At 61.8% G+C, this 113,836-nt stretch carries 104 protein-coding genes (2 of these 104 only partly in view); 68 read left to right on the top strand and 36 right to left on the bottom strand.

The window, feature by feature from the left end:
• From HU725_RS18150 to HU725_RS18120, 7 genes are all read left to right on the top strand, one after another.
• Positions 1-509, top strand: partial view of a D-mannose isomerase gene (locus tag HU725_RS18150; protein ID WP_225915497.1) — the final stretch only. The gene continues 739 nt to the left of window position 1, outside the view; only the last 509 of its 1,248 coding nucleotides appear in the window; the start codon falls outside the window, past its left edge; it ends in the stop codon at positions 507-509.
• A gap of 104 nt (positions 510-613) precedes the next feature.
• Positions 614-1,900 carry an ABC transporter substrate-binding protein gene (locus tag HU725_RS18145; RefSeq protein ID WP_186477729.1) on the top strand — a complete coding sequence of 429 codons (1,287 nt, stop codon included), beginning with the start codon at positions 614-616 and terminating at the stop codon, positions 1,898-1,900.
• A gap of 136 nt (positions 1,901-2,036) precedes the next feature.
• A complete protein-coding gene (locus HU725_RS18140; protein ID WP_060480160.1) occupies positions 2,037-2,945 on the top strand; it encodes a carbohydrate ABC transporter permease in 909 nt (302 codons plus the stop codon).
• Positions 2,938-3,783, top strand: a complete 846-nt coding sequence (locus HU725_RS18135) for a carbohydrate ABC transporter permease (protein ID WP_186477730.1) — start codon at positions 2,938-2,940, stop codon at positions 3,781-3,783. The genes HU725_RS18140 and HU725_RS18135 overlap by 8 nt, the downstream gene beginning before the upstream one ends.
• A gap of 3 nt (positions 3,784-3,786) precedes the next feature.
• Complete coding sequence (locus HU725_RS18130; protein WP_186477731.1) at positions 3,787-4,941, top strand: ABC transporter ATP-binding protein; 1,155 nt, start codon at positions 3,787-3,789, stop codon at positions 4,939-4,941.
• Positions 4,942-4,982: 41 nt separating this feature from the next.
• Positions 4,983-6,326, top strand: coding sequence for a carbohydrate porin (locus HU725_RS18125; protein WP_186477732.1), 1,344 nt, complete (start codon positions 4,983-4,985; stop codon positions 6,324-6,326).
• A 117-nt stretch (positions 6,327-6,443) separates the two neighbouring features.
• Entirely contained in the window at positions 6,444-7,298 is an 855-nt protein-coding gene (locus HU725_RS18120) for a D-hexose-6-phosphate mutarotase (protein WP_060480156.1), read from the top strand.
• Here HU725_RS18120 and hexR read toward each other — a convergent pair.
• Positions 7,291-8,154, bottom strand: a complete 864-nt coding sequence (gene hexR / locus HU725_RS18115; protein ID WP_186477796.1) for a DNA-binding transcriptional regulator HexR — start codon at positions 8,152-8,154, stop codon at positions 7,291-7,293. The two genes, HU725_RS18120 and hexR, sit on opposite strands and share 8 nt — an antisense overlap.
• 211 nt (positions 8,155-8,365) lie before the next feature.
• Here hexR and zwf point away from each other — a divergent pair, with 211 nt between their 5' ends.
• From zwf to HU725_RS18100, 3 genes are read left to right on the top strand one after another with little or no spacing between them, the layout of a single operon-like run.
• Positions 8,366-9,835, top strand: coding sequence for a glucose-6-phosphate dehydrogenase (gene zwf / locus HU725_RS18110; RefSeq protein ID WP_186477733.1), 1,470 nt, complete (start codon positions 8,366-8,368; stop codon positions 9,833-9,835).
• A complete protein-coding gene (gene pgl, locus HU725_RS18105) occupies positions 9,822-10,535 on the top strand; it encodes a 6-phosphogluconolactonase (protein WP_060480153.1) in 714 nt (237 codons plus the stop codon). The genes zwf and pgl overlap by 14 nt, the downstream gene beginning before the upstream one ends.
• Positions 10,536-10,552: 17 nt before the next feature.
• Entirely contained in the window at positions 10,553-11,233 is a 681-nt protein-coding gene (locus HU725_RS18100) for a bifunctional 4-hydroxy-2-oxoglutarate aldolase/2-dehydro-3-deoxy-phosphogluconate aldolase (RefSeq protein WP_060480152.1), read from the top strand.
• A gap of 164 nt (positions 11,234-11,397) precedes the next feature.
• Here the strand turns inward: HU725_RS18100 and leuA are convergent, their stop codons facing one another.
• The 3 genes from leuA to xseA form a co-directional block, all read right to left on the bottom strand.
• A complete protein-coding gene (gene leuA, locus HU725_RS18095; RefSeq protein WP_186477734.1) occupies positions 11,398-13,071 on the bottom strand; it encodes a 2-isopropylmalate synthase in 1,674 nt (557 codons plus the stop codon).
• 504 nt (positions 13,072-13,575) lie between these two features.
• Entirely contained in the window at positions 13,576-14,403 is an 828-nt protein-coding gene (locus HU725_RS18090; RefSeq protein WP_060479356.1) for a M23 family metallopeptidase, read from the bottom strand.
• 3 nt (positions 14,404-14,406) lie between these two features.
• On the bottom strand, positions 14,407-15,786 hold the full coding sequence (gene xseA, locus HU725_RS18085) for an exodeoxyribonuclease VII large subunit (protein ID WP_186477735.1): 1,380 nt from the start codon (positions 15,784-15,786) through the stop codon (positions 14,407-14,409).
• A 147-nt stretch (positions 15,787-15,933) separates the two neighbouring features.
• Here xseA and HU725_RS18080 point away from each other — a divergent pair, with 147 nt between their 5' ends.
• From HU725_RS18080 to guaA, 4 genes are all read left to right on the top strand, one after another.
• The gene (locus HU725_RS18080; RefSeq protein WP_060479354.1) at positions 15,934-16,689 is read left to right on the top strand and encodes a sulfite exporter TauE/SafE family protein; all 756 of its coding nucleotides are present in this window, start codon (positions 15,934-15,936) and stop codon (positions 16,687-16,689) included.
• 47 nt (positions 16,690-16,736) lie between these two features.
• On the top strand, positions 16,737-17,294 hold the full coding sequence (locus HU725_RS18075) for a hypothetical protein (RefSeq protein WP_060479353.1): 558 nt from the start codon (positions 16,737-16,739) through the stop codon (positions 17,292-17,294).
• Positions 17,295-17,380: 86 nt separating this feature from the next.
• Positions 17,381-18,850, top strand: coding sequence for an IMP dehydrogenase (gene guaB / locus HU725_RS18070; RefSeq protein ID WP_060479352.1), 1,470 nt, complete (start codon positions 17,381-17,383; stop codon positions 18,848-18,850).
• Between the two features lie 79 nt (positions 18,851-18,929).
• The gene (gene guaA / locus HU725_RS18065) at positions 18,930-20,507 is read left to right on the top strand and encodes a glutamine-hydrolyzing GMP synthase (protein WP_186477736.1); all 1,578 of its coding nucleotides are present in this window, start codon (positions 18,930-18,932) and stop codon (positions 20,505-20,507) included.
• A gap of 228 nt (positions 20,508-20,735) precedes the next feature.
• Here the strand turns inward: guaA and HU725_RS18060 are convergent, their stop codons facing one another.
• Together HU725_RS18060 and HU725_RS18055 are read right to left on the bottom strand one after the other, a co-directional pair.
• Positions 20,736-21,995 carry a DUF2254 domain-containing protein gene (locus tag HU725_RS18060; RefSeq protein WP_186477737.1) on the bottom strand — a complete coding sequence of 420 codons (1,260 nt, stop codon included), beginning with the start codon at positions 21,993-21,995 and terminating at the stop codon, positions 20,736-20,738.
• A 97-nt stretch (positions 21,996-22,092) separates the two neighbouring features.
• Entirely contained in the window at positions 22,093-23,037 is a 945-nt protein-coding gene (locus HU725_RS18055; RefSeq protein WP_186477738.1) for a helix-turn-helix transcriptional regulator, read from the bottom strand.
• A 174-nt stretch (positions 23,038-23,211) separates the two neighbouring features.
• On the opposite strand from HU725_RS18055, the gene HU725_RS18050 reads away from it, so the two are divergent.
• The 5 genes from HU725_RS18050 to tadA all read left to right on the top strand — a co-directional run bounded on the left by HU725_RS18050 (position 23,212) and on the right by tadA (position 27,824).
• A complete protein-coding gene (locus tag HU725_RS18050) occupies positions 23,212-23,646 on the top strand; it encodes a hypothetical protein (protein WP_060479347.1) in 435 nt (144 codons plus the stop codon).
• 19 nt (positions 23,647-23,665) lie between these two features.
• Complete coding sequence (locus HU725_RS18045; RefSeq protein ID WP_186477739.1) at positions 23,666-24,325, top strand: hypothetical protein; 660 nt, start codon at positions 23,666-23,668, stop codon at positions 24,323-24,325.
• A 99-nt stretch (positions 24,326-24,424) separates the two neighbouring features.
• A complete protein-coding gene (locus HU725_RS18040) occupies positions 24,425-25,873 on the top strand; it encodes a M48 family metallopeptidase (protein WP_186477740.1) in 1,449 nt (482 codons plus the stop codon).
• An 89-nt stretch (positions 25,874-25,962) separates the two neighbouring features.
• The gene (locus HU725_RS18035) at positions 25,963-27,345 is read left to right on the top strand and encodes a multicopper oxidase family protein (protein WP_186477741.1); all 1,383 of its coding nucleotides are present in this window, start codon (positions 25,963-25,965) and stop codon (positions 27,343-27,345) included.
• Complete coding sequence (tadA, locus tag HU725_RS18030; RefSeq protein ID WP_060479343.1) at positions 27,345-27,824, top strand: tRNA adenosine(34) deaminase TadA; 480 nt, start codon at positions 27,345-27,347, stop codon at positions 27,822-27,824. The genes HU725_RS18035 and tadA overlap by 1 nt, the downstream gene beginning before the upstream one ends.
• 109 nt (positions 27,825-27,933) lie before the next feature.
• Here tadA and mltF read toward each other — a convergent pair whose 3' ends face one another.
• Complete coding sequence (gene mltF, locus HU725_RS18025) at positions 27,934-29,391, bottom strand: membrane-bound lytic murein transglycosylase MltF (protein WP_060479342.1); 1,458 nt, start codon at positions 29,389-29,391, stop codon at positions 27,934-27,936.
• A gap of 301 nt (positions 29,392-29,692) precedes the next feature.
• Between mltF and purL the strand changes: the two genes are divergently transcribed.
• On the top strand, positions 29,693-33,592 hold the full coding sequence (gene purL / locus HU725_RS18020; RefSeq protein WP_186477742.1) for a phosphoribosylformylglycinamidine synthase: 3,900 nt from the start codon (positions 29,693-29,695) through the stop codon (positions 33,590-33,592).
• Between the two features lie 3 nt (positions 33,593-33,595).
• Positions 33,596-33,907 (top strand): YqfO family protein, encoded by a 312-nt coding sequence (locus HU725_RS18015; RefSeq protein WP_186477743.1) that lies wholly within the window; start codon positions 33,596-33,598, stop codon positions 33,905-33,907.
• Between the two features lie 3 nt (positions 33,908-33,910).
• Here HU725_RS18015 and HU725_RS18010 read toward each other — a convergent pair whose 3' ends face one another.
• The 4 genes from HU725_RS18010 to HU725_RS17995 form a co-directional block, all read right to left on the bottom strand.
• Positions 33,911-35,926, bottom strand: coding sequence for an HET-C-related protein (locus HU725_RS18010; protein ID WP_186477744.1), 2,016 nt, complete (start codon positions 35,924-35,926; stop codon positions 33,911-33,913).
• Positions 35,927-36,052: 126 nt separating this feature from the next.
• Positions 36,053-38,098, bottom strand: a complete 2,046-nt coding sequence (locus tag HU725_RS18005; protein ID WP_186477745.1) for a PhoX family protein — start codon at positions 38,096-38,098, stop codon at positions 36,053-36,055.
• Positions 38,099-38,364: 266 nt separating this feature from the next.
• A complete protein-coding gene (locus HU725_RS18000) occupies positions 38,365-38,919 on the bottom strand; it encodes a L,D-transpeptidase family protein (protein WP_186477746.1) in 555 nt (184 codons plus the stop codon).
• 18 nt (positions 38,920-38,937) lie between these two features.
• On the bottom strand, positions 38,938-39,489 hold the full coding sequence (locus HU725_RS17995) for an NUDIX hydrolase (protein WP_060479336.1): 552 nt from the start codon (positions 39,487-39,489) through the stop codon (positions 38,938-38,940).
• A gap of 126 nt (positions 39,490-39,615) precedes the next feature.
• Here HU725_RS17995 and HU725_RS17990 point away from each other — a divergent pair, with 126 nt between their 5' ends.
• From HU725_RS17990 to purT, 5 genes are all read left to right on the top strand, one after another.
• Entirely contained in the window at positions 39,616-40,215 is a 600-nt protein-coding gene (locus HU725_RS17990) for a CoA pyrophosphatase (RefSeq protein ID WP_186477747.1), read from the top strand.
• 44 nt (positions 40,216-40,259) lie between these two features.
• Positions 40,260-40,784, top strand: coding sequence for a gamma carbonic anhydrase family protein (locus tag HU725_RS17985; RefSeq protein WP_186477748.1), 525 nt, complete (start codon positions 40,260-40,262; stop codon positions 40,782-40,784).
• Complete coding sequence (locus HU725_RS17980; protein WP_060479333.1) at positions 40,777-40,980, top strand: DUF1289 domain-containing protein; 204 nt, start codon at positions 40,777-40,779, stop codon at positions 40,978-40,980. The genes HU725_RS17985 and HU725_RS17980 overlap by 8 nt, the downstream gene beginning before the upstream one ends.
• Before the next feature lie 108 nt (positions 40,981-41,088).
• Positions 41,089-41,556: a VUT family protein gene (locus HU725_RS17975; RefSeq protein WP_060479332.1), complete on the top strand. Its 468-nt coding sequence runs from the start codon at positions 41,089-41,091 to the stop codon at positions 41,554-41,556.
• Positions 41,557-41,632: 76 nt separating this feature from the next.
• Positions 41,633-42,814 carry a formate-dependent phosphoribosylglycinamide formyltransferase gene (purT, locus tag HU725_RS17970; protein WP_060479331.1) on the top strand — a complete coding sequence of 394 codons (1,182 nt, stop codon included), beginning with the start codon at positions 41,633-41,635 and terminating at the stop codon, positions 42,812-42,814.
• Between the two features lie 37 nt (positions 42,815-42,851).
• Here purT and HU725_RS17965 read toward each other — a convergent pair whose 3' ends face one another.
• The 3 genes from HU725_RS17965 to HU725_RS17955 form a co-directional block, all read right to left on the bottom strand.
• Positions 42,852-44,153 carry an MFS transporter gene (locus HU725_RS17965; protein WP_186477749.1) on the bottom strand — a complete coding sequence of 434 codons (1,302 nt, stop codon included), beginning with the start codon at positions 44,151-44,153 and terminating at the stop codon, positions 42,852-42,854.
• Between the two features lie 275 nt (positions 44,154-44,428).
• Positions 44,429-45,634, bottom strand: a complete 1,206-nt coding sequence (locus tag HU725_RS17960) for a transporter associated domain-containing protein (protein WP_060479329.1) — start codon at positions 45,632-45,634, stop codon at positions 44,429-44,431.
• Positions 45,635-45,643: 9 nt separating this feature from the next.
• Positions 45,644-46,453: a cytochrome C assembly family protein gene (locus tag HU725_RS17955; protein ID WP_186477750.1), complete on the bottom strand. Its 810-nt coding sequence runs from the start codon at positions 46,451-46,453 to the stop codon at positions 45,644-45,646.
• Positions 46,454-46,648: 195 nt separating this feature from the next.
• Between HU725_RS17955 and ffh the strand changes: the two genes are divergently transcribed.
• From ffh to HU725_RS17925, 6 genes are all read left to right on the top strand, one after another.
• Positions 46,649-48,025, top strand: coding sequence for a signal recognition particle protein (gene ffh / locus HU725_RS17950; protein WP_060479327.1), 1,377 nt, complete (start codon positions 46,649-46,651; stop codon positions 48,023-48,025).
• 260 nt (positions 48,026-48,285) lie between these two features.
• Positions 48,286-48,537 (top strand): 30S ribosomal protein S16, encoded by a 252-nt coding sequence (rpsP, locus tag HU725_RS17945; protein ID WP_003259424.1) that lies wholly within the window; start codon positions 48,286-48,288, stop codon positions 48,535-48,537.
• Between the two features lie 5 nt (positions 48,538-48,542).
• Complete coding sequence (rimM, locus tag HU725_RS17940) at positions 48,543-49,079, top strand: ribosome maturation factor RimM (RefSeq protein ID WP_186477751.1); 537 nt, start codon at positions 48,543-48,545, stop codon at positions 49,077-49,079.
• Positions 49,080-49,082: 3 nt separating this feature from the next.
• A complete protein-coding gene (gene trmD, locus HU725_RS17935; protein WP_008094486.1) occupies positions 49,083-49,835 on the top strand; it encodes a tRNA (guanosine(37)-N1)-methyltransferase TrmD in 753 nt (250 codons plus the stop codon).
• A gap of 42 nt (positions 49,836-49,877) precedes the next feature.
• The gene (gene rplS, locus HU725_RS17930) at positions 49,878-50,228 is read left to right on the top strand and encodes a 50S ribosomal protein L19 (RefSeq protein ID WP_023629812.1); all 351 of its coding nucleotides are present in this window, start codon (positions 49,878-49,880) and stop codon (positions 50,226-50,228) included.
• A 95-nt stretch (positions 50,229-50,323) separates the two neighbouring features.
• Positions 50,324-50,731 (top strand): acyl-CoA thioesterase, encoded by a 408-nt coding sequence (locus HU725_RS17925; protein WP_060479325.1) that lies wholly within the window; start codon positions 50,324-50,326, stop codon positions 50,729-50,731.
• A gap of 3 nt (positions 50,732-50,734) precedes the next feature.
• On the opposite strand, the gene HU725_RS17920 is transcribed toward HU725_RS17925, so the two are convergent.
• On the bottom strand, positions 50,735-52,555 hold the full coding sequence (locus HU725_RS17920) for a cation:proton antiporter (RefSeq protein ID WP_186477752.1): 1,821 nt from the start codon (positions 52,553-52,555) through the stop codon (positions 50,735-50,737).
• Positions 52,556-52,623: 68 nt separating this feature from the next.
• Here HU725_RS17920 and xerD point away from each other — a divergent pair, with 68 nt between their 5' ends.
• The 6 genes from xerD (at position 52,624) to HU725_RS17890 (ending at position 58,148) form a co-directional block, all read left to right on the top strand.
• Entirely contained in the window at positions 52,624-53,520 is an 897-nt protein-coding gene (gene xerD, locus HU725_RS17915; protein WP_186477753.1) for a site-specific tyrosine recombinase XerD, read from the top strand.
• Positions 53,521-53,673: 153 nt separating this feature from the next.
• The gene (locus HU725_RS17910; protein ID WP_060479322.1) at positions 53,674-54,429 is read left to right on the top strand and encodes a thioredoxin fold domain-containing protein; all 756 of its coding nucleotides are present in this window, start codon (positions 53,674-53,676) and stop codon (positions 54,427-54,429) included.
• A gap of 82 nt (positions 54,430-54,511) precedes the next feature.
• Positions 54,512-55,816, top strand: a complete 1,305-nt coding sequence (locus HU725_RS17905; RefSeq protein ID WP_186477754.1) for a homoserine dehydrogenase — start codon at positions 54,512-54,514, stop codon at positions 55,814-55,816.
• 48 nt (positions 55,817-55,864) lie between these two features.
• Positions 55,865-57,274: a threonine synthase gene (gene thrC / locus HU725_RS17900; protein WP_186477755.1), complete on the top strand. Its 1,410-nt coding sequence runs from the start codon at positions 55,865-55,867 to the stop codon at positions 57,272-57,274.
• 125 nt (positions 57,275-57,399) lie between these two features.
• Positions 57,400-57,789, top strand: a complete 390-nt coding sequence (locus HU725_RS17895) for a hypothetical protein (RefSeq protein ID WP_060478406.1) — start codon at positions 57,400-57,402, stop codon at positions 57,787-57,789.
• A 77-nt stretch (positions 57,790-57,866) separates the two neighbouring features.
• On the top strand, positions 57,867-58,148 hold the full coding sequence (locus HU725_RS17890; protein WP_186477797.1) for a DUF3509 domain-containing protein: 282 nt from the start codon (positions 57,867-57,869) through the stop codon (positions 58,146-58,148).
• 137 nt (positions 58,149-58,285) lie between these two features.
• Here HU725_RS17890 and HU725_RS17885 read toward each other — a convergent pair whose 3' ends face one another.
• Both HU725_RS17885 and HU725_RS17880 read right to left on the bottom strand, forming a co-directional pair.
• On the bottom strand, positions 58,286-59,143 hold the full coding sequence (locus HU725_RS17885; protein ID WP_186477756.1) for a TIGR02285 family protein: 858 nt from the start codon (positions 59,141-59,143) through the stop codon (positions 58,286-58,288).
• A gap of 11 nt (positions 59,144-59,154) precedes the next feature.
• Entirely contained in the window at positions 59,155-60,354 is a 1,200-nt protein-coding gene (locus HU725_RS17880) for a CaiB/BaiF CoA transferase family protein (protein ID WP_060478403.1), read from the bottom strand.
• 133 nt (positions 60,355-60,487) lie between these two features.
• Between HU725_RS17880 and HU725_RS17875 the strand changes: the two genes are divergently transcribed.
• The 3 genes from HU725_RS17875 to HU725_RS17865 all read left to right on the top strand — a co-directional run bounded on the left by HU725_RS17875 (position 60,488) and on the right by HU725_RS17865 (position 64,101).
• Entirely contained in the window at positions 60,488-61,030 is a 543-nt protein-coding gene (locus HU725_RS17875; protein ID WP_186477757.1) for a YaeQ family protein, read from the top strand.
• Positions 61,031-61,060: 30 nt separating this feature from the next.
• A complete protein-coding gene (recJ, locus tag HU725_RS17870) occupies positions 61,061-62,770 on the top strand; it encodes a single-stranded-DNA-specific exonuclease RecJ (protein WP_186477758.1) in 1,710 nt (569 codons plus the stop codon).
• Positions 62,771-62,994: 224 nt separating this feature from the next.
• Positions 62,995-64,101 carry an NADH:flavin oxidoreductase/NADH oxidase gene (locus tag HU725_RS17865; RefSeq protein ID WP_060478400.1) on the top strand — a complete coding sequence of 369 codons (1,107 nt, stop codon included), beginning with the start codon at positions 62,995-62,997 and terminating at the stop codon, positions 64,099-64,101.
• A 119-nt stretch (positions 64,102-64,220) separates the two neighbouring features.
• On the opposite strand, the gene HU725_RS17860 is transcribed toward HU725_RS17865, so the two are convergent.
• The 5 genes from HU725_RS17860 to ydcS all read right to left on the bottom strand — a co-directional run bounded on the left by HU725_RS17860 (position 64,221) and on the right by ydcS (position 69,763).
• Complete coding sequence (locus tag HU725_RS17860) at positions 64,221-65,645, bottom strand: gamma-aminobutyraldehyde dehydrogenase (RefSeq protein WP_060478399.1); 1,425 nt, start codon at positions 65,643-65,645, stop codon at positions 64,221-64,223.
• 17 nt (positions 65,646-65,662) lie between these two features.
• A complete protein-coding gene (locus tag HU725_RS17855) occupies positions 65,663-66,469 on the bottom strand; it encodes an ABC transporter permease (protein WP_186477759.1) in 807 nt (268 codons plus the stop codon).
• Positions 66,459-67,361 (bottom strand): ABC transporter permease, encoded by a 903-nt coding sequence (locus HU725_RS17850; protein WP_060478397.1) that lies wholly within the window; start codon positions 67,359-67,361, stop codon positions 66,459-66,461. The genes HU725_RS17855 and HU725_RS17850 overlap by 11 nt, the downstream gene beginning before the upstream one ends.
• A gap of 1 nt (position 67,362) precedes the next feature.
• Complete coding sequence (locus HU725_RS17845) at positions 67,363-68,403, bottom strand: ABC transporter ATP-binding protein (RefSeq protein WP_186477760.1); 1,041 nt, start codon at positions 68,401-68,403, stop codon at positions 67,363-67,365.
• Between the two features lie 208 nt (positions 68,404-68,611).
• Positions 68,612-69,763, bottom strand: coding sequence for a putative ABC transporter substrate-binding protein YdcS (gene ydcS / locus HU725_RS17840; protein WP_060478395.1), 1,152 nt, complete (start codon positions 69,761-69,763; stop codon positions 68,612-68,614).
• A 215-nt stretch (positions 69,764-69,978) separates the two neighbouring features.
• On the opposite strand from ydcS, the gene HU725_RS17835 reads away from it, so the two are divergent.
• The 15 genes from HU725_RS17835 (at position 69,979) to HU725_RS17765 (ending at position 85,977) form a co-directional block, all read left to right on the top strand.
• Positions 69,979-70,665, top strand: a complete 687-nt coding sequence (locus HU725_RS17835; RefSeq protein WP_060478394.1) for a tellurite resistance TerB family protein — start codon at positions 69,979-69,981, stop codon at positions 70,663-70,665.
• A 126-nt stretch (positions 70,666-70,791) separates the two neighbouring features.
• Positions 70,792-72,414: a methyl-accepting chemotaxis protein gene (locus HU725_RS17830; RefSeq protein ID WP_186477761.1), complete on the top strand. Its 1,623-nt coding sequence runs from the start codon at positions 70,792-70,794 to the stop codon at positions 72,412-72,414.
• Positions 72,415-72,419: 5 nt separating this feature from the next.
• Positions 72,420-72,926, top strand: coding sequence for a chemotaxis protein CheW (locus tag HU725_RS17825; protein WP_186477762.1), 507 nt, complete (start codon positions 72,420-72,422; stop codon positions 72,924-72,926).
• Positions 72,923-74,167: a CheR family methyltransferase gene (locus tag HU725_RS17820; RefSeq protein WP_186477763.1), complete on the top strand. Its 1,245-nt coding sequence runs from the start codon at positions 72,923-72,925 to the stop codon at positions 74,165-74,167. The genes HU725_RS17825 and HU725_RS17820 overlap by 4 nt, the downstream gene beginning before the upstream one ends.
• On the top strand, positions 74,164-74,829 hold the full coding sequence (locus HU725_RS17815) for a chemotaxis protein CheW (protein ID WP_186477764.1): 666 nt from the start codon (positions 74,164-74,166) through the stop codon (positions 74,827-74,829). Before HU725_RS17820 ends, HU725_RS17815 begins: the two co-directional genes overlap by 4 nt.
• A complete protein-coding gene (locus HU725_RS17810; RefSeq protein WP_060478389.1) occupies positions 74,826-77,102 on the top strand; it encodes a hybrid sensor histidine kinase/response regulator in 2,277 nt (758 codons plus the stop codon). The genes HU725_RS17815 and HU725_RS17810 overlap by 4 nt, the downstream gene beginning before the upstream one ends.
• Positions 77,099-78,112, top strand: coding sequence for a chemotaxis response regulator protein-glutamate methylesterase (locus HU725_RS17805; protein ID WP_186477765.1), 1,014 nt, complete (start codon positions 77,099-77,101; stop codon positions 78,110-78,112). Before HU725_RS17810 ends, HU725_RS17805 begins: the two co-directional genes overlap by 4 nt.
• A gap of 51 nt (positions 78,113-78,163) precedes the next feature.
• The gene (locus HU725_RS17800) at positions 78,164-79,168 is read left to right on the top strand and encodes a response regulator (protein ID WP_186477766.1); all 1,005 of its coding nucleotides are present in this window, start codon (positions 78,164-78,166) and stop codon (positions 79,166-79,168) included.
• A 90-nt stretch (positions 79,169-79,258) separates the two neighbouring features.
• Positions 79,259-80,354 (top strand): peptide chain release factor 2 gene (gene prfB / locus HU725_RS17795; RefSeq protein WP_155500272.1). Its coding sequence is split into 2 segments (ribosomal slippage): positions 79,259-79,330 and positions 79,332-80,354, totalling 1,095 coding nucleotides; the frame shifts between segments, so codons are not numbered across the junction.
• A 93-nt stretch (positions 80,355-80,447) separates the two neighbouring features.
• On the top strand, positions 80,448-81,950 hold the full coding sequence (gene lysS, locus HU725_RS17790) for a lysine--tRNA ligase (RefSeq protein ID WP_186477767.1): 1,503 nt from the start codon (positions 80,448-80,450) through the stop codon (positions 81,948-81,950).
• A gap of 205 nt (positions 81,951-82,155) precedes the next feature.
• Entirely contained in the window at positions 82,156-82,860 is a 705-nt protein-coding gene (locus HU725_RS17785) for a TetR/AcrR family transcriptional regulator (protein ID WP_060478385.1), read from the top strand.
• A gap of 29 nt (positions 82,861-82,889) precedes the next feature.
• Positions 82,890-83,438 carry a hypothetical protein gene (locus HU725_RS17780; RefSeq protein ID WP_186477768.1) on the top strand — a complete coding sequence of 183 codons (549 nt, stop codon included), beginning with the start codon at positions 82,890-82,892 and terminating at the stop codon, positions 83,436-83,438.
• Between the two features lie 43 nt (positions 83,439-83,481).
• Positions 83,482-84,759 (top strand): flavohemoglobin expression-modulating QEGLA motif protein, encoded by a 1,278-nt coding sequence (locus HU725_RS17775; protein ID WP_060478383.1) that lies wholly within the window; start codon positions 83,482-83,484, stop codon positions 84,757-84,759.
• Positions 84,731-85,654, top strand: coding sequence for an alpha/beta hydrolase (locus HU725_RS17770; protein WP_186477769.1), 924 nt, complete (start codon positions 84,731-84,733; stop codon positions 85,652-85,654). The genes HU725_RS17775 and HU725_RS17770 overlap by 29 nt, the downstream gene beginning before the upstream one ends.
• On the top strand, positions 85,651-85,977 hold the full coding sequence (locus HU725_RS17765) for a PA3694 family proteiin (protein ID WP_060478381.1): 327 nt from the start codon (positions 85,651-85,653) through the stop codon (positions 85,975-85,977). Before HU725_RS17770 ends, HU725_RS17765 begins: the two co-directional genes overlap by 4 nt.
• A gap of 224 nt (positions 85,978-86,201) precedes the next feature.
• Here HU725_RS17765 and lptF read toward each other — a convergent pair whose 3' ends face one another.
• From lptF to HU725_RS17750, 3 genes are all read right to left on the bottom strand, one after another.
• On the bottom strand, positions 86,202-86,993 hold the full coding sequence (gene lptF, locus HU725_RS17760; protein WP_060478380.1) for a lipotoxin F family OmpA-related lipoprotein LptF: 792 nt from the start codon (positions 86,991-86,993) through the stop codon (positions 86,202-86,204).
• Between the two features lie 49 nt (positions 86,994-87,042).
• Positions 87,043-87,456, bottom strand: coding sequence for a DUF4398 domain-containing protein (locus HU725_RS17755; RefSeq protein ID WP_060478379.1), 414 nt, complete (start codon positions 87,454-87,456; stop codon positions 87,043-87,045).
• A 251-nt stretch (positions 87,457-87,707) separates the two neighbouring features.
• Positions 87,708-88,052, bottom strand: coding sequence for a hypothetical protein (locus HU725_RS17750; protein ID WP_060478378.1), 345 nt, complete (start codon positions 88,050-88,052; stop codon positions 87,708-87,710).
• Between the two features lie 170 nt (positions 88,053-88,222).
• Between HU725_RS17750 and ppc the strand changes: the two genes are divergently transcribed.
• From ppc to HU725_RS17715, 7 genes are all read left to right on the top strand, one after another.
• Entirely contained in the window at positions 88,223-90,850 is a 2,628-nt protein-coding gene (gene ppc / locus HU725_RS17745) for a phosphoenolpyruvate carboxylase (protein WP_186477770.1), read from the top strand.
• 258 nt (positions 90,851-91,108) lie between these two features.
• Positions 91,109-91,759, top strand: a complete 651-nt coding sequence (gene adk / locus HU725_RS17740) for an adenylate kinase (protein ID WP_060478376.1) — start codon at positions 91,109-91,111, stop codon at positions 91,757-91,759.
• 87 nt (positions 91,760-91,846) lie between these two features.
• Positions 91,847-92,521 carry a tRNA (adenosine(37)-N6)-threonylcarbamoyltransferase complex dimerization subunit type 1 TsaB gene (gene tsaB / locus HU725_RS17735; protein WP_186477771.1) on the top strand — a complete coding sequence of 225 codons (675 nt, stop codon included), beginning with the start codon at positions 91,847-91,849 and terminating at the stop codon, positions 92,519-92,521.
• Positions 92,522-92,651: 130 nt separating this feature from the next.
• Positions 92,652-92,939 (top strand): hypothetical protein, encoded by a 288-nt coding sequence (locus HU725_RS17730; protein ID WP_186477772.1) that lies wholly within the window; start codon positions 92,652-92,654, stop codon positions 92,937-92,939.
• Positions 92,940-92,942: 3 nt separating this feature from the next.
• Positions 92,943-93,812, top strand: a complete 870-nt coding sequence (locus HU725_RS17725) for a DUF72 domain-containing protein (protein ID WP_186477773.1) — start codon at positions 92,943-92,945, stop codon at positions 93,810-93,812.
• Positions 93,813-93,842: 30 nt separating this feature from the next.
• Positions 93,843-94,673: an isocitrate lyase/PEP mutase family protein gene (locus HU725_RS17720; protein WP_186477774.1), complete on the top strand. Its 831-nt coding sequence runs from the start codon at positions 93,843-93,845 to the stop codon at positions 94,671-94,673.
• Positions 94,674-94,676: 3 nt separating this feature from the next.
• Entirely contained in the window at positions 94,677-95,366 is a 690-nt protein-coding gene (locus HU725_RS17715; protein WP_186477775.1) for an extensin-like domain-containing protein, read from the top strand.
• A gap of 2 nt (positions 95,367-95,368) precedes the next feature.
• Here HU725_RS17715 and HU725_RS17710 read toward each other — a convergent pair whose 3' ends face one another.
• A complete protein-coding gene (locus tag HU725_RS17710) occupies positions 95,369-95,989 on the bottom strand; it encodes an energy transducer TonB (protein ID WP_186477776.1) in 621 nt (206 codons plus the stop codon).
• 106 nt (positions 95,990-96,095) lie between these two features.
• Between HU725_RS17710 and HU725_RS17705 the strand changes: the two genes are divergently transcribed.
• Positions 96,096-96,878: a class I SAM-dependent methyltransferase gene (locus HU725_RS17705; RefSeq protein ID WP_186477777.1), complete on the top strand. Its 783-nt coding sequence runs from the start codon at positions 96,096-96,098 to the stop codon at positions 96,876-96,878.
• Between the two features lie 87 nt (positions 96,879-96,965).
• Here the strand turns inward: HU725_RS17705 and HU725_RS17700 are convergent, their stop codons facing one another.
• Positions 96,966-97,607 (bottom strand): TetR/AcrR family transcriptional regulator, encoded by a 642-nt coding sequence (locus HU725_RS17700; protein ID WP_186477778.1) that lies wholly within the window; start codon positions 97,605-97,607, stop codon positions 96,966-96,968.
• 168 nt (positions 97,608-97,775) lie between these two features.
• Between HU725_RS17700 and HU725_RS17695 the strand changes: the two genes are divergently transcribed.
• Together HU725_RS17695 and HU725_RS17690 are read left to right on the top strand one after the other, a co-directional pair.
• Positions 97,776-98,876, top strand: coding sequence for an efflux RND transporter periplasmic adaptor subunit (locus HU725_RS17695; protein ID WP_186477779.1), 1,101 nt, complete (start codon positions 97,776-97,778; stop codon positions 98,874-98,876).
• A gap of 6 nt (positions 98,877-98,882) precedes the next feature.
• A complete protein-coding gene (locus HU725_RS17690; protein ID WP_186477780.1) occupies positions 98,883-101,948 on the top strand; it encodes an efflux RND transporter permease subunit in 3,066 nt (1,021 codons plus the stop codon).
• A gap of 33 nt (positions 101,949-101,981) precedes the next feature.
• Here the strand turns inward: HU725_RS17690 and HU725_RS17685 are convergent, their stop codons facing one another.
• From HU725_RS17685 to plsB, 3 genes are all read right to left on the bottom strand, one after another.
• A complete protein-coding gene (locus HU725_RS17685) occupies positions 101,982-102,668 on the bottom strand; it encodes a DUF4197 domain-containing protein (protein WP_060478365.1) in 687 nt (228 codons plus the stop codon).
• A 31-nt stretch (positions 102,669-102,699) separates the two neighbouring features.
• A complete protein-coding gene (locus tag HU725_RS17680; RefSeq protein ID WP_186477781.1) occupies positions 102,700-103,098 on the bottom strand; it encodes a YbaY family lipoprotein in 399 nt (132 codons plus the stop codon).
• A 77-nt stretch (positions 103,099-103,175) separates the two neighbouring features.
• On the bottom strand, positions 103,176-105,662 hold the full coding sequence (gene plsB, locus HU725_RS17675; RefSeq protein ID WP_186477782.1) for a glycerol-3-phosphate 1-O-acyltransferase PlsB: 2,487 nt from the start codon (positions 105,660-105,662) through the stop codon (positions 103,176-103,178).
• 230 nt (positions 105,663-105,892) lie between these two features.
• On the opposite strand from plsB, the gene HU725_RS17670 reads away from it, so the two are divergent.
• Positions 105,893-106,102, top strand: coding sequence for a cold-shock protein (locus HU725_RS17670; protein ID WP_003252255.1), 210 nt, complete (start codon positions 105,893-105,895; stop codon positions 106,100-106,102).
• Between the two features lie 88 nt (positions 106,103-106,190).
• On the opposite strand, the gene HU725_RS17665 is transcribed toward HU725_RS17670, so the two are convergent.
• From HU725_RS17665 to HU725_RS17650, 4 genes are all read right to left on the bottom strand, one after another.
• On the bottom strand, positions 106,191-106,568 hold the full coding sequence (locus HU725_RS17665) for a hypothetical protein (RefSeq protein WP_060478362.1): 378 nt from the start codon (positions 106,566-106,568) through the stop codon (positions 106,191-106,193).
• A gap of 17 nt (positions 106,569-106,585) precedes the next feature.
• On the bottom strand, positions 106,586-107,398 hold the full coding sequence (locus tag HU725_RS17660; RefSeq protein ID WP_186477783.1) for a putative RNA methyltransferase: 813 nt from the start codon (positions 107,396-107,398) through the stop codon (positions 106,586-106,588).
• Positions 107,398-108,549 carry a succinyl-diaminopimelate desuccinylase gene (gene dapE, locus HU725_RS17655; protein ID WP_186477784.1) on the bottom strand — a complete coding sequence of 384 codons (1,152 nt, stop codon included), beginning with the start codon at positions 108,547-108,549 and terminating at the stop codon, positions 107,398-107,400. The genes HU725_RS17660 and dapE overlap by 1 nt, the downstream gene beginning before the upstream one ends.
• 181 nt (positions 108,550-108,730) lie before the next feature.
• Positions 108,731-111,322 carry a glycosyltransferase gene (locus HU725_RS17650; protein ID WP_060478359.1) on the bottom strand — a complete coding sequence of 864 codons (2,592 nt, stop codon included), beginning with the start codon at positions 111,320-111,322 and terminating at the stop codon, positions 108,731-108,733.
• A gap of 132 nt (positions 111,323-111,454) precedes the next feature.
• Between HU725_RS17650 and tcdA the strand changes: the two genes are divergently transcribed.
• Positions 111,455-112,264, top strand: a complete 810-nt coding sequence (gene tcdA, locus HU725_RS17645; protein ID WP_186477785.1) for a tRNA cyclic N6-threonylcarbamoyladenosine(37) synthase TcdA — start codon at positions 111,455-111,457, stop codon at positions 112,262-112,264.
• 109 nt (positions 112,265-112,373) lie between these two features.
• Here tcdA and HU725_RS17640 read toward each other — a convergent pair whose 3' ends face one another.
• Together HU725_RS17640 and HU725_RS17635 are read right to left on the bottom strand one after the other, a co-directional pair.
• On the bottom strand, positions 112,374-112,784 hold the full coding sequence (locus HU725_RS17640; RefSeq protein WP_060478357.1) for a SufE family protein: 411 nt from the start codon (positions 112,782-112,784) through the stop codon (positions 112,374-112,376).
• On the bottom strand, positions 112,781-113,836 hold the 3' portion of the coding sequence (locus HU725_RS17635) for an aminotransferase class V-fold PLP-dependent enzyme (RefSeq protein ID WP_186477786.1). Its footprint extends 150 nt past the window's final position; 1,056 of the gene's 1,206 nt are visible here — the last part of the coding sequence; its start codon lies off the right edge, out of view; the stop codon is at positions 112,781-112,783. The genes HU725_RS17640 and HU725_RS17635 overlap by 4 nt, the downstream gene beginning before the upstream one ends.

Raw genomic sequence — 113,836 nt, 5'->3', positions numbered from 1 at the left:
ATGGCACAACGCCTGGGCATGCCTTGGAGTGGGCGCGGCTGCTGCTGCATCTGGAGGCCAGCTTGCGCCTGGCCGGGCAGGGCGCACCGGATTGGCTGCTGGAATGCGCCTGCGGCTTGTTCGACAGCGCCTGTCGCCAGGCCTGGGGCGTCGATGGTGAGCCAGGCTTTGTCTACACGCTGGACTGGGACAACCGCCCAGTGGTCAGGCAACGCCTGCACTGGGTCCACGCCGAAGCTTGCGCCACGGCGGCCGCCTTGTGGCGCAGAACCGCAGAAGCACGCTATCAGCAGTGGTACCAGTGTTTCTGGGCGTTCATCGACAAGCATTTCATAGACCGCGATCGCGGTAGCTGGCATCACGAACTCGATGCCAGCAACAACCCAGCCGGTACGCTATGGCCAGGCAAGCCTGACCTCTACCACGCCTATCAAGCACTACTGCTGCCCAACCTGCCATTGGCCCCGAGCCTGGCAACTGCCGTTTCGCACTATGTAACCAAACGATGACATTCGCGCATCGCTTCGTTACCTGGCGAAGCGGGCGCGCTGATTAGACTCCATGCAATGCAAGCGATCGACTTGCCCTGCATAACAACAAGAAAGGTATTGCGATGAATTCTACCCTCCGCCTCGCCGCCGCGATCTCCCTTGCCTCGCTCCTGCCCTTCAGTGTGTCGGCTGCCGATTCCAAAGGCACTGTCGAAGTGGTGCACTGGTGGACCTCCGGTGGTGAAAAAGCTGCTGTCGATGTGCTCAAATCGAACGTCGAGAAAGATGGCTTCGTCTGGAAGGACGGCGCTGTTGCCGGTGGTGGCGGTGCCACTGCCATGACGGTGCTCAAAAGCCGCGCCGTCGCAGGCAATCCGCCTGGAGTCGCCCAGATCAAAGGCCCGGACATCCAGGAATGGGCGACCACCGGGCTGCTGGACCCAGAGGTACTCGAAAGCGTCGCCAAAGAAGAAAAATGGGATGCTTTGCTCGATCAAAAGGTCGCCAACACCGTGAAATACGAAGGCGCCTACGTTGCGGTGCCGGTCAACATCCACCGCATCAACTGGCTGTGGATCAACCCGGACGTCTTCAAGAAGGCCGGCATCGACAAGGCGCCAACCACACTCGATGAATTCTACGCCGCTGCCGACAAGCTCAAGGCGGCTGGTTTCATCCCGCTCGCCCATGGCGGCCAACCTTGGCAGGACAGCACCGTATTCGAAAGCGTGGTGCTGGCGGTGATGGGAGCAGATGGCTACAAGAAGGCTCTGGTCGACCTGGACCCGGCGGCCCTGACTGGCCCGCAGATGGTCCAGGCATTGACCGATCTGAAGAAAATCGCCACCTACATGGACCCTGATGGCAAAGGCCAGGATTGGAACCTGGAAGCGGCCAAGGTCATCAATGGCAAAGCCGGCATGCAGATCATGGGCGATTGGGCCAAGAGCGAGTGGACCCTTGCCAAGAAGACCGCCGGCAAGGACTACCAGTGCGTACCGTTCCCTGGCACCGACAAAGCATTCCTCTACAACATCGACTCGCTGGTGGTGTTCAAGCAGAACGACGAAGGTACCGCCGCCGGTCAGCAGGACATTGCCCGCAACGTCATGGGCCAGGACTTCCAGAAGGTCTTCAGCATCAACAAGGGTTCGATCCCGGTGCGTAACGACATGCTCGCCGACATGGGCAAGTACGGCTTCGACGAGTGTGCCCAGACCTCGGCCAAGGACTTCCTCGCCGACGCCAAGACTGGCGGCCTGCAGCCGAGCATGGCGCACAACATGGCCACTTCGCTGGCTGTCCAGGGTGCCTTCTTCGATGTGGTGACCAACTACATCAACGACCCCAAGGCCGACCCGGCCGATGCGGCGAAGAAGCTGGCTGCGGCGGTCAAGGCTGCCAAATAGCCCGTTCGAGCTTGGCCAAATCCCTGCTGGAGCGGGTTAAACCGCGAACACCTGCGTAGCCACCGCCTGGCGGTGGCTTGTTCGCGGGGCAGCCCACTCCTGCAGGTGATCTGTTGACCTTACCCTGGTGGCTAACATGACGACACTGACCGCCCAACTGCGGGCTTCCCCCCTGGACGCGCTGCAGCGCTGGCTGCCGAAACTGGTGCTGGCGCCGAGCATGTTCATCGTTCTGGTGGGCTTTTACGGCTACATCCTGTGGACCTTCGTGCTGTCCTTCACCACTTCGACTTTTCTGCCGACCTACAAATGGGCGGGCCTGGCGCAGTACGCCCGTTTGTTCGACAACGACCGCTGGTGGGTAGCGAGCAAGAACCTTGCGCTCTTCGGTGGGCTGTTCATCGCCATTAGCCTGGCTATTGGTGTGCTGCTGGCGGTGTTGCTGGACCAGCGTATCCGCCGCGAGGGTTTCATCCGCACGATCTACCTGTACCCCATGGCGCTGTCGATGATCGTCACCGGTACCGCCTGGAAGTGGCTGCTCAACCCTGGGATGGGTCTGGACAAGCTGCTGCGCGATTGGGGCTGGGAGGGTTTTCGCCTGGACTGGCTGATCGACCCTGACCGGGTGGTGTACTGCTTGGTGATCGCCGCCGTATGGCAGGCCTCGGGCTTCATCATGGCGATGTTCCTTGCCGGCTTGCGCGGGGTCGACCAGTCGATCATTCGCGCTGCGCAAATCGACGGTGCCAGCCTGCCACGTATCTATTGGACCGTGGTACTGCCTAGCCTGCGCCCGGTGTTTTTCAGCTCGCTGATGATCCTCTCGCATATCGCGATCAAAAGTTTCGACCTGGTAGCGGCAATGACGGCCGGTGGGCCTGGTTATTCCTCTGACCTGCCGGCGATGTTCATGTACTCCTTCACCTTCAGCCGTGGCCAGATGGGCATGGGTTCGGCCAGCGCCATCCTGATGCTCGGGGCGATCCTGGCGATCCTCGTGCCGTACCTGTATTCGGAACTCAGGAGCAAGCGCCATGCGTGACGTGTCGATCAAGTCGCCGGTCAGCCTCAGCCGTATCGCCATCCATGCGGTACTGCTGATCGCCGTGCTGCTGTACCTGGTGCCGCTGGTGGTGATGCTGTTGACCAGCTTCAAGTCCCCGGAAGACATCAGTACCGGCAACCTGCTGAGCTGGCCTGCGGTAATTACCGGCATCGGCTGGGTCAAGGCCTGGGAAACGGTCAGTGGCTACTTCTGGAACTCGATCATGATCACCGTGCCGGCGGTACTGATCTCTACAGCCATCGGCGCACTGAATGGCTATGTGCTGGCGATGTGGCGCTTTCGCGGCTCGCAGCTGTTCTTCGGGCTATTGCTGTTCGGCTGCTTCCTGCCGTTCCAGACGGTGCTGCTGCCGGCTTCGTTCACCCTCGGCAAGCTGGGGCTGGCCAGCACCACCAGCGGCCTGGTGTTGGTGCACGTGGTCTACGGCCTGGCCTTTACCACGCTGTTCTTTCGCAACTTCTACGTGAGCATCCCCGATGCCCTGGTCAAGGCTGCACGCCTGGACGGCGCGGGTTTCTTCACCATTTTCCGCCGCATCATCCTGCCGATGTCGACGCCGATCATCATGGTCTGCCTGATCTGGCAGTTCACCCAGATCTGGAACGACTTCCTGTTCGGCGTGGTGTTTTCCAGCGGCGATTCGCAGCCGATCACCGTGGCTCTGAATAACCTGGTCAACACCAGCACTGGGGCCAAGGAATACAACGTCGACATGGCGGCGGCAATGATCGCCGGTCTGCCAACCCTGCTGGTTTATGTGGTGGCAGGCAAATATTTCGTCCGCGGGCTCACCGCCGGCGCGGTCAAGGGGTAAGTCATGGCAACACTCGAACTTCGCAATGTGAACAAGACCTACGGTACCGGCCTGCCGGACACCCTCAAGGACATCCAGTTGGCGATCAAGGATGGCGAGTTCCTGATCCTGGTGGGCCCTTCCGGCTGTGGCAAGTCGACCTTGATGAACTGCATCGCCGGCCTTGAGCAAATCACCGGTGGCGCAATCCTCATCGACGGGCAGGATGTCAGCGGCATGAGCCCCAAGGATCGCGATATCGCCATGGTGTTCCAGAGCTACGCGCTGTACCCGACCATGAGCGTGCGCGAAAACATCGAGTTCGGCCTGAAGATCCGCAAGATGCCCCAGGCTGCCATCGATGAGGAGGTGGCGCGGGTGGCCAAGCTGTTGCAGATCGAGCACCTGCTGGCGCGCAAGCCGGCACAGCTTTCCGGTGGCCAGCAGCAGCGTGTGGCCATGGGCCGCGCGCTGGCGCGGCGGCCGAAGATCTACCTGTTCGACGAGCCGCTGTCCAACCTGGACGCCAAGTTGCGGGTGGAGATGCGTACGGAAATGAAACTGATGCACCAGCGCCTGAAAACCACCACGGTGTATGTCACCCACGACCAGATCGAGGCCATGACCCTGGGCGACAAAGTGGCGGTGATGAAGGATGGCATCATTCAGCAGTTCGGCACGCCCCAGCAGATCTACAACGACCCGGCCAACCAATTCGTTGCCAGCTTCATCGGCTCGCCGCCGATGAACTTCATTGCGGTACGCCTGGCCAATCAGGATGGGCGCCTGATGGCAGTGCTCGACAGTGGGCAAGCCCGCTGCGAACTGCCACTGGGGCAGTCCAATGATGACCTCGACGGCCGCCAGGTCATTCTCGGTATCCGCCCTGAGCAGATCAGCTTGGGTGCAAACCAGGGCAATGGCCTGCCGGGGATTCGCGCCGAAGTGCAGGTGACCGAGCCCACCGGGCCGGACCTTTTGGTGTTCGTCACCCTCAACCAGACCAAGGTCTGCTGCCGCTTGGCGCCCGATATCGACTGCCGGGTCGGCGACAGCCTGAACCTGCAATTCGACCCGGCCAAGGTGCTGCTGTTCGACGCTGACAGCGGCGAACGCCTGCACCTGGCCAGCAGTGAAACTGTCGTAAAGGACAACGTGGCTCAGATCAAGAGCCGTTAAACCGTCTACATCACCAATAAGAAAAAAGAGGACGCAAAGGGATGGAACAGCGCAAACGCATCACAACCCTGGGTTCATTGGCCCTGCTCGCCGTGGTCGGCAGCAGTGGCGCGCAAGCTGCCGAGGCATTTTCCAGCGAGTCGAAATGGATGACCGGCGATTGGGGCGGTACCCGCACCGAGCTTCTGAACAAGGGTTACGACTTCACCCTGGACTACGTGGGCGAGGTAGCCGGGAATTTGCACGGCGGGTACAACCACGACAAAACCGCGCGCTACAGCGACCAGTTTGCCTTGGGCGCGCACCTGGATCTGCAAAAGATCCTCGGTTGGCACGATGCCGAGTTCAAGCTGGCGATCACCGAGCGCAGCGGTCGCAACCTGTCCAACGATCGTATCAGCGACCCGCGTGCCGGCCAGTTCAGTTCGGTGCAGGAGGTGTGGGGCCGTGGCCAGACTTGGCGTCTGACGCAGATGTGGGTCAAGCAGAAATATTTCGATGGCGCGCTGGATGTGAAGGTAGGCCGCTTCGGTGAGGGCGAAGACTTCAACAGCTTCCCCTGCGACTTCCAGAACCTGGCCTTCTGCGGATCGCAGGTGGGCAACTGGGTGGGTGGCATCTGGTACAACTGGCCGGTCAGCCAGTGGGCGTTGCGGGTCAAGTACAACATCACGCCGGAGTTCTTCGTTCAGGTCGGCGCCTATGAACAAAACCCGTCGAACCTGGAGACTGGCAACGGCTTCAAACTCAGTGGCAGTGGCACCAAGGGTGCGATCTTGCCGGTGGAGATGGTCTGGCAGCCCAAGCTCAATGACCTGCCGGGGGAATACCGCCTGGGTTATTACTACAGCACCGCCAAAGCCGATGACGTGTACGACGACATTAATGGCAACCCGCAGGCCCTCACTGGCGAGGCCTTCAAGTCGCACTCGAGCAAGCATGGCTGGTGGGTGGTGGCGCAGCAGCAGGTCACCGCCCATGGCGGCGATGCCAACCGAGGCCTGAGCCTGTTCGCCAACTTCACCGTGCATGACAAAGCCACCAACGTGGTCGACAACTACCAACAGGTGGGCCTGGTCTATAAAGGCGCCTTCGACGCCCGGCCCAAGGACGACATAGGCTTTGGCGTGGCGCGCATTCATGTCAACGATGATGTGAAGAAACGCGCTCAGTTGCTCAATGCCCAGAGCGGTATCGATGATTACGACAACCCAGGGTTCGTGCCGGTACAGCGTACTGAGTACAACGCCGAGCTTTATTACGGCTTCCATGTCACCAACTGGCTGACCGTGCGGCCCAACCTTCAATATATCAAGCACCCAGGTGGCGTCGACGATGTGGACAGCGCACTGGTCGCGGGGTTGAAGATTCAGTCGTCATTCTAAGGCCAATTGTTGTAAATTTACGCCAATCCAACTTCGGCTCCCGGCACCCACTGGTTTGCAGTGGGTGCCGGGGATGGGCTGAGGTAGCGCTATCTCAAACAACAAGAGCTTGGAACCATGCCTGAACATCCGCTCCATCGCTTCTTTTCCTCGCAGCGGCCCCGGCCGACTTTCGAGTGGGAGCGTTATCAGCAGCGCGATGTGCTGATCATCGATCACCCCCGTTGCCAGGCAGTGTTCAGCCGCCAGGGCGCCCAACTGCTGCATTTTCAGCCGGCCGGCGAGCGGCCGTGGTTGTGGTGCGCCGAGCAGTGGCCGCAAGTGGGTGCCATTCGCGGTGGGGTGCCAGTGTGTTGGCCCTGGTATGGCCGCCACCCCAGCGAGGACCTGTGGCCCGCCCACGGCTGGGCGCGCTTGCTGGACTGGAAGCTGGTAGACAGTCGGGAGGACGAGCAGGGCGTCAGCCTTAAGTGGCGGCTGGACTTGTGCGATTGGCAGGTCGACCTGCATGCCAAGCTTGGCAGCCGCATGGAACTGAGCCTGAGCACCGAGCATCAGGACAGCGAACCTTGCCAGTTGAGCCATGCGCTGTTGGCTTACTGGCGTATCAGTGACGTTTCCGAGATAGCGCTATCTGGCCTGGAAGACATCGAAGGTTACGACCGCCTGAGCCGTCAGGCCTGCCGTGAAGAAGGCGCCTTGAAGCTCAAGGGCGGCTGCCAGAAAGTCTACCCAGGCACGCCGCGCGTGCAGTTGCAGGACCCGGCATGGCAGCGCGAGCTGTGCATCGATACCGGTGACAGCCACGATACCGTGGTCTGGCACCCAGGTAATCGGCCATTGATGGGCGTCACTGGCCGTGAGTGTCAGGGTTTCGTCTGCGTCGAGGCCGCCAGCGGCAGTGGCGAGGGCCTGAGCCTGGCGCCAGGGCAGCGAGCGCATCTGCGGCTGCAGGCGCACAGGCTCAGTTGAGTTCGTCGTCCTCTACCGGGTAGCGGCTAGCGTTGAGGCTCTCTTTGATCTTGCGCAGGTGCGGCTGGAAGTCCACACCGCGGCGCAGGGTCATGCCAGTGGCCAGTACGTCGAGCACGGTCAGCTGGATGATTCGCGAGGTCATCGGCATGTAGATGTCGGTGTCCTCAGGCAGCGGAATATGCAGGCTCAGGCTGCAGGCCTGGGCAAGGGGCGAGCCGGCAGCAGTCAGGCCCAGTACCGAAGCGCCGTTTTCCCGTGCCAGGCGCGCCACGTCGACCAGCTCGCGGGTGCGCCCGGTGTAAGAAATGATCACGAACAGGTCGCCGGTATGGGCCACCGAAGCCAACATGCGTTGCATCAGCACATCGGCGTGGGCCGATACCGCCAGGTTGAAGCGGAAAAACTTGTGCTGGGCGTCCAGGGCCACCGGTGCCGAGGCGCCGAGGCCGAAGAAGTGAATCTGCCGGGCCTGGATCATCATGTCCACGGCGCGGCTGACTTGTTGCGGGTCCAGTTGCTGGCAGGCACTGTCGAGCGAGGCGATGGCGCTGCCGAAAATTTTCTGGGTATAGGCGGCCGGATCATCGTCGGCTTCAACTGCCCGGCTTACGTAAGCTGCACCACTGGCCAGGCTCTGCGCCAGTTGCAGCTTGAGCTCCGGGTAGCCGCTGACACCAAATGAGCGGCAAAAGCGGTTGACGGTCGGTTCGCTGACCTTGGCCGCCTGGGCCAGCGCGGCGATGCTGAAACGGGTGGCTTGTTGCGGGTTGAGCAGGATGACTTCGGCGACTTTGCGTTCGGCCTTGTTCAGCTCGTCGAGGCGGCCCTGGATTTGTTCCAGGAGGTTTCGCACGCGGTCCATGGGTGTGTCCTTGGGTCGGGAAGACAGCCGGCTGAGGGAGCAGCAGGCTTTTTGCACGGTCGTCTATCGTACTGTCGGTGCGGTTGACGTACCACTTGTCTGTAGAGTTTGTGTTTAATGTTGTGGTTTTTACTACATTATCCCTTGAAAACCGTGTTTGAAAGCGGTATTCCTAGACCAACTTTAGGAAAGAACCAACATCATGGCTGCGATCAGTGTCGAACCTTGCACCTTTGCCCTGTTTGGCGCCCTTGGCGACCTGGCATTGCGCAAGCTGTTTCCTGCGCTCTATCAGCTTGACCGTGCCAACCTCCTGCATGCGGACACCCGCTTGCTGGCGTTGGCGCGAGAGGCGGGCAGCGTCGAGGAGCACCTCAATACCATCGAAGCGCATCTACGCCGGCATGTAGCCGAGGCCGATATCGAGCCGGCGGCGATGGGGCGTTTCCTCGGCCGTTTGCATTATGTGCACCTGGACTTCCTGCAACCTGAGGGCTACCAGGCGCTGGCCGAGCAACTGAACGCCGAGCAACCACTGATTGCCTACTTCGCCACGGCGGCGGCGGTTTACGGGGCAATCTGCGAGAACCTCGACAAAGCAGGCCTTGCTGCTCGCACCAGGGTCGTGCTGGAAAAGCCCATTGGCCATGACCTTGAATCGTCGCGGCGGGTCAACGACGCTGTAGCGCGCTTCTTCCCGGAAAACCGGGTATATCGCATCGACCACTACCTGGGCAAAGAGACGGTGCAAAACCTGATCGCGCTGCGCTTTGCCAACAGCCTGTTCGAAACCCAGTGGAATCAGAATTCCATTTCCCACGTGGAAATCACCGTTGCAGAGAAGGTCGGCATCGAGGGCCGTTGGGGCTACTTCGACAAAGCCGGTCAGTTGCGCGACATGATACAGAACCACTTGCTGCAACTGCTCTGCCTGATCGCCATGGACCCACCGAGCGAGCTGTCGGCCGACAGTATTCGTGACGAGAAGGTCAAGGTGCTCAAGGCACTGGCTCCGATCACTGGCGAGGGTTTGAGCACCAGCGTGGTGCGTGGCCAATACATCGCAGGCTACAGCGACGGCAAGCCCGTGCCGGGCTACCTGGAGGAAGACAACGCAAACGCCCAGAGCGACACCGAAACCTTCGTCGCCCTGCGCGCGGACATTCGCAACTGGCGTTGGTCCGGTGTGCCGTTCTACCTGCGTACTGGCAAGCGTATGCCGCAAAAACTGTCGCAGATCGTCATTCATTTCAAGGAGACGCCGCACTACATCTTCGCCCCGGAACAGCGCTTGCAGGTTGGCAACAAGCTGATCATCCGCCTGCAACCGGACGAAGGTATCTCTTTGCGCGTGATGACCAAGGAGCAGGGGCTGGACAAGGGCATGCAACTGCGCAGTGGCCCGTTGCAGCTGAATTTTTCCGACGCCTGGCGCAGTACGCGGATTCCCGATGCCTACGAACGCTTGCTGTTGGAAGTGATGCGCGGCAATCAGAACCTGTTCGTGCGCAAGGACGAAATCGAGTACGCCTGGAAGTGGTGTGACCAACTGATCGCCGGCTGGCGTAACGCGGGCGATGCGCCCAAGCCCTACGCAGCAGGTTCCTGGGGGCCGATGAGCTCGATTGCATTGATTACCCGAGATGGGAGGTCGTGGTATGGCGATATCTGAATTGAAGCTGCCGGCAGCGGTGCAGGTGCACGAGCTGGCAGAAGCCAAGTTACTGGCCGCTACCCTGGCCCACGATGTGGCCGAGCGCCTGCGCGCAGCCATCGCCAGCAAAGGTCAAGCGTGCGTGGTGCTGTCCGGTGGCCGTAGCCCGGTACCATTTTTGGAACAACTGGCCGGTGAGCAACTGGACTGGGCCAAGGTTACCGTCAGCTTGGCTGATGAGCGTTGGGTGCCGGTTGAGCATGCTGACAGCAACGCAGGGCTATTGGCACGTCACCTGTTCCAGGGGGCGGCGGCCAAGGCTCGCTTCATTGGCCTGTACCAGCAGGCCGAACATCTCGATGCGGCGGCCTTGAGCGCTGACCAGGCCTTGGCAGATCTGCCGCCCATCGACGTTCTGGTGCTGGGCATGGGCGACGATGGCCATACCGCCTCACTGTTTCCCAACAGCCCGAATCTGGCCGAAGGCCTGGACCTGAACAGCAAGCGCCGATGCCTGCCGATGCTCGCCCCGAGCGTGCCGCACCAGCGGCTATCGCTTACCCGCGCCATGCTTGCCAGTGCAGCGTTCACTGCGCTGTCTGTGCAAGGGCCGGGCAAACTCGCTACCCTGCGCGCCGCGCTGGCGGGCAACGACCTTGCGCAAATGCCGATTCGCGCCTTTCTTCACGACCCCCTGAGCATCTACTGGTGCCCATGAGCCAAGGATCCACTGTCATGACCACCCTTGAACGCCCACAGCCAAAGCTTTCGATGGCAGATAAAGCCGCCAGGATCGATGCCATCTGCGAGCAGGCGCGTATCCTGCCGGTAATCACCATCGCCCGGGAGCAAGACATTCTGCCGCTGGCCGATGCCCTGGCTGCTGGTGGTATCCGCACCCTGGAGGTGACCTTGCGCTCCCAGCATGGCCTGAAGGCCATCCAGGTGCTGCGCGAGCAACGCCCGGAACTGTGCATCGGTGCCGGCACCGTGCTCGATCGCAGTATGTTCGCTGCTGTAGAGGCTGCGGGTGCGCAATTCGTCGTTACCCCAGGCATCACCCAGGACATCCTTGAAGCGGGCGTGGACAGCGAAATTCCGCTGTTGCCAGGCATCAGCACGCCATCGGAAATCATGATGGGCTACGCCCTGGGTTATCGCCGCTTCAAGCTGTTCCCAGCGGAAATCAGCGGCGGGGTGGCCGCGATCAAGGCCTTCGCCGGCCCATTCGGCGATATACGCTTCTGCCCAACCGGCGGCGTTAACCCAGCCAACGTGCGCAATTACATGGCGTTGCCCAATGTGATGTGCGTGGGCGGCACCTGGATGCTCGATAGCAGCTGGATCAAGAATGGTGACTGGGCACGGATCCAGGCCTGCAGCGCCGAGGCGATTGGGTTGCTGGACGCCAACTGAATTTGATTTGTTGTGTGCTTTACGGCTTATGGGGCGCTTGGTCGGCGCCTCTTTTTTTTTGCCAGCAGATTCTTCAGCGCCTGTGAAATCGAGCGCCGCCCCATTAACGTCGGACAAAAAAAACCCGCATCCAGGATGCGGGCTCTTGAGTGCCGCCCTTGAGCTTAAGCTGCCTTGGCGTCCTGCTGGCTCAATGAGCGGTTCAGTGCGCTGAACAGAGCCTTGAAGCTGGCGGTGGTGATGTTTTCGTCGATGCCTACACCATGCACTGGACGGCCGCCGGCCACACGCAGTTCGATGTATGCCGCCGCCTTGGCATTGGTGCCGGCGCCGATGGCATGTTCGTTGTAGTCCATGATCTCCACCGACACCGGCAGGCCGGCAACCAAGGCCTCCAGGGCGCCGTTACCCTTGCCGCGCCAGTGCAGGGTGGTTTCGCCTTCACCGGCAACTTCCACTTCCACGGCGCTGTGGCCGTTTTCTTCCTGCAGACGATGGCTGACCAGGGCATACGGCGCGTTGGCCTGCAGGTACTCCTTGTGCAGCAAACTGTAGATTTGCTGAGCGGTCATTTCCAAGCCCAGGCGGTCGGTTTCACCTTGCACGACCTGGCTGAACTCGATCTGCATGCGGCGCGGCAGGCTGATACCGTATTCCTGCTCGAGCAGGTAAGTGATGCCGCCTTTACCCGACTGGCTGTTGACGCGGATCACCGCTTCGTAGCTGCGGCCGATGTCGGCTGGGTCGATTGGCAGGTATGGCACTTCCCACAGCTCACCGTCCTGCTGTTTGGCGAAGCCTTTGCGGATGGCATCCTGGTGCGAGCCGGAGAACGCCGTATGAACAAGGTCGCCCACATAGGGGTGGCGTGGGTGCACCGGCAGCTGGTTGCATTCTTCGACCACCTTGCGCACACCGTCGATGTCGGAGAAGTCCAACAGTGGGTCGATGCCCTGGGTATAGAGGTTGAGCGCCAGGGTCACCAGGTCGACGTTACCTGTGCGCTCGCCGTTGCCGAACAGGCAGCCTTCGGCACGGTCGGCGCCAGCCATCAGGCCCAGTTCGGTGGCCGCGATGCCGGTGCCACGGTCGTTGTGGCAGTGCAGGCTGATGATCACGCTGTCGCGACGGCTGATGTTGCGGCAGAACCATTCGATCTGGTCGGCGTAGATGTTCGGCGTGGACACTTCCACGGTCGCTGGCAGGTTGAGAATAACCTTGTGCTCAGGCGTCGGGTTCCACACTTCGATGACTGCATCGCAGACTTCCTTGGCGAACTCGAGCTCGGTGGCGCTGAAGGTTTCTGGCGAGTACTGGAAGGTCCACTGGGTTTCCGGCTGCTGGGCGGCATATTTGACGAACAGTTTCGCCGCATTCACCGCGATATCCTTCACGCCTTGCTTGTCCTGGTTGAAGACGATGCGGCGGAACGACGGGCTGGTGGCGTTGTACAGGTGGACGATGGCCTTCTTGGCCCCACGCAGCGACTCGAAGGTACGGGCGATCAAGTCCTCACGGGCTTGGGTGAGCACCTGGATGGTAGTGTCGTCCGGGATATGGCCGTCTTCGATGAGTGTGCGCACGAAGTCGAAATCGGTCTGCGAAGCGGACGGGAACGATGCCTCGATTTCTTTGACCCCGACCTGCACCAAAGTCTTCCAGAAACGCAGCTTTTTCTCAGAATCCATCGGCTCGATCAGCGACTGATTGCCATCACGCAGGTCGGAACTGCACCAGATGGGCGCTGCGGTAATGGTTTTCGACGGCCAGGTACGGTCAGGCAGGTCGATGGTTGGGAAGGCGCGGTATTTCTTCGAAGGGTCTTTGAGCATGGTCATGGAAGCAATCCTTTTGTGTGCGGCCGAAATCGGGCCTGCCGAGCGATAACGAGATGAAGAGGCGAGGCGACGCGATTCAGCCTGGTAGTCGAGCGCTGACCAGGCAGAGGCTGCGATGTTGTCGGAGCAAGATGAGGGTGCTGAAGGTTTTCATGCCCTCAACCCTAACCAGTGGGCTGGGGGTTGGCAAGCGTTCGAAAAAAATTGAGATAAATGCTTAAAAAAAGCTTGGATGCAGGATTTTATAGCTGACTTTTCGGGTTTGTTTACCGCTGATTGCTCAGTATTTTTCGATGGCGCAACATGGTTGAACTCGCGCTACCCGTGCTAGCACCATGGCGTTTGCACCCGCTTCAACGGGCGTCGCGATCGATTGGGATACAACTGACTTTCATCTGCGCCAGCTTGTTCGCGGCAGAAACCGCTCCCACAGGTTGGCGCACATCTTAAGGCATTCGAATACTTGCTGGGAGCGGGTTCACCCGCTCAGCCGGCGCTACGATCTCAGGGCTGAAACGCTCCGATGAAGATCGCCGGATCGACCCGTGCATCGTTAAGGCTGACGTTCCAGTGCATGTGCGGCCCGGTCGCGCGCCCTGTGGAGCCTACCCGCCCGACCACCTCGCCGCGGCGCAGCTGCTGGCCGACCTGCACATCGATCTTCGACATGTGGCAGAACATGCTGATGAAGCCCTGGCCATGGTCGACGAACACCGTGCGGCCATTGAAGAAGTAATCACCGACCAGAATGACCTTGCCGTTTGCTGGCGTTTTGATCGGCGTGCCGGCGGGCACCGCGAAGTCCAACCCGGCGTGGGGATTGCGTTCTTCGCCATTGAAAAAGCGGCGTACGCCGAACTTGCTCGACAGCGGCCCGCTGACCGGTTTGTCGAGAATCAGATTGCTCGGCAACACCGGGCTGAAGCTACGATATGCCTTGATCTGTTCAGCCAATTCACGATCGATGCGCTTGAGGTCTTCGGGGTTGGGGTTGACCTGGCGGGTGTTCTTCAAAGTGATGTGCTGCTCGGGGTACTTTTTGCTGCCAACCTTGAAGGCCAGACTGCGCCCGCCTTGGGTCAGCGTAGCGGTGCCTGGCTTCTGCGTCAGTGGGATGCCGACGATGGCCAGCCAGTCGTCCTGCTCCTTGACCACCAGCACCGGCTTGCCGTCGAAACGCGCGCTAGGCGCGACTGCCGCTGGGCCAAGGTTTACCACCGCCACGCCACCGGGCACCGGTTTGTTCAGCGTGCGGGTGATGTAGCTGGCCTGAGCGCCTGCAGCCAGTAGCAGCAGAGAAAGGGCAAGCAGGGGGGCAAACAGGCGCGGCATGTGTCAGTCCAGTAGTGAGAGGGTGACCGGGGTCAGGTGGTTGTCTTCGACCCGTACTTGAAGTTCGCCTTCGTTCAGGCGCGCAGTCAGGCGCTGGCCGTTGCGGGTCTGGGCGGCGCAGCGGATGGCCTGGCCATGCTCGTCGAGCAGGATGCTGTAGCCACGGGCCAGGGTCGCCAGCGGGCTGACCACCTGCAGCGTCTGCAGTTGCGCCTGAAAACGCTGGCGGCGGTCCTTGAGGACATCACGCATGGCCCGTGGCAGGCGCTCGGCGAGGCTGTCCAGGCGTTGGCCGAGCAGCTTCAGCGTACGCCCCGGATGCTGCGCGGCCAGGCGCGTATCGAGGCGTGCAAGGCGCTCGCGCCGCTGATTCAGGTTGAGTGTGAATGCACGGCGCAGGCGCATGTCCAAGTCGTCCAGGCGTTGTGCCTGCTGTCGCAGCCGCTCACCGGGGTGGCGCAGGCGGCGGGTCATCGACTCCAGGCGCAGGCGGTCGTGAGCCAGACGGTTGCGCATGCGCAGCAGCAGGCGCCGTTGCAGGCCGTCCAGGCGCTGCTGCAGGCCACTGTTGTCAGGGGCCAGCAGCTCGGCAGCGGCCGAGGGAGTCGGGGCACGCACGTCGGCGACGAAGTCGCTGATCGACACGTCGGTTTCGTGGCCCACGGCGCTGACGATTGGTGTCACGCAAGCGGCCACGGCGCGCGCCACGGCTTCTTCGTTGAAGCACCAGAGGTCTTCCAGCGAGCCACCCCCACGGGCCAGGATCAGCGCGTCGAAACCAAGCCTGTCGGCCTGCTGCAAGGCGCGCACGATCTGGTTGACCGCCTCGCGGCCCTGCACAGCGGTAGGGATCAGGTTCAGCTCGACCTGGGGCGCGCGGCGGCCGAACACGCTAATGATGTCGCGAATCACTGCCCCGGTGGGGGAGGTGATGATGCCGATGCGTTGCGGGTGGGCCGGCAGCGGCTTCTTGCGCTCGGTGCTGAACAGTCCTTCGGCGCTGAGTTTTTCCTTGAGTGCTTCGAAGGCCAGGCGCAGGGCGCCATCACCGGCCGGCTCGACGGTATCGAGGATCAGTTGGTAGTCGCCACGCCCCTCGAACAGTGAGACCTTGCCGCGCACCCGCACCGCCAGGCCATCGCGCAGTGCCTGGCGTACACGGGTAGCGTTCTGCCGGAACAGCGCGCAGCGTACCTGGGCACCGCTGTCCTTGAGGGTGAAGTAGAGATGGCCGGAAGCCGGGCGGGCGAGGTTGGATATCTCGCCTTCCACCCAGACGCTGCGGAACACGTCTTCCAGCAGCACCCGGGCGCGGCCGTTGAGTTGGCTGACGGTAAGGACTTCGCGGTCCAGACCGAGTCGTTCGAAAGGGTCTCTGATCATGGGGGCATGATAAAGGCGTGGTGGAGGGCATGTCTCGGGTTTTCTGCCGGCGCTGTACTTGTGGGCGCCAGTGACTCAAGCGCATCCCCTTGGCCATTACAGTGATATCTTCGCGAGCGACACCCAAGGACTTCAGGACCCAGCAAGATGCTCGCCCAACTCTCCCTGAACTCAGCCGACTGGCTTCCCATTCTGCTTGCCATCGCCGCCGCCTACATCGTCTTTGGCATTGCCGGCTTCGGCACCGCCCTGGTGGCCGGCCCGGTATTGATCCACTTCATGCCTTTATCGCGGATCATCCCGCTTCTGGTGCTGCTGGATTTCGTCGCCGCCTTTGGCAACCTGCTGCCGTCACGCCGCGATGTGGCGCGCGCAGAACTGCTGCGTCTGTTGCCGTGCATGGCCCTGGGCTGCACCCTGGGCGTGGTGTTTCTGTTGCATCTCAAATCCGACCTGCTGTTGCTGCTGATGGGGCTGTTCGTCACGGCCTACGCAATCTATGGTTTGGCGGTGAAGGTCCGCCCGGCGCAGTTGTCGGGCTTGTGGGCAGTGCCAATGGGAACGGTTGGCGGGCTGTTTGGCGCCTTGTTCGGCAGTGGCGGCTTCTTATACGCGATTTACCTGAGTGCACGTTTGCAGGCCAAAGAGCAGGTGCGCGCAACCCAGAGTGCGTTGATCAGTTGCAGTACCCTGGTGCGCCTGTCGCTGTTTTTGATCGCCGGGGTGTATGCCGATACGAGCTTGTTGATGCTGGCGGCCTGCCTGTTGCCCGTGATGTTCATCGGCCTGTTCGTTGGCCGTCGATTGAGCATGAGGTTGTCTCGCGAAGCCTTCGTACGTTTGGTCACCTGGCTGGTGCTTGCCAGCGGCCTGGCGCTGATCGGTCGCTACCTGGCCGGTTGAGCGGTAGAATTGCGCCATTACCGCAGTCTTTCAGGCTTTTCCCGTTCATGAACACCCAAAGCATCATCGTCCCCAAGCTGTCCACCGTGCCGGTGCACGAGGCCCGCGCTCGCGCCATTGTGCGCTGGCTGGTGCGCGAGAAGGTCGTCGCAGAGCAACTGAGCACCTGCGGCCGTACCGGCAACCGTATGGGCCATGCCTTGGCCGAAGGGGCGCGCAAAGTGGCCCTGCACCCTGAAAAGCTGCCGTTCGGCGAGCAGGTCAATGGCCTGGAGGTGATGCTCAAGCGCTGCATCTATACCCCCACCGAAGGTTTTCTCGAAGAAGCTGGTTGCCCGCAATGCAGGCGCGAGGTGGGTGAGCCGCTGTTCGAAAGCCTGGAGGAGTGGATGCCGGGTGTCAGCGACAACTTCACGTGCCCACTGTGCGGCCATGAAGACGACATCAACGGCTTCATCTACCTGCAGCCATGTGCCTTTTCCAACCTTGGGTTCATCTTCAACAACTGGGGCGAGGCCGGGTTCACTCAGGCCTTTCTCGACAGCTTCGCCGACTGGCTCGACCAGCCGGTGGCCGTGGTGCAGGTAAAACTGCCACAAGGCTGACCGAAGGCCCTTATTTTGCATTGAGCGGCGCGCCGTGCATGAGTATAATGGCGCGCTTCCATTTTTCCCGCCCGGGAGCCCCCGCGATGCTGCGTATCAGCCAAGAAGCCCTGACCTTCGACGATATCCTCCTTGTACCTGGCTATTCCGAGGTACTGCCCAATGAAGTCAGTCTCAAGACCCGTTTGACTCGTGGCATCGAGCTGAACATTCCGCTGGTTTCCGCTGCCATGGATACCGTGACCGAAGCGCGCCTGGCCATCGCCATGGCCCAGGAAGGCGGCATCGGCATCATCCACAAGAACATGACCATCGAACAGCAGGCCGGCGAAGTACGCAAGGTCAAGAAGTTCGAGGCTGGCGTGGTCAAGGACCCGATCACCATCGACGCCGACGCAACCGTGCGCGACCTGTTCGACCTGACCCGCCTGAACAACATCTCCGGTGTTCCGGTACTGGAGAACGGCGACCTGGTCGGTATCGTCACCTCCCGCGACGTGCGCTTCGAAACCCGTCTGGATGCCAAGGTCCGCGACGTGATGACGCCCAAAGAGCGTCTGGTCACCGTGCGTGAAGGCGCCGACAAGAACGAAGTCCGCGAGCTGCTGCACAAACACCGCCTGGAAAAAGTCCTGATCGTTGACGACAAGTTCAACCTCAAGGGCATGATGACCGTCAAGGACATCGAAAAGGCCAAGGCTTACCCGTTGGCCAGCAAGGACGACCAAGGCCGCCTGCGCGTCGGCGCTGCGGTCGGCACTGGCAAGGACACAGGCGAGCGCGTTGCTGCCCTGGTGGCTGCGGGTGTTGACGTCGTGGTCGTCGACACCGCCCACGGTCACTCCAAAGGTGTGATCGACCGCGTTCGCTGGGTTAAAGAAACCTATCCGCAAGTGCAGGTGATCGGCGGCAACATCGCCACTGGCGCTGCGGCCAAGGCCCTGGCCGAAGCCGGCGCTGACGCCGTCAAGGTCGGTATCGGCCCAGGCTCGATCTGCACCACCCGTATCGTTGCCGGTGTCGGCGTGCCGCAGATCAGCGCCATCGCCAATGTCGCCGCAGCACTGGAAGGCACTGGCGTGCCACTGATCGCCGACGGCGGTATCCGCTTCTCCGGTGACCTGTCCAAGGCCATCGTCGCAGGTGCTTCTTGCGTAATGATGGGTTCGATGTTCGCCGGTACCGAAGAAGCGCCGGGTGAAGTCGAGCTGTTCCAGGGCCGTTCCTACAAGGCTTACCGCGGCATGGGCTCGCTGGGTGCCATGGCACAGGCGCAAGGCTCCTCCGACCGTTACTTCCAGGACTCTTCGGCTGGTGCCGAGAAGCTGGTACCGGAAGGCATCGAAGGCCGCGTTCCTTACAAAGGTGCCCTGGCAGCGATCATTCACCAGCTGATGGGCGGCTTGCGTTCGTCCATGGGCTACACCGGTAGCGCGACCATCGAAGAGATGCGCACCAAGCCGGAATTCGTGCGCATCACCGGTGCCGGCATGGCCGAGTCCCACGTGCATGACGTGCAGATCACTAAAGAAGCCCCTAACTACCGCGTAGGTTGAGGCTTCCAGCTACAACATGAAAGCGGGGCTGTCACGACAGCCCCGCGTCGTTTCCGATTTCCACTGACGAGATTGAGTCATGGCCCTCGACATTCACGCTCACCGTATCCTGATTCTCGATTTCGGTTCCCAGTACACCCAGCTGATCGCCCGCCGCGTGCGCGAAATCGGCGTGTACTGCGAGCTGCACCCGTTCGACATGGACGATGAAGCGATCCGCGAATTCAACCCGCGTGGCATCATCCTCGCCGGCGGCCCCGAGTCGGTTCACGAAGCCAACAGCCCCCGTGCCCCGCAGGCCGTGTTCGACCTGAACGTACCAGTGCTGGGCATTTGCTACGGCATGCAGACCATGGCCGAGCAGATGGGCGGCAAAGTCGAGGGTTCGGAGCTGCGCGAGTTCGGTTATGCCCGCGTCGACGTGGTTGGCAAGAGCCGCCTGCTCGATGGCATCGAAGACCATGTGGACGACGATGGCGTTCTGGGCCTGGACGTGTGGATGAGCCACGGCGACAAGGTCACCCAGATGCCAACCGGCTTCAACGTGCTGGCCAGCACCCCGAGCTGCCCAATCGCCGGTATGTTCGACGATGCCCGCGGCTACTATGGCGTGCAGTTCCATCCGGAGGTGACCCACACCAAGCAGGGCGGTCGTATCCTGTCCCGTTTCGTGCAAGACCTTTGCGGCTGTGAAGCCCTGTGGACCCCGTCCAACATCGTAGAAGACGCCATCGCCCAGGTGCGTGAGCAGGTCGGTTCGGCCAACGTGCTGCTGGGTCTGTCCGGCGGCGTCGACAGCTCGGTTGTTGCCGCGCTGCTGCACCGCGCCATCGGCGACCAGCTGACCTGTGTATTCGTCGACAACGGCCTGCTGCGCCTGCACGAAGGCGACCAGGTAATGGCCATGTTCAAGGAGAACATGGGCGTCAAGGTGATCCGCGCCGACGCTGAAAAGCAATTCCTCGACAACCTCGAAGGCGAAGCCGACCCGGAGAAGAAGCGCAAGATCATCGGCCGTACCTTCGTCGACGTATTCGACGCCGAAGCCAGCAAGCTCGAGAACATCCAGTTCCTTGCCCAGGGCACCATCTACCCTGACGTGATCGAGTCGGCCGGCGCCAAGAGCGGCAAAGCCCACGTGATCAAATCGCACCACAACGTCGGTGGCCTGCCGGAGGAAATGAACCTCAAGCTGGTCGAGCCGCTGCGCGAGCTGTTCAAGGACGAAGTACGCAAGATCGGCCTGGAGCTGGGCTTGCCGTACGACATGGTCTACCGCCACCCGTTCCCAGGCCCGGGTCTGGGCGTGCGTATCCTCGGTGAAGTGAAGAAGGAATACGCCGACATCCTGCGCCGCGCCGACCACATCTTCATCGAAGAGCTGCGCAAGGCCGACTGGTACCACAAGACCAGCCAGGCGTTCGTGGTATTCCAGCCGGTCAAGTCGGTTGGTGTCGTGGGTGACGGCCGTCGTTACGCCTGGGTCGTGGCCCTGCGTGCCGTTGAGACCGTGGACTTCATGACCGCGCGCTGGGCGCACCTGCCGTACGAACTGCTGGAAACCGTCAGCGGTCGTATCATCAACGAAATCGACGGCATCTCCCGTGTGACTTACGACGTGTCGAGCAAGCCGCCAGCGACTATCGAGTGGGAGTGATCCCGTTGGCGCAGCGCGGCAGCCGCTAACCTGCCGCAGATGAACCATCTGTGCGCCATGCCAGTCAGCTAAGCCAATTGGGGCTGCTTCGCAGCCCTATTCAGGTCAACCCGCTTCCACCGCGAATCTGCGAAGGGCCGTAACACGGCCGCAGTAGATAAGTAAACGACCTGGCTTGCCTGACCGGCATTGCGCCTGCGTGAGCCTTGCCAGGTTGTGCCTCCTGCCTCAACGCGTTCTTGCCACCTCGATGGCGCAGCGCAGGCGGTGCTTGTCCGATTCCAGTGCCAGCGCCTGTTCGGCGCGCTCGAAGGCCAAGGCGGCCTGTTGCAGCGCGGCGCTGCGAAAGTCTGCATCGCCCAACTGGGCCAGTGCCTGGAGGCATTTTTGCAGGCGTAATTGGATTTCGATATGGGCTGCACCATCTCGGGCGATCAGCATGAAGGCATCTTCGAATACGTCGCTCATCGCCAAAGCAGCTACCTGAACCCTGGGGTAGTCGATGTGTTCCTTCGCGGCAGGTTCGGCGAACAGGCTCAACAGCCGTGTCAGGCGGCCGATGACGTCGATGGCAGTACCGTGATCGTTGAAGGCCTGCGACAGAGCCCGGCAGCCGATTTCGCTCATGACCATCAGGCCGAAACGAGGGTCCTGATCGTAGCTGCGTTCATCGCCAACCGTGAAGCCATCTCTGACGGCTTCAATCAGCGCTTGGTCGTTTGCCCGGCCAGGCGTGGCGCTGAACCAGGCCAGTGGGGTGCTGCTATGCACGAAGCTGCCTGGGATCGCCACCACGTGCACGAAACCCTCATACTCCTCAGCGCACAGCGACAATGCTTGCATGTCGATGAACTGCACATAGCCAACCGTGTTGGCCAGGATCGGCAGTGCGTCCACTGGCAGCGAATCGCCTATCAAGGGCAAGCCCCCCAGGCAGGGGCGCTCGCGCCTTGCGGTGATGGCCTGGTGCGTGGTTTGCTCGACTTTGCGCGTGGTTTCACCGACTTGGCCCAGCCGGGTTAGATGGTCGATCCAGCGTGACAGCGAAACGACGATCAGTGCGATCATCGCCACCGTTACCAGAAACAGCACGAAACGCCCACGATCGCCGTAGGCACCGGTTTTCAAGACCACGATTCCCACCATGCTGAACAGGAACGAGCCAATGAACGTCGACAGCACGTTCTGCGTCAGGGTGTCCTCCATCAGCAGGCGGGTCGCACGAGGCGTGACGTTGCTGGCAGCCGAGCCGTAGGCTGAGGTCATGACACTGAGCGAGAATGTGGTCACCGCCAGCATGCTCGAGGCGATGATGGTGAGGATGTCATACACCGCATCAGCGCCCATCTCGGTTGCCGGGTGCCAGGGAATGAAGCGCTCAGCCAACGCTGCCAAGAGTGCGGCAGCAACGCCCAACATACCGATCAAGGTCGCGCGGACCCACAGGCGTCGCGTGAGTTGAGCCAATATCCATCGCCAGCGTGACATGCATGAGTCCTTATCGTGTTGTGATGCCGCTGGCGCGTTGCGCGTGCCAAGTGACGTTCATCGTGGCACCTTCTGCCCCGAGCGGTGGGTGCATAACCTATTCGCTGCTTGGCGGGTGGCCGAAATGAGCTTTGTAGGCATGGCAGAAGTTCGCGGGGTTGGCATAGCCGACCTGGTAGGCAACCTGCGACACCTGCCAGCGCCGCTCCAGCAAAAGCCTGCGGGCCAACTCCAGGCGTTGCTCGCGCACGTACTGCAGAATAGGCCGGCCAAAGGCTTTGCGAAAAGCCCGGCGCAAGGTGGTTTCGCCCACGCCCAGCTGACGCGCGAGGCTGGCCGCGGTGGGCGGGGCGCTGAGCTGGGCATCGAGCAGGCGGCGGGCTTCGATGGCCAGGTCACGTAGCCCGCGATCCGGCGTGTGGCTGGATTGCGCAGGGCCGATAAGGTGCCTAGCCAGTTCCAGGACGATGGCCAAGCTGAGGCTTTCGCAATGCAGGCGCCTGAGCCCGCCGGTGTAGGGCGACAAATACAGTTGCTGCAGCAAGCGACTCACTGCCGGGCACTGCGATAACTGGTCAAAGCGCATGCCATCTGCCGTCAACGCCAGCAAGGGCATCAGCTGTGCTTCATCCTCCACCAGCTCTTGCAGGTAGTGGCCGGCGATTCGAACGCCAGCCATGCGTGCATGGCTGTCGGCAGGCAACTGGTCCTGCGCCTCCAGGCTTTCGCCGAGGCCTAGCAGGTGCAACTGGCCGGGTGTATAGCGGTTCAATTTGCCGTCGACGGTGTGCTGCCAGGTCCCGTCGAACAGTTGCACGATGCACAGGCTCTGGGGAAGCACCTTGTCGATTTTAAGGGGCTCCGGAAACTGCAGGTTGCAATCGAAGTATTGCAACCCGGCATGCACTGTCTGAGCACGATAGTGGCCGGTCGCGCTACCCATTATTCGGGCCTTGCGGCTGTCCAGCACGCCAGCTTTGGCGAGTACCCCCGGCCTGTCGAAGGAAAAATCAGTGTCCAAGTAGGGGCTGGTCGATGGCATGACGCGAATCATCCTTGGGTGGCGGCGGCGTGTGCAGAAATGGTAACCCCCGCACATTTTTGGCAACAACCATTGTGCTTGACGGCCCATTTGTTGTGCGGCCCAGCCACTGGGGTTGGCAGCCCCGGCGCAGCTGTTTTCAATGGCCGATCGTTTGGCATCAGGATGGTAAAAATGTTCGCTTATCGCAAATGGGCTTTCTTGCTGGTTGCCTCGCTCCTGCTTTGCCTGGGCCAGGCCCAGGCAGAGCAGCGGCCAGAGGTGGCCGAACAGGTGGTTGCCTATATGGGCACGGAGGGCGTCAAAGTGTGGACGCTACGTATCGGCGAGCGTGCTGCCAATCAAGCACTGGTTCAGGTCGAGGGCGTCGATCACGACTGGAACATGCGCATACAGAAGATGCAGGTAGAAAAGACGGCCAAGGACACCCGCTACTTCACCACCGTGGATGGCAATAAGTTCGTGGTGTTGATCGTTCAGGGTGGCTGGGGCGGTGAGTTGTACTTGCCTGGCGAGCCGCAACCGTTCCAGGTTGGCTACTCCGAAGGGCTGTCGCGTCAAGGCAATGCGCAGGCATTTCTGACCGATTACCTGGCCAAGCAGCAGTGACGTGTGAGGGCGATTGAACATGGCTGAACCTAACGACCCGCTGTCCGAGCTTTCCGGCTCGCTCGGCGAAGCCTACGATCAAACCCGTGCTGCCGAGCGGGAACGAGTGATTGCCGAACTCAAAAAGGTGATCGAACGCGTGCCTGAGCAAAGCGAGTTCACCAATTCCCGGCGCTATAAAATCTGGGGGCCGATTCTTCTGGTAGGCGCGCTTATCCTGCTGGCTGTCACGTTCAACTCGCAGCGCATGGGTGCAGTTATATTTGTGCTGTTTATCGTTTGCATGGCCGCTGCCCTGACCTGGCAGCACCGCAATGCAGGCACCCAGGTGTTCATGCGTCTGACCCGGCGGGAATTGTACGTCGACACCCTGGACGCCCCGGTCGATATGGCCGAGGTCGAGGATATCGCGGTCAAGGATGAAGGCCTGGTCATGGTGCAGACCCTCGAACTGAGCAGCGAAGCTGCGCTGCCCAAGCACCGTGTGGCCAAACTGCAGTTCTTCGGCAACCAGGCGATGGCGTTGAAAAAGCCGCGGCCGCAGATTCGTATCATGTCCGCAGGCCTTGCCTGCAATGGCCGCAAGCTGGGCTACGAGGAGGTGCTGGCGATGCTGGCGGCGTATTGCGATGCGGCCCACGCCCAGCGCCAACTGGAGCTGCTCCAGGCCGATGGCTGACACCGAGCACCTAACGCATCAAGCGCCGTTGCCACTACAGGCCGACCGCCTTCGGGCGCAGCGGTTCGCGTGTGTGCTGGCCCAGGGTCCAGTGGCTAAATGAAGCGACTGGGTCGGTGCCTGGCCATGCTGCTGTTGCCAGTGGCGCTTTTGCTTTGGAGCTCCGTGCAACATTGGCGGGCTGAAACGGCTCAAGAGCAGGCACGCATCACTCGACAATGGCTGGCAGAACCTAGCGATGCCTTGCTCCAGGCATTGCCTTGGGCCGCGCGTAAACAACTTGCCGGGCGCATCGACACCCGCCAAGTGCTGGAACGGCAGCTGAGCGAGCTCGACAAGGACCGTTATTGGCTCCGCACACGCCTGTGGATGGCTAGCCTGAGCGGCTTGATGGCGTTGGGTGCTTTGATGGCGGGTGTCTGCGCCTGGCTCCGGCTCAGGGCCGACGCATGGCGCGCCTTGCGTTCGGCACAGTACTTGCGCCAACGCATGACCGCCAACTGGCGGGTGCTGGGGCGCTGGTTAAGCGCCTATATGGGCTTGCTCGCAGCCTCCCTGGCCGTTTCATTGCTCTACGAAGTCAGCGCTGGCGTAAGCAATGCCGCGCAGGGCGGCTTGGCCGTACTGATCGTGGTACTGCCCCTGGCCGCAGTGCTGATCGTTTGCCTGAGTATTTTTTGGCGTTTGAGGCAAAAATGGCCGGGCATGGGGCAGGGTAACGCCAGCTTTCTCGGCCAGGAACTTCAGCGCCAGCAGGCTGGAGCGCTCTGGCAGTGGATCGAAGAGCTGGCTGGGCGGCTGCAGGCGCCAGTGCCGGACCATATCGTGGTCGGGATCGATCAGGGCTTTTTCGTCACCAGCATGCCGATCGTACTGCAACCTGGCCAGTCGGTTCTCAACGGGCGAATCCTGTATCTGCCAGTGCCTTATCTGAGCGTGCTGAGCCAGCAAGAGGCTGCCGCGATCATTGGTCATGAGCTTGGGCATTTGCGCAGTCGCGACACAGAGCTGGCCAGCCAGACCAATGTGCGCTTGAGCATGATGTGTGCACAGTTCTCGACCATCGTCGATACCCGCCGGGCGATGCGCTGGGTCGCACAGCCTGTGGAGTGGATGGCTGGGCAATTTCTGCATCGGTTCCAGCTCGCAGTACACCACTGGGGGCGCGCCCAAGAGTTGCTGGCAGATCGCGCGGGTGCTCAGGTGCATGGCGCGCACTTGTTCGTTCAGGCGCTGCTGCGGGCGATTGCCCTGGGCCGCGTGGTCGATGCCTTGTTGCTTGAACAGGGTGGTGCAGGGCTGGCGGTGGCTTTGGATCGGCACCTGCAGCACGTTGCGCTACACCTAGACGAGGCTGTACTCGAGCTGAGCATGGCCCATCCCTTCGATACCCACCCGCCCGTCGCCGCGCGGCTCGACAACCTTAACGTGCTGCTTGACGCGCCGCTGCTGCAGGCCGCCCTGCGCCAACCCTCAGGCAGTGACCGGCAGTGGTTCAATCTGCTTTGCCAGGCGCCTGCAAACGAGGGCTGGGGAGACTTCACTTAATATTTCCCATTCGCAGGTGTATCGTATTCGCCCTTCACCGCCAGCCGTGCTGGCAGCTTGATTGCGCTGAACACGAGGTACCCGCACCGATGTCCTTCACCCGTCGACAAATGCTCAAGGGACTTACCGGCCTGGTTGTTGTAGGCCTGGGCGCCGGTGGCGCGGCGCGTTACTGGTTGGGCAAGGTCGAGGACGACAACGCCGGTCATGACTACGAGTTGATCGCAGCGCCGTTGGACGTCGAACTGGTGCCTGGTTTCAAGACCCAGGCCTGGGCCTTCGGCCCGTCGGCGCCTGGCACCGAGTTGCGGGTGCGTCAGGGTACCTGGTTGCGGGTTCGCTTCATCAACCACTTGCCGGTGGAAACCACCATTCACTGGCATGGCATCCGCCTGCCGCTGGAAATGGACGGGGTGCCTTACGTCTCACAGTTGCCGGTCAAGCCTGGCGAATATTTCGACTACAAATTCCGTGTGCCGGATGCTGGCAGCTATTGGTACCACCCTCATGTAAGCAGCTCCGAGGAGCTAGGACGCGGGCTGGTCGGCCCGCTGATCGTCGAGGAGCGTGAACCGACCGGCTTTGAGCACGAACGCACGCTTAGCCTGAAAAACTGGCATGTCGACGAGCAGGGTGGCTGGCTGCCCTTCAGCATTCCCCGAGAGGCTGCGCGCAACGGCACCGCAGGGCGGTTGATCACCATCAATGGCCAGGCCGATTCGGTCACCGAGCTGCCGGCAGGCCAGGTAGTGCGAGTCCGCCTGCTGAACCTGGACAACACCTGGACCTACCGCATCAACCTCAAGGGTAACTGCGAGGCCAAGATCTACGCCCTCGACGGCAACCCGGTGACCCCAAGGCCACTGCACGACGACTATTGGCTGGGTCCTGGCATGCGGATCTGCCTGGCCATCCGTATCCCTGACCCGGGCGAGGAGATTTCCCTGCGCGACGGCTTCGTGCGCCTGGGCACCCTGCGTTCGGTGGCCAGTAGCGAAGCGCCCGGCGACTGGCCCAAGGCTTTGCCGGCCAATCCGATTGCCGAGCCTGACCTGGAGAATGCCGAGAAACTGAACTTCAATTTCGAGTGGGCGGCCAACGTCACGGTCACACCTGACCCAGACAAACCCTCGAGCATGTGGCAAATCAACGGCCAGGCCTGGGACATCACCGACAAAACCTGTGCCGACCGGCCCATCGCTACCCTCAAGCAGGGCAAGAGCTATATCTTCGAGCTGAAGAACATGACCCAGTACCAGCATCCGATTCATCTGCATGGCATGAGCTTCAAAGTGATCGCCTCCAACCGCCACGACATCAAAGAGCCCTGGTTCACCGACACCTATTTGCTGGGCAAGAACGAGCGTGCCCAGGTGGCCCTGGTGGCGGATAACCCCGGTACCTGGATGTTCCACTGTCACGTCATCGACCACATGGAAACCGGCCTGATGGCCGCGATCGCGGTGGTGTGATGCGCCCGCAGATCATCGATCGCAGCCGCGATCAGGAATTCATGCGGCTGGCCCTGGCGTTGGCTGGCGAAGGCGCAGCCATGGGCGAAGTGCCGGTGGGAGCCGTGCTGGTGCAGCATGGCCAGGTTATCGGCCAAGGTTTCAACCGGCCGATCGCCGACAGTGACCCCAGTGCCCACGCCGAGATGGTGGCGATCCGTGCGGCTGCAAAGTCTGCGAGCAACTACCGCCTGCCGGGCAGCACCCTGTATGTAACCCTGGAGCCGTGCAGCATGTGCGCCGGGTTGATCGTGCATTCTCGAGTGATGCGTGTGGTATTTGGCGCGCTGGAACCCAAGGCAGGCATCGTGCAAAGCCAGGGGCAGTTTTTCGGGCAGGCGTTTCTCAATCACCGGGTTATGGTGGAGGGTGGGGTGCTGGCTGAAGAGTGCGGGCAGATTCTGAGTGACTTCTTCAGGGCGCGCCGAGCCAAGGTTTGAGCTGTGCCGGCATTATCGTGAGTAAACCCGCACCCTCCAGGGCTGGGCATGGTCAGGCATGCGCGCCAACCTGGGCAAGCGGCTTAGCCGCGAACAGGCCCTGACAAGGTTACATCGGCGGCGATTGATCCGCCGGCTTGTCTTTGTTGACACCAGGCACATGCAGGTTGCCCTCGGCCACCTGACCTTCGAGTTGCGGCTGGGTCACCCAGGTGAGGATGTCGTAATAGCGGCGGATGTTGGCGACGAAGTGCACCGGCTCCCCGCCACGGGCATAGCCGTACTTGGTTTGCCGGTACCACTGCTTCTGGGCCAGGCGCGGCAGCATCTTTTTCACGTCCAGCCATTTGTTCGGGTTGAGCTTTTCGCGCTTGGCCAGGGTTCTGGCGTCTTCCAGGTGGCCACTGCCGACGTTGTAGGCGGCCAGGGCGAACCAGGTACGGTCAGGCTCCTGGATGCTGTCGTCTAGCTCCTGCTTGATCTTCATGAAGTACTTGGCGCCGCCCTGGATGCTTTGCCTTGGGTCCAGGCGGTTGGATACACCCATGGCCTGAGCGGTGCGCTGAGTCAGCATCATTAGCCCGCGCACGCCGGTTTTTGAGGTGACCTCCGGTTGCCACATCGATTCCTGGTAGCCGATGGCGGCGAGCAGGCGCCAGTCGACCTGCTCGACTTTGGCGTAGCTCTTGAAATGCTTCTCGTACTTGGGCAAACGTTGCTGCAGATGCTGGGCGAACGTATAGGCGCCGACATAGCCGAGTACGTCGACATGCCCGTAGTAGCGATCTTTCAGGCGCTGCAGCGTGCCGTTCTTCTGTGCTTTGTCGAGGAAACGGTTGATTTCGTTGAGCAGGCTATTGTCGTCGCCGGCAGCTACTGCCCAGCGCTGATCACGGGTATCGCCCAGGTCGAAGGCGACCCGCACATTGGGAAAGTAGACCTGGTTCATCGCCAGCTCGTTGGAGTCGACCAAGGTCAGGTCGATCTGCCCCTCATCGACCATGCGCAGCAAGTCGACCACTTCCACCGCGTCGGATTCTTCGTACTCCAGCCCTGGGTACTGCTTTTTCAGCTCGGCCAACTGGTCGGCGTGGCTGCTCCCTTTGAGCACCATGATCTTCTTGCCGACCAGGCCTTTGGCATCGGTGGGGCGGGGGCGACCATTGCGATAGATCACCTGTGGGGTCACTTCCAGATAAGGATGCGAATACCTGACCTGGGCCTTGCGCCGGTCGCTGCTGACCAGGCCAGCTGCTGCCAATACCGGCCCGGACGGTTTGCCTAGCGCGTCGTACAGTTCATCGAGGTTGTCAGCGGTTTCGATTTGCAGCTTGACGCCTAGATCGTCGGCGAAATGCTGCACAAGTTCATATTCGAAGCCGGTTTCGCCATTGCGATCCTGGAAGTAGGTGGCCGGGCTGTTGCGCGTTATGACGCGCAGCACACCGTCCTCCTTCACGCGCTCGAGGGTGCTGGGTTTTTCAACGCAGGCACCGAGCAGCAGAAAGAGTCCGGTTGCAAGAAGCCATTTGGCGCAACGCTGGCGCAAAGCAGTGTGGGCGAACATAGGATGCAGTATACGCAAAGGACTGGCCGTGCCATATCTCGACAACGGTTAGCTTGTCTGGTAGCGGGTTATGTGGTTGGGTTATGCAATCAGAGAGACGGCGCCTATGAGATCGAGCGCCCCCGCGCGGTGCTCGATCTCATAGGCGCAGAATTTCCACAGCCAAACCCCGCAGATTTCTGACCCGCAAGTCCGGTTCCGCCGCCCGGCAGCCGTGGCTCACAGCGGGTGCCGAAAGCGCTCGAATTAGGCTAGAATGCACGGCCTCTAAGCACACCCCCTTCCTGAGGCTGTCCCGACGATGTTGATCCTGCGCGGCGCTCCTGCCCTTTCTGCCTTTCGCCACGGTAAATTACTCGAGCAACTGAGCCAGAAAGTCCCCGCTGTTACTGGTTTGTATGCCGAATTTGCCCACTTCGCCGATGTTGAAGGCGAACTGACCGCCGACCAGCAGCAGGTGCTGGGACGTCTGCTCAAGTACGGCCCCAGCGTGCCGGTACAGGAGCCGACCGGCCGCCTGTTCCTCGTCGTGCCGCGCCTGGGCACCATTTCGCCCTGGGCCAGTAAGGCCAGCGACATCGCCCACAATTGCGGCTTGCAGTCGATCCAGCGCCTGGAGCGCGGCATTGCCTATTATGTAGCCGGTGACCTGAGCGACGCCGATGCCGAGTTGGTCGCTGCCGAGCTGCACGACCGCATGACCCAGCGCGTGCTGGCCAAGCTGGAGCAGGCAGCCGATCTGTTCAGCCACGCTCAGCCAAAGCCAATGACTTCGGTCGATATCCTCAGCGGTGGCCGTGACGCCTTGGCCAAGGCCAACATCGACCTGGGCCTGGCTCTGGCTGAAGACGAGATCGATTACCTGGTCAACGCCTTCCAGGGCCTCAAGCGCAACCCGAACGACATCGAACTGATGATGTTCGCCCAGGCCAACTCCGAGCATTGCCGTCACAAGATTTTCAACGCCAGTTGGGACATCGACGGCCAGGCACAGGAAAAGAGCCTGTTCGGCATGATCAAAAACACCTACCAGATGCACAACGAAGGCGTGCTCTCGGCCTACAAGGACAACGCCTCGGTCATCGTCGGTAGCGTTGCCGGGCGCTTCTTCCCGAACCCTGAAACCCGCCAATACGGTGCGGTGCAGGAGCCTGTGCATATTCTGATGAAGGTCGAAACGCACAACCACCCAACCGCGATCGCCCCATTCTCCGGCGCCTCCACCGGCTCCGGTGGCGAAATCCGCGACGAAGGCGCGACCGGCCGTGGCGCCAAGCCTAAAGCCGGCCTGACCGGCTTCACCGTGTCCAACCTGCGCATTCCGGGCTTCGAGCAGCCGTGGGAGCAGGCCTACGGCAAGCCAGAGCGCATCGTCGATGCCCTGGACATCATGATCGAAGGCCCACTGGGCGGCGCTGCGTTCAACAACGAATTCGGGCGCCCGGCTCTGACCGGGTACTTCCGTACCTTCGAGCAGGCCATCGCCACCCCCCATGGTGAAGAAGTGCGCGGCTACCACAAGCCGATCATGCTCGCAGGCGGTATGGGCAACATCCGTGAAGATCACGTGCAGAAGGGCGAGATCACTGTCGGCGCCAAGCTGATCGTGCTCGGCGGCCCGGCCATGCTCATCGGTCTGGGCGGCGGCGCGGCCTCCTCGGTGGCCACCGGTGCAAGCTCTGCTGACCTGGACTTCGCCTCGGTACAGCGCGAAAACCCGGAAATGGAGCGCCGTTGCCAAGAGGTCATCGACCGCTGCTGGCAGTTGGGTGACAAGAACCCGATCGCCTTCATCCACGACGTGGGTGCCGGCGGTATTTCCAACGCGTTCCCTGAACTGGTCAACGACGGCGGCCGTGGCGGGCGCTTCGAGCTGCGCAACGTGCCCAACGACGAGCCGGGCATGGCCCCGCACGAAATCTGGAGCAACGAATCCCAAGAACGTTACGTGCTGGCGGTCAGCGCCGAGGACTTCGAGCGCTTCCAGGCGATCTGCGAACGTGAGCGCTGCCCGTACGCGGTGGTCGGAGAGGCCACCGAAGAGCAACACCTGACCGTCACCGACAGCCACTTCGACAACACTCCGGTGGACATGCCGCTCGATGTGCTGCTTGGCAAGCCGCCGCGCATGCACCGTTCGGTTACCCGCGAGGCCGAGCTGGGCGACGATTTCGACCCGAGCCAACTTGACCTGGACAGCGCCGTGCAGCGCGTGCTCAGCCACCCGGCGGTGGCCAGCAAGAGCTTCCTGATCACCATTGGCGACCGCACCATCACCGGCCTGGTTGCCCGTGACCAGATGGTCGGCCCGTGGCAGGTCCCGGTAGCGGACTGCGCCGTCACTGCCACCAGCTTCGATGTCTACACCGGTGAAGCCATGGCCATGGGCGAGCGCACGCCGTTGGCGCTGCTGGACGCCCCGGCTTCGGGCCGTATGGCAATTGGCGAGACCATCACCAACTTGGCTGCTGCCCGTATCGACAAGCTGTCGGACATCAAGCTGTCGGCCAACTGGATGTCCGCTGCCGGCCACCCAGGTGAAGACGCGCGCCTGTACGACACCGTCAAGGCCGTGGGCATGGAGCTGTGCCCGGAATTGGGCATTACCATTCCGGTCGGCAAAGACTCGATGTCGATGAAAACCAAGTGGAGCGAAGATGGCGTCGAGAAGAGCGTTACCTCGCCGATGTCGCTGATCATCACCGGCTTCGCTCCGGTTGCCGACATTCGCCAGACCCTGACCCCGCAACTGCGCATGGACAAGGGCGAGACGGACCTGATCCTGATCGACCTGGGCCGTGGCAAGAACCGCATGGGTGCCTCGATCCTGGCTCAGACCTACGGCAAGATCGCGGCCCAGGCACCGGATGTCGACGATGCCGAAGACCTCAAGGCGTTCTTCGCCGTGATCCAGGGCCTGAACGCCGACGGTCATCTGTTGGCCTACCACGACCGTTCCGATGGCGGGCTGCTGACCACCGTGCTGGAAATGGCCTTTGCCGGCCACTGCGGCCTCGACCTGCAACTCGATCCTCTGACCGACAGCAAGGCTGACGTGGCTGCCATCCTCTTCAACGAAGAGCTGGGTGCGGTCATTCAGGTTCGCCAGGATGCCACGCCAGACGTGTTGGCGCAGTTCAGCGCTGCCGGCCTCGGAGAACAATGCGTTGCAGTCATCGGCAAGCCGATCAACAACGGCGAAGTGTCCATCAGCCTCAACGGCGAAGTGCTGTTCGACGACGAGCGCCGCATGCTGCAGCGCCAGTGGGCCGAAACCAGCTATCAGGTTCAGCGCCTGCGTGATAACGCCGATTGCGCAGACCAGGAGTTCGACCTGCTGCTGGAGGAAGATAACCCAGGCCTGTCGGTCAAGCTGGGTTACGACGTCAATGACGACGTGGCAGCGCCCTACATCAAGACGGGGGTGCGTCCTCAAGTGGCCATCCTGCGCGAGCAGGGTGTCAACGGCCAGGTTGAAATGGCAGCTGCCTTCGATCGTGCAGGTTTTGCAGCCGTCGATGTGCATATGAGCGATATCCTTGCCGGGCGCGTCGACTTCGAGGCCTTCAAAGGCTTGGTCGCCTGCGGTGGCTTCTCTTACGGTGACGTACTCGGTGCCGGTGAGGGCTGGGCCAAGTCGGCACTGTTCAACGCCCGCGCCCGCGATGCCTTCCAGGCATTCTTCGAGCGCGCCGACAGCTTTGCCCTGGGCGTGTGCAACGGTTGCCAGATGATGTCCAACCTGCACGAGCTGATTCCGGGCACCGAGCACTGGCCGCACTTCGTGCGCAACCGCTCGGAGCAGTTCGAGGCACGCGTGGCCATGGTCGAGGTGCAGAAGTCCAACTCCATTTTCCTCCAGGGCATGGCAGGCTCCCGTATGCCAATCGCCATCGCCCATGGTGAAGGCCATGCCGAGTTCGCCAGTGAAGACGCACTGCTGGCGGCCGATGCGTCTGGCTGCGTGGCCCTGCGCTATGTCGATAACCACGGCAAGGTAACCGAAGCCTACCCGGCCAACCCGAACGGATCGCCACGTGGTATCACCGGCCTCACCAGCCGCGATGGCCGCGTGACCATCATGATGCCGCACCCGGAACGTATGTTCCGCGCCGTGCAGAACTCCTGGCGCCCCGATGAGTGGCAGGAAGATGCCGCGCTGATGCGTATGTTCCGTAATGCGCGGGTGTGGGTGAACTAAGGCGTGTACAAGCTCGCCTTCTTCGTCCCGGCCAGCTATGTCGAAGGGGTCAAGGCTGCCGTGTTCGCCGCTGGTGGTGGGCGGATCGGCGGCTATGACCACTGTGCCTGGCAGACCTTGGGCCAAGGCCAGTTTCGCCCACTGGACGGTAGCCAGCCGTTTCTTGGGCAAACTGGCCAGGTCGAGGTGGTCGAGGAGTGGAAGGTGGAGCTGGTGGTGGCCGATGACCTGATTGATCAGGTCGTCGCTGCCCTCAGGCAGAGCCACCCGTATGAGACGCCAGCCTATGAAGTCTGGCGGCTCCACGACCTTTAGGCGTCATCCGAAAGGAAACGCATTGCCGATAATTTCCGAAACCGTGTTAGGGGCGTTGCGGAAGCTTTCGCCCAGCACCCTGACCCTGTCCTGTTCCTCCTTCTCCAGTTGCTTCTGCAGTTCTGCCAAGTCGCCAATGCTACCTGCGAGGCGAATCTTTTCTTTGGTACGCGCACGGTCCATGGCTTCCCATGCCGCGACGATGTCGTCATGCCAGTTGTCATCATTGGGGTGCAGAATGAACGCCACGGCTACGCTAGCGGGGTCGCGTTCGGTGTTGCCCTGCCAGTATTCATACATCGCCTGACCAACCATCTGCACCGCATAGGTCGCCAGATACGCCGCCAAGTCGTGAAACGGATGCGTGTCGTGGTCTTTGGCCAGTTGTGAGTGGGTGGGATGCAAGCCAGGTACGACATTGGGGTTATGCCCGGAAAGGGTCTGGAACTCGTCGACATTGTCGCCCACCCAACTCAGCAGCCCCTGAATCACCGCATTGTTAGCATTCTGCAGCATGGCAAGTGGCGTTTTTGCCACCCAACTGGCTGCTTCATACAGACCGTAAAGCGGACTTTCTGCCGCGTCATCGCGTATCTTGAGAAATGCCTGGAGCAGCTTGAGCGGTGTATCGCTTTGGTGCTCTTCGAGCAATATCAGCAGTACTTTTTCCACATCGCTTCGATCGCCCGGCCGAGTGCGCTTGAAGTCGAGCGTTTGCACCTCGAAAAGGATTTTGCCCAGCGGTTCGGCGATGCTGGCGACCACATCCAGGCCACCAAACATGCCAGTCACCACGGGCAGCCGATGTTTGCAGTCAGTTTCGGTAGTCCAAGGCAGCACGTCATGGCCACGTTTGCGCAAACACAGTTCGACGAAGTTGGAGTGTGCAAAATAGTCCTCGAGCACATGCAACGCTTCGCCAAAATAACGCCTGCCCTCGATGCTGTTACCCGCCAGCATGGCGTCGATCAGCTTTTGACGCATGTAACTTGTGGCATTGTCTATATAGCTACTGAGCGAGCGTTGCGCGTCCACTTCCAGTAACGCGTGGCCGTGGGAAACCAAGGGCTCGAAGTCGCTATCGATCTCCCGTGGGTCGGTCGCATCGGCCGAGGGGTTCAGCGGGTTGTCGATATGTTCGCTAGGGCGGTACACCCCCAGCATTTCTGGGACCACGGTATACGCCTGACGATCCTCAGGTGTGTCCTGCAGGTCGTGAAACTCCTTGAGCGCCAGCAGATCGACCAGTTGAGTCAGAGCGCTGCGCGAGAGCTTCGAAGGGAAGTTCTTGGGGGCATCGGGCTTGCGCACCAGCTTGGGATCAAGCAATTGCGAATAGTCACGCAGCCAGTTACCAAAGTAGATGCTACGGCGCTCCTCATCCGTGAAGCCGACAGATGCTAAGCCTTTCTCCAAGGATTCATGCCCAAATGAGCCAGGTTTGTCCCCTGGGCCTGCAGAGAAGTTCTGCGGTATCGGGACGGGCTGGAGCGCGGGGATGGTCAGGCGTACGGCTTGATTGTCGTACATACCGAACACTGTCCCATCTTCGATCTTGGGCCCGTAAAAGAACATCATGGCGGCATAATCGGCGCCAATCTGTTCGAGCCCTGGGTTTTCGATATCTTGTGAATGGTCGGTGAAGTCTTGTTTGATCACTTGGTACAGATAGTTGCCGAATGCGCTGGCCAGCGCGTTGTACAGGTGTGCACTGTCGATATCGTGCGCGCGGGCCTGCATCAATGCCGGCTCGGTCACCCAGATCGTGCGGCTATCGCTGTCATAGTGAGCAAGGGATGTACTCTGCGCCTCGACCCGATACCGCGGATTGGCTATGGCACCCTCACACAGTGCAGTCTGCAGTTTCTGGCAGGCGTGAGAGGAAACGTGAGAACCGAATACTGACATGATCAGCACGCTGAACAGTGTTTCGTCGGTGCTCTTTGCCACAGATTGCAAGCGTTCGAGCATGTAGTCGCTGTGCAGTGCAGGCTGGTTAACTTCGGTTTCAGAGGACATGAGCGTCGTTCCATGGAGAATTGGACGCCCAGCCTCGTTCAGCGGCCCGCCTGGTTGAACAGAGCAGCATTACCTGCCCAGGAAAGTCGACCTTCTCAACGCCTGCTTGCTGCCTGCTAGGCCTGGTCAGATAGTTCCGATCTGGCCGCCATCGTCACGCTGAATCACAACCGTTGATGCCCGGGGCCTGACCTTGGTGCCGGAGGGCGCGGCGTCTGTCGCCATGTCGCTGTACGGCCAGTTTTCCGGATGCTGGATGTTGATGAACAGGGTCTTGTTGTCCGGTGTGAAGGTTATACCCGTCACCTCGCAGCCGTTTGGCCCGACGAAAAACCGGCGTAGGGCCGACTGATTTTGGGCATCGATTGGTATCTGCTTGCCGTTGGCATCGATCAGTTCGGTGGGAATCACGGCCAACAGTTGGTCGTTTGTATAGTCTGTGAGCGTAGGCTCGCTGTTGTCGGTCTCAAACCACAGCACGCCACGGCTATCGAAGCTCATGCCGTCGGGGCTGGCGAACTGATTGAGCTCACTGAGCCCCGAGCGGTTGATGTCTGCCGTGCCGGTGGCGTTGGCGCCAAAGACGAAGATGTCCCAGGTAAAGCTCTGGTGATCGTCGCTGTCATGCCAGCGGATGATATGACCGTGGCGGTTCGGACCCCGCGGGTTTGCGGCATCGACCTTCTCCGGGGTGCGCACGCTATTGTTGGTCAGGGTCAGGTAGGCATCGCCATTGAGCGGGTTGACGGCTGTCCACTCGGGGCGGTCCATAGGCGTGGCGCCAACGGCATCGCCAGCACCTCGGGTATTGAGGATGATGCCAGCGAGGTCACCGTACAATGCGCCGAGGGTGCTACCGGCGGTAGTGGGGGTGTTCACGTCGAGCGGCAGCCAAGCGCCAGTGCCGTCGGCATCGAAGCGGGCGACGTACAGATTGCCGTGGTCCAGGTACTTGGCACCGGTTTTGAGCCGATCGGCCGGGGTGGCATCAGCCGCATCCCACAGGGCTGCAGACACCCATTTGTAGAGGTACTCGTTATTCGAGTCGTCACCCATGTACCAGACCAGTGGCTTGCCGACCACCGGCAGGCCCGGGCAGCAGCCTTCATGGCGGAAACGCCCCAGGGCCGTGCGCTTGGTGGCCAGGGTGTCGCTGTTGTACGGGTCGATTTCGACGATGTAGCCAAAAGTGCTGGCTTCGTTACGGTAGTCTTCGCTGGCGTGAGCGCCTTTGGCGGTGACATCGAAGCGGGCGAACTCGTCATCCACTTCAGTGCTGTCACCGGCAGCGCTTTCCCACTGATACTGGCCATTGGCGGTGCCCACGCCGATACGGCGCTGATCGTCCGGGCGTAAGCCTCTGTTAACGAAAATGCCTGGCCAGTTCTCTTCGCAGGTCAAATATGTACCCCACGGCGTGTAGCCGTTGCCGCAGTTGTTATTGGTACCGCGACAGTGGATACCGTCGGCCGAATACTTGGTTTTGACGTGGCTGGTGCCGCGCATCGGCCCGGTCAGCTCCATACGCGACGCCGTAGTGAATCGGCGATTGAGCGGGTCGTTTTCGACCACCTGCCAGCGGCCGTTGATGTTCTTCAGGCGGACCACACCAGCGCCGTGGGCGTTGATTTCTTTGCGTACTTCTTCAGCAGGGCGCTTGCCGCTGGCGTCGACGGTTGGACCGTTGGGGTGCAGGGCAGCGGTGTCGATGTATTCGAAGTTGATCGCCAGCAGGCCGTCCTGTGAACTGCCGTTGATTGGGAAAAAGTGCATGCCGTCGTGGTGCATGCCCATGGCATTGGCTTGGTCGACCGACGTGTTGCTGCCGTCGGCTCTCCAGGGGCTGGCCTTGCCATTGAGTGGTGTGCCCCAGGGCGCGAGCACGTAGGCACTGTAGCCGGCAGCAACCACGCAGGCGTCGGTACGCGAGCCAGCAATGGACTGGAAGCCCAGTGCCAGTTTCGGCTTATCGGGTTGGGGGGAGGGCGGTTCGAGAGAGACAGGCTCGCTGTCCAGGCAGCCGGTCAGACCGGTGCCGGCAATCATGGCTATGGCTGCGCCCAGGCTGCCGCGGATCACGCTGCGACGGCTCAGGTAAGCGTCCATGACGCTGGCCATCGGCAGGTTGGTGCTGTGATTGCGGTCCAGGTTGTCGCCGGTGTCTCGACTCATCAGGGTGTCCTTGTGGTGATTGAGTAGTCGCGAACCCCGACTTTATGGCGTTACTGTGACGATTCGTGGGTCGAAATGGCTAAGGGGCTGGCAAGTTGCACATTGTCGGCAGCAGAGCTTGGATGCGCCTGCCTTGAGGCGGGCGGCACCTTTAAAATCGAGTGCTGATCATTCCAAGGCAGACGTGGCAGAGGCTGCGCAGAATTCGGCAGGCCTTTGGCAGAGAGGGGGAAGAGTCTTGCAGGCTCAATCCGCGTTGTGGACTATCACGGACGAATCTCGATCAAAGTGCCGTCGCGAACCAGGTCCCACACTTCTCGCATGTCGCTGTTGCGCATGGCGATGCAGCCATCGGTCCAATCGAGGGTGTGGAAGTACCATTCAGGGTAGTCATCGTTGATCGGCGTGCCATGGATCATGATCATGCTTCCGGCACTCCAGCCCTCGCGGTTGGCGCGGGCGGTATCGCTGATGTTCGGGTAGGTGATGTGCATGGCCAGATTGAAACGGTTGCTCTGCTTGCGCCAGTCCAGCCAGTACAGCCCTTCAGGGGTCTTTTTGTCGCCTTCGCGCTCTTTGGCACCTTTAGGTTGTTTACCCAGCGAGATGCGGTAGGTCTTCAACGGCTCGCCACGGCTGATCAGCTGCAGGCGCCGTTCGGACTTGATCACCAGCACCTTGTCGATCAGCGGCTGCATCGCCGTCTGCGAGTGTGACTGCGTTGGCGCCGGCGGTTGCGGCTTGCGGATGATGACTTCCGTGAATGCCGCCTGGGATGCAGTGGCAACGCAAAGGCAGAAAAGGGCGAACAACCAACGCATGAAACAGTACCTGCAGGCTCAAGGGATGGGCGAGACGTTCATCGGCGGCAGGTATTCATGGCCTATCGGGTAGTGCTGCCTGATGCGGTCGCGATAATAGCATTCTAGTGTGCGCGTGACGGTGCGGAAAGCCAGCTCGTTCCAGGGGATTTCGTGCTCCTCGAACAGCCGAACTTCCAGGCTTTCGACGCCGACGTCGAACGCCAGGTTGGCCAGCTCGGCACGGAAGAACACATGCACCTGATTGATATGCGGCAGGTCGAACAGCTGGTACAGGGTCATCTGCGCGACCCGTGCGCACGCCTCTTCGGCCGTTTCGCGACGGGCCGCCTCATCGAGGGTCTCGCCGTTTTCCATGAAGCCAGCCGGCAGCGTCCAGAAGCCGCGGCGCGGCTCTATGGCACGGCGGCACAACAGTACCTGGCTGCCCCATGTGGGTAACACCCCGGCAACGATGTTGGGGTTCTGGTAATGAATGGTCTGGCAATGCTCGCAGACGAACCGTAGGCGGCTGTCGCCTTCGGGGATCCGCTGAATGACCGGTTGGCCGCACGCGCTGCAGAATTTCATGCTTTTATTCCTAGTGGACCGGCTTATCTTGGCGTGCCGGGCGGTCCTGCTGCAAGCGTGCGGGGCTTGGGTGCGTCGCGGCTTTGGTGCATCATGCGAGGCAGGCCTTGGATACGAGAGTGCGCAATGCTGGACGAGCTACTTCGCCGTATGAGCAACCACCAACCCGCTTCACTGGAAACCGACCGAAGGTTCCCCGAGGCGGCGGTACTTTTGCCCATTACCCGCAGCGAAGCGCCCGAACTGGTACTGACCTTGCGTGCAAAGGGGCTGTCGACTCACGGCGGCGAAGTAGCCTTCCCGGGAGGGCGACGCGATCCGGAAGACCCAGACCTGGTGTTTACCGCCTTGCGTGAGACCGAGGAAGAAATCGGTCTGCCACCTGGCTTGGTGGAGGTTATCGGCCCGCTCAGCCCCCTGGTATCACTGCACGGACTGAAGGTGACGCCGTTCGTCGGTTTGATACCGGATTTCGTCGAATACCGCGCCAATGACGCGGAAATAGCGGCAGTCTTCAGCGTGCCACTGGAGTTCTTCCGTCAGGACCCGCGTGATCATACTCATCGCATCGATTATCAGGGCCGCAGCTGGTATGTGCCCAGCTATCGCTATGGTGAATACAAGATTTGGGGGCTCTCGGCGATCATGATCGTCGAACTGGTCAATCTGCTGTTTGACGCCGGAATCAGCCTGCACCAACCCCCTGAGCGCTACATCGAAATCTGAGCCGGGCACACCCTGCCGTCTGCGTGAACCTCTGAGGATCGAACATGAAATACCGCCTGGGCGACCATCGGGTCGAATGTCACCCCACCAGCTGGGCTGCACCCAACGCCACCCTGATCGGCAAGGTGCGCCTGCAGGCTCGTGCCAGCGTGTGGTTCGGTGCCGTGCTGCGCGGTGACAACGAGCTGATCGACATCGGTGAAGCCAGTAATGTCCAGGACGGGACGGTGATGCACACCGATATGGGCTCGCCGCTCACTCTGGGCAAGGGTGTAACCATTGGCCACAACGCCATGTTGCATGGCTGCACGGTGGGCGATTACAGCCTGATCGGCATCAATGCAGTCATTCTCAATGGCGCACGCATTGGCAAGCACTGCATCATCGGCGCCAATGCGCTGATTCCCGAAGGCAAGGACATACCCGACGGTTCACTGGTGATGGGCTCGCCTGGCAAAGTGGTGCGCGAGCTGACCGAGCAGCAAAAGCGTATGCTCGAGGCCAGCGCCGCGCACTATGTGCACAATGCCGAACGTTATGCCCGTGAGTTGGTGGCTGACGATGAGTGACGTGATAGTCGAGCGGCCGGTGCCGTCGCCCTGCGTGAGTATTTGCGCCCTGGACGAACAGGATGTGTGCACGGGGTGCCAACGCACGGTGGCCGAGATCGGCCGCTGGGGGCGGATGGACAATACCGAGCGGCGGGCGGTGCTCCAGCTTTGCCATGAGCGGGCGGTGGCGGCCGGGTTGATCATCGGGGCGTGACTGTGCGCCGGTTGTAGCCCCTGCAACAGGTTCGATCTCTGTGGGGGTGGGTTTACCCGCGAACGAGCCAGCGGTAATCTGCCGGGCTTGCCCACAGAAAACTACCCCATGATCTATCTCATTGCCTATATCAGTAGCGTGGTGCTGATCAACTACGCCTTCTCGAGCGCTCCGCACCTGGACATCATCTGGTCCTGTTGGGGCGGGCTGGTGTTCATCCTGCGTGACATGGTGCAAACCCGCTATGGCCATGGCGCGCTGATTGCCATGCTGATGGCCCTGGTGCTGTCGTACGCGACCTCTGAGCCGGCCATTGCTTTGGCCAGCGCCACCGCGTTCTTCGTCTCCGAGCTTATCGACTGGCTAGTGTTCAGCATTACTCGCCGGCCACTGCGTGACCGTTTGTGGTTAAGCTCAGCGTTGAGCATTCCGGTGGATACCTTCATCTTCTTCGGCATGATCGGCGCCCTGACTCCAGCGGTGATCGGCACCGCCATGGCATCGAAGTTCGCCGGTGTCACGGCCGTGTGGCTGGCCATGGCATTTCGTGCGCGGCGGGCCGCTGTGGCGGGTTGATGGTGTAGAATATCGGTCCTTTTTCAGCGGGCCTTGCCAAGCCTGGCGCGGCCCCGGACGCCTTCGAGGACCTGAAATGACCCGTATCGGAACCCCATTGTCGCCAACCGCGACCCGTGTACTGCTCTGCGGCTGTGGCGAGCTGGGCAAGGAAGTGGTGATCGAGCTGCAGCGCCTGGGCGTCGAAGTGATCGCCGTCGACCGCTATGCCAATGCCCCGGCCATGCAGGTGGCCCACCGCAGCCATGTGGTCAACATGCTCGATGGTGTGGCTCTGCGTGCGATCATCGAAGCGGAAAAACCGCACTTCATCGTGCCGGAAATCGAAGCGATCGCCACTGCCACCCTGGTCGAGCTGGAAAACGAAGGCTTCAATGTGGTGCCCACCGCTCGGGCAACCCAATTGACCATGAACCGCGAAGGTATCCGCCGCCTGGCTGCCGAAGAGCTTGACCTGCCGACCTCGCCGTATCATTTCGCCGACACTTACGAAGACTACGCGGCAGCCGTGGCCGATGTCGGCTACCCCTGTGTGGTCAAGCCGGTGATGAGCTCCTCGGGCAAGGGGCAGAGTCTGCTGCGCAGCGACGCTGACCTGCAGCAGTCCTGGGCCTATGCCCAGGAGGGCGGGCGTGCCGGCAAAGGCCGAGTGATCATCGAAGGCTTCATCGATTTCGACTACGAGATCACCTTGCTGACCGTGCGCCACGTGGGCGGCACCACCTTCCTGGAGCCGGTCGGGCACCGTCAGGAAAAAGGCGATTACCAAGAGTCCTGGCAGCCACAGGCCATGAGCGAGAAAGCCCTGGCCGAGTCGCAGCGTGTGGCCAAAGCGGTGACCGATGCGCTGGGGGGCCGTGGTCTGTTTGGTGTGGAACTGTTCGTCAAGGGCGACCAAGTGTGGTTCAGCGAAGTGTCACCGCGCCCTCATGATACTGGCCTGGTGACGCTGATTTCCCAGGACCTCTCGCAATTCGCGCTGCATGCCCGCGCCATTCTTGGCCTGCCAATTCCGGTGGTGCGCCAGTTCGGCCCGTCGGCTTCGGCGGTCATCTTGCCGCAAGGCCAGTCGCAGCAGACCAGCTTCGCCAACCTGGGCGCGGCCCTGAGCGAGCCGGACACCGCCATCCGCCTGTTCGGCAAGCCGGAAATCAACGGCACCCGGCGGATGGGTGTGTGCCTGGCGCGCGATGAGTCGGTCGAAGCAGCGCGGGCCAAAGCGACCCGTGCTTCGCAGGCGGTGAAAGTCGAGTTCTGATGCGACGCCGCAGGGGCCGCGATGCGGCCCCAATCATTCACAGCTCTGTATCGCGCGTTTCTTTCAGGCACAAGACGGCGATCAGGCTGATCAGCGCCGCCGCCGAAACATAACCCCCCACCCAGCTCAACCCGCCCATGCTCACCAGTTTCTGGGCAAAGAACGGCGCGGCCGACGCTCCAACGATGCCGCCCAGGTTGTAAGCTGCCGAGGCCCCGGTATAGCGCACGTGGGTTGGGAACAGTTCCGGCAGCAGCGCGCCCATCGGCGCGAAGGTCACCCCCATCAGGAACAACTCGATGGCCAGGAACAGTGCCATGCCAGCGGTGGAACCCGAGGTCAGCAGTGGCTCCATGGCAAAGCCTGAGGCCACCGCCATCAAAGCACCGACGATCAGCACCGGCTTACGCCCAAAGCGGTCGCTCAGCCAGGCTGACAGGGGGGTCGCCAGGGCCATGAACACCACGGCAAAGCACAGCAGGCCCAGGAAGGTTTCGCGGCTGTAGCCCAGGGTCGTCACGCCGTAGCTCAGCGAAAATACCGTGGAGATATAGAACAGCGCGTAGCACACCACCATCGCAGCTGCGCCTAGCAAAGTCGGCAGCCAGTATTTGGCGAACAGGTCCACTACCGGAAGCTTCACCCGCTCATGGCGAGCAACAGCCTTGGCGAACACTGGGCTTTCCTCCAGTTTCAGGCGGACGTACAGGCCCACCAGCACCAACGCTGCGCTAAGCAGGAACGGAATGCGCCAGCCCCATTCACGGAACTGTTCGTCGCTGAGGAGCATGGCCAGGGTCAGAAACAGGCCGTTGGCCGCAAGAAAGCCGATCGACGGCCCCAGTTGCGGGAACATGCCAAACCAGGCGCGTTTGCCCTGGGGTGCGTTCTCGGTGGCCAGCAGCGCTGCACCGCCCCATTCACCGCCCAGGCCCAGGCCCTGGCCGAAGCGCAGCAGGCAGAGCAGGATCGGTGCCCAAACCCCGATGCTGTCATAGCCCGGCAGCACACCTATCAGCGTGGTCGACACGCCCATCAGTAGCAGTGACGCCACCAGCGTCGATTTGCGCCCGATGCGGTCACCGAAATGGCCGAACAGCGCTGAGCCCAGTGGGCGGGCGAGGAATGCGATGCCGAAGGTGATGAATGCTGCAAGCATCTGCGCGGTGCCCGATTCGGACGGGAAAAACACCGGGCCGATCACCAGTGCGGCGGCGGTAGCGTAGACGTAGAAATCGTAGAACTCGATCGCGGTGCCGATGAAGCTGGCGGTGGCGACTCGCGCAGGTGAGTTGACCGGCGTGGCAGGCGCCTGGGAGTAAGTGCTGCTGGTTGTCATTAAGTAGGTCCCTAACAGTCTGATTGGCTCCGTGGGCAGTTGCCCGCAGCACGTGCAAGAAACCAAGGCAGGCACGGCATGGCGGGCACCGGAGCGCATTGTTTTTGTGTTCGCTGGCTGACGATAGCCCAGAGGGGATAAGGATGGGAGCGGGTACTGTTTCGGGGTATTGAAGCAGGACCGCGGAGGGCGTCAGTGCAGCGGACTGGCCGAGTGGCGCCGAGTGCGGGTAGCAGGCGTTGCGGCGGGGCTGGGTAAGCGTGACCCGAGTATAGCTACCGGGTCACGGTCCACACCAGTACCTTGCTGGCGCAATTGTCCTCGGTTTCGAGAATTTCCAGGCGATAGCGGCCGATTTTCAGGCAAACCGCACTTTCCGGGATGCTTTCCAAGGCTTCGGTGACCAGCCCATTGAGGGTCTTCGGCCCGCCATCGCACGGCAGGTGCCAGCCCAGGGTGCGGTTGATTTCCCGCAGCGAGGCAGCGCCTTCGATAACGAAAGTACCATCAGGCTGGGCATGCACATGGGGGTTGTCCAGGGTCTGCTCGTCTTCGAACTCGCCGACGATTTCTTCGAGGATGTCTTCCAGGGTGACGATACCCAGCACCTCTCCATACTCGTCTACCACTACGCCCAGGCGGCGCTGTTGCTTGTGGAAGTTCAGCAGCTGCATCTGCAGCGGGGTGCTTTCCGGGACGAAGTAGGGCTCGTAGCACGCGCCCAACAGTTGCTCCTGGGTCAGCTCGGCCTTGGGTAGCAGGTGGCTGATGAGCTTGGTGTTGAGGATCGCTTCTACCTGGTTGATGTCGCTGTGGTAGACCGGCAGGCGGGTATGTCGGCTAACGATCAGTTGCTCGATGATGTGCCCGATGGGCTCATCGAGGTTGATGCCGTCCACCTCGTTGCGTGGGACCAGAATGTCGTTGACGGTGACCTTGTCCAGTGACTGCAGGCCGTCCAGCAGGCCATGACGCGGCGCCTCATGGGGGGCGTCCTCGTCGAACTCGTCCTCTTCCTGCGGGTGCAGGGCCACTGCCGTAGGCTGGGCCCGAAACGGCCGCAGTATGAGCTTGGCGATGCCGTCGAACAGGCAAGCCAGCGGTTGCAGCAGAGCCAGGGGAAACGGCCTCAGGCTCAGGCCTAGGCTGATGAAGGCTTGAGGGTTGCGGCGGGCCAGGCGCCTTGGCAGAAACTCGGCGAACACCAGCAATGCTGCCACGGCGGCCAGGCCAGCCAGCCAAAAGCCGTGCTCGCCGCTCTGCCGCTCGCCGATCAGGCAAGCCATGCCCAGCACCAGCAGCTTGCCCAAGCTTGCGCACAGCACCAGGGCTGGCACCGGCAGCGGTGGTTGGCCCTCATCGCCATGGCGCGGTGAGGCGTTGATCAGCAGGCGGGCGGCATCCACGGCGGTGAACAATGCCGACCACAGCAGTGCCAGTGCCAGAATGCCGAGTAGCGGTGCGTACGGCAGGGTGTCCATGGGCGGCCGTCAGATATGCAGGATGAATTCGCGGACCAGCTTGCTGCCAAAATAGGCCAGCATCAGCAGGCAAAACCCTGCCAGGGTCCAGCGGATCGCCTTGTGGCCGCGCCAGCCCAGGCGGGTGCGGCCCCAGAGCAACACGCTGAACACCACCCAGGCCACGCAGGCCAACAGGGTTTTGTGCACCAAGTGCTGGGCGAACAGGTTTTCAAGGAACAGCCAGCCGGAAATCAGCGATAGCGAGAGCAGGCACCAGCCTGCCCAGAGAAAACCGAATAGCAGGCTTTCCATTGTCTGCAGCGGCGGGAAGTTACGAATTAGCCCCGAGGGGTGCTTGTTCTTCAGTTGGTGGTCTTGCAGCAGCAACAGTAGCGACTGGAACACCGCGATGGTGAATAGGCCGTAGGCCAGAATTGACAGCAGAATGTGCGCGAGGATGCCGGGCTCTTCGTCGATTAGTGGCACCGTGCCGGCTGGGGCGAACTGCGCCAGCAAGGCGGTGATGGCGCCAAGCGGGAACAAGAGCACCAGCAGGTTTTCCACCGGGATGCGCAGGCATGCCAACAGCGTCAAGGTAATGACTGCGGCCGCAATCAGGCCGGCGGCGCTGAAGAAGTCCAGGCTAAGCCCCAGTGGGGTAATCAGCTGGAAGAACAGCGCACCGCCCTGGGCGAGCACGGCAAGGGCGCCAAGCAGGCCCAGCAGGCGTTTGTCGGCCTTGCGACCCTGGGCCAGATGGGAGCCCTGATAGATCGCCGCGGCTATATAGAGGCCGGCGGCGATCAGATTGGGAATGAGGCTGGGTGAGGAGACCATAAGTCCTGGTTGCAGAGCCCTGAAAGAGACGGAGTTTGGCATAGAACGACACCGGCCATCCAGACCGATCGGTAGCGAGGTGTGCGCCGTCGGCTCACTTGGTTATAATCGCCGCCTTGCTGTGCCTGGCGGGTGTGCATTTGCCCCGCAGGCGCCTGACAAACCTCGGCTTTTATTGGGCCTGAAAGGATCACCATGTTCGAAAACCTGACCGACCGCCTGTCACAGACGCTGCGCCATGTCACCGGCAAGGCCAAGCTGACCGAAGACAACATCAAGGACACGCTGCGCGAAGTGCGCATGGCCCTGCTCGAGGCCGACGTTGCCCTGCCGGTGGTCAAGGATTTCGTCAACAGCGTCAAGGAACGTGCAGTCGGCACCGAAGTGTCGCGCAGCCTGACCCCGGGCCAGGCCTTCGTGAAGATTGTCCAGGCTGAGCTTGAAAGCCTGATGGGCGCGGCCAACGAAGACCTCGCGCTCAACGCCGCACCGCCGGCCGTAGTGCTGATGGCCGGCCTGCAGGGTGCGGGCAAGACCACCACCGCCGGCAAGCTGGCGCGCTTTCTCAAGGAGCGCAAGAAGAAGAGCGTGATGGTGGTGTCCGCCGACGTCTACCGCCCGGCGGCGATCAAGCAGTTGGAAACCCTGGCCAACGACATCGGCGTGACCTTCTTCCCATCCGACATCAGCCAGAAGCCGGTGGCCATCGCCGAAGCTGCGATTCGCGAAGCCAAGCTCAAGTTCATCGACGTGGTTATCGTCGACACCGCTGGCCGCCTGCATATCGATGCCGACATGATGGACGAGATCAAGGCGTTGCACGCCGCGGTCAAGCCAGTCGAAACCCTGTTCGTGGTCGACGCCATGACCGGCCAGGACGCCGCCAATACCGCCAAGGCGTTCGGCGAAGCCCTGCCGCTGACCGGTGTGGTGCTGACCAAGGTCGACGGTGACGCCCGTGGCGGTGCTGCGCTGTCGGTGCGCGCCATTACCGGCAAGCCGATCAAGTTCATCGGTATGGGCGAGAAGAGCGAAGCGCTCGAACCGTTCCACCCCGACCGTGTGGCTTCGCGCATCCTCGGCATGGGCGATGTGCTCAGCCTGATCGAGCAGGCCGAGCAGACCATCGACAAGGCCAAGGCCGACAAACTGGCCAAGAAGCTCAAGAAGGGCAAGGGCTTCGATCTCGAAGACTTCCGCGACCAGCTGCAGCAGATGAAAAACATGGGTGGTTTGGGCGGCCTGATGGACAAGCTGCCGAGCATCGGTGGGGTCAACCTGTCGCAGATGGGCAACGCCCAGGGCGCGGCCGAGAAGCAGTTCAAGCAGATGGAAGCGATCATCAACTCGATGACCCCTGCCGAACGTCGCGACCCTGACCTGATCAGCGGTTCGCGCAAGCGCCGTATCGCCCTCGGTTCCGGCACCCAGGTGCAGGATATCGGCCGGCTGATCAAGCAGCACAAACAGATGCAGAAAATGATGAAAAAATTCTCCGCCAAGGGCGGTATGGCCAAGATGATGCGCGGCCTTGGCGGGATGCTGCCAGGTGGCGGCATGCCCAAGCTGTAACACTTGTTTTTGGGCGCCTGCCTGCATCCAGGTGGGCGCCCGAAACCCCCGCTGCGGCGGGGTGACGGCCGCGCGATGCGTGGCTTAACCGGCAAATCTGGACGGTAGGGCATGCCTCTGCCGAAAAAGGCATTTGCAAATGTCCGTATATTCCCTGAGAATATGCGGCCTTTTGGGCACCCGTGTGCCTATTTGGCATTCAGATTTGCAGTACCAGCTGCTGTATGAACTGCAGCACCGACTATAGGAACGATGTTCACATGGTAACCATTCGTCTGGCCCGTGGCGGCTCGAAAAAGCGCCCATTCTACCACCTGACCGTGACCAACTCGCGTAACGCCCGTGACGGCCGTTTCGTTGAGCGCGTAGGTTTCTTCAACCCGATCGCTGCTGGCGCCGAAGTCAAGCTGTCGGTCAACCAAGAGCGCGTCAACTACTGGCTGAGCCAGGGTGCACAGCCGTCTGAGCGCGTTGCTCAGCTGCTGAAGGACGCTGCCAAGGCTGCTGCCTGAGCAGTATGAACGCGACGCCAGAAAAGGCTGACGACCTGATCGTCGTTGGCAAGATTTTTTCGGTTCACGGCGTTCGCGGCGAGGTGAAGGTGTATTCCTTTACCGATCCGATTGAAAACCTGTTGGATTATCCGCGCTGGACGCTTCGGCACGAAGGCAAGGTAAAGCAGGTCGAGCTGGTCAACGGTCGTGGCTCCCAAAAGGGCCTGGTCGTTAAGCTCAAGGGCCTCGATGATCGTGATGAAGCCCGTCTTCTGAGCGGTTACGAAATCTGCATTTCGCGGAGCCTTTTGCCCAACCTGGCTGCTGACGAGTACTACTGGTACCAGTTGGTGGGCCTCAAGGTCATCAACCAGGACGAACATCTGTTCGGCAAGGTCGATCACCTGTTGGAGACCGGTGCGAACGATGTAATGGTGGTCAAGCCCTGCGCAGGCAGCCTGGATGATCGCGAGCGTCTATTGCCCTATACGGCGCAATGCGTGCTCGATATCGACCTGGAAGCAGGTGTGATGCGGGTTGAGTGGGATGCGGACTTCTAAACGATGGGTAACCTTCGCGTAGACGTCATCACGTTGTTCCCCGAGATGTTCTCGGCCATCACTGAGTACGGCATTACCAGCCGCGCGGTGAAACAGGGGTTGCTTCAGGTAACCTGCTGGAACCCGCGGGACTACACCACAGATCGCCACCATACCGTGGATGATCGGCCGTTTGGCGGTGGTCCGGGCATGGTGATGAAAATCAAGCCTCTGGAAGACGCACTGGTTAGCGCCAGGCAAGCGACTGGAGCATCGGCGAAGGTGATCTATCTCTCGCCGCAAGGCCGCAAGCTGACTCAGCAGGCGGTCAAAGGCCTGGCCGAACAGGAATCTTTGATCCTGATCGCCGGTCGTTATGAAGGCATCGACGAGCGTTTTATCGAGGCTCATGTCGATGAAGAGTGGTCGATTGGCGACTATGTGCTTTCCGGTGGCGAGCTGCCGGCCATGGTACTGATCGATGCGGTTACACGGCTGCTGCCCGGAGCTTTAGGGCATGTGGACTCGGCGGAGGAAGACTCCTTCACTGACGGTCTGCTCGATTGCCCGCACTACACCCGGCCTGAGGTGTATGCGGATCAGCGTGTTCCCGACGTGTTGCTAAGTGGCAACCATGCACATATCCGGCGTTGGCGGATGAAGCAGTCCCTTGGTAGGACCTTCGAACGACGCGCCGATCTTCTGGAAAGTCGCTCGCTTTCTGGAGAAGAGAAGAAGCTGCTCGAGGAATATCTCCGCGAGCGGGACGATAGTTAAACGTATCGATGGTGGATCACGTATCCATCTTAGGAGCACAGCATGACCAACAAGATCATCCAGCAGCTCGAAGCAGAGCAGATGAGCAAGGAAATCCCAACCTTCGCACCAGGCGACACCATCGTCGTTCAGGTTAAAGTGAAGGAAGGTGATCGTTCCCGTCTGCAGGCATTCGAAGGCGTTGTCATCGCCAAGCGTAACCGTGGTCTGAACAGCGCCTTCACCGTGCGCAAGATCTCGAGCGGCGTAGGCGTTGAGCGTACCTTCCAGACCTACAGCCCGCAGATCGACAGCCTGGCCGTGAAACGTCGTGGTGACGTGCGTAAAGCCAAGCTGTACTACCTGCGCGACCTGTCCGGCAAAGCCGCTCGCATCAAGGAAAAACTGTCCTGAGTACAGTTTGCCTGGTGGCCTGAGGCCGCCTTGCGAGAAAAAAGCAGCCTTCGGGCTGCTTTTTTGCATTCTGAAACCTGTGAAGAGTGACGCCCATGACCAGTCGAGATCAGGAAATCCAGCGCCGCACCGAGCTTTCGGTGACCCGAGTAACCAAAGCGGTGTTCCCCAACACCACCAACCACCACAACACCCTGTTCGGCGGCACCGCGCTGGCGTGGATGGACGAAGTGTCCTTCATCGCCGCTACGCGCTTTTGCCGGCTGCCGCTGGTGACCGTGTCGACCGACCGCATCGACTTCAAGCACCCGATCCCGGCGGGGTCGATCGTCGAGCTGGTGGGCACAGTGATCAAAGTCGGCAATACCAGCCTGCAGGTGCAAGTCGATGTGTTCGTCGAAAACATGTACCTGGACGGCCGCGAGCGGGCGATTCACGGGGTGTTCAGCTTTGTCGCAATCGACGAAGACAAGCGCCCGGTGCCGGTGTTACCCGGCAGTTGAGCCTCACTGCTCGGGCTGGCCGTCTTGCCGCTGTGGGTCGATCAGCGAAACCAGCGTCCAGCCCGCTTGCGGGGTGAGCGGGGTGTCCGGACACGCGACATGTACCCAGCCGTTGGCGTCGCGGGCGAACAGCAAGGTCGCCCTCTCGCCATGCAGTGCTTGGTACTGTTCCCAGCTGAAAGCTTCAGTGAGCGTAGTACTGAACAGTTCGCCCCCCAAATGTAGGCGGTTGGCCAGTTGCAGGTAGGTCATCGGGCTTGAACCGAGCAGTTGGCCCCTGTGTAGTTCGCTGGCGCGGTGTTTGTCGCTGCGTTGGTTTTCCAGGCCGCTGGCCAGCACGAACAGCCGTTTGTGGCCGAAATCGTGACGAAACCGTGCGCACGCCAGGGCATTGAGTTCACCTGCTGGGGAGAGCCCCAGCAAATGGCCCAGGCCCACCAGGTCCAGGTGGGCGTCGGCGTGCTGGGATGCCGGGTTGCCGAAGTAGGTCGGCAGGCCATCCATACGTGCCGCCCGGATGTTTTCCCAGCTTGAATCGGTCAGCAGCACGCGGCAACCCAGCTGTTGCAAAGCCTTGGCCAGAGTGCGCGCCGGCGGGTTGGCACCCACCAGCAGAAAGCCACTGGGGGCAGGCTCGGCAACCCTGAGCAGGCGCGCCAGCGGCCGGGCGGTAGCGCTTTGCAGCACCACCGTGCCAATGATCACGGCAAAGGTCAGTGGCACCAGCAGCAAGGCCGAGTGGTGACCGGCTTCATCCAGGCGGATGGCGAACACCGCCGACACCGCCGCGGCAACTATCCCCCGCGGCGCGATCCAGGCCAGCAGCGCGCGTTCACGCCACTTCAACGAGGAACCGGCTGTGGAAACCAGCACATTCAACGGCCTGGCCAGCAACTGAATGGCCAGCAGCAGGACGATGACCGCAGGGCCCAGTGAGAACAAGGCCTGCAGGTCAAGGCGGGCAGCCAGTAGGATGAACAACCCGGAAATCAGCAGGACGCTGAGGTTTTCTTTGAAGTGCAGGATCTGCTGCACATCCACTCCACGCATATTGGCCAGCCACATGCCCATCACCGTGACCGCCAGCAGCCCGGACTCGTGGGCGATCTGATTGGCAGCAATGAAGATGCCCAGCACGGCGGCTAGGGAGGCCAGATTGTGCAGATACTCTGGAAGCCACTGCTCGCGCATTACCTGGCCCAGCAGCCAGCCACCGGCTGCCCCCAGCGCACTGCCGCACAGGATGACCCCGGCGAAGGTAATCAGGCTCTGGCTCAAGCCCTCACCGCTGCCACTGGCGATAATGAAGCTGTACACCACCACCGCCAGCAAGGCACCGATCGGGTCGATGACGATGCCCTCCCAGCGCAGGATATTGGCGATCGTGGCGTTGGGCCGGACCACGCGCAGCATGGGCACGATCACGGTAGGGCCGGTGACCAGGGTCAGGGCGCCGAACAGAATCGCCAGCGGCCACTCGAATGCAAGCAGCCAGTGGGTGGCGACGGCGATCACCAGCCATGTGGCCAAGGCGCCGAGGGTGACCAGCCGATGCACCACACTGCCGATATCCCGCCACTGCGACAGATGCAAAGTCAGGCTGCCTTCGAACAGGATCAATGCCACGGCCAGTGAAACCAGTGGCATCAACAACGGGCCGAACAGTGCTTCGGGTGACAGCCAGCCCAGTACCGGGCCAGCAACGATACCGCACAACAGCAGGAACAAAATGGCAGGCAGTTTCATCCGCCAGGCTAGCCACTGGCAGGCCAGCGCCGCCGCGCCGATGCCGCCCACACTCAGAAGTATCTGCTGTTCGTTCATGCGGGCTCCCTATGCCGACGATGTTATGAAAGACTAAGCGCCATTATGTTGTTTGCCACTGTGAATTCATGCCAGCTCTTGACCATCCCCTGATCGACCAGTTCCTCGACGCCCTGTGGCTTGAAAAGGGCCTGTCAGACAACACCCGGGCCTCCTACCGCAGTGATCTGGCCTTGTTCAACGGTTGGCTACAGGAACGCACGGTGGCGTTGCCGGATGCGGGCCGTGATCTGATCCTCGATCATTTGGCCTGGCGTCTTGACCAAGGCTACAAGCCTCGCTCCACAGCGCGTTTTCTGTCCGGCCTGCGTGGGTTTTTTCGCTATTTGCTGCGGGAAAGGCTGGTTGCTGTCGACCCCACTCTACAGGTGGACATGCCGCAGCTTGGTCGCCCTTTGCCTAAATCCTTGTCAGAAGCCGACGTCGAAGCGTTGCTGCATGCACCGGAGCTGGGTGAGGCGATTGGCCAGCGCGACCGGGCCATGCTCGAGGTGCTGTATGCCTGCGGCTTGCGGGTGACCGAACTGGTGGGTTTGACCCTTGACCAGGTCAATCTCCGCCAGGGGGTGCTGCGGGTAATGGGCAAGGGCAGCAAGGAGCGCTTGGTGCCGATGGGCGAGGAGGCAGTGCTGTGGATCGAGCGCTACGTGCGCGATGGCCGCGCCGAGCTGCTCAACGGCCGCCCCAGCGATGTGCTGTTTCCCAGCCAGCGCGGTGAGCAGATGACCCGGCAGACCTTCTGGCATCGCATCAAGCATCACGCTCGGGTAGCCGGTATCGATAAGCCGCTGTCGCCGCATACCCTGCGCCATGCTTTCGCCACTCACCTGCTCAACCATGGCGCCGACCTGCGCGTGGTGCAGATGCTACTGGGCCACAGCGACTTGTCGACCACGCAGATCTACACCCATGTGGCAAAGGCTCGGCTGCAACAACTGCATGCCCAACACCATCCACGTGGATGAATGTTGTTCATGTTCCGCCGACTGGTCCTAGCAGGCCGCTTTATCAGTAGCGTGATGTGATAGTCTTGGGCGGTTTGCATCAAGGGCTGCACGGTCACCGGGTTTTTGCCGCAGCTGACGTTTCCGGCCCTTGTCCGCCTCCAGGAGTTTTCCATGCGCGTGACCCAGTTTTTCGCCGTCGCCATGTTGGCGCTGGCCAGCACCGTTGCCGTTGCCGCGGCCGATAGCAACACCAGCCCCGAGCAGGCCATTCGCAAGTCGTTGCAGAACCTTGAACTCGAAGTGCCCGTGGAGAGCGTCGGCAGCAGCCCGCTCAACGGTCTCTATGAAGTCAAGCTGCAAGGTGGTCGTGTGCTGTATGCCAGCGCTGATGGCCAGTATGTGATGCAGGGCTATCTGTACCAATTGCAGGACGGCAAGCCGGTGAACCTCACCGAGAAGGCCGAGCGCCAGGGTGTTGCCAAGCTCATCAATGGCATTCCTGCCGCCGAAACCGTGGTTTATCCTGCCAAAGGCGAAACCAAGTCGCACATCACCGTGTTCACCGACACTACCTGCCCGTACTGCCACAAGCTGCACGCCGAAGTACCCGAGCTCAACCGCCGCGGTATCGAAGTGCGCTACGTTGCGTTCCCGCGTCAGGGCCTGGGCTCGCCGGGCGATCAGCAGTTGCAGGCAGTCTGGTGTTCCAGCGACCGCCGCGCGGCGATGGACAAGATGGTCGAAGGCAAAGAAATCAAGGCCGCCAAGTGCGCCAACCCGGTCAGCAAGCAGTTCCAGCTTGGCCAGCAGATCGGTGTCAACGGTACGCCCGCCATCGTGCTCGAGAACGGGCACGTCATTCCGGGTTACCAACCGGCACCGCAAGTGGCCAAGCTGGCCTTGGCAGGCGAGCAGGCCGCCAAGTAATTCATTCAGTACGCCGTCGTCATGGGGTGACGGCATGTTTCACGGTCGGTGAAGGCACCGGCCGTTCAATGGGGAGTTCACAGTGAAACCGGTCAAAGTAGGCATCTGTGGGTTGGGGACCGTCGGTGGCGGAACCTTCAATGTACTTCAGCGCAACGCCGAGGAGATCGCCCGCCGTGCCGGGCGCGGTATTGAAGTGGCACAGATTGCCATGCGCTCGCAGAACCCGAACTGCCAGATTACCGGTACCCCCATTACCGCTGACGTGTTCGAAGTGGCGAACAACCCGGAAATCGACATTGTCATCGAGCTGATCGGCGGCTACACCATTGCCCGCGATTTAGTGCTCAAGGCCATCGAAAACGGCAAGCACGTGGTCACCGCCAACAAGGCGTTGATCGCCGTGCACGGTAACGAAATCTTCGCCAAGGCCCGCGAGAAGGGCGTCATCGTCGCCTTCGAAGCGGCCGTTGCTGGCGGCATCCCGGTGATCAAGGCAATCCGCGAAGGGCTGTCGGCCAACCGCATCAACTGGCTGGCCGGCATCATCAACGGCACCGGTAACTTCATCCTCACCGAAATGCGCGAAAAAGGCCGTGCCTTCCCCGATGTGCTGGCCGAAGCCCAGGCCCTGGGGTATGCCGAAGCCGACCCGACCTTCGACGTGGAAGGCATCGACGCCGCGCACAAGCTGACCATCCTGGCGTCCATCGCCTTTGGCATCCCGCTGCAGTTCGACAAGGCCTATACCGAGGGCATCACCCAGCTGACCACTGCCGATGTGAACTATGCCGAAGCGCTGGGCTATCGCATCAAACACCTGGGTGTGGCCCGCCGCACCGCCGAGGGCATCGAATTGCGCGTGCACCCGACGCTGATCCCAGCCGATCGCTTGATCGCCAACGTCAACGGCGTGATGAACGCGGTGATGGTCAACGGGGACGCGGCAGGTTCCACCTTGTACTACGGCGCTGGCGCCGGCATGGAGCCAACCGCTTCGTCGGTGGTCGGCGACTTGGTCGATGTGGTTCGTGCCATGACCTGCGATCCGGAAAATCGCGTACCGCACCTGGCCTTCCAGCCAGACTCGCTGTCGGCCCACCCGATCCTGCCGATCGAAGCCTGCGAAAGTGCCTACTACCTGCGCATTCAGGCCAAGGACCACCCAGGCGTGCTGGCTCAGGTCGCTAGCATCTTGTCCGAGCGTGGCATCAACATCGAGTCGATCATGCAGAAGGAAGCCGAGGAACAGGACGGCCTGGTACCGATGATCCTGCTGACCCACCGTGTGGTCGAGCAGGGCATCAACGACGCCATCGTCGCTCTGGAAGGCCTGCAGGACGTAGTCGGCAAGGTCGTGCGTATCCGCGTCGAACAGCTGAATTAATTTGCCACTCGGGCCGCTTGGCGGCCCTAGCATCGAAGGTTTGCACCCATGCGCTATATCAGTACCCGCGGCCAGGCACCGGCCCTGAATTTCGAAGACGTGCTGCTGGCTGGCCTGGCCAGCGACGGTGGCCTGTATGTTCCTGAAAACCTGCCACGCTTTACTCAGGAAGAAATCGCTTCTTGGGCTGGCCTGCCGTATCACGAGCTGGCCTTCCGGGTGATGCGCCCGTTCGTCGAAGGCAGCATCGCCGATGCCGACTTCAAGAAGATCCTCGAAGAAACCTACGGCAAGTTCGCCCACGCTGCGGTCGCCCCGCTGCGCCAGCTCAACAGCAACGAGTGGGTGTTGGAGCTGTTCCACGGCCCAACCCTGGCGTTCAAGGACTTTGCCCTGCAACTGCTCGGCCGCCTGCTCGACCATGTACTGGCCAAGCGCAACGAGCGCGTGGTGATCATCGGCGCCACCAGCGGTGACACCGGCTCCGCCGCCATCGAAGGCTGCCGCAGCTGCGAGAATGTCGACATTTTCATCCTGCATCCGCATCAGCGTGTGTCGCAAGTGCAACGTCGCCAGATGACCACGCTGTTCGGCGACAACGTGCACAACATCGCCATCGAAGGCAACTTCGATGACTGCCAGGAAATGGTCAAGGCCAGCTTCGCCGACCAGTCGTTCCTCAAAGGCACACGCCTGGTCGCGGTCAACTCGATCAACTGGGCGCGAATCATGGCCCAGATCGTCTATTACTTCCACGCGGCGTTGCAGTTGGGCGGCCCAGCCCGTTCGGTGGCGTTCTCGGTGCCAACCGGCAACTTCGGTGACATTTTTGCCGGTTACCTGGCGCGCAATATGGGCCTGCCGGTCAGCCAATTGATCGTGGCCACCAACCGCAACGACATCCTGCACCGCTTCATGAGCGGCAACCAGTACGTCAAGGAAACCCTGCATGCGACCTTGTCGCCGTCGATGGACATCATGGTGTCGTCCAACTTCGAGCGCCTGCTGTTCGACCTGCACGGGCGCAATGGTGCAGCGCTGGCCGAGCTGATGGCGAGCTTCAAGCAAGGTGGCGGCTTCAGCGTCGAGCAAGACCGTTGGACCGAGGCGCGCAAGCTATTCGATTCGCTGGCCGTCAGTGACGAGCAGACCTGCGAAACCATCGCAGAGGTATTCGCTGCCACTGGTGAAGTGCTCGACCCGCATACCGCCATTGGCGTCAAGGCCGCCCGCGAGTGCCGCCGCAGCCTGGACACACCAATGGTGGTGCTGGGTACTGCGCACCCGGTCAAGTTCCCCGAAGCGGTGGAGAAAGCCGGTGTCGGCAAGGCCCTGGAGCTGCCGGCGCACCTGAGCGACCTGTTCAGCCGTGAAGAACGTTGCACGGTGCTGGCCAATGATCTGAAGGCCGTGCAGGCGTTCGTCAGCCAGCATGGCAACCGCGGCAAGCCGTTGTAAGGGCTTGAGTCTGGCGGCCGCGATGCGGCCGCCAAGACGAGTCTTTGGTTTTTTTGAGAATCGTCCTACATAAGCGCCTGGAAGATTTGCCTAGAGTGACCGCTCCTTGCCCCAAGGAGCGGTTCATGCGCCAGCCCTACGTGCTGATTCACCCTGCACACCCTTCCCATCAAATTCTTCTTCACCAGGCCTGCAACGCCCATGGTTTGTTCAACGTGCGCGTCACACAAGACCTGGCCGATCTGGATACCTGCCTGGCCCGCAAGCCAAACGCCGATTTGCTGATCGTCGAGCATGCCGCGGGCGATGGCCTGGCCTTGCTCGAGCGGGCCAGCAGCAGCCGCGCCGTGTTGTTCGTCGGGCACCCCGACGCGGGTTGCCCCAACCTTGCCGATGAAGCCAGGCGCCTAGGCTTGTGGGTGGTTGCCGATCTCCCTTGGCCACTGCCGGCCGGGCGCTGGCAACAAGCGTTGCAGCGTATTCAAACTGTCACTCGCGCAGGGCACGCTCACTGACACCAGCAAGCGCAGCGAACTTTCCGCTGCGCTTGCTGGTCAGTTCATTCATGTCCACTAATAAGCGAGTGATCCGGATGGAACGAATCTGCAGACTGCTCAACGACGCCCTTACCCCCTATCAGGCCATGCTGGGCGCCCCGGATGCCAATGGCAACCGCCAATTGACCCTCTTTGACGCCCTGGGTGGCAGCGCTTTGAAGCGCACCGTCAGTGCCCGCCAATTACAAGAGCAAACCCTGCTGATCGACCTGGTGGATGGGTTGCATCGAGACCTGCAGATTGTCGAAGGGCGCTTGCAGCCCTGCGTGATCGCTGCCGTGCAGCAGCGTCAGCAGCCTCAGGGAACCTTTGCTTGAGTTACCTTTCCTAACTATCAAGCGCAGTCGGCCGGTGCTCAGCTCCGGTACTGGCCGGTGGGCGCGGTGAGTCCGTCAGGACTTTCGATTGGCCCCGGGCGTCCTCCCCAGCGTCCGGGGTTTCTTTTGTCTGCCGTTCAGCGTTTTTCGAAGAATCTTTTGCTGTCGATCAAGTAAGTTGCCCGCGATTGCGGGTCAAGCCAGCGCGCGTATTGGGCCGGCAGCGTATGCAGCCGTAACGCCGGTAAGAGTTGGTCGATGTGGCTGATTGCAGCATGCCCAAGCGGCGTATCCGAACAGCCCACGTACATGAACTGGTAGCGATCGGTACCTTGGATGGAGTGGAACTGGTAATCGGCCGGCGAGCCTCCCTGTTGCTCAATCAGGTAGCGTAACTCCGGCCAATAGCCCAGCACCATTTGCAGGCGCCCTAACTGCTGCATCTGCAACAGATTTGCCGTGGCGTCATTGCCGTAGTGGCGGCTTAAGGCCGAATCGGGCAGTTGGCGCAAGATCTCATCGACCTGGCTGCTGTAACTGCGTTCGGCGACGATGCCCAGCTTCAACGTCGTATTGCCTAGCAGGCCTTTGAGGTCGAGCTGCCGGTCTTGCAGCCAGTTTTCCAGCAACGCCTGCGAGGTATTGAGCGTCACCACGCCACTGCTGAGCACGCCCAGTGTCGGTTGCGAGAACTGCACGAATTTCGCTCGTTCGGCGGTCCACAGCAGCATGGGATCGCAGGTGAATGTGCGCGGGTCCTGAAGCATCTGCAAGCCGCGCGCGCGGTTTACCCGGACAATGCTATGGTCATACTCGGGCATCTGCTCGATCAGCAGCGGCAGCATTTGATCAATGACCCCCTGGCCTTTCTCCGTGCCCTCGAACACGGTGAACGGCGGCAGGTCGCGCACCAGCCACAGCAGGCGATCCTTGGCCTGGGCAGGCGCAACTACCTGTGCGAGCAGCAATGCGCAGTACAGGGCCAACGAGCGCATGGGGGGCAAACTCAGACAGTGCCCGCCTGGCGCAGGCTGGCAATCGCCGCCGGGTCGTAGCCCAGCGCCGCCAACACGCTATCGGTGTGTTCCCCAAGCGTCGGCCCAACCCAATCGGCAGACCCTGGTGTATCGGAAAGCTTTGGAACGATGCCCGGCATCTTGAACGGCTTGCCGTCAGGCAGCCGTGCCTGCAGGAACATTTCGCGGGCCAGGTACTGGGGGTCGTTGAACATGTCTTCGGCCGAATAGATGCGGCTGGCCGGGACTTCGGCGTCGTTGAGTACCGTCAGCATTCGCTCAAGCGGCACGCTGTTGGCCCAGCGGTCGATCACCCCGTACAGCTCGTCGCGCCGTGCGTCGCGGCCATCATTGCTGGCCAGGCTCGGGTCATCGGCCAGGTCCGCACGGCCGATGGCCTGCATGAAGCGCTTGAAGATGGCATCACCGTTGGCACCGATCTGCACATGTTTGCCGTCGGCGCTGGTGTGGATGGAGGAGGGCGTGATGCCCGGCATGATATTGCCGGTGCGTTCGCGGATGAAACCGAACACGTCGAACTCCGGCACCATGCTTTCCATCATGGCGAAGATAGCTTCGTAGAGCGCTACGTCCACCACCTGGCCCAGGCCGCCGTTGACTTCGCGATGACGCAGCGCCATAAGCGCGCCGATCACGCCCCACAATGCCGCGATCGAGTCGCCAATGGAGATGCCCGTGCGCACCGGTGGGCGGTCGTCGAAGCCGGTGATGTAGCGCAGCCCGCCCATCGACTCACCGACTGCACCGAAGCCTGGCTGATCTTTCATTGGCCCCGTCTGGCCAAAACCCGACAAGCGCACCATCACCAGGCGCGGATTGAGTGCATGCAGCACATCCCAGCCCAGGCCGAGTTTTTCCAGCACGCCAGGGCGAAAGTTCTCGATCAGGATGTCGGCCTCGCTCAGTAGCCGCTTGAGCACTTGCTGGCCTTCGGGATGCTTGAGGTTAAGGGTCAACGACTGCTTGTTGCGCGCCTGCACGAACCACCACAGGGAGGTGCCCTCGTACAGCTTGCGCCATTTGCGCAGCGGGTCGCCGCCGTCGGGCGACTCGACCTTGATCACATCGGCGCCGAATTCGGCGCAGATCCGCGAGGCGAACGGCCCGGCGATCAAGGTGCCGAGTTCGATGACTTTAAGGCCGGCGAGGGGTTTGCTGGGCGTCGACATTGGGCATCCGTGGCAAGTGTTCAGAGCGGTGGTTTTAGCACAGCTCTGTGGCGCCCGATACTGCTGCGGCGCAAGCGCAGGCAGGATCGGGTAGACTAGGTGACTTTTCTCCAAGCACGAAGCCCCGTCGACCATGGCCCAGCCGTCAACCACTTACAAATTCGAACTGAACCTGACCGATCTTGATCGCGGCGTTTACGAAAACGTCCGCCAGACCATCGCTCGTCACCCTTCGGAAACCGAAGAGCGCATGGCCGTGCGCCTGCTGGCCTACGCCTTGTGGTACGACGAGAACCTGTCGTTCGGCCGTGGTCTTTCCGATGTCGATGAAGCGGCGCTGTGGGAAAAAAGCCTGGACGACCGCATTCTGCACTGGATCGAAGTGGGCCAGCCAGATGCCGATCGCCTGACCTGGTGCTCGCGCCGTACCGAGCGCACCAGCCTGCTGGCCTATGGCAGCCTGCGGGTGTGGGAAGGCAAGGTGGTGGGGGCGGTCAAGGGCCTGAAGAACCTGAGCATTGCCGCCGTGCCGCAAGAAGTGCTGGAAGTGCTGGCGGCCGACATGCCGCGTACCATCAAGTGGGATGTGATGATCAGCGAAGGCACGGTGTTCGTCACCGACGACCGTGGCCAGCATGAAGTGCAGCTGCAATGGCTGCTCGGCGAGCGTGGTTGAACCGACTGACATTTGACTGCCGAAGACCCCATGCGTATCGAACCCCGCCCATTACCAACGACCCTACCGTTCCTGGGTAATCTGCCACCGTTGCTGACCCGCCTGTATGCAGCCCGCGGCGTACAGAACGAGGCCGAGCTGGACAAGAGCCTGGCGCGGCTGCTGCCCTATCAGCAACTCAAAGGCATCGAGGCCGCTGTCGACTTGTTGGTCGCTGCCATCGACCTGGGCCAGCGCATCCTCATCGTGGGCGACTTCGACGCAGATGGCGCCACCGCCAGCACCGTAGGGGTGCTCGGCCTGCGCTTGCTGGGCGCAGCCCATGTCGATTACCTGGTGCCCAATCGCTTCGAATATGGCTATGGACTGACACCTGAAATCGTCCAGGTCGCTCTCGAACGTCGGCCAGATTTGCTGGTAACCGTGGACAATGGTATCTCCAGCGTTGAAGGCGTTGCCGCTGCCAAGGCCGCCGGCTTGAAGGTGTTGGTCACCGATCACCACCTGCCGGGCCAACAGTTGCCCGATGCCGATGCCATCGTCAACCCAAACCAGCCTGGCTGCAGCTTCCCCAGCAAGTCACTGGCCGGAGTAGGGGTGATCTTCTATGTGCTGATGGCGCTGCGCGCACGCCTGCGCAGCCTTGGCCGCTACGAGACCCAGCCGCAACCGAATATCGGTGAGCTGCTTGACCTGGTTGCCCTCGGTAGCGTTGCCGACGTAGTGCCGCTGGATGCCAACAACCGCATCCTCGTGCACCAGGGCCTGGAACGTATCCGTGCTGGCCGGGCGCGCCCGGGGCTGAAGGCCATTCTTGAGGTGGCGCGGCGCGACCACCGGCGCATTACCTCCACTGATCTTGGTTTCATCCTCGGCCCACGGCTCAATGCAGCCGGGCGTCTGGACGACATGAGCCTGGGTATCGAGTGCCTGCTGTGCGATGACCCGGCTCTGGCCCAGGCCATGGCGCAACAGCTGGATGAGCTGAACCAGGACCGCAAGTCGATCGAGCAGGGCATGCAGCGCGAGGCGCTGGCCCAGCTCAAGGACCTGCCCGTCGAGTCCATGCCGTATGGCTTGTGCCTATTCGATGCCGATTGGCACCAAGGCGTGATCGGGATTCTCGCGTCGCGGTTGAAGGAACGTTACCACCGGCCGACCATCGCCTTTGCCGACGCCGGCGACGGCATGCTCAAGGGGTCGGCACGTTCTGTGCCAGGCTTGCACATTCGCGATGCACTGGATGCAGTCGCGGCGCGCCATCCGCAGCTGATCAGCAAGTTTGGCGGCCACGCCATGGCGGCAGGCCTGTCCCTGCCTGAAAGCCACTTCCCGGCATTTGCCGCGGCGTTCGACGAAGAAGTGCGCAGGCAATTGCGTGAGGACGACCTGACCGGGCGTCTGCTGTCCGACGGTAGCCTGGCGGTGGAGGAGTTTCACCTCGACCTGGCCAAGGCCTTGCGCAACGCCGGGCCTTGGGGTCAGCATTTTCCCGAGCCGCTGTTTCATGGCGTGTTCCAGCTGGTGGAGCAACGCGTAGTCGGCGAGCGGCACTTGAAGGTGGTGCTTAAAAGCGAGTGCGGCTCCGTTCGGCTGGACGGTATTGCCTTCGGCATCGACCGGGAGGTTTGGCCGAACCCGACGGTGCGTTGGGTGGAGTTGGCGTACAAGCTGGATGTCAACGAGTTCCGCGGTAACGAAAGTGTACAGTTGATGATCGCCCACATGGAGGCGCGCTGAGGGCTTGGGTGTAAGGTTCGAGGTCAAGGGCGGCTGAACGTGGGCGATGCTCGGGTGACCCTCAACCTGGAACGCCCCGCGCACCTTTGGGCGTAACCCAGCGATTGCACGGAACCTTTACCCCCACCAATCTGGTCTAGTCTGGTTAATGACCGGCACCGGGCCAAGGATGTGCTTCTGAGCGTCCGGGCCGATCACCATTGGAGTCCTTGGGAGGTGCCCTCATGAGCCTGCTGCTCGAGCCTTACACCCTGCGTCAGCTGAAGCTACCCAACCGCATCGCGGTCTCGCCGATGTGCCAGTATTCTTCGGTCGATGGCCTTGCCAATGACTGGCATCTCGTACACCTGGGCAGCCGCGCCGTGGGTGGCGCGGGCCTGGTCATCAGCGAAGCCGTCGCAGTGACTGCCGATGGTCGCATCACTGCCGAAGACCTTGGCCTGTGGAACGACGATCAGATCGCGCCGTTGCAGCGCATTACCCGTTTCATCACCGCCCAAGGCGCCGTGCCGGGCATCCAGTTGGCCCATGCTGGGCGCAAGGCCAGTACCTTCAAGCCTTGGCTTGGCAAACACGGTAGCGTGAAGATCGAGGACGGTGGCTGGCAGCCGGTGGGGCCGTCAAAGATCGCGTTCGACCCACAGCACACACCGCCGCGCGAGCTGAGCAAAGACGAAATTCAAGAGGTGGTTGAAGCATTCGTTGCCTCGACCGAGCGGGCACTGAAAGCTGGTTTCAAGGTGGTCGAAATCCATGCCGCCCACGGTTATTTGCTGCACCAGTTTCTCTCACCGCTGAGCAACCAGAGGCGCGACGAATACGGCAGTTGCTTCGAAAACCGCATTCGCCTGACTCTGCAAGTGGTCGAAGCGGTGCGCAAGGTCTGGCCCGCAGAGCTGCCGCTGTTCGTGCGTGTCTCGGCAACCGATTGGGTCGAGGATGGCTGGAACCCGGACGAAACCGTAGAACTGGCGCGCCGTCTGCGGCTGCTGGGTGTCGACCTGATCGACGTGTCCTCAGGTGGCACCTCGGTCAATGCCGAAATCCCTACAGGCCCTGGTTATCAGACCCGCTTCGCCGAGCGTGTGCGCAAGGAGGCCGAGATTGCCACGGGCACCGTCGGCATGATCACCGAGCCGGCACAGGCCGAGCACATTCTGCGCACCGGGCAGGCTGATTTGATCTTCCTCGCGCGGGAACTGCTGCGTGACCCTTACTGGCCGCTGCACGCCGATGACGACCTGGGCGGCAACAAGGCCACCTGGCCTGCGCAGTACCAACGGGCGACCAGCCGGGCCAATCCGATTCATGAGTCGGATCTGCGCGATTAGGTTTTTTTACTGAGGGTTCAAGGCTGTAGTGGGGCGGTGTGGCGCAAATCGAGCGCCGCCCACGCGGTGCTCGAAGCTCGTTGGCATCGAGCACCCCATGGCCCCGCAGTCCCGCCCCGTCAGTGCTTGATCATCACATGCCGCACGCAGGTGTAGTCTTCCAGCCCGTACATCGACATATCCTTGCCATATCCGGAATGCTTCTGCCCACCGTGGGGCATTTCGCTGACCAGCATGAAGTGGGTATTGACCCAAGTGCAGCCATACTGCAAGCGCGCCGCCAGCCGGTGGGCACGACCGGTGTCGCGGGTCCATACCGATGATGCCAGGCCATAATCGGAGTCGTTGGCCCATTCCAGCGCCTGTTCCTCGGTGTTGAAGCGCGTGACCGATACCACCGGGCCGAACACCTCGTTGCGCACGATCTCGTCATCCTGCAAGGCGTCAGCCAGCACGGTGGGCGCGAAAAAGAAGCCGTCCCCCGCAATGGCGTTGCCGCCGGTCACCAGGCGTATATGGGGCTGGGCGATGGCGCGCTGGACCAAACCTGCGACCTTGTCGCGGTGCTGGGCACTGATCAGAGGGCCCAGCTCGGTATCCTCGGCATCCTGCACGCCCACCTTGAGGCTGGAAACCGCCTTGCCCAACTGCTCGACGAAGCGGTCATAGATACCCGACTGCACGTACAAGCGGCAGGCTGCGGTGCAATCCTGGCCGGCGTTGTAGAAGCCGAAAGTACGAATACCCTCGATGGCCGCCTCGACATCGGCGTCGTCGAATACGATAACCGGTGCTTTGCCGCCCAGTTCCATGTGCATGCGTTTCACGCTGCTGGCGGTGGCGCCGATGATGTGGGCACCGGTAGGTATGGAGCCTGTCAGGGACACCATGCGCACCTTGGGATGAGTCACCAGTGGGTTGCCCACCGTTTGCCCACGGCCGAACAGAATGTTGAGCACCCCAGGTGGCAGCAGCTGCTGGGCCAGTTCGCCCAGGCGCAGGGCGGTCAGCGGAGTCAATTCGGAGGGCTTGATGACCACGGTGTTGCCTGCCGCAAGGGCCGGGGCGATCTTCCAGGCCAGCATCATCAATGGGTAGTTCCAAGGTGCGATCGAAGCGACCACACCTAGAGGGTCTCGGCGGATCATCGACGTATGGCCCGGCAGGTACTCACCTGCCGCCGAGCCGCCGAGACAGCGCGCGGCACCGGCAAAATAACGGAACACATCGGCGATGGCAGGGATTTCATCGTTCAGGGCTGCGGCGAACGGTTTGCCGCAGTTCTGCGATTCCAGCCGGGCCAGCTCTTGGCCATGGGCCTCGATGGCATCGGCGATTGCCAGCAGCGCCATCGAGCGCTCTTTGGGGCTGGTCTGCGACCAACCAGCAAAAGCCTGGTCGGCGGCTCGCACGGCGGTATCGACCTGTGCCTCGGTGGCCTCGTTGATCTGTGCCAGGGCGCTACCCTCGGCGGGGTTGAGCACAGTCCATGCCGGGCCTTCGCCGGCTACCAGATGACCGTTGATCAGCATTTTGACTTGCATCGGGGGCTCCTTATGGGTCACTTGCCACTGCCCGCAACGCTTTCGCCGCCACGGGTCAGGTAATAGGCACCGAGAATCGGCAGCATGGTCACCAGCATTACCAGCATGGCAACTACGTTGGTCACTGGCACATCGCGTGGGCGGCTGAGTTGGTTGAGCAGCCAGATCGGCAAGGTGCGTTCGTGGCCGGCTGTGAAGGTTGTCACGATGATTTCGTCGAACGACAGGGCGAAGGCCAGCATGCCACCGGCAAGCAGTGCCGAACCCAGGTTGGGCAGGATGATGTAGCGCAAGGTCTGCCAACCGTCGGCACCCAGGTCCATGGACGCCTCGATCAAACTTTGCGAGGTGCGCCGCAGGCGGGCAACCACGTTGTTGTAGACGATCACCACACAGAAGGTGGCGTGGCCGACCACGATGGTGAATACCCCAGGCTCTATGCCCAGGCTTTTGAACGCCGAAAGCAGCGCAATGCCGGTGATGATGCCAGGCAGGGCAATGGGCAGGATCAGCAGCAGCGAGATGCTCTCTTTGCCGAAGAAGTTGCGCCGGTACAGTGCCGCCGATGCCAGGGTGCCGAGCACCAAGGCTATCAGCGTGGCAAGGCCAGCCACCTGCAGCGACAGTTTGATTGCGTCGAGCACATCGGGCCGGGCGAAAGCTGCGCTGAACCACTTGAGGGTGAAACCTTTGGGCGGGAAGCTGAACGCTGCGTCCTCGGTATTGAACGCATACAGGAAAATGATCAGGATCGGGAAGTGCAGGAACAGCAAGCCGCCCCAAGCCGCCACGCGCAGGCCCATGGATGCTTTTTCAGAGTGCATCGAATGCCCCCAGACGTTTGACGATCGACAGGTAAACCGCGATCAGGACGATCGGCACCAAGGTAAAAGCTGCGGCCATCGGCATGTTGCCGATCGCACCCTGCTGGGCATAGACCATGCTGCCGATGAAGTAGCCTGGCGGGCCGATAAGTTGCGGCACGATGAAGTCACCCAGGGTCAGTGAGAAGGTGAAGATAGACCCGGCGGCAATACCTGGGATCGACAGCGGCAGGATGACCTGGAAGAACGTCTGGCCTGGCTTGGCACCCAAGTCTGCCGAGGCTTGCAGCAACGACGGCGGCAAGCGTTCGAGCGAGGCTTGGATCGGCAGGATCATGAACGGCAGCCAGATGTACACGAATACCAAGAAACGCCCCAGGTGCGAGGTCGACAAAGTACTACCGCCCACGCCCGGTACCGCCAGAATGGCTTGCAGCAGGGCATCCAGATGCAACTGCTGGACGAACCACTGGGCTACCCCACCTTTTGCCAGTAGCAGGGTCCAGGCGTAGGTCTTGACGATATAGCTCGCCCACATCGGCATCATCACGGCGATGTAGAAAAACGCTTTGGTCTTACCGCGGGTGTAGCGCGCCATGTAGTAGGCGATGGGGAAGGCCAGCACAGCGCTGGCCAGGGATACCGCCACAGCCATGGCCAAGGTACGCAGGATGATGTCGAAATTCGACGGGTTCAGCAGCGCGACGAAATTGCTCAGGGTCAGCTGCGGGGTGACCGTCATGCTGAAGTCGTCGAAGGTGTAGAAGCCTTGCCACAAAAGACCCAGCAGCGAGCCGAGATAGATGGCGCCGAACCAGGTCAATGGCGGAATCAACAGCAATGCCAGGTAGAGGTTGGGGCGCCGGTACAACAGGTCGCTGAGCTGGCGCATGTCAGTGGTCCTGGCCCATGAGGGTTTCCTCAAGCGCAGTCATTGCCTCGCGTGGCCAGCGCACCTGTACTGGCTGGCCGACCTGCAAGGGCTGGCTTTGCACCTGCCAGCGGTCGTTGGCTTGGCTGACAGCGATCAACTGGCCGCTGCTCAGCTGCACCTCATAGCGCGTGGCACTGCCCTGGTACTGAACGTCGCGCAGCACGCCCGCTAGCTGAACCTCCTGCACTTGCCCAGGTTGATCCACCAGGCGGATATGCTCGGGGCGAATGGAAAACGGCGTGCGCCTGCCGCAAAGTTGTTCGGCAAGATCACCGCGGATTACGTTCGAAGTGCCGACGAACTCGGCCACGAAGGTGGTGGCAGGCTTCATGTAGAGGTTGCGTGGCGTGTCGACCTGCTCAATGCGCCCACGGTTGAATACTGCCACCCGATCCGACATCGAAAGCGCTTCGGTCTGGTCGTGGGTGACGAAGATGAAGGTGATGCCAAGCTGGCGTTGCAGTTTCTTGAGCTCGCCCTGCATCTGTTCGCGAAGCTTCAGGTCCAGTGCGCCAAGCGGTTCATCGAGCAACAGCACCCGTGGCCGGTTGACCAACGCGCGGGCCAGGGCCACGCGCTGGCGCTGGCCGCCGGAAAGCTGTGCCGGCCTGCGTTCGCCATAGCCTGCCAGGGCAACCATGTTCAGCGCTTGCTCGGCACGGGCCAGGCGTTCGGCTTTGGCCACGCCTTTGACTTTGAGGCCGTAGGCGATGTTGTCGCGCACGTTCATGTGCGGGAACAGCGCGTAGTCCTGGAATACCGTGTTGACGTCACGTTGATAGGGCGGCACCCCTGCAGCCTCGACGCCATGGATACGAATAGAGCCGCTGTTTGGTTGCTCGAAGCCTGCGATCAGGCGCAGGCAGGTCGTCTTGCCCGAGCCGGAAGGGCCAAGCATGGAGAAGAATTCGCCATCTTCGATGTCGATGCTGACCTGGTCGACAGCCTTGACCTCGCCGAAGGTGCGGCAAACCTGGGTGAACTGAACGGCTAGAGGCATACGCAGGTTCCGGAAAAATAGCTGTCTGCTGTTCGGGCCGCTTCACAGGTACAGCGCCAGCCTTGCATGAGGCGCCGTCCCTGTGAGAGCAAGTAGCTGGTCTGCTGGTGCCGGCCTCTTCTTAGCTGCACCCGCCCCTACAGGGTTGGGCACCTCAAAACGTGCGCAGCCCTCGTGGGAAGGAGGGCTTGAGAAGAGGCCCCTCCAGTTAGCGCCCGCCCATGATCGCAATGTAGTCCTGGGTCCAGCGGCTGTAGGGCACGAACTTGCCGCCTTGGGCCTGTGGCGTCTTCCAGAAGGCGATCTTGTCGAAATTATCGAAGCCGTTGGTCTTGCACCCTTCGGCGCCCAGCAGTTCGCTGCCGGTGCAGGCGGCAGGTACCGCCGGCAACGAGCCGAACCAGGCCGCTACATCGCCCTGTACCTTCGGCTGCAGCGACCAGTCCATCCACTTGTAGGCGCAATTGGGATGCTTGGCTTCACTGTGCAGCATGGTGGTGTCGGCCCAGCCAGTGGCGCCCTCCTTGGGTATGGTCGAGGCCACCGGCTGGTTCTCGGCCTTCAGGCCATTGACCATGTAACCCCAGGAACTGGTGGCGACCACGCCCTCGTTTTTCACATCGCTCATCTGCACCGTTGCATCGTGCCAGTAACGGTGGATCAGGGGTTGCTGTTGGCGGAGCAGTTCAAGCACTGCCTTGTACTGTGTTTCGTCGAGCTCGTACGGGTCCTTGATGCCTAGCTCTGGCTTGGCGGATTTCAGGTATAGCGCGGCGTCAGCGATATAGATTGGCCCATCGTAGGCTTGCACACGGCCTTTGTTGGGTTTGCCATCGGGCAGCGCTTGCGGCTCGAACACCACCGCCCAGCTGGTCGGTGCCTGTTTGAAGGTGTTGGTGTTGTACAGCAGCACATTGGGGCCCCACTGATAGGGTGTGCCGTACACCTGTTTATCGACCACGTACCAACCTCCGTTCTGCAGGCGCGGGTCGATGGTCTTCCAGTTGGGGATCAGCGCTGTGTTGATCGGCTGCACTCGCTTGCCGGCGATCAGGCGCAGCGAAGCATCGCCGGAGGCGGTGACCAAGTCATAGCCACCTTTGGCCATCAGGCTGACCATCTCGTCTGAGGTGGCTGCGGTCTTTACGCTGACTTTGCACCCGGTTTCCTTTTCAAACCCGGTGACCCAATCATAGGCTTTGTCGCTTTCACCGCGCTCGATGTAGCCGGGCCAGGCGACGATGTCCAGCCGGCCTTCGCCGGCGCCCAGTGCCTTGGGCATCTCGGCTGCCTGCAGGCCGGCGCTGGCCGACAGCGCGCCGATGACAGCGCCGAGCAATGCGGTGTTGTGCACTGACATGGTGTTCCCTCTTGTTGGAGATTTTGGTCGCAGCAGTCGTCAACGAAGCAGTGAAGCGATGGTAAGCGCGTAGGCGCCTGGGGCAGCGGCCGACGAAGACGAGTCTAGTAGGCTTTTTGCCAGCTAATGCAACATCTGGAAGCAAATCCTTCAGTGGCGGGTCACGGCTCAGGCCTTAATCTCGGCTTTCCTTTGCGTACCGTGGAGATGTGCACATGAACACTCGAGGCCTGCTCGACCAATTGCTCAAATCCGGCCAGGAGCTGCTCAACAAGCAGTCTGGTGCGGCCAAACCAGCGGCCGGTGGCGGTAGCCTCGGCGGTTTGCTCTCCGGCGTCGGCGGTGGCGCATTGGGGGCTGGTGCCCTGGGCATGCTGTTGGGTAGCAAAAAGGCGCGCAAGTATGGCGGCAAGGTACTGACCTATGGCGGCTTGGCTGCGCTCGGCGTGCTGGCCTACAAAGCTTATGGCAACTGGCAGGCTCAGCAGGGTGCGGGCCAGCAGGCCGAACCACGGACCCTCGACCGACTGCCTGCGGCGCAGGCGGAACAGCACAGCCAGGCAGTGCTGCGCGCGCTGGTGGCGGCTGCCAAGTCCGACGGCCATATCGACGAGCGCGAGCGCACGCTCATCGAGGGTGAGTTCACCCGTCTGGACAGCGACCGGGAGTTGCAGCAATGGCTGCATGCCGAGTTGAACAAACCGCTCGACCCGGCCGAAGTCGCCCGCGCTGCGCAAACCCCAGAGATGGCGGCCGAGATGTATCTGGCCAGTGTAATGATGGTCGATCAGGAAAATTTCATGGAGCGCGCCTACCTCGACGAGCTGGCCCGTCAGCTGCAGCTAGACCCGGCTTTGCGTCAGGAATTGGAAAATCAGGTACGGCTCGCCGCAGGCCAATGAACCCGTCAGGCTTGTTATTAAACAAAACAGGCCTGATTACCGTGCATTTCAGCCGCAAAAGCTTAGGAAGGGTGGGCTATACTTCGGCGATTTTTCCCGCTCGTTGTGAATTCCTGAGGGCTGAATGTGAAGAACTGGACCTTGCGCCAACGGATCCTGGCAAGTTTCGCCGTGATCATCGCCATCATGCTGCTGATGATCGTTGCCGCCTACTCGCGGTTGGTGACCATCGAAAGCGCCGAGGAAGCGGTAGGCAAAGACAGCATTCCAGGGGTCTACTACAGCTCGATGATCCGCAGCGCATGGGTCGACAGCTACGTTACCAGCCAACAATTGGTGGGCCTGTCCAACCACCGCGAGCTCACCCAGGCGGACCTCGAACTGTTCAAAAGCTTCGACGATCGCCTCAAGCAGTACATGGCCAGCTACCAAGGCACCATCAAGGACGCACAAGATCAGCAAAGCTTCGATACCTTCATCAAACTCGAAGAAAACTACCTGAAGGCGGTTGGGCAAGTACTCGATGCCTATCGCCAGCACGACTACAGCCAAGCGCAGCGGTTGATCAGCGAGACGCTCACGCCAGCTTGGGTGGATGGTCGCAAGCACCTCAATACCGTTATCGAGCGCAACCGCCAGTCTGCAGACGCCGCCACCCATGAAATAGTCAACGCCGTGAACACCGCCAAGGGCAGCATGGTGGTCTCGCTGCTGCTGGCAATCGTTGCTGCTGGTATCTGTGGTTTGTTGCTGATGCGGGCCATTACCGCGCCGGTGCAACGTGTGGTACATGCGCTCGATAAACTGCGTTCCGGCGATCTGAGCATGCGCCTGAGCCTGGATCGCAAGGACGAGTTCGGCGCCATCGAAAGCGGCTTCAACGAAATGGCCGAGGCTTTGGCCAATCTGGTGGCCCAGGCCCAGCGCTCGTCGGTGCAGGTCACCACGTCGGTCACTGAGATCGCCGCCACGTCCAAGCAGCAGCAAGCCACTGCCACTGAAACGGCTGCCACCACTACCGAGATCGGCGCCACCTCGCGTGAAATCGCCGCTACCTCACGGGACCTGGTGCGCACCATGACCGAAGTTACCAGCGCTGCCGACCAGGCATCGAGCCTGGCAGGCTCCGGCCAGCAGGGCCTGGCGCGGATGGAAGAAACCATGCACCAGGTGATGGGGGCCGCCGATCTGGTCAACGCCAAACTGGGGATACTTAACGAAAAAGCCAGCAACATCACGCAGATGGTGGTGACCATCGTCAAGGTGGCCGACCAGACCAACCTGCTCTCGCTCAATGCGGCCATCGAGGCGGAAAAGGCGGGTGAATATGGCCGCGGCTTCTCGGTGGTCGCCACCGAGGTTCGGCGCCTGGCCGATCAGACAGCGGTCGCCACCTACGACATCGAGCAGATGGTGCGGGAAATACAGTCGGCGGTGTCGGCCGGGGTGATGGGCATGGACAAGTTCTCCGAAGAGGTGCGCCGCGGCATGTTCGAGGTGCAGCAGGTGGGTGAACAATTGAGCCAGATCATTCACCAGGTCCAGGCTCTGGCGCCCCGAGTATTGATGGTCAACGAAGGCATGCAGGCCCAGGCCACCGGTGCCGAACAGATCAACCAGGCGCTGGCCCAGCTCAGCGATGCCAGCACGCAAACGGTGGAGTCACTGCGCCAGGCCAGTTTTGCCATCGATGAACTGAGCCAAGTGGCTGCCGGCCTGCGCGGTGGTGTATCGCGCTTCAAAGTCTGAGTGCCATGAACCACCTGCATGCCCAGCCGCCAGTCACACCCAGCGCCAAGGGCACACTGTATCTGCAGTTTCGCCTCAACCAGCAGCGTTTTGCCCTGGACGTTCGCCAAGTGATAGAGGTGCTGCCCCGGCGCACCTTGAAACCGATTGCCCAGGCGCCGGCTTGGGTCGCCGGCATACTGGCGCATCGCGGCAACCTGGTGCCTGTGGTCGACCTCAGCGCATTGAGCTTCGCCCAGCCCGCCGCCGAGCGTGCCAGTACCCGCCTGGTACTGGTGCGTTACCGCGGTGAGCATGTGCTGGGGCTGATTCTCGAGCAGGCCACAGAGACCCTGCGTTGCCAGGCGGACGAGTTCCAACCGTATGGCCTGGATGGCGGCAACGCGCCGTACCTGGGCCCGGTGCGTCAAGATGCCCAGGGCTTGTTGCAACGCATCGAGGTGGATGACCTGCTGACCGACGCTGTGCGCGCATCGTTGTTCCCCGGTGCGCCAGGGCAGGTATTGCCATGAACGCGCAACGGTTCTTCCGCTTCCTGCAGGAGCGCATCGGCCTGGATGTCGAGTCGGTGGGCGTGGCAATGGTCGAACGGGCCCTGAGCCAGCGTTGTGTGGCGATTCAGGCCGCCGACCTCGATGATTATTGGGTACGCCTGCAGCAATCGCCCGATGAGCAGCAGGCGCTGATCGAGGCCGTGATCGTTCCGGAAACCTGGTTTTTCCGCTACCCCGAATCGTTCAGCGCTTTGGTAGGGCTGGCCCACAAACGCTTGGCCGAATTGGCTGGCGAGCGGCCATTGCGTCTGCTCAGCTTGCCGTGCTCCACCGGCGAAGAGCCGTACTCGCTTGCCATGGCGCTGCTCGACGCGGGCCTGAGCCCTCTCGACTTTCACATCGACGGGATCGACATCAGCCCAACTTCGGTTGCCAAAGGCGTGAAGGGGTCATATGGGCGCAACTCGTTTCGTGGCAGTGAGCTGTCGTTCCGCGAGCGCCACTTCCACGTGTGCGATGATGGCCATCAGCTGGATCAGAAGGTACGCCGGCAAGTCAGCCTCAGTGTGGGCAACGTGCTCGATCCGGCGCTCGCCAGCCGCAATGGCCAGTACGACTTCGTGTTCTGCCGCAACCTGCTGATCTACTTCGACCTGGCCACCCAGCAGCGGGTGTTCGAGGTGCTCAAGCGCCTTGCGCAACCCCAGGGGGTGCTTTTCATTGGCCCTGCCGAGGGCAGCCTGCTGGCGCGATTGGGGATGCGGCCTTTGGGTATCGCGCAGTCGTTTGCCTACGTGCGGCAAGCGGCCGATGCACCACCAGCGCCGGCCCTGCCGATCAAGCCTGTTGCCCAGCCTATTACCCCAAGCCGTCCGACGCGGGTTCCCGCTTGGCCGGTGCGTGCCACTGGGCCTGCGCCAGCACCCGTGCAGCCACGTGAGAGCGAGAGCGAGTTACTGGCCGCCATTGCCAGGCAGGCCAATGCCGGCGACAGCTCCCAGGCCCGTGCCAGTTGCCAGCGCTACCTGCGGCAGTTCGCGCCGACAGCCCAGGTTTACTATTGGCTGGGGCTGCTCAGCGACACCGAAGGTGATGCACAGCAAGCGCTTACACATTACCGCAAAGCCCTTTATCTGGAGCCTCAGCATCCTGAGGCATTGCTGCACCTGGCCACGCTGTTGGCTGCCCAGGGTGACGATGTTGGGGCCCGTCGCCTGCAGGAACGGGCGGCGCGAGTTGGCCGGGAGTCTGAACGATGAAAGATGAACACGCGGTCGAGCTGATGGCCGTGGACGACGAACGTATTGACGATTGTTGGAACCGCATTGGTGTACACGGCAACAAAGCGTGTCCGCTGCTGGCACGACACATTCATTGCCGCAACTGCGAAGTCTATTCGGCGGCGGCCACGCGCCTGCTCGACCGTTTTGCGTTGATCGACGCTGACCTGGCCCACGTAGATGCTCCTGCCGAACCCTGTGCTGGCCGTTCGCTGCTGCTGTTCCGCCTGGGCGAGGAGTGGCTGGCTATGGCCACCGCCTGCCTGGCCGAGATCGCCCCTGTGCAACCTGTGCATTCGCTGCCGCACCAACGTTCGCGGGTACTGAAAGGGGTAGCCAACGTGCGCGGTGCGTTGGTGCCATGTCTGTCTTTGGGTGAGCTGCTTGGAGTTGACCGGGCTTCGGACCCTGCGCAGAGCGGCCGGTCCATGCCGCGCATGTTGATCCTGGCGGCGTCAGGCGGGCCTGTGGTGCTGGCGGTCGACGAGATCGACGGTATTCACCGCCTCGATAGCGCGCTGCTGGGTGCCGATGAGGATGCCGCACCCTTCACAGCCGCAGTGCTGCAGTGGCGCGGGCGCAGTGTGCGGGTGCTGGACGACCAGCAATTACTGTCTGCCGTGCAGCGGAGCCTGTCATGACCCCAGAGCAAATGCGCGACGCATCGCTGCTCGAACTGTTCAGCCTGGAGGCTGAAGCTCAGACTCAGGTACTCAGTGCTGGGCTGATGGCGCTGGAGCGCGACCCGGCCCAGGCCGACCAGTTGGAAGCCTGCATGCGTGCGGCGCATTCGCTCAAAGGTGCTGCGCGCATTGTCGGCATCGATGCCGGTGTGAGTGTTGCCCATGTCATGGAAGATTGCCTGGTCGCGGCTCAGGAAGGTCGATTGCTATTGCGTGCCGAACACATCGATGCCTTGCTGCGTGGCACCGATTTGCTGATGCACATCGCCACGCCCGGCGACCCAAACGGCGAGGCGCTGGTGCCGGCGTTCCTCCAGCAGATGGCCAGCTTGCTGGACCCCGGCGCTGCGCCGGCTGCGCCGCCCTTGGCGCCTACTGTGCCCGATGCCCCACTGTCCCCCCCAGCCTCGGCGCTGCCGGCCATTGAAGCCGAGGCTGAGGCTGCGGTGCCGCGCAAGTCCGGCAAACGCGCCGGGGAGGGCGGTGAGCGAGTGTTGCGCGTGACCGCCGACCGCCTGAACAGCCTGCTCGACCTGTCGAGCAAGTCGCTGGTCGAAACCCAGCGACTCAAGCCTTACCTGGCTACCTTGCAGCGCCTTAAACGCATGCACGGGCAAGGCATGCGGGCGCTGGACGGCTTGAAAACACAGCTCGAAGCCAGCGGCCAGAGCCCCGAAGTACTCGACGCGCTGGCCCAGACCCAGCGCCTGCTGCTGGAAACGCAGCAGATCCTGCAGCAGCAGGCCGCCGACCTGGATGAATTCGGCTGGCAGGCCAGCCAGCGCGCCCAATTGCTTTATGACACGGCTTTGGCTTGCCGTATGCGCCCCTTTGCCGACGTTCTCACCGGGCAAAGCCGCATGGTCCGCGACCTGGGCCGGTCGCTGGGTAAGCAGGTGCAATTGCAGATCGAAGGTGAGAAAACCCAGGTCGATCGCGATGTGCTGGAGAAGCTCGAAGCACCACTGACCCATTTGCTGCGTAATGCGGTAGACCATGGCGTCGAGCTGCCTGAGCGGCGCTTGCTGGCGCGCAAGCCGGAAACAGGCACCATCCGCCTGCGTGCTTCGCACCAGGCCGGGCTGCTGATGCTGGAACTGAGCGACGACGGTGCCGGTATCGACCTTGAGCGCCTGAAACGCAATATCGTCGAGCGCGGCCTGTCGCCAGCCGACACCGTGGCGCAGATGAGCGAAGAGGAGCTGCTCAGTTTCCTGTTCCTGCCCGGCTTCAGCCTGCGTGACAAGGTCACCGAGGTGTCGGGGCGTGGCGTCGGCCTGGACGCGGTGCAGCACATGGTGCGCGAACTGCGCGGCTCGATCGGGCTGAGCCAGGTGCCGGGCCAGGGTTGCCGTTTCCAGCTTGAAGTGCCGCTGACCCTGTCGGTGGTACGCAGTCTGGTGGTGGAGGTGGGTGACGAGGCTTACGCGTTCCCGCTGGCGCACATCGAGCGCACGCTGGAAGTGGCGGCCGATGACATCGTACAAATCGAAGGCCGCCAGCACTTCTGGCACGAGGGTCGCCATATCGGCCTGGTCGCGGCAAGCCAGTTGCTCAATCGACCGACAGTACAAGGTGAGGCGAGCAGCCTGAGGGTGGTGGTGATCCGTGAACGCGAGCAGCTCTATGGCGTTGCCGTGGAGCGCCTGGTGGGCGAGCGGGTGCTGGTGGTCATGCCGCTGGACCCGCGCCTGGGCAAGGTTCAGGACATCTCTGCCGGGGCGCTGCTGGACGACGGCTCGGTGGTATTGATCGTGGATGTCGAAGACCTGCTGCGCTCGGTCGAAAAACTGCTGAGCACCGGCCGCCTTGAACGCATCGAGCATGGCGTACAGGGCGCGCGAGGTGCCAGCCGCAAGCGCGTTCTGGTCGTGGACGATTCGCTCACCGTGCGCGAGCTGCAACGTAAGCTGCTGAGCAACCGAGGCTACGACGTGGCAGTGGCGGTGGATGGCATGGATGGCTGGAATGCCCTGCGCAACGAAACCTTCGACCTGCTGATCACCGACATCGATATGCCGCGCATGGATGGTATCGAGCTGGTCACCCTGGTGCGTCGCGACCAACGGTTGCAGTCGTTGCCGGTGATGGTGGTGTCGTACAAGGATCGTGAGGAAGATCGTCGACGCGGCCTCGATGCTGGCGCCGACTACTATTTGGCGAAGGCTAGCTTCCACGACGATGCGTTGCTCGATGCCGTGGTGGAACTGATCGGGAGTGCTCAGGGATGAAAGTTGCCATCGTCAACGATATGCCCATGGCCGTAGAGGCGTTGCGTCGAGCACTGGCGTTCGAGCCTGCCCATCAGGTGGCCTGGGTGGCCGGCAATGGTGCCGAAGCCGTGCGCAAGTGCGCCGAGGACACCCCCGATTTGATTCTCATGGATCTGATCATGCCGGTGATGGATGGTGTGGAGGCTACCCGGCGCATCATGGCCGAATCCCCCTGCGCCATCGTCATCGTCACCGTCGATCGCAAGCAGAATGTGCACCGGGTGTTCGAAGCCATGGGCCACGGCGCGCTGGATGTGGTCGACACTCCGGCACTCGGGGCTGGCGATGCGCGCGAGGCTGCAGCACCTTTGCTGCGCAAGATCCTCAACATTGGTTGGCTGATCGGCCAGCAGCGCTGCGGGCCGAGCAAGCCGGTGTCGGCGCCGATGCGCGAGGCCTCACGGCGCTGTGCTCTGGTGGCAATCGGTTCGTCCGCGGGAGGGCCGGCTGCGCTGGAGGTATTGCTCAAGGGGCTGCCACGCGATTTCCCGGCCTCGATCGTGCTGGTCCAGCATGTTGACCAGGTATTCGCCGCGGGCATGGCCGAGTGGCTGGCCAGTGCCAGCGGGTTGCCCGTGCGCCTGGCGCGCGAAGGCGAGCCGCCACAGCCTGGGCAAGTGCTGCTGGCAGGCACCAATCACCACATCCGGCTGCTACAGGGCGGCCAGTTGGCCTACACTGCCGAACCGGTCAACGAAATCTACCGGCCTTCTATCGATGTGTTTTTCGAGAGTGTGGCGCGTTACTGGAACGGCGAAGCGGTGGGTGTACTACTCACCGGTATGGGCCGTGATGGCGCCCAAGGCCTGAAGCTGATGCGCCAGCAAGGCTTCATGACGATTGCTCAGGACCAGGCCAGCAGCGCCGTCTATGGCATGCCCAAGGCCGCTGCGGCGATTGACGCAGCGGTAGAAATCCGCCCGCTCGAGCGAATTGCCGGGCGCTTGATGGAAATCTTTGCAAAATGACGATACGTATAGAATCGCGTCAGCCAGGCCATAGTGATCGGGTGACGTCCGATGATTGATCTACCGATCGAGGGTTTCACGACACCGGACGAGAATTCGGCCATGGTGCTTCTGGTAGACGACCAGGCGATGATCGGTGAAGCGGTGCGACGTGGCCTGGCCCAGGAAGACAACATCGACTTCCACTTCTGTTCCGACCCGCACCAGGCGGTGGCACAGGCCATGCGCATCAAGCCTACGGTCATCCTGCAGGACTTGATCATGCCTGGCCTGGACGGCCTGACCCTGGTGCGCGAGTACCGCAACAACCCGGCCACCCAGGACATTCCGATCATCGTCCTGTCGACCAAGGAAGACCCGCTGGTCAAGAGCGCAGCGTTCGCCGCCGGGGCCAACGATTACCTGGTCAAGCTGCCCGACAACATCGAACTGGTGGCGCGCATCCGCTACCACTCGCGCTCCTACTTGACCCTGCTGCAGCGCGACGAGGCCTACCGCGCCCTGCGCGTGAGCCAGCAGCAGTTGCTCGACAGCAACCTGATGTTGCAGCGCCTGATGAATTCCGACGGCCTGACCGGGTTGTCCAACCGTCGCCATTTCGATGAGTACCTGGAGCTTGAATGGCGCAGGGCAATGCGTGAACAGCAGCAATTGTCGCTGCTGATGATCGATGTCGACTACTTCAAAGTCTTCAACGACAGCTTCGGCCACCTGGCTGGTGACGAGGCGTTGCGCCAGGTGGCCGAAGCCATTCGCGGCTCCTGCTCACGTCCGACCGACTTGCCGGCGCGCTACGGCGGCGAAGAGTTCGCCCTGGTGCTACCCAATACCTCGCCCGGCGGGGCGCGGCTGGTGGCCGAAAAACTGCGCCAGAGCGTGCTCGCGCTGAACATTGCGCACAACGCGCCGGCAGCCGACTCGCGCCTGAGCGTGAGCATCGGGCTGGCCACCCAGGTCCCGGCCATCGGCAGCCATTGCCGGCAACTCATTTCAGCGGCAGACAAGGGTTTGTATCTGGCCAAGAACAGCGGGCGCAACCAGGTCGGTATCGCCTGAGGCGGATGCGGCCGCCCAACGGGCTGCCGCCGCTCCCTGGATCGGTTATACTCGCGGGCTTTTCACCGAATTCGCACGAGTAGCCAGCCCATGGAAATCCAACCGATTCTGAACACCATCAAGGACCTCACCGAGCGTTCCCTGTCCATTCGGGGGTATCTTTGACTACGATCACAAGCATGACCGCCTGATCGAAGTCAACCGCGAGCTCGAAGACGCTGCTGTCTGGAACAAGCCAGAATACGCACAGGCCCTGGGCCGCGAGCGTGCCATGCTGGCCCAGGTGGTTGAGACCCTGGACAACATGGCCAACGGCCTGGCCGACTGCAAGGACCTGCTCGACATGGCCGTCGAGGAAGGTGACGAAGGCGCCGTCAGCGATGTCGTGACCGAACTGCAAGCCCTGGAAGAATCCCTGGCCCAGCTCGAGTTCCGTCGCATGTTCAGCGGCGAGATGGACATGAACAACGCCTACCTGGACATCCAGGCCGGCTCCGGTGGCACCGAGGCGCAGGACTGGGCCAACATCCTGCTGCGCATGTACCTGCGCTGGGCCGACAAGCGTGGTTTCGACGCCACCATCATCGAGTTGTCCGAAGGCGAAGTTGCCGGCATCAAGGGTGCCACCGTGCACATCAAGGGTGAGTATGCCTTCGGCTGGCTGCGCACCGAGATCGGAGTGCACCGCTTGGTGCGCAAGAGCCCGTTCGACTCCGGCGCCCGTCGCCATACTTCGTTCTCGGCCGTGTTCGTGTCCCCCGAAATCGACGACAAGGTCGAGATCGAGATCAACCCGTCCGACCTGCGCATCGACACCTACCGTTCCTCCGGTGCCGGTGGTCAGCACGTGAACACCACCGACTCGGCGGTGCGTATCACCCACGTACCGACCAATACCGTAGTGGCTTGCCAGAACGAACGCTCCCAGCACGCGAACAAAGACACCGCCATGAAAATGCTGCGGGCCAAGTTGTACGAGCTGGAAATGCAAAAACGCAACGCCGCCTCCCAAGCCCTTGAAGACAGCAAGTCGGACATCGGCTGGGGCCACCAGATCCGCTCCTACGTGCTGGATGACTCGCGTATCAAGGACCTGCGCACTGGCGTGGAGCGCAGTGATTGCCAGAAGGTCCTGGATGGCGACCTTGACCAGTACCTGGAAGCGAGCCTCAAGCAGGGGCTGTAAGCCGCACACCACTGCCGCGCTACCTGGTTAGTTGCCGGTAGCGCGTGCCCTGCCCGAAAAGGGCAACGAATACCTGATGGAAACTATGACGACATGAGCGACCTCAAGACCGAATCGCAAGACCTGCAACAGGAAGAAAACGCCCTGATCGCACTGCGCAAGGAAAAACTTGCCGCAGAGCGCGCCAAGGGCAATGCCTTCCCCAACGACTTCCGTCGCGACAGCTACTGCAACGACCTGCAGAAGCAGTACGCGGACAAGACCAAGGAAGAGCTGGAAGCAGCCGCGATCCCGGTCAAGGTTGCCGGCCGCATCATGCTCAACCGTGGCTCGTTCATGGTCATTCAGGACATGACCGGCCGCATCCAGGTCTACGTCAACCGCAAGACCCTGCCGGAAGAGACCCTGGCCGCCGTCAAGACCTGGGACCTGGGCGACATCATCAGCGCCGAAGGCACCCTGGCCCGCTCCGGTAAGGGCGACCTGTACGTCGAGATGACCAACGTGCGCCTGCTGACCAAGTCGCTGCGCCCACTGCCGGACAAGCACCACGGCCTCACCGACACCGAGCAACGCTACCGCCAGCGTTACGTCGACCTGATGGTCAACGAAGAAACCCGCAACACCTTCCGTGTGCGGTCGCAGGTGATCTCGCACATTCGCAAGTTCCTCATCGAGCGTGACTTCCTCGAAGTCGAAACGCCGATGTTGCAGACCATTCCAGGTGGGGCTGCGGCCAAGCCATTCGAAACCCATCACAACGCCCTGGACATGGCGATGTTCCTGCGGATCGCGCCGGAGCTGTACCTCAAGCGCTTGGTCGTCGGTGGTTTCGAGAAGGTCTTCGAGATCAACCGCAACTTCCGCAACGAAGGCGTTTCGACCCGGCACAACCCTGAGTTCACCATGCTCGAGTTCTACCAGGCCTACGCCGACTACCGCGACAACATGGACCTCACCGAGGAACTGTTCCGCGAGCTGGCGCAATTGGTACTGGGCAGCACCGACGTGCCGTACGGCGACAAGGTCTTCCACTTCGGTGAGCCATTCGCCCGTCTGTCGGTGTTCGACTCGATCCTCAAGTACAACCCGGAGCTGACCGCTGCCGACCTGCAGGACGTCGACCGTGCCCGCGAGATCGCCAAGAAGGCCGGTGCCAAGGTGCTCGGTCACGAAGGCCTGGGCAAGCTGCAGGTGATGATTTTCGAAGAGCTGGTCGAGCACAAGCTGGAGCAGCCGCACTTCATCACCGAGTACCCGTTCGAAGTTTCGCCGCTGGCCCGCCGCAATGACGAAAACCCCGCCGTGACCGATCGCTTCGAGCTGTTCATCGGTGGCCGTGAAATCGCCAACGCCTACTCCGAGCTCAACGACGCCGAAGATCAGGCCGAGCGCTTCCTGGCCCAGGTTGCCGAAAAGGACGCCGGTGACGATGAGGCCATGCACTACGACGCCGATTTCGTTCGCGCGCTGGAGTACGGCATGCCGCCGACAGCTGGTGAAGGCATCGGCATCGACCGTCTGGTGATGCTGTTGACCAACTCGCCATCGATCCGCGACGTCATCCTGTTCCCGCACATGCGCCCACAGGCCTGAGTCGTTCCAATCAGCCGCCTCTCGAGGCGGCTTTTTCTTGCCTGAAGCTTTATGTTGTCCGTACCGGCTTGCCCGCGGCTGAAGCCACCCCTACACCGGCTGCGCACGCCCCGAAGGCTTTGCGGTCCTTGTAGGAGCGGCTTTGGCCGCGAATAGTCCAGCACTGTCGAACACTGTTCACGAGGTACCCCCTGTGACACCCGCAATGCCTCATCAGGGCGCCGCCGGCATCGCCACCGCCGTCGCCGAAAGCGTGCAGTACCAAGGGCGCAAGACCGCCCGTCAAGGCAGCGAACAACGCCGCCAGCTCATTCTCGACGCGGCCATGCGTATTGTGGTGCGCGATGGCGTGCGGGGCGTGCGCCATCGCGCCGTGGCCGCCGAGGCGGGCGTGCCGCTGTCGGCCACCACCTACTACTTCAAAGACATCGAGGACCTGCTGACCGATACCTTCGCCCAATATGTCAAACGCAGCGCCGACTATATGGCCAAGCTGTGGGCCAATACCGAAGTCGTGCTGCGCCAGTTGCTGGCCCAGGGCGATGGCAGCGTGCAGTCGCGGGCGCGACTGGTTGACGAAATCGCGCGCATGACGGTCGATTACGTTCAGCGCCAGTTGCTCAACCGTCGCGACTTCATGATGGCCGAGCAGGCCTTCCGGCAAGAGGCATTGCTGTGCCCGCGCTTGGCAGAGCTGGTGTGTGCCCATGAGCAGATTCTGCTGCATGGCGCTCGCCAATTGCTTCAAGTGGTGGGTTCGCAGCAGCCGGAGCAGGACGCCCAGATGTTGACGGCGATTATCGAGCAGATGGAATATCAGGGCCTGCTCAAGGATGCCGATGCGCAAGCCGATGGGCAGATGCTCGCTATGCTTACCCGTTACCTGCACCTGGTGTTGGCATCGGCCTGAGCACAGACCGAATTTTCAAGGAGAACCTGATGAAAGCCTGGCGTGTGGTGTTGTTGACGTTGTCATTCCTCCTGCTGGGCGGTTGTCTGGTGACCTTCCACGAGCCGCTGCCGAGCAACCAGGTAGCGCCCAAGGCCCTGCTCGGCAAATGGAGCAGCAAGGACGCCTGGGGCGAACCTTTGAAGCTGACCATCAGCCGCATGGGTGACGGAGCCTACAAAGCGGTGGCCAAGGCCCAGGGCAAGGCGGCCGAGCAATACACCTTCACCGTCTCGCGCCATGGCAACCGCTGGTACCTGTCGGCTGGCGTACCCAAGGGGCAGGGTGGCAACTTTGTGATAGGCGGGTTCGATATCGTCGATGGCAAAGAACTGGTGCTGTATAACCTTGACGTCGAGCAGGTGCGCCAAGCGGTCGAGAACAAGGAGCTTTCCGGGCATAACACCCAAGTCGCGGATGAAAATGAGCAGGGCGTGCTGATCGACAGCCCGTCACCACGTGTGCTGGCATACCTGGATGACCCGGCGAACTCTGACCTGTTCGTGGAAGTGGCGCGCTTCCAGCGCGCCGGCAAATGACCGCGTGACCGGTACCGGTATCTTGTTCGAGAAAGGAGCCTAAGTGGACGAATACCAGCAAACCATCCGAGCCCTGTCTGACCGCATCGTCACGGCGCAGACGCCGATCCGGGTTCTGGATGCGGTGAAGTGGGATGAAAACATTCGCCAGGGCTTTCTCAAGGCCAAGGGCAAGGAGCCACCCGCTGTCGATCGCGCTTACTACCAGGCTCGCCCGCTGGCGTTCGACTCCAGTGCGGTGAAGGCCGAGTTCCAGGCCATCGAGCGTGACATCATTCGTCAGCTCGGCCAGTTCAACCCGGTCGGGCAAATCATGAAGCGCATGTGCCGCGAGTACCGCATGGTGGTGCGCATGCTCGAAGCCCGTGGCACCGAAGACTTCGGGCTGATCTCCCAGGAACTGTACGGCGCTGCTTCCGACGCTTTCCATGCCGGTGACCCAACCCTGGCTGACCTGGGGCTGATGCTTTCGGACTACCTGAACAATATCGACGGGCGTGGCGATCTCAAGGACGAGCCGAAGAACCTCACTGCCAAACAGGCCGTAGACATTCTTCAGGGCCGCCTGAACAAAGTGTTCGGCGAAGCCGAGGAAACCATCCGCGTGTTCGAGTCTGACGGCATCGTCGCCGATGCCGCCGCAGGTGCCGACTACATCAAGGTGCGCGCCGATGCCATGTTCAACAACCGCGACGTGCGTGCGCTGGAGGTTCACGAAGGCCTGGTGCATGTCGGAACCACCCTCAACGGCCTGAACCAGCCTATCTGCACTTTCCTGGCCAAGGGGCCGCCCTCCTCGACAGTGACCCAGGAAGGCCTGGCCATCCTGATGGAAGTGATCGCGTTCGCTTCCTACCCCAGCCGTCTGCGCAAACTGACCAACCGCACCCGCGCCATTCACATGGTCGAGGAGGGTGCCGACTTCCTTCAGGTGTTCGACTTTTTCCGCAGCCAGGGTTTCGAGATCGAGCAGAGCTACAGTAACGCCAGCCGTGTGTTCCGCGGTTCGGTGCCTGATGGCCTGCCGTTCACCAAGGACTTGTCCTACCTCAAGGGCTTCATCATGGTTTACAACTACATTCAATTGGCCGTGAGGAAAGGCAAGCTCGAGCAGATCCCGCTGTTGTTCTGTGGCAAAACCACCCTGGAAGACATGCGTACCCTGCGCCAATTGGTCGAAGAGGGGCTGGTAGAGCCTCCCAAGTATCTGCCGGAACAGTTCCGTGACCTCAACGCACTATCGGCCTGGATGTGCTTCTCCAACTTCCTCAACCACCTGAGCCTCGATCGCATTGAAGCTGATTACGCAAACATTCTGTAACCGCTGGCGCCTGCTCGCCCTGACATTGCTCATGCTTGGCCTTGGCGGCTGCAGCAGCTTGTTGTTCTACCCAGAACCCGGCCAGGCATTCACCCCAGCGCGGGCCAAGCTTGAGTACCGCGATATCAGCCTGACCACCGCCGATGGTGTGCGCCTGCACGGTTGGTGGCTACCGGCCAAGGCCGGCGTGCCAGTCAAAGGGACGGTGCTGCACCTGCACGGCAATGGCGGCAACCTGCCAGGCCACCTGGGTGGCAGCTACTGGCTCCCGGAGCAGGGTTATCAGGTGTTGATGATCGATTATCGGGGCTATGGCCTTTCCGAAGGCTCACCGAAACTGCCTGAGGTTTACCAGGACATAGAAGCGGCGATGGTTTGGCTGGACCAGGCCCCCGAGGTCAAGGGCAAGCCTCTGGTGCTGCTCGGCCAGAGCCTGGGCGGGGCCATGGCCATCCACTATCTGGCGCAGCACCCCGATCAGCGTCAGCGTTTCAGCGCCTTGGTGTTCGATGGCGTGCCTGCCAGTTACCGTGAAGTTGGGCGCTATGCGTTGAGCACCGCGTGGTTCACCTGGCCACTGCAGGTGCCGTTGTCCTGGTTGGTGCCCGATGGCGACAGTGCAATCCGTTCGATCGGGCAACTGAGCAGCCCGCCGAAGCTGTTCTTTCACAGTATCGACGATGCCCTGGTGCCGATGGACAGTGGCATCCGCTTATATCAACAAGCACCTCCACCGCGGGTATTGCAGCTGACCCGGGGCGACCATGTGCAAACGTTCGCGGACCCGGTGTGGCGCCAGGTGATGCTGCGCTTTCTCGATGACCCCAGCCATTTCAACGGCCTGCGGCGGCTTGCCGAAGTACCCAACTACCCTGACGAGAGCAATACCCAATGAGTGAAGAACGCAACGCCATCCCGCTGATTCTGACCGGTGTCGGCAGCATCATCGTGACGGTGGGGGCCCTCTGGTATTACGGCTACCTGCATTTCGCCAAGCCTGAGGATGCGCTGCTGTTGCAGGATTTCACCATGCTCAAGACCATCCCAGGCGAGGATTACAAGGTTTCGCTGGATCCAGCGCCTCAGTTGGCTCAGTGCGTGGACGGGGTACTGGTGCTGTTCGATACCGAACAGAAGGGTTTGACGGGCGTGTTGGTCGACAGCCGTAAGCGCGCAGTGCGCTGCATGGGCGAACAGACGCCACAGCAGGTGCAGTAAGCGCCTAGGGGCGGTGGTTGGCGGGGGCCTGTGAAGCGCCCTTTGGCCTGATACAGCGCAGGTGCAGTGCTCGATATGTCAGCGTCCAACTGGCTCAGGACTTAGCAAAAAAAATCCGATACCCGTTTGCTGGTATCGGATTTTTTTCAGATCCCCGGCTTGGGCTCAAGGGTTCAAATTAACCACATCGAGCCGCGAAGCGGGGGGCTGGGATTTGCCACACCTTATTGCTTGGCTTGGCTCATCGAGCGAGGTGCGACCGGCTGGTTGTCGTTGGAGATGGTCACTTCAACGCGGCGGTTCTGCGCACGGCCCGAGTTGCTGGAGTTATCGGCTACCGGATACTCCTTGCCATAGCCCTGGGCGACGATGCGGGCTGGGTCGACACCTGCGCGTACCAGGGCCATACGCACGCTGTTGGCACGGCGCTCGGACAGGCTCTGGTTGTAGCTGGCCGAGCCGACGCTGTCGGTGTAACCCTCGACGATCACCTTGCGCTCAGGGTTTTCCTGGAGGAACTGAGCCAGCTTGGTGACGTTCGGATAGGCGTTGCTCTTGAGTTCGGCTTTGTTGAAGTCGAACAGCACATCGCCGAAGGTCACCAGGGTGCCACGGTCGGTCTGCTTGGCATTGAGGCTGTCTTGCAGCTTGGCGATCTGTGCATCGCGAGCGTCGAGCTTGGCCTGGGCGCGTTGGGCCGCGGCATTTTTCAGCTCGCCTTCAGCAGTGCGCAGAGCGATGGTCTGCTTGGCGACTTCGACGCGCTGATTGGTCAAGTAGGCCAGCTGGTCGACCTTCTTCTCGTCCTCACGGTCCATGTAGGCCTTGTCGGCCTTGTTCAGCCAGTCCTGGGCATCCTTGGTTTCCAGCGCGGCAACTTTGCTGGCCTGCGGGTCGCTTTGCAGGGCCGAGAAGTTGGTGCGGGCCGATTCCAGGTTAGGGTTCGGGTCGTGGGAGCAGGCAGCGAGACCGACGCTCAGGGCCAGCAGGGCGGGGATCATGACGTAATTGCGCATAGTGTTCATCCTTTGATCGATTGCGAAGGCTTAAGGGGCGTGGCAGCGTTCACTGAGCGCTACGCATGCCTTCCTGGCGTACATCCTGAACACCCTGGCGGGCGTCCTGCACGGCCTTCTGGGCCTTGGCTGCCTGGGCCTTGCGCTCGGCTACGCGGGCATCCCATTCAGCCTGCTCGGCCAGCATCTTGGCTTTTTCGTAGTTCTTGTCGTGCATGGCGATTTCCGCCTGCTTGAACTTGTCCTGAGCCGATTTCATTTCCACAGCAGCGTACTCGGTGCCTCCGGCACTGACGGCCGAGTTAACGGCCGATTGGGTGACAGCGTACTGTTCGGTCGGCGGATTACCTGCACAGCCCGCCAGTACCAGGCTGCTGCCCAGTGCCAGGGCGGCCAGTTTGAGCCCGCGCAGGTTGGAGAATGAAGGTTTAGCAGTGCGGCTGTTCATGGTGGTCAGCTCCATTGGATCACTCCTGATAACGATATCCGTAGCAGTCCATCGCTAATCCCCGACCATGCTCCATTGCAGGTGTGCAGGGTTTTAGCGTGATGGCTATTGGCTGGGACTTGATCTTTTTTTGAATAGTTCAGAAAAAAATTCCCACGACTGGGTATGTTTTTCTGACTGATCGGTCAGTGTGCCTTGCCTGGAACTTTCAATGTTTGCAGGGGTATCCCAGGCTCATTGCGCGCCTGGGATTCGACCCTGGCCGCTCAGCGGCCGTTGTCTTCGCCAGTGTTGCTGAGCGTGTGCAGGTGCTGTCGTGACAGCGCTAAAAAGCGCGGGGTAGGGCCGACATCTTCGTACATCGGGTCGCCTTCTTCATCGGTAGCGATGACCTTGCGACCCTGCACGTACGGGAAGCTGGCTTCCAGCTCCTCCAGTGCGGCTGCCACCAGTTCACCGAGTAGTTCCTCGGCGGTGCGCTTGGGGTACATGTCGATTAAAGCCGCCAGGCGTGCCTCGGACTCAAGGTCCAAGTGCAAAGCATGGCCGGTGGGGCTCAGGGTGCCGGCGGCATTCTGTTCCCAGTGTTGGGCGAGTTCGCGGATTTTCATGATGACCTCTATCAACGCCGTAGAAGGCTGCTTCACATCGGACTGCTACGCCTTGACTTTAGTTTGCTTCACGCGATCACGGCTTGCCTTTGAGACTCGGCAGTGGGCACTCTTGGCCTAGTGCTGTTTTCTGAATGGAGCGTGGGCGAACCGCGTTCAAGAGAGGGCCAATGACTGATATCGATGTGCGCTTGCGTGAAGATGTCCATGTGTTGGGGGAGTTGCTGGGCGACACCATTCGCCAGCAGCACGGTGAGGCGTTCCTGCAAAAGATCGAGGATATCCGCCACAGTGCCAAGGCCGACCGCCGAGGGCCGGGCGAGCAGTTGAGCTCGACCTTGGCTGACCTTGCCGAAGAGGACCTGCTGCCGGTTGCGCGGGCCTTCAACCAGTTTCTCAACCTGGCCAACATGGCCGAACAGTATCAACTGATCCGGCGCCGCGATGCCGGCCAGCCTGAGCCCTTCGAAGCGCGGGTACTGCCCGAACTGCTGACGCGTCTCAAGCAGGCCGGGCACAAGGATGATGCACTGGCCCGGCAGTTGGCCAAACTCGATATCCAACTGGTACTCACCGCACACCCCACCGAAGTTGCCCGACGCACGCTGATCCAGAAATACGATGCCATTGCCGCCCAACTGGCGGCGCAGGACCATCGCGACCTGACGCCGGCCGAGCGCCAGCAGGTGCGTGAGCGCCTGCGCCGGCTGATTGCCGAGGCCTGGCACACCGAGGAGATCCGCCGTACGCGGCCAACTCCAGTGGACGAGGCCAAATGGGGCTTCGCAGTCATTGAGCATTCGCTCTGGCAGGCCATTCCCAATCACTTGCGCAAGGTCGACAAAGCGCTGTTCGAGGCCACCGGCCTGCAGCTGCCGCTGGAGGCGGCACCCATTCGTTTCGCCTCCTGGATGGGCGGTGACCGCGATGGCAACCCCAATGTCACCGCCGCCGTCACCCGGGAAGTGTTGTTGCTGGCGCGTTGGATGGCCGCAGACCTGTTCCTGCGCGACGTCGACGCGCTGGCGGCGGAGCTGTCCATGCAGCAAGCAAGCCCCGCCTTGCAAGCTCGGGTGGGTGAAAGCGCCGAGCCATACCGGGCGGTGCTCAAGCAATTACGCGATCGCCTGCGCGCGACCCGAGCCTGGGCCCACACTGCGCTCAGCAGCAGCCAGCCGCCCAGCGCCGACGTGCTGGTGGACAATCGCGACCTGATTGCACCCCTTGAGCTGTGCTATCAGTCACTGCATGCATGCGGCATGGGCGTGATCGCCGATGGCCCGCTGCTCGACAGCCTGCGCCGGGCGGTGACCTTCGGCCTGTTCCTTGGTCGTCTGGATGTGCGCCAAGATGCAGCCCGGCACCGGGACGCGATGGCCGAAATCACCGATTACCTGGGTTTAGGCAGTTACGCCGAGTGGGACGAAGAGCGTCGTATCGAATTCCTGCAAGCCGAACTGAAAAACCGCAGGCCACTGCTGCCAGCGCATTTCAAGCCCCAGGCCGAAACCGCCGAAGTCCTTGCCACTTGCCGTGAAATCGCGGCTGCGCCAGGTGCTTCTTTGGGCTCCTACGTCATTTCCATGGCCGGCGCGGCCTCCGATGTGCTGGTTGTGCAATTACTGCTCAAAGAAGCTGGCCTGACGCGGCCGATGCGTGTGGTGCCTCTGTTCGAGACCTTGGCCGACCTGGATAACGCCGGCCCTGTGATGCAGCGCCTGCTCGGTCTGCCGGGCTATCGCACTAGCCTTCGCGGGCCGCAGGAAGTGATGATCGGCTACTCCGACTCTGCCAAGGATGCAGGCACCACGGCGGCCGCCTGGGCCCAGTACCGCGCCCAGGAAAACCTGGTGCGTATCTGCCGCGAGCATCAGGTCGAGTTGCTGCTGTTCCACGGCCGCGGGGGCACTGTCGGCCGTGGCGGCGGCCCAGCCCATGCCGCGATTCTGTCGCAGCCACCTGGCTCGGTCGCAGGGCGCTTCCGGACCACCGAGCAGGGTGAGATGATCCGTTTCAAGTTCGGTCTGCCGGGTATTGCCGAGCAGAACCTGAACCTGTACCTGGCTGCCGTGCTCGAAGCTACCCTGTTGCCGCCCCCGCCGCCTGAGCCGGCCTGGCGGGCGCTGATGGACCAACTGGCAGCCGATGGCGTGAAGGCCTATCGCGGTGTAGTGCGTGAGCACCCTGACTTTGTCGAGTACTTCCGCCAGTCTACCCCCGAACAGGAACTGGGCCGCCTGCCATTGGGCAGTCGCCCGGCCAAACGCCGCGCCGGTGGCATCGAAAGCCTGCGGGCGATACCGTGGATCTTCGGTTGGACCCAAACGCGGCTGATGCTGCCGGCCTGGCTTGGGTGGGAGACTGCGCTTGGCAATGCCTTGGCCCGCGGCCAAGGCGAGCTGCTGGGGCAAATGCGTGAGCGCTGGCCATTTTTCCGCACCCGTATCGACATGCTGGAGATGGTGCTGGCCAAGGCCGACGCGGAAATTGCCAAGGCCTACGACGAACGTCTAGTGCAACCGCAACTGTTGCCTTTAGGTGCGCATCTGCGCGACCTATTGTCGCAGTCCTGCCAGGTGGTATTGGGGCTTACCGGCCAGTCGGTGCTACTGGCCCACAGCCCAGAGACCCTGGAATTCATCCGTCTGCGCAATACCTATCTGGACCCACTGCACCGCCTTCAGGCCGAGTTGCTGGCCCGCTCGCGTAGCCGTGAAGCCGCTCTGGATAGCCCATTGGAGCAGGCCTTGCTGGTGACTGTCGCCGGCATTGCCGCCGGGCTGCGCAATACCGGTTGAGGCCCGTTGGCCACAACGGTGCGCCCGAGCACTTTATGGGCCAACACAGTGCAGAAAAGGTGGTTGCGCCTGGCGCAACCACCCGTCCACAGGCCCCCGAATGACGCGTCGTTGCAACTTTCGGGCGCTTGTCTGGCTGCCGGGCGCTGTGTATCTTGAGCAGCCTTCTGACCGATTTATAGGTCATACCCGATTTTCCGGACTTGGCCCTGGTCGCCGAATCCACTGAAATTCATACAAAAATTTGAGGAGCACGAGATGCGTGTAATTCTGCTGGGAGCTCCCGGGGCCGGTAAAGGTACTCAGGCAAAGTTCATCACCGAAAAGTTCGGTATTCCACAGATCTCCACTGGTGACATGCTGCGTGCCGCCGTCAAGGCTGGTACCCCACTGGGCCTGGAGCTGAAGAAAGTCATGGATGCCGGCCAACTGGTGTCCGATGAGCTGATCATCAGCCTGGTCAAGGAGCGCATCGCCCAGCCGGATTGCGCCAACGGCTGCCTGTTCGACGGCTTCCCACGTACCATTCCGCAGGCCGAAGCCATGGTCGCTGCAGGTGTCGACATCGACGCAGTGGTCGAAATCGCCGTGGACGACGAAGAAATCGTTGGCCGTATGGCTGGCCGCCGTGTGCACCTGGCCTCGGGCCGCACCTACCACATTCAGTACAACCCGCCGAAGGTGGAAGGCAAGGACGACGTCACCGGCGAAGACCTGATCCAGCGCGACGACGACAAAGAAGAAACCGTACGCCATCGCCTGTCTGTCTACCATAGCCAGACCAAGCCGCTGGTGGACTTCTACCAGAAGCTTTCGGCCGCCAACGATGGCAAACCGAAGTACAGCCACATCGAAGGCGTCGGTTCGGTCGAAGCGATCACTGCCAAGGTGCTGGCAGCGCTAAGCTGATCCGCTACCTTGCGTCACAACGGCCCGCTTGCGGGCCGTTGTCGTTTATACTGCCGGCCTTTCCCTTAGCACCTGGATACCCGTTCGATGACCACCCTGTTGGCCCTGGATACCGCTACCGAAGCCTGTTCCGTCGCATTGCTGCATGACGGCGAGGTAACCAGCCATTATGAGGTGATCCCACGTATGCACGCGCAGAAGCTGCTGCCGATGATCAAGCAGCTGCTGGCCGATTCCGGCGTGGCCCTCAGTGCCCTGGATGCCATTGCCTTCGGCCGAGGTCCGGGCGCATTCACTGGGGTGCGCATCGCGATCGGCGTGGTCCAGGGCCTGGCGTTCGCACTGGAGCGCCCGGTGGTGCCGGTGTCGAACCTGGCCGCGTTGGCCCAGGGCGCTTTGCGCGAGCACGGTGTGCAGCAGGTAGTAGCTGCCATTGATGCGCGGATGGATGAAGTCTATTGGGGCTGTTACCAGGCCCATGCCGGCGAAATGTGTCTGCAAGGCAGCGAGGCCGTCTTGCCACCCGAACGCGTGGCCTTGCCTGCTGGCAGTGGCGGCGACTGGTTCGGCGCAGGTACTGGCTGGTGCTATGCCGAGCGCCTGGCGGTCAGCGCCAGTTCCAGTGACCCAGCTGCGCTGCCCAATGCGCTGGACATCCTGAGCCTGGCCCGCTTTGCCTGGGCACGGGGCGAGGCAGTGGCAGCCGAGCAGGCGCACCCTGTCTACCTGCGCGACAATGTGGCCACCCCAAAGGCGCGCTGACGGCTATTCGTCGGTTATCGCTGCTGACGATAAACCTTCAGCGCAAACTGTGGTCCAGTTATCAATCGAGCATTAGCGACGGGGCTCGGTTGATGCTAAATTGCCACCACTGGTCCTGAGTGCTCATCTCATGCGTATCGACGGTTTCTCCTCACAGTCCTATCCGGTCAAGCGCACGCCGCGTAAGGCCGTGGTGCGCGATGAGAGCGTCGAAGATGCCGATCTGGTCGAAAACAACGAAGTGCCCATGGAAGCTACTACTCGCCGCCGCTCGGCTGGCGTGCCGGCTCGCCAGCAGGACATGGTGTTCCCACGAGCTCGGGATCGCCGCACGGCCACCGCATTGGCCAGCTACTTGAGCACTGCCGGTTTTACCGACTGGGACATGGAAGTGATAGGGCTCGACCTGTACATTTGACGGATGAATCCGCCCCCTCTGCCTTATTTCCTGGGTTGTCCGTCCTGGAGCGAAAGCGCCTGGCGCGACTACCTGTACCCAGCCGACGCCAGCACCAACGAAATGTTGGGCTACTACAGCCAGGTATTCAACGCAGTCGAAGGCAATACCACCTTCTACGCCCGTCCAGCGCAGCGCACCATTGCGCGCTGGGCGCAGGTCATGCCTGCACACTTTCGTATCACCGCCAAGTTCCCCCGAGACATCAGCCATGAGGGTGACCTGCGTGATCAGCTTGAATCGGCCTTTGATTTCACCCGTTTGCTGGCGCCGCTGGGGCAGCGAGTAGCGCCGTACTGGTTGCAGCTGTCGGCCAGGTTCGGCCCCGCACGGCTAGGCGAGCTCGGCCAGTTTCTGGACCAGATCGGCGTACCTGTGGCGGTGGAGGTGCGCAACCACGCCTTCTTTGCCAAGGGCGAGGAAGAGCGGTCGCTCAACCGTCTGCTGCACGAACGGGGTGTCGAGCGCATTTGCCTGGATTCTCGCGCGCTGTTCAGTTGTGTATCGCGCGACCCTGCCGTCCTGCACGCGCAGTCGAAAAAGCCCAAGGTCCCTGCGCGCCCCGCCGCCTTCACCCAGCACCCGCAGGTGCGCTTTATCGGGCATCCGCAATTGGCCGCCAATGAGGGGTTTCTCACCCCGTGGGTCGACAAGGTCGCCGGCTGGATCGAGCAAGGGCGTAGCCCCTATGTGTTTCTTCATACCTCGGATAATCGCCTGGCCGCCGCGCTTGCTCAGCGCTTTCACCAGCGCTTGATGGCTCGCTTGCCGGGGCTTGCGCCTTTGCCTGAATTGCCGCGCGCACCTGAGGTCGAACAACTGGGGCTACTCTGACCCTTACCTGCCGCCCCGGAGATTGCGATCATGGATGTACAGACTTTGCGAGCCGAAGCGTTCAAGGCATTGCACGAGCGCGACGGCGCATTCGTCATTGCCAACCCCTGGGATGCCGGTTCCGCCAAGTTGCTGGCCAGTCTTGGCTTCGAAGCTTTGGCCACCACGAGTGCAGGCCTGGCGTTCAGCCTCGGGCGAGCGGATGCCGAAGGTGCGTTGTGCCTGGATGAAACCTTGGACAACGCTGGCCTGATCGTCGATGCAACACCGTTGCCGGTGGCTGCCGACCTGGAAAATGGCTTCGGCGACCAACCCGATGACTGCGCCCACGCCATTGTGCGTGCTGCCCAGACAGGGTTGGTCGGCGGCTCGATCGAAGATGCCAGCGGCCGCGCCGAAGCGCCTATCTACGATTTCGAACTGGCCGTAGCGCGGGTTCGGGCCGCCGCGCAGGCCGCGCGCAGTCTGCCATTTCCGTTCACCTTGTGTGCCCGTGCTGAAAACCTGCTGCACGGGCGCATGGACTTGGACGACACCATCAAGCGCTTGCAAGCCTTCGCCGAGGCGGGTGCTGACGTGCTTTATGCACCCGGGTTGCGCAGTGTCGATGAAGTGCGTGCTGTGGTTCAGGCGGTAGCGCCCAAGCCTGTCAATGTACTGATGGGGTTGGCCGGTGTGCCGCTTTGCGTCAACCAGTTGCAGGACCTGGGCGTGCGCCGCATCAGCGTGGGCTCTTCGCTGGCCCGTGCAGCGCTGGGCGCCTTCCACCGTGCGGCATTGGAAATACGCGACCAGGGCACCTTCAATTACGCTGAGCAGGCGCTGCCGTTCGCACAGCTCAACGCTCTGTTCCACCGCTGAGCCATGCGCGTATTCATGCTGCTGTGTAGCCTGCTGGTGCTAACGGCGGGCCTTGTCTGGCAGCTTGGCTGGCGCCTTCCCGATGCCTGGAACCCGTGGGCACCACTGGATGTGCGCCAACCACCCAACTGGTTGACCCACTACAAGCTGTCGCGCTTGCGCGGCGACCCAGCCCTGTGCCGCCAGACCCTGGAGAGCTCCGGCCTTCGCTACCGAGCACAGGCCGACAGCCCGGCATCGGCCAACTGCCCGCTTGAGAACGTGTGGCGCATCGAGCAAGGGCAAGCCCGGCTGAGCAGTAGTTTTCTCGCCAGTTGCCCGCTGGCTGTGGCCTATGCCTTGTTCGAGCGCCATGGCCTGCAGGTGGTGGCGCAGCAGGTTTTCGGCCAGCCTGTGGTTCAGGTGGATCATTTGGGCAGCTTTGCCTGCCGCAATATCTATAACCGCAAGCAAGGGCGCCTGAGCGAGCACGCTACGGCCAACGCCCTGGATATCAGCGGCTTTCGTCTACAAGGCGGCCAGCGCATCGTGTTGGCTCAGGATTGGCAGGCGGGAGGGCAGAAAGGCGACTTTCTGAGGCGAGTGCATCGGGCGGCGTGCGACAGTTTCAGTACGGTCTTGGGGCCGGACTACAACGCTGCTCACCACAACCACTTTCATCTGGACATGGGGCGCTGGCAGGTCTGCCGCTGACCTCAGGCGTGTATGCGAACGTTGTTCAACACCACCGGGCGCGCCCAGTGCATATCGAACTCCAGTTCATTCTGCTGCTTGGCCAGGGTAGCCTCGTCAAACGGCTCTGGCGCGGGGTCGAGCAGGTCCTTTTCCAATTCAGCGATCGGCAGGTGTAGCGGGCGCGGTGAGGGGGCCGGGCCTGGTTCTGCCGTCGGGTGGCCTTGGCTCATGACGATAGGGCGCAGCCAGTTGTTGCTGATGTCGAGTTGGCGTTGTTGCTGAATCATCTCGGCCACAGTGAATGGCTCTGGCGCCGGTTCCAGCAAGTTGGCCTCAAGCTCGGCCTTGGGCAGAAACAGCGGCTCGGGCGGTGCAACGACGGTTTCCTGTACGGGGCAGGCACGTTGGGTTTGGATCAGGGCCAACGCCTTGGCTGCGCCGATCGGTTCCCCAGTCTGCTTGTCGCACTGCTCCATGGCCTGGATGACGCTGTCCGGCTCCAGCGCTTGCTGGTCGGCCATGGCGCGGGCAAAGAAATCCTGCCACAGGTGGCTAACGCCGCCCAGTGCCTGGGTATTCTGCCGACCGTAGTTGCCGACAGGCGACAAGTAGGTCAAACCGATGGGAAGTGTATCTGTCATGGCAGTCGCGCGCGTTGTGCTCTGGCAGAATAGCGGGATATTGCCTGTATCGGCCGTGCCGGTGATACATGAAGGGCTTGTTTACATTTTTCGAGTGCAGGTTGAAATGCAAGAGCAGGAGCAGGGCACAGGACTTAGGGTTGAGGCGCTGGCGCCGCAGTACGCTGCCCAGGCGGCCAGTTGGGCCGCGCGCCTGGGTTTGCCGCTGGAGGACGAGCGTGCCGAATTCGCGGTACAGGTGGGCGCTGAGGGCTTGCAGATCCAGCAATTGGGGCCGCAGGCGCCAGGGCCGGTGCGGGTCGACTTCGTCGAGGGGCAAGCGGCGCACCGGCGGCTGTTCGGCGGTGGCAACGGGCAGATGATCGCCAAGGCCGTTGGTATTGCCCAAGGTGTGCGGCCGCAGGTGCTGGACGCTACCGCAGGCCTTGGCAAGGACGCATTCGTGCTGGCCAGCCTGGGCTGCCAGATGACCCTGATCGAGCGCCAGCCATTGATCGCAGCGCTGCTTGAAGACGGCCTGGCGCGGGCCCGGGGCGATGAACAGGTCGGCGCCATCGTGGCCCGCATGCGTCTGTTGACCGGCAATGCCATCGAGCAGATGCGCGCCTGGGAAGGGGAGGCGCCGCAGGTGATCTACCTTGACCCGATGTTCCCGCACCGTGACAAGAGCGCCTTGGTGAAAAAGGAGATGCGAGTCTTCCGACCGCTGGTGGGTGATGACCTGGATGCCCCGGCCCTGCTCGAGGCAGCCTTGGCGCTGGCCAGCCACCGAGTAGTGGTCAAGCGCCCGCGCAAAGCACCGATCATCGAAGGGCCCAAGCCGAGCCATAGCCTGGAAGGCAAGTCGAGTCGGTATGACATCTATCCGAAAAAAGCGTTGAAGGCGTGACCGCCTGAACCGGCCTATGCGCGGCTGAAGTCGCAGCTACACGAGCCCTGTAGCAACGTCAGCCGGCAAAGGCCGGTTCAGCATGACTCAGGCTTCGAAAGCCCGGATGAACAACCCGACCACCTCACGTACATGGGCCTCGGCCTCGTCGCCCTCCAGCGGCCCCGCACATCCCAGCAGCAAACGATAATCCGGCGCGCCTTTGATAAGGCAGAAAAAGTGCTCGGCGGCCTGTAACGGGTTAGCGATGCGCAGCAAGCCGCGTTCGTCGATCTCGCGCAGCAGCGCCTCCATACCTGCTAGCACCCGTTTGGGCCCCGCCTCGTAGAAAAACTGACCGAAGGCTGGGTCCTGGCTGCCCAGCGCGATGATCAGGCGGCTGAGCTTGACTGCTTCGTCGCTGCAGATCAGCGCTTGGAAATTGCGCCCGATATTGAGCAGCACCTCCTGCACAGGGGCGCCGGCGGGGTATTCGAATATCAGGTCGGGCAACTGGTTCTGGCAGGTCGCCATGACCGCCGAGCCAAACAGCGTCTGCTTGTCGGTGAAGTGGCTGTAGACCGTGAGTTTTGAAACACCTGCCGCCGCAGCGACCGCATCCATGCTGGTGTTGGCATAGCCAAGGCTGAGGAACAGGGCCTTGGCAGCTTCGAGGATGGCCTCGCGCTTGGCCAGGTCCTTGGGCCTGCCCGGGCCGTTGGGTGCGTCGTTGGACATTGGGATCCGCATCTGGTTGAAGGGGCGACCATCTTACCGGCTCAGACGTCTTGCGGCTGTAGCTCGTGACCGTCGTTAATGTCGATTTTCTTTCCGACGTCGGCTTCCCGGCCTCGGTTCCCTGATTTAATATACTCGCCAGTATAAATATTCCAATACGTACCCGCGAAAGGATTTCCCATGTTGCGCCAAGTCCTGTCACTTGCTCTGCCCGCAGTTGCTGCGCTGTTGCTCGCGGCGTGCGGCCAGGAAGCCGCCGCGCCTGCTGCACCACGCCCGGCGCTGGTGGTCCAGCCGCACGCTGCCGCCGCCGTTGCCGACAGTTATCCTGGCGAAGTGCGCGCGCGGCTGGAGCCGGCGCTGGCTTTTCGCATTGGCGGCAAAGTCAGCAAGCGCTTGGTGGAGGAGGGGCAGCGGGTCAAGGCCGATCAGCCTTTGGCTGAGCTCGACCCACAGGATGTGCGCCTGCAACTTGAGGCCAGCCGTGCTCAACTGGCAGCCGCTCAGGCCAACCTGTCGCTGGTACGTACCGAGCGTGACCGCTACCTGAAGCTGCGGGATCGGCAGATGGTCAGCCATTCCCAGTATGACAACGCGGAAAACCTTTATCGCGCCGGCCTTGCCCGCCTCAAGCAGGCCAAGGCCGAATACGACGTGGCCGGCAACCAGGCTCAATACGCGGTGTTGCGTGCACCGCAGGCGGGCGTGATCGCCCAGCGTCAGGTTGAAGTGGGGCAGGTGGTCGCTGCCGGGCAAACGGTATTCACCCTTGCCGCTGACGGTGAGCGCGAAGTGGCCATTGCGCTGCCGGAACAACAGTTTGCAGGTTTTGCCGTAGGCCAGCCCGTCAGCGTGGAACTGTGGTCGCGCCCTGGTGAGCGGTTCCCAGGGCGTATTCGCGAGCTTTCACCCTCAGCCGACCCGCGTTCGCGCACCTTCGCTGCACGCATCGCTTTTTCGTCCGCCAAGGTGCCTGCCGAGCTCGGGCAGAGCGCGCGGGTGTTCGTTGCCCATGAGGGCGTGATAGCACTCGCGGTGCCGCTCTCGGCGGTCACCGCGCAAAACGGCCAGGCCTACGTATGGCGGGTCAACCAGGACAGCCGCCTGGAGCGCGCGGTGGTGCGCCTGGGTGCTTATGGCAGCGAAAGCGTGCCGGTGCTCGAAGGCCTCGGCCCCAATGACTGGGTGGTCGCTGCAGGGGGCCATGTACTGCGCGAGGGCCAGGAAATACGCCCCGTGGACCGAACCAATCGCCTAGTGAACCTGACGGCCAAGGAGTAAGTCCCGATGGGTTTCAATCTATCTGCCTGGGCGCTGCGTAATCGCCAGATCGTCCTTTTTCTGATGATTCTGCTGGCTGCCGTTGGCGCCGTCTCCTACACAAAACTTGGGCAAAGCGAAGATCCGCCATTCACTTTCAAAGCCATGGTCATTCGTACCCTCTGGCCGGGTGCTACGGCAGAGGAAGTATCGCGCCAGGTTACCGAGCGTATCGAAAAGAAGTTGATGGAGACGGGCGAGTACGAAAGGATCGTCTCGTTCTCGCGGCCCGGTGAGTCCCAAGTCACCTTCATGGCCCGCGACTCGCTGCACTCCAAGGATATCCCCGAGTTGTGGTACCAGATTCGCAAGAAGGTTTCGGATATCCGCCATACCTTGCCACCGGAGGTCCAGGGGCCATTCTTCAATGACGAGTTCGGTACCACCTTCGGCAATATCTACGCCCTGACGGGCGCGGGTTTCGACTACGCGGTGCTCAAGGACTACGCCGAGCGGGTGCAGATCCAGCTGCAGCGGGTCAAGGATGTAGGCAAGGTCGAGCTGGTCGGCTTGCAGGACGAGAAGGTCTGGATCGAGCTGTCCAACCTCAAGCTGGCGACCCTGGGTGTGCCCTTGGAGGCGGTCCAGCAGGCGTTGCGCGAGCAGAACGCGGTGAGCACTGCAGGGTTTTTCGAAACCCCCAGTGAACGCCTGCAGCTGCGTGTGAGCGGGCGCTTCGACAGTGTTGACCAGATACGTCAGTTCCCTGTGCGGGTGGGTGATCGCACCTTTCGTATAGGCGATGTGGCTGACGTGCACCGCGGCTTCAACGACCCGCCAGCCCCACGCATGCGCTTCATGGGCGAGGACGCCATTGGTCTGGCGGTGTCGATGAAAGATGGCGGCGATATTCTGGTGCTGGGCCAAGCGCTGGAGGGCGAGTTCGAGCGCCTGGCGCGCAACCTGCCAGCAGGCATGGAACTGCGCAAAGTGTCGGACCAGCCCGCCGCGGTCAAGGCCGGGGTCGGCGAATTCGTACAGGTGCTGGTCGAGGCGCTGGTGATCGTGCTGTTGGTGAGCTTCTTCTCTCTCGGCCTGCGTACCGGCCTGGTGGTGGCCCTGGCGATTCCCCTGGTGTTGGCCATGACCTTCGCCGCCATGCACTATTTTGGCATCGGCTTGCACAAGATCTCGCTCGGTGCGCTGGTGTTGGCGCTGGGCCTGCTGGTGGACGATGCGATCATTGCTGTGGAAATGATGGCGATCAAGATGGAGCAGGGCTTCGATCGCCTCAAGGCAGCCAGCTATGCCTGGACAAGCACGGCTTTCCCTATGCTCACCGGTACCTTGATCACCGCAGCGGGCTTTTTGCCGATCGCCACGGCGGCTTCCAGCACCGGCGAATACACCCGGTCGATCTTCCAGGTAGTGACCATCGCACTGCTAACCTCATGGGTAGCTGCGGTGCTCTTCGTACCTTACCTGGGCGAACGGCTACTGCCAGACTTGGCCAAGCTGCACGCTGCGCGCCATGACAAGCACGGGCATGCTCCCGACCCCTATGCCACGCCGTTCTATCAACGGGTTCGGCGGGTGGTGGAGTGGTGCGTGCGGCGGCGCAAGACGGTGATCGTGCTGACCATTGCCGCCTTCGTCGGCAGCATCTTGCTGTTCCGCTTCGTGCCTCAGCAGTTCTTCCCGGCCTCAGGGCGACCTGAACTGTTAGTGGATTTGAAGCTTGCCGAAGGTGCCTCGCTGGCCAATACCGCCGAGCGGGTCAAGCAACTCGAAGCGTTGCTCAAGCAACAGGACGGCATCGAAAACTACGTGGCTTATGTAGGTTCAGGCTCGCCACGCTTCTATCTGCCGCTGGACCAGCAACTGCCGGCCGCCAGCTTCGCCCAGTTCGTCGTTCTGGCCAGCTCGCTCGAAGAACGTGAGCGCTTGCGCAGTTGGTTGATCGGCACTGTCGAGCAGCAGTTCCCTGACGTGCGCGCCCGTGTCACACGTCTTGAAAACGGCCCACCGGTGGGCTACCCGGTGCAGTTCCGGGTGACCGGGGAACATATCGAGCAGGCCCGTGCCTTGGCCCGCGAAGTGGCGGAAAAGGTCCGCGAGAACCCGCATCTGGTCAACGTACACCTGGACTGGGAAGAACCGAGCAAGGCAGTGTTCCTGAAGATCGACCAGGACCGCGCTCGCGCCCTGGGCGTGAGCACGGCCCAGGTGTCGAGCTTCTTGCAGAGTTCGCTGACCGGCACCACCGTCAGCCAGTACCGTGAGGACAATGAGCTGATCGAAATCCTCTTGCGCGGTACTGCCCGGGAGCGCGGCGACCTGGGTAACCTCGCCAGCCTGGCCTTGCCAACCAACAATGGCCAGAGCGTGGCGCTGTCTCAGGTCGCGACGTTGGAGTACGGCTTCGAGGAAGGCATCATCTGGCACCGCAACCGCTTGCCGGCGGTGACCGTGCGCGCCGATATCTATGACAACCAGCAGCCTGCCACCCTGGTCAAGCAGATACTGCCGACCCTGCAGTCAATCAGGGCCAAGCTGCCCGATGGCTACCTGCTGGAAGTCGGAGGTACGGTCGAGGACGCCGAACGCGGGCAGAAATCGGTGAACGCCGGCATGCCCCTGTTCATCGTGGTGGTGCTGAGCCTGCTTATGGTCCAGTTGCGCAGCTTTTCGCGCACGGTGATGGTGTTCCTTACCGCACCGCTGGGGCTGATTGGCGTCACTGTGTTCCTGCTGGTGTTCCGCCAACCGTTCGGCTTCGTCGCCATGCTCGGCACCATTGCCCTGGCGGGGATGATCATGCGCAACTCGGTGATTCTGGTCGACCAGATCGAGCAGGATATCGCCTCGGGGCTGGACCGTTGGCAGGCGATCATCGAGGCCACGGTGCGGCGCTTCCGGCCGATCGTGCTGACGGCGCTGGCGGCAGTGCTGGCGATGATCCCGTTGTCACGCAGTGTCTTCTACGGGCCGATGGCGGTGGCGATAATGGGTGGGTTGATCGTCGCCACGACGTTGACCCTGTTATTCCTGCCGGCATTGTATGCGGCGTGGTTCAGGGTCAAGGAGGGCTGAAGTGCACGGGGGGCACACAGCCCCCCTGGGTTGTCACAGGGCGCCGAACACTTTCTTGGCAAGGCTTGTAGCGGCCTGGGCTGGGTTCTGGCGGATACTCTGTTCCTGTTTGGCAATCATCTCGAACAGCCCGTCCAGGGCCTTTTCGGTCACGTAGTTCTCGATGTTGGCGTCATTTTTGATCAGCCCCAGGCCTTTGGCCTGGCCGGCGAAGGCATTGTACTGCTGAGCCACGCCGACCTTGTCGGTGGCCTGCTTGACGATCGGCAGGAACTTGGCACGAATCTGTTCGCGGCTGCTCTTGTTCAGATACTGGGTGGCTGAGTCCTCACCGCCGCTGAGGATGCCCTTGGCGTCGGTGACGCTCATTTTCTTCACGGCATCCACCAAAATGGCCTGGGCCTGCGGCACGGCGGCCTCGGCAGCCTTGTTCATGCCGGCTTCAAGGGCTTCGACCTGGTCGCCTTTACCGAACATCTTCATGGCCTTGGCGGCCTTGCCAAGGTTGCCCGGCAGTTCGATGCGTACATCGGGGTTGTTGCTGAAGCCGCCTGGCGTGCTCAGTTGCTTGACGGCAATCTGCGCACCTTGGGTAAGTGCGTCTTTCAGGCCGCCGGTGGCATCGGACTGGCTGAGGTCGCCGAGCGACAGCGCCAGGGCGCTGGCCGACAACAACAAGCCGGCGCATAGGGTAGTCAAGCGCAAGGAGGCGCGAATCATGGGTATTTCCTTATCGATTAAAGGAGAATGCTCAACGCACCGGGTCGACTTTGACACGAACCGGCTGCTGGTCACTGCCGTCGAGCGCGACGCTGTGTTGTTGGGTGTTGATGAACAGCAGTTGACCGTCCAGCTCGATCCGCGCGCTGAGCGCATAGCGGTGGCCAGGTTTGACTTGGGCGGCATCGTAAGTGAGGTGGAAGGGCAGCGGTACGTTGCCTTTGACCGGGCCGGCCTGGCGGGCCAGGGTCACGGCAGGGGCATCCATCAGCGAGACATCCTGCAGTGTAACGCTCAAGGTGGCAGCCGGTGGCAGGGCGATGCGCTGTAGGTAGAAGACTTCACCGTCCAGGCTGGCCTGGTTGGAAGGTGTTGGGCTGGAACAGGCTGCGAGCAGGGATGCACAGCACAGCATAAAGAGCTTTTTCATGGAATCTCCGGTGTCCTTGGCGCTGGCTTGTGGCCAACGCCAAGGACTTTAACGGATTTTCCGCGCAGGCGGGGGCTTCAGATGGCAGCCCTGGTCAATGCATCATCGCCGTGCAGTGCAACCTGCCGAATCGACAGGCGCAGTTCTGCCGACAACACGCGCTTGGCCACCCCTTCGGCCAGCTCGCCCAGTTTGTCGTGGTACCCCAGCTTGCCACTGCTGTCAGGGCGCAGCACGCGCTGCTCGATCAAGGTGTGGATGAAGTGCCGGAACAGGGTCTTGTCGAAGAACTCCGGGGCGTTGAGGCCATGCAGAATCGACAGGCGCTGGGCCATCATCACGCACAGGTCTTCCAGTGCCTCGGCGCTCAGGGTGTTCTGGCCACTGTTGAGCAACAGCGAGGTCGCCATGTAGAAACGCTGCAAGGTCTGGGTGATGCTGCGCGCTAGCAACGTCAGCAGCACGAATTGGCGAGAACTCGGGGCCGGGCGCATGAACAGGTCATTGTCCTGGCGCAGCAGGCCCTGATCCACCAGTGCTGCCAGCCACTGGTCGATCACTTCGTCCAGTTGCTCAGGCGGCCAGCGCAGGAACAGCTCGGCTTGCAGGTACGGGTACAGCGCACGCACATATTGCCCAAGCAGCGCGCGGCTCATGCGCGAGCTACTGAGGAAGAAGCTCGCCAGCAGTGCGGGCAGGGCGAAGATGTGCAGGACGTTGTTGCGGTAGTAGGTCATCAGTACCGCGTTGGCTTCATCCAGATAAAGGATGCGCCCCATGGCGTCCTTCTGTTCGGCCAGCAGGTCCATGCCACGCACGTGCTCGATCAATGCCTGGCCGTCACCTTCAGGTAGTGTGGTGTGCTCGGAATAGGGCACCTGGCGCAGCAGCGCCAGGTACAGGTCCAGTACCCGCACCAGGGCACGTTCGTCCAGCGCCAGGCGGCTGGTGGACAGCAAAGCCAGAGCGACCAGGTTGACCGGGTTGACTGCCGCCGCCCCGTTGAGGTGGCGAGCCACGGTTTCGCCCAGGCGGGTGGTGGTTTCGTTCAACCAGGCCGGGCGGAACTGCGGACCCAGGTCTTGCTCCCGCCAGCCGGGTTGCTGCTGGTCGAGGAAGGCAGCCAGGCGGATCGGCTCGCCGAAGTTGACCGACACCTGGCCAAAACGCTGCTTCAGCGCACCGATGACCTTGAAGATGTCGAAGATCGACTCTTTCTTCTTGCTCGCCCCACGCAGTTCGCCCAAGTAGGTGCGGCCTTCCAGTACCCGCTCGTAGCCGATGTAGACCGGTACGAACACGATTGGCGTGCGCGATGAGCGCAGAAAGCTGCGCAGGGTGATCGCCAGCATTCCGGTGCGTGGCTGCAGCATGCGCCCAGTGCGCGAGCGACCGCCTTCGACGAAGTACTCGACCGGGAAGCCCTTGGTGAACAGGGTGTGCAGGTACTCGTTGAACACCGCGGTGTACAGCGGGTTGCCCTTGAACGTACGACGCATGAAGAAAGCACCGCCACGGCGCAGCAGGCCGCCGATCACCGGCATGTTGAGGTTGATGCCGGCGGCGATGTGCGGGGGTGTCAGGCCGTTGCGGAACAACAGGTAAGACAGCAGCAGGTAGTCGATGTGGCTGCGGTGGCAGGGCACGTAGATCACTTCATGGCCGGGGGCGATGCCCTGCACCTGTTCGATGTGGTTGACCTTGATGCCGTCGTAGATCTTGTGCCAGAACCAGCTGAGCACAACTTCAAGAAAGCGGATGGCAGTGTAGGTGTAGTCCGAGGCGATTTCGTTGCCGTAGCGCAGCGCCAGAGCCTCGGCCTTGGCCAGTGGCAGGTTCTCGCGCTGAGCCTCTTCGGCAATTGCCTGGCGCACCAGGGGCGCATGCACCAGGCCCTTGACCAGGTTGCGCCGGTGCGAGATATCGGGGCCGATGACGGCACTCTTGAGGTTGCGAAAATGCACGCGCATCAGGCGCTGGGCCATGCGCACGGTGCGCTCGTGGCCCTTGTTGTGCTGCACCAGTTCGCGCAGGTGGATCGGTGCCGAGAACTGGACGCGGGTCTTGCGGCCAAGAATCAATACCGTCAGCAGCCGGCGCAGGCGCCCGGTCACTGCCCAGCTGTCGGCGAACAGCAATTTCCACGGGCTGTTTTCACTGGCAGGGGTCTGGCCCCAGAACACGCTCACCGGGATGATCTGCGCATCTTCCTCGGCATGCTGGCTGATGGCTGCCACCAGGCGCTCCAGGGTCGGCGGGGCACCACGCTTGTCTTGGCGGCCAAGCCAGTCTGGGTCTGGCGTTAGGTAGAAGAAGGCGGCAGGCTCATGCAGCGGGCCGACGGCGACAGGCAGCACCGGGCGCGGCAGCCCTGCTTTGGTGCATTCCCGGTCGACCACCACCAGATCAGTGAGCGACGGTGACGGCAGCGCGTAGAACACAGGGCGGCTGCGGTCCAGTTGCAGGGTGAGGGAGGACTGGTTGATGGTCTCGGAGCGCACCCACAGGTACATCAGGCGACGCAGAGCGCCGAAAATCAGACGGCGCAAAGGGGAACGGGTCATGGGTGAGTGCCCTGGGCATGAATTTCTGAGAATAGACAGCCAGTTAGTCTGCCGTATCGGCGTAAGTTCAGCAAAATTCGGTAAATAGCACGACAGTCATGAAATTTTTTTGTGCCGTGTCATATACTCGGCCTGCCGCTTGCAAGAGATTTCGGCAAGCGGCGTCGACATAGGGAGGACACCCTGTGTCTACAAGGCGATCTTCACAATAAAAATCCGGAGTAGTTCAGATGTCGTCTCGTGAGACTGGGAATGTTAAGTGGTTCAACGATGCCAAAGGTTATGGCTTCATTCAGCGTGAAGGTGGTGCGGATGTTTTCGTCCACTATCGGGCGATCCGCGGTGAGGGGCATCGTACCCTGGTCGAAGGGCAGCGGGTGGAATACGCCTGCGTGCAGGGCCAGAAAGGCCTGCAAGCCGAAGACGTAGTCGGGCTCTGAGCCTCTGTTCAAGCCTTGATCGGTAAGCTTCAAGCTGCAGGTGACCGTGTACTTGCAGCCTGATGCATACGCTTCTGACGCCCGTTGCTCAGGAGGTGCGCCAGGTGATTTCTTCTTCACCGTCGGCGCTGATGCGGATCCAGCGATCGGCATCTTCTTCACCGTCTTCCTCCACCCAGCCACCCGGCGCACAACGCACTTCGACGTTCAGTGCCGCGAATGCCGCTCGAGCGCAGGCCACATCATCGGCCCATGGCGTCTGATCGCTTTCCAGGTACAGGCTGTTCCATTTCCCCACAGCTTTGGGTAACCAAGTGACCGGAATGTTACCGGCCTGGCATTTGAAGGTCTGGCCTTTTTGCTTCCATTGGCTGCATGGGCCGATGGCTTCGCTGAGCCACTGAGCGATCTGCTGGTGGTCGACGTCGGCGTCCTTCAGGTAGATCTCGATATCAGGTTGGCGCATAGGGGCTCCGGGTGTGCTCAGTGCTGGCGCACGAAATAGTCATAACGCATGGAAACCGTGACCGCGAAAGGCTCGGGCTGGTCGATCACTCGCGCGCGCTTTTCGGCGCTGGCGCGCCAGCCGTGCGGGGTCATCGCCAGCAGGTCGGCACGTGCCTTGGGCAGGGCCAGGCTCAGGCGAAATTCGAGGATTTCGCTATGGGCGTGGGCCATGCCCTCGGGCACCAGTGCCAGGTGCTTGTCGTCGGCATAGTGGCGCACTTCATCGTAGAGTACTTCACGCAACTCCATCAGGTGGCCGCTGGTCGGGCCGACCCGCATCAGGCCGCCCCCTGGGCTGAGCAGGCGCTTGGCCTCGCCCCAGTCCAGGGGGCTGAACACGCTGGCGATGAACTGGCAGCTTTCATCGGCCAATGGCACACGTGCCATGCTGGCGACCATCCAGGTGACGTTCGGAGCACGGCGACAAGCGCGTTTGACTGCCTCGCGGGAGATATCCAGGGCATATCCAGCGCTAGCAGGCAACGCATCGGCGATCTGGGCGGTGTAATAGCCCTCCCCACAACCGATATCCAGCCAGGCGCCCGGTTGGCGCTCGGCGGCAAGCTGCGCCAGGCGCCGGGCCACTGGGGCGTAGTGGCCGGCATCGAGGAAATCGCGGCGGGCCTGCACCATGGCCTGGTTGTCGCCAGGGTCACGGCTGTTTTTGTGCTGCACCGGCAGCAGGTTCAGGTAACCCTGGCGCGCCCGATCGAAACGGTGGCCGGCAGGGCAGACTACCCCATTGTCGAGCTGCGAGAGGGGCGCCTGGCAGAGTGGGCAGGCGAGCATCAGGCGAGCAACCGGACCAGGGTCTGGTAGTAGATTTCGGTCAGCAGGTCGAGATCGCTGGCCAGGATCCGCTCATCCACCTGGTGGATGGTGGCGTTGACCGGGCCGATTTCGACCACCTGGGTGCCCATGGTGGCAATGAAGCGACCATCGGAGGTGCCGCCGCTGGTCGAGGGTTGGGTGTCGCGGCCGGTGACGCCCTTGATGCTGGCCGACACCGCATCGAGCAGTTCGCCAGGTTCGGTGAGGAACGGCAGGCCCGACAGTGCCCAATCGATCGACCAATCAAGCTGGTGTTTGTCGAGAATCGCCGACACCCGCGATTGCAGGCCTTCGACGGTCGACTCGGTGGAGAAGCGGAAGTTGAACAGCGCGGTCAACTCGCCCGGGACCACGTTAGTGGCGCCGGTGCCTGCGTTGAGGTTGGAGATCTGGAAACTGGTCGGCGGGAAAAACGCGTTGCCTTCGTCCCAGTGTTCTGCGGCCAGTTCCGCGAGGGCCGGTGCAGCCAAATGGATTGGGTTGCGGGCCAGGTGCGGGTAGGCCACATGGCCTTGTTTGCCACGTACGGTCAGCTTGGCGCCCAGCGAGCCACGGCGGCCGTTCTTGACCACGTCACCGAGCAAGGTGGTGCTCGATGGTTCGCCAACGATGCACCAGTCCAGGCGCTCGTTGCGCGCTTTCAAGCGTTCGACCACCGCTTTGGTGCCATGGTGGGCTGGGCCTTCCTCGTCGCTGGTGATCAGGAAGGCGACCTTGCCACGGTGGTCAGGGTAGTCCTGCACGAAGCGCTCGCTGGCGATCACCATCGACGCCAGGCTGCCTTTCATATCGGCCGCCCCCCGGCCACAGAGCATGCCGTCAGCGTCGATCAGCGCTTCGAACGGCTCATGCTGCCATTGTTGTACCGGGCCGGTGGGCACCACATCGGTGTGGCCGGCAAAGCACAGTACCGGGCCATCCTGGCTGCCGTGGGTAGCCCAGAAGTTGTCGACGTCTTCGATGCGCATCGGCTCGAGCTGGAAGCCCACGGCGCCCAGGCGGCTCATCATCTGGGCCTGGCAATCGGCATCGACGGGTGTGACCGAGGGGCGACGGATCAGGTCGCAGGCCAGTTGAAGGGTAGGCGAGAGCTCGGCAGGGGCCGTCATGGGGAACTCCGGGGCAGGCAAGGCGGGAATATCTGAGGGGCGTTATCTTATATCAAACAGACGATCCGGTGGGGCCGCGTTGCGGCCCATTCGCGGCACAAGCGTGCTTCTAACAAGGCCACGCGACTGGCTGCAGACGTGGCCTTGTGCTGCGAAGGGCTGCCAAGCAGCCCTGGTAGCCTCAGGCCTGCTGCGGCTCAGCGGCTTTTTCTGCAGGCTTGGGGAGCGACGAGAGAAAGGCCATCACCAATGCCGCCACGTAGGGCAGCGACTGCACCAGCAGCATCGCCACCCAGAATCGCATGTCCGAACTCGGCAGCCCCTGCACCAGATAGATCCCGGCCGCCGCGCCCCACAACAGCAGCATGATGAACAACTCCTCGCGCGCTTCGGAAATCGCCACCAACAAGCCATGGCTGTCGGCATTCTTCGGCGTCCGGAAGAACGGCATGCTACTGGTGAAGAACCCGTACAGCACCGCTTTGGCGATGGTGTGCGACAGAGCCAGCCCCGCCAATGCCGCAGCGAACGCATCCTTCATGTTCACCCCCACCGCACGGCGGTAGAGGAAGATGATCTTGCCGACCTTGAAGAAGAACAGCGCCAGCGGTGGAATGGCGAAGATCATCAGTGGCGGGTCGACCCGGTGTGGCACGATGATCATCGCAGCCGACCACAGCAGCGCACCGACCGTGAAGAAGATATTCATGCCATCGGCAATCCACGGCAGCCAGCCGGCCAGGAAGTGGTAACGCTGACCGCGGGTGAGCTCGCTGCCCTTGCCGCGCAGCAGGGCTGCGGCGTGATGCTTGATGATCTGGATGGCACCGTAGGCCCAGCGGAAGCGCTGCTTCTTGAAGTCGATGAAGGTATCGGGCATCAGGCCTTTGCCATAGCTGTTGTGCGCATAGGCCGCCGACAGGCCCTTCTCGAACACACGCAGGCCCAGCTCGGCGTCCTCGCAGATGCACCATTCGGCCCAGCCCAACTCTTGCAACACGCTGCGCCGGGTCATGGTCATGGTGCCATGCTGGATGATCGCGTCGCGGTCATTGCGGGTGACCATACCGATGTGGAAGAAGCCTTTGTATTCGCTGTAGCAAAGCTTCTTGAAAGCGCTCTCGTGCTGGTCTCGGTAGTCCTGAGGCGACTGGACAACGGCGATTTTCGGGTCAGCGAAGTGCGGCACCATGTGCTTGAGCCAGTTGCGGTCCACGCAGTAGTCCGAATCGATCACCGCGATGACTTCGGCGTCCTTGGCGGTGTGCGGGAGCAGATAGTTCAACGCACCGCCCTTGAAACCGGCCAAAGGTGCTACGTGGAAGAACTTGAAACGCTCGCCAAGCTTTTCGCAGTGGGCCTTGAGCGGCTCCCATACGGCGGGGTCTTTGGTGTTGTTGTCGATCACCAGCACTTCATAGTCCGGATAATCCAGCGCAGCGAGGGCATCGAGGGTTTGCTTGACCATCTCCGGCGGCTCGTTGTAACAGGGCACGTGCACCGACACTTTCGGCCGGTAAGCACTGTCGCCCTGTACCGGCAGGAATTCGCGCCGGCGTTTGAGGGTCCAGACCGCCTCGGCCAGCTCGTGTGCTTCGGTCATCAGCACGATGAACACGCCCAGCGCGCCGAGTGCCAGCAGCACCCCGACGGTGAGGCTGAACCAAGTGCTGTATTGCTGGCTGTAGTCATAGGCGATCCACACCAGCACCGACCCACACAGGAAGGTGATGAACGTCAGGAAGGTGCGGCCGCGCTGGCGCAGTGCCGAGCCGTCGATCAGCAGCACAGCCAAGGCGATCATGGCCAGCACCACTGAAGCCACCGCCAGGGCTCGCCACTGTGGAATGGCGACTACCGGCCCCTCGAAATTGAATTTCTGCTGGCGCTCGGCGTTGAACACCCCCCAATAAGCGCCCACCGAGCCTTCGTCGTTGGCTTTCCAGGGTTGGTCGTAGGCTTCGATGACGAAATAGTTGTAGCCACGCCGGTTGAGGGTGTTGACCAGTGTACGCAGATAGATGGCCTGGTCGGCCTGGGAGGCATCGGCGCCTCCACGCATCCGGCCATTGCTGGGCCAGCCGACTTCCGACAGCAGCAATGGCTTGTGCGAGAACTGCTGGCGCAGCTCGCGGGCACGGTCCAGCACGAACTGCACCGAGTCTTTCATCGGCACGAACTCCCAGTACGGCAGGATGTGTGCGGCGATCAGGTCGACGTGCTTGGCAAGTTCCGGGTGTTCCTTCCAGATGTGCCACTGTTCGCTGGTGGTGACTGGCACCTTGACGGCGGCCCGCACCCGATCGAGGTACTTGATCAGCTGCTCGGCGGTGACCTCTTCGCGAAACAGCGCTTCGTTGCCGACGACTACTCGCACTACGCTGCGCGAGTGGTTGGCCAGTTCGATGCCTTTTTCGATTTCGCGCTCGTTGCGCTCCTGGTCATTGCTGATCCAGATGCCCAAGGTGACCCGCAGGCCCAACTCTTCGGCAAGCCGCGGGACTTCGGCCTGGGTGCCCTGGACGGTGTAGATACGGATGTTGTCAGTGAGCTTGTTCAGCTGCTCCAGGTCCTGACGCATCTCGTCCTCGCTTGGGTACTGGCCCTTTTGCGGGCTTTCGCCCAAGCGGAACGGCGAATACGAGAAGCCAGAGATCTGTTCTGGCCAGGCAGGGGCCGACACAGGACGATTGATCAGTGCCCAGAAGCCGGTGAACAGCGCGGCGATGGCCAGGACCACCACAAGGTTGAGGCCGAATTTGCGTGATGACATTGTGGTCCGTTTCTGTCTGAGTGGTAGGACATTAAAGCAGTAATGGTAGGATTTTTTCTAACATTGGAGGTGATTGCGGCCACTGGCCTATAATGCGCGCCGTTTTTTGCGTCAGAGCCCAGGGGTATCGACATGAGCACAGAAAGTCCACGCTTCGCCGGCGTTGCCCGCCTGTACGGCGATGCAGGCCTGCAGCGGTTGAGCCGCGCCCATGTGGCAGTGGTCGGAATTGGCGGGGTTGGCTCGTGGGCGGCGGAAGCGTTGGCGCGCAGTGGTGTGGGTGAAATAACCCTGTTCGACCTGGACGATGTGTGCGTGAGCAACACCAACCGCCAGGCGCACGCTCTGGAGGGCCAGGTAGGGCGCCCCAAGGTCGAGGTCATGGCTGAGCGCCTGCGCGCGATCAACCCGGCGATCAACGTGCATGCTGTGGCGGATTTCGTGACTCGCGAAACCATGGCTGAGTACATCACCGAGCACATGGATGCGGTGATCGACTGCATCGACAGTGTGATGGCCAAGGCCGCGCTGATTGCCTGGTGTCGGCGGCGCAAGATCGCGATCGTCACCACTGGCGGCGCGGGTGGGCAGATCGACCCAACACAGGTCCAGGTGGGCGACCTTAACAAGACCTTCAACGACCCGCTGGCTTCGCGGGTGCGCTCGACCCTGCGACGGGACTACAACTTCTCGCGCAACACCAGCCGCAACTATGGTGTGCCATGCGTATTTTCCAGTGAGCAGCTGCGCTATCCGAAGGGCGATGGCAGTGTCTGCCTGCAGAAGAGCTTCGTGGGCGAGGGTGTGCGGTTGGACTGTGCAGGCGGCTTTGGGGCGGTGATGATGGTGACCGCGACGTTCGGCATGGTGGCGGCGAGCAAGGCGATTGAGAAGCTGGTGGCAGGCGCGCGGCGGCCCTCGGAACGGATCAAGCCTGAATAGACTCGGCGCTTGATTCGTGGGTAAATCCGCTCTCACGACAGCCCAACCTTTTGGGCGTAGTGCACGAGCCTGTGGGAGCCGATTCACCCGCGATGGCCACAGCGCCGATCTAGAGGCCCGACGTCAACTCCGCCATCCGCTGCAACACTGCATGTAAACCATTGCTGCGCGAGGGCGACAGTTGGCGCTCCAGGCCCAACTGAGTGAACCACTGCCGCAAATCGAGGCGAGCCAACGCTTCGCTGGGCAAGCCTTGCACCCTCACCAACAACAAGGCCAGCAGCCCTCGCAGCAGGCGAGCATCGCTTGACGCTTTGAACTGCCACACCTGATCAACCTGCTTGGCCACCAGCCAGACCAGGCTCTGGCAGCCATGTACGCGATTGGCCTCGACTTTTTCCGCCTCGGTCAGCGGTTCCAGGCGATCGCCCCATTGCATCAGCAAGCGTGCCCGCTGCTCCCAACCACGGGCCTGGTCGAAACTGGCCAGTGCTTCCTGGGCCTGTAGCGGCAAGCTCATCGCAACAGCTCCAAGCCCTGATCCAGCGCTTCGAAGAACCGCTGCAAATCGTCACTGTCGTTGTACAGGCCCAGCGATACCCGTATCGCGCCCTCCAGCCCCAGCCCCTTGAGCAGGGGCATGGCGCAGTGATGGCCGGCGCGCACGGCGATACCTTGCTCGGTGAGCATATGGGCGATATCGGCGTTATGTACGCCCTCGATGACAAAGCTGGCCAGGGCGGCCTCGGGGGCGCCCAACACGCGCACACCTTCCCGGTCGGCAAGACCACGCAGCAGGTGCCGGTGCAGGCTGGCTTCGTGTTCGGCGACTGCCTGGCTATCGAGGTTTGCCAGGTAATCCAAGGTCGCCCCCAGGCCGACCACCCCGGCGATCGGTGGTGTGCCAGCTTCGAAACCCAGTGGCGCAGGGCGGAAACTGGCGCTCTGGTAATCGGCCAGCTGGACCATTTCACCGCCAAACTGCCAGTGACGCAGCAGCTCCAGTGCCCGGCTACGGCCGTACAGCACACCGACACCATCGGGCCCATACAACTTGTGGCTGGAGAATACGTAGAAGTCGCAGCCCAGCGCTTGAACATCATGGCGGCCATGGACTACACCCTGAGCGCCATCGACGACGGTCAACGCGCCCTGTGCCTGGGCGTGGGCCAACAACGCGGGCAGGGGCTGCCAGGTGCCTAGCACGTTGGAGAGTTGGCTGACCGCGAGCAGGCGGGTGCGAGGCCCGATGAGCTGCAGTGCCTGTTCCAGGTCTATACGCCCCTGTGTGTCCAGCGGCAGCACTACCAAGCGCACGCCTCGCCGCCTGGCCAGTTGCTGCCAGGGCAACAGGTTGGCATGGTGCTCCAGTGCGCTGATGGCAATCTCGTCGCCGGCTTCGAAGCGGTATTCCAGGCTGTAGGCCAGCAGGTTCAGGGCCGACGTGGCGCCATGGGTGAAAATCACCTGCCGCGAATCTGCGGCATTGATCCAAGCTGCGACCTTGTCGCGGCTTGCCTCGAAAGCCTGGGTCGCCAGGGCGCCGGGCAAGTGTTGGGCGCGGTGCACATT

Source organism: Pseudomonas promysalinigenes, from assembly GCF_014269025.2.
GTDB lineage: Bacteria > Pseudomonadota > Gammaproteobacteria > Pseudomonadales > Pseudomonadaceae > Aquipseudomonas > Aquipseudomonas promysalinigenes.
The sequence above is the reverse complement of the archived record's forward strand: the minus strand, read 5'-3'. Positions and strand labels throughout refer to the sequence as shown.

Excerpts from the sequence above, each read along its gene's own strand:
- HU725_RS17890 (WP_186477797.1), top strand. The coding sequence starts at position 57,867 with ATGGAACGAATCTGCAGACTGCTCAACGACGCCCTTACCCCCTATCAG.
- ppc (WP_186477770.1), top strand. The coding sequence starts at position 88,223 with ATGACTGATATCGATGTGCGCTTGCGTGAAGATGTCCATGTGTTGGGG.
- HU725_RS18040 (WP_186477740.1), top strand. The coding sequence starts at position 24,425 with ATGAAGCGACTGGGTCGGTGCCTGGCCATGCTGCTGTTGCCAGTGGCG.
- HU725_RS17805 (WP_186477765.1), top strand. The coding sequence starts at position 77,099 with ATGAAAGTTGCCATCGTCAACGATATGCCCATGGCCGTAGAGGCGTTG.
- tsaB (WP_186477771.1), top strand. The coding sequence starts at position 91,847 with ATGACCACCCTGTTGGCCCTGGATACCGCTACCGAAGCCTGTTCCGTC.
- HU725_RS17710 (WP_186477776.1), bottom strand. The coding sequence starts at position 95,989 with ATGACAGATACACTTCCCATCGGTTTGACCTACTTGTCGCCTGTCGGC.
- lptF (WP_060478380.1), bottom strand. The coding sequence starts at position 86,993 with ATGCGCAATTACGTCATGATCCCCGCCCTGCTGGCCCTGAGCGTCGGT.
- HU725_RS18035 (WP_186477741.1), top strand. The coding sequence starts at position 25,963 with ATGTCCTTCACCCGTCGACAAATGCTCAAGGGACTTACCGGCCTGGTT.
- guaA (WP_186477736.1), top strand. The coding sequence starts at position 18,930 with ATGGCCCTCGACATTCACGCTCACCGTATCCTGATTCTCGATTTCGGT.
- HU725_RS17700 (WP_186477778.1), bottom strand. The coding sequence starts at position 97,607 with ATGCGGATCCCAATGTCCAACGACGCACCCAACGGCCCGGGCAGGCCC.
- HU725_RS17680 (WP_186477781.1), bottom strand. The coding sequence starts at position 103,098 with ATGAAAAAGCTCTTTATGCTGTGCTGTGCATCCCTGCTCGCAGCCTGT.
- HU725_RS17750 (WP_060478378.1), bottom strand. The coding sequence starts at position 88,052 with ATGAAAATCCGCGAACTCGCCCAACACTGGGAACAGAATGCCGCCGGC.
- HU725_RS18060 (WP_186477737.1), bottom strand. The coding sequence starts at position 21,995 with ATGTCACGCTGGCGATGGATATTGGCTCAACTCACGCGACGCCTGTGG.
- HU725_RS17975 (WP_060479332.1), top strand. The coding sequence starts at position 41,089 with ATGATCTATCTCATTGCCTATATCAGTAGCGTGGTGCTGATCAACTAC.
- HU725_RS17875 (WP_186477757.1), top strand. The coding sequence starts at position 60,488 with ATGGCCCAGCCGTCAACCACTTACAAATTCGAACTGAACCTGACCGAT.
- HU725_RS18125 (WP_186477732.1), top strand. The coding sequence starts at position 4,983 with ATGGAACAGCGCAAACGCATCACAACCCTGGGTTCATTGGCCCTGCTC.
- ffh (WP_060479327.1), top strand. The coding sequence starts at position 46,649 with ATGTTCGAAAACCTGACCGACCGCCTGTCACAGACGCTGCGCCATGTC.
- plsB (WP_186477782.1), bottom strand. The coding sequence starts at position 105,662 with ATGACCCGTTCCCCTTTGCGCCGTCTGATTTTCGGCGCTCTGCGTCGC.
- HU725_RS18010 (WP_186477744.1), bottom strand. The coding sequence starts at position 35,926 with ATGTCCTCTGAAACCGAAGTTAACCAGCCTGCACTGCACAGCGACTAC.
- HU725_RS17820 (WP_186477763.1), top strand. The coding sequence starts at position 72,923 with ATGAACGCGCAACGGTTCTTCCGCTTCCTGCAGGAGCGCATCGGCCTG.
- HU725_RS18000 (WP_186477746.1), bottom strand. The coding sequence starts at position 38,919 with ATGCGTTGGTTGTTCGCCCTTTTCTGCCTTTGCGTTGCCACTGCATCC.
- lysS (WP_186477767.1), top strand. The coding sequence starts at position 80,448 with ATGAGCGACCTCAAGACCGAATCGCAAGACCTGCAACAGGAAGAAAAC.
- HU725_RS17835 (WP_060478394.1), top strand. The coding sequence starts at position 69,979 with ATGAACACTCGAGGCCTGCTCGACCAATTGCTCAAATCCGGCCAGGAG.
- HU725_RS17880 (WP_060478403.1), bottom strand. The coding sequence starts at position 60,354 with ATGTCGACGCCCAGCAAACCCCTCGCCGGCCTTAAAGTCATCGAACTC.
- rpsP (WP_003259424.1), top strand. The coding sequence starts at position 48,286 with ATGGTAACCATTCGTCTGGCCCGTGGCGGCTCGAAAAAGCGCCCATTC.
- dapE (WP_186477784.1), bottom strand. The coding sequence starts at position 108,549 with ATGACGGCCCCTGCCGAGCTCTCGCCTACCCTTCAACTGGCCTGCGAC.
- HU725_RS17695 (WP_186477779.1), top strand. The coding sequence starts at position 97,776 with ATGTTGCGCCAAGTCCTGTCACTTGCTCTGCCCGCAGTTGCTGCGCTG.
- HU725_RS17785 (WP_060478385.1), top strand. The coding sequence starts at position 82,156 with ATGCCTCATCAGGGCGCCGCCGGCATCGCCACCGCCGTCGCCGAAAGC.
- HU725_RS18055 (WP_186477738.1), bottom strand. The coding sequence starts at position 23,037 with ATGCCATCGACCAGCCCCTACTTGGACACTGATTTTTCCTTCGACAGG.
- adk (WP_060478376.1), top strand. The coding sequence starts at position 91,109 with ATGCGTGTAATTCTGCTGGGAGCTCCCGGGGCCGGTAAAGGTACTCAG.
- HU725_RS17885 (WP_186477756.1), bottom strand. The coding sequence starts at position 59,143 with ATGCGCTCGTTGGCCCTGTACTGCGCATTGCTGCTCGCACAGGTAGTT.
- HU725_RS17720 (WP_186477774.1), top strand. The coding sequence starts at position 93,843 with ATGGATGTACAGACTTTGCGAGCCGAAGCGTTCAAGGCATTGCACGAG.
- HU725_RS17990 (WP_186477747.1), top strand. The coding sequence starts at position 39,616 with ATGCTGGACGAGCTACTTCGCCGTATGAGCAACCACCAACCCGCTTCA.
- tcdA (WP_186477785.1), top strand. The coding sequence starts at position 111,455 with ATGAGCACAGAAAGTCCACGCTTCGCCGGCGTTGCCCGCCTGTACGGC.
- purT (WP_060479331.1), top strand. The coding sequence starts at position 41,633 with ATGACCCGTATCGGAACCCCATTGTCGCCAACCGCGACCCGTGTACTG.
- HU725_RS17800 (WP_186477766.1), top strand. The coding sequence starts at position 78,164 with ATGATTGATCTACCGATCGAGGGTTTCACGACACCGGACGAGAATTCG.
- leuA (WP_186477734.1), bottom strand. The coding sequence starts at position 13,071 with ATGACCATGCTCAAAGACCCTTCGAAGAAATACCGCGCCTTCCCAACC.
- HU725_RS18005 (WP_186477745.1), bottom strand. The coding sequence starts at position 38,098 with ATGAGTCGAGACACCGGCGACAACCTGGACCGCAATCACAGCACCAAC.
- thrC (WP_186477755.1), top strand. The coding sequence starts at position 55,865 with ATGCGCTATATCAGTACCCGCGGCCAGGCACCGGCCCTGAATTTCGAA.
- HU725_RS17985 (WP_186477748.1), top strand. The coding sequence starts at position 40,260 with ATGAAATACCGCCTGGGCGACCATCGGGTCGAATGTCACCCCACCAGC.
- HU725_RS17765 (WP_060478381.1), top strand. The coding sequence starts at position 85,651 with ATGAGTGAAGAACGCAACGCCATCCCGCTGATTCTGACCGGTGTCGGC.
- HU725_RS17755 (WP_060478379.1), bottom strand. The coding sequence starts at position 87,456 with ATGGAGCTGACCACCATGAACAGCCGCACTGCTAAACCTTCATTCTCC.
- HU725_RS17665 (WP_060478362.1), bottom strand. The coding sequence starts at position 106,568 with ATGCGCCAACCTGATATCGAGATCTACCTGAAGGACGCCGACGTCGAC.
- HU725_RS17895 (WP_060478406.1), top strand. The coding sequence starts at position 57,400 with ATGCGCCAGCCCTACGTGCTGATTCACCCTGCACACCCTTCCCATCAA.
- rimM (WP_186477751.1), top strand. The coding sequence starts at position 48,543 with ATGAACGCGACGCCAGAAAAGGCTGACGACCTGATCGTCGTTGGCAAG.
- HU725_RS17955 (WP_186477750.1), bottom strand. The coding sequence starts at position 46,453 with ATGGTCTCCTCACCCAGCCTCATTCCCAATCTGATCGCCGCCGGCCTC.
- ydcS (WP_060478395.1), bottom strand. The coding sequence starts at position 69,763 with ATGTCAGTGCACAACACCGCATTGCTCGGCGCTGTCATCGGCGCGCTG.
- HU725_RS17685 (WP_060478365.1), bottom strand. The coding sequence starts at position 102,668 with ATGATTCGCGCCTCCTTGCGCTTGACTACCCTATGCGCCGGCTTGTTG.
- HU725_RS17960 (WP_060479329.1), bottom strand. The coding sequence starts at position 45,634 with ATGGACACCCTGCCGTACGCACCGCTACTCGGCATTCTGGCACTGGCA.
- HU725_RS17670 (WP_003252255.1), top strand. The coding sequence starts at position 105,893 with ATGTCGTCTCGTGAGACTGGGAATGTTAAGTGGTTCAACGATGCCAAA.
- guaB (WP_060479352.1), top strand. The coding sequence starts at position 17,381 with ATGCTGCGTATCAGCCAAGAAGCCCTGACCTTCGACGATATCCTCCTT.
- HU725_RS18145 (WP_186477729.1), top strand. The coding sequence starts at position 614 with ATGAATTCTACCCTCCGCCTCGCCGCCGCGATCTCCCTTGCCTCGCTC.
- HU725_RS17850 (WP_060478397.1), bottom strand. The coding sequence starts at position 67,361 with ATGCGCCAGCTCAGCGACCTGTTGTACCGGCGCCCCAACCTCTACCTG.
- HU725_RS17825 (WP_186477762.1), top strand. The coding sequence starts at position 72,420 with ATGAACCACCTGCATGCCCAGCCGCCAGTCACACCCAGCGCCAAGGGC.
- HU725_RS17995 (WP_060479336.1), bottom strand. The coding sequence starts at position 39,489 with ATGAAATTCTGCAGCGCGTGCGGCCAACCGGTCATTCAGCGGATCCCC.
- HU725_RS17845 (WP_186477760.1), bottom strand. The coding sequence starts at position 68,403 with ATGCCTCTAGCCGTTCAGTTCACCCAGGTTTGCCGCACCTTCGGCGAG.
- HU725_RS18050 (WP_060479347.1), top strand. The coding sequence starts at position 23,212 with ATGTTCGCTTATCGCAAATGGGCTTTCTTGCTGGTTGCCTCGCTCCTG.
- HU725_RS17815 (WP_186477764.1), top strand. The coding sequence starts at position 74,164 with ATGAAAGATGAACACGCGGTCGAGCTGATGGCCGTGGACGACGAACGT.
- trmD (WP_008094486.1), top strand. The coding sequence starts at position 49,083 with ATGGGTAACCTTCGCGTAGACGTCATCACGTTGTTCCCCGAGATGTTC.
- HU725_RS17925 (WP_060479325.1), top strand. The coding sequence starts at position 50,324 with ATGACCAGTCGAGATCAGGAAATCCAGCGCCGCACCGAGCTTTCGGTG.
- HU725_RS18100 (WP_060480152.1), top strand. The coding sequence starts at position 10,553 with ATGACCACCCTTGAACGCCCACAGCCAAAGCTTTCGATGGCAGATAAA.
- HU725_RS17810 (WP_060478389.1), top strand. The coding sequence starts at position 74,826 with ATGACCCCAGAGCAAATGCGCGACGCATCGCTGCTCGAACTGTTCAGC.
- HU725_RS18090 (WP_060479356.1), bottom strand. The coding sequence starts at position 14,403 with ATGCCGCGCCTGTTTGCCCCCCTGCTTGCCCTTTCTCTGCTGCTACTG.
- HU725_RS17980 (WP_060479333.1), top strand. The coding sequence starts at position 40,777 with ATGAGTGACGTGATAGTCGAGCGGCCGGTGCCGTCGCCCTGCGTGAGT.
- HU725_RS17715 (WP_186477775.1), top strand. The coding sequence starts at position 94,677 with ATGCGCGTATTCATGCTGCTGTGTAGCCTGCTGGTGCTAACGGCGGGC.
- HU725_RS17780 (WP_186477768.1), top strand. The coding sequence starts at position 82,890 with ATGAAAGCCTGGCGTGTGGTGTTGTTGACGTTGTCATTCCTCCTGCTG.
- HU725_RS17855 (WP_186477759.1), bottom strand. The coding sequence starts at position 66,469 with ATGCACTCTGAAAAAGCATCCATGGGCCTGCGCGTGGCGGCTTGGGGC.
- zwf (WP_186477733.1), top strand. The coding sequence starts at position 8,366 with ATGGCTGCGATCAGTGTCGAACCTTGCACCTTTGCCCTGTTTGGCGCC.
- HU725_RS18140 (WP_060480160.1), top strand. The coding sequence starts at position 2,037 with ATGACGACACTGACCGCCCAACTGCGGGCTTCCCCCCTGGACGCGCTG.
- purL (WP_186477742.1), top strand. The coding sequence starts at position 29,693 with ATGTTGATCCTGCGCGGCGCTCCTGCCCTTTCTGCCTTTCGCCACGGT.
- xerD (WP_186477753.1), top strand. The coding sequence starts at position 52,624 with ATGCCAGCTCTTGACCATCCCCTGATCGACCAGTTCCTCGACGCCCTG.
- xseA (WP_186477735.1), bottom strand. The coding sequence starts at position 15,786 with ATGATCAGAGACCCTTTCGAACGACTCGGTCTGGACCGCGAAGTCCTT.
- HU725_RS17730 (WP_186477772.1), top strand. The coding sequence starts at position 92,652 with ATGCGTATCGACGGTTTCTCCTCACAGTCCTATCCGGTCAAGCGCACG.
- recJ (WP_186477758.1), top strand. The coding sequence starts at position 61,061 with ATGCGTATCGAACCCCGCCCATTACCAACGACCCTACCGTTCCTGGGT.
- HU725_RS17965 (WP_186477749.1), bottom strand. The coding sequence starts at position 44,153 with ATGACAACCAGCAGCACTTACTCCCAGGCGCCTGCCACGCCGGTCAAC.
- HU725_RS18135 (WP_186477730.1), top strand. The coding sequence starts at position 2,938 with ATGCGTGACGTGTCGATCAAGTCGCCGGTCAGCCTCAGCCGTATCGCC.
- HU725_RS17660 (WP_186477783.1), bottom strand. The coding sequence starts at position 107,398 with ATGCTCGCCTGCCCACTCTGCCAGGCGCCCCTCTCGCAGCTCGACAAT.
- HU725_RS18080 (WP_060479354.1), top strand. The coding sequence starts at position 15,934 with ATGCTCGCCCAACTCTCCCTGAACTCAGCCGACTGGCTTCCCATTCTG.
- HU725_RS18045 (WP_186477739.1), top strand. The coding sequence starts at position 23,666 with ATGGCTGAACCTAACGACCCGCTGTCCGAGCTTTCCGGCTCGCTCGGC.
- HU725_RS17640 (WP_060478357.1), bottom strand. The coding sequence starts at position 112,784 with ATGAGCTTGCCGCTACAGGCCCAGGAAGCACTGGCCAGTTTCGACCAG.
- HU725_RS18120 (WP_060480156.1), top strand. The coding sequence starts at position 6,444 with ATGCCTGAACATCCGCTCCATCGCTTCTTTTCCTCGCAGCGGCCCCGG.
- HU725_RS18130 (WP_186477731.1), top strand. The coding sequence starts at position 3,787 with ATGGCAACACTCGAACTTCGCAATGTGAACAAGACCTACGGTACCGGC.
- HU725_RS17705 (WP_186477777.1), top strand. The coding sequence starts at position 96,096 with ATGCAAGAGCAGGAGCAGGGCACAGGACTTAGGGTTGAGGCGCTGGCG.
- HU725_RS17860 (WP_060478399.1), bottom strand. The coding sequence starts at position 65,645 with ATGCAAGTCAAAATGCTGATCAACGGTCATCTGGTAGCCGGCGAAGGC.
- mltF (WP_060479342.1), bottom strand. The coding sequence starts at position 29,391 with ATGTTCGCCCACACTGCTTTGCGCCAGCGTTGCGCCAAATGGCTTCTT.
- tadA (WP_060479343.1), top strand. The coding sequence starts at position 27,345 with ATGCGCCCGCAGATCATCGATCGCAGCCGCGATCAGGAATTCATGCGG.
- pgl (WP_060480153.1), top strand. The coding sequence starts at position 9,822 with ATGGCGATATCTGAATTGAAGCTGCCGGCAGCGGTGCAGGTGCACGAG.
- HU725_RS17920 (WP_186477752.1), bottom strand. The coding sequence starts at position 52,555 with ATGAACGAACAGCAGATACTTCTGAGTGTGGGCGGCATCGGCGCGGCG.
- rplS (WP_023629812.1), top strand. The coding sequence starts at position 49,878 with ATGACCAACAAGATCATCCAGCAGCTCGAAGCAGAGCAGATGAGCAAG.
- HU725_RS17650 (WP_060478359.1), bottom strand. The coding sequence starts at position 111,322 with ATGTCATCACGCAAATTCGGCCTCAACCTTGTGGTGGTCCTGGCCATC.
- HU725_RS17690 (WP_186477780.1), top strand. The coding sequence starts at position 98,883 with ATGGGTTTCAATCTATCTGCCTGGGCGCTGCGTAATCGCCAGATCGTC.
- HU725_RS18075 (WP_060479353.1), top strand. The coding sequence starts at position 16,737 with ATGAACACCCAAAGCATCATCGTCCCCAAGCTGTCCACCGTGCCGGTG.
- HU725_RS17910 (WP_060479322.1), top strand. The coding sequence starts at position 53,674 with ATGCGCGTGACCCAGTTTTTCGCCGTCGCCATGTTGGCGCTGGCCAGC.
- HU725_RS17725 (WP_186477773.1), top strand. The coding sequence starts at position 92,943 with ATGAATCCGCCCCCTCTGCCTTATTTCCTGGGTTGTCCGTCCTGGAGC.
- HU725_RS17865 (WP_060478400.1), top strand. The coding sequence starts at position 62,995 with ATGAGCCTGCTGCTCGAGCCTTACACCCTGCGTCAGCTGAAGCTACCC.